103 protein-coding genes and 1 pseudogene (2 of these 104 only partly in view) are annotated in these 115,094 nt (G+C 60.3%); 49 read left to right on the top strand and 55 right to left on the bottom strand.

Annotated features, from left to right (window positions below; translation table 11 throughout):
* The 20 genes from AC4LE2_RS02395 to AC4LE2_RS02300 all read left to right on the top strand — a co-directional run.
* Positions 1–453, top strand: partial view of a DegT/DnrJ/EryC1/StrS family aminotransferase gene (locus AC4LE2_RS02395; protein WP_491823923.1) — the 3' portion only. The gene continues 663 nt to the left of window position 1, outside the view; the window shows 453 of its 1,116 coding nt (coding positions 664–1,116); its start codon lies beyond the left edge, outside the window; it ends in the stop codon at positions 451–453.
* Positions 454–1,998, top strand: a complete 1,545-nt coding sequence (locus AC4LE2_RS02390; RefSeq protein ID WP_491823922.1) for a lipopolysaccharide biosynthesis protein — start codon at positions 454–456, stop codon at positions 1,996–1,998.
* On the top strand, positions 1,995–2,924 hold the full coding sequence (locus tag AC4LE2_RS02385) for a glycosyltransferase family 2 protein (protein WP_491823921.1): 930 nt from the start codon (positions 1,995–1,997) through the stop codon (positions 2,922–2,924). The genes AC4LE2_RS02390 and AC4LE2_RS02385 overlap by 4 nt, the downstream gene beginning before the upstream one ends.
* Before the next feature lie 85 nt (positions 2,925–3,009).
* The gene (locus tag AC4LE2_RS02380; protein ID WP_491823920.1) at positions 3,010–5,220 is read left to right on the top strand and encodes a polysaccharide biosynthesis tyrosine autokinase; all 2,211 of its coding nucleotides are present in this window, start codon (positions 3,010–3,012) and stop codon (positions 5,218–5,220) included.
* Positions 5,221–5,240: 20 nt separating this feature from the next.
* Positions 5,241–6,023: a WbqC family protein gene (locus AC4LE2_RS02375; protein ID WP_491823919.1), complete on the top strand. Its 783-nt coding sequence runs from the start codon at positions 5,241–5,243 to the stop codon at positions 6,021–6,023.
* 12 nt (positions 6,024–6,035) lie between these two features.
* Entirely contained in the window at positions 6,036–7,067 is a 1,032-nt protein-coding gene (locus AC4LE2_RS02370) for a glycosyltransferase (RefSeq protein WP_491823918.1), read from the top strand.
* The gene (locus AC4LE2_RS02365; protein ID WP_491823917.1) at positions 7,064–8,311 is read left to right on the top strand and encodes a glycosyltransferase family 4 protein; all 1,248 of its coding nucleotides are present in this window, start codon (positions 7,064–7,066) and stop codon (positions 8,309–8,311) included. Before AC4LE2_RS02370 ends, AC4LE2_RS02365 begins: the two co-directional genes overlap by 4 nt.
* Positions 8,280–9,587 carry a hypothetical protein gene (locus AC4LE2_RS02360; protein ID WP_491823916.1) on the top strand — a complete coding sequence of 436 codons (1,308 nt, stop codon included), beginning with the start codon at positions 8,280–8,282 and terminating at the stop codon, positions 9,585–9,587. Before AC4LE2_RS02365 ends, AC4LE2_RS02360 begins: the two co-directional genes overlap by 32 nt.
* Positions 9,568–10,956 (top strand): hypothetical protein, encoded by a 1,389-nt coding sequence (locus AC4LE2_RS02355; protein WP_491823915.1) that lies wholly within the window; start codon positions 9,568–9,570, stop codon positions 10,954–10,956. The genes AC4LE2_RS02360 and AC4LE2_RS02355 overlap by 20 nt, the downstream gene beginning before the upstream one ends.
* Complete coding sequence (locus tag AC4LE2_RS02350; protein WP_491823914.1) at positions 10,953–12,065, top strand: glycosyltransferase family 4 protein; 1,113 nt, start codon at positions 10,953–10,955, stop codon at positions 12,063–12,065. Before AC4LE2_RS02355 ends, AC4LE2_RS02350 begins: the two co-directional genes overlap by 4 nt.
* The gene (locus tag AC4LE2_RS02345; RefSeq protein WP_491823913.1) at positions 12,062–13,261 is read left to right on the top strand and encodes a glycosyltransferase family 4 protein; all 1,200 of its coding nucleotides are present in this window, start codon (positions 12,062–12,064) and stop codon (positions 13,259–13,261) included. Before AC4LE2_RS02350 ends, AC4LE2_RS02345 begins: the two co-directional genes overlap by 4 nt.
* Before the next feature lie 44 nt (positions 13,262–13,305).
* On the top strand, positions 13,306–14,718 hold the full coding sequence (locus tag AC4LE2_RS02340) for an undecaprenyl-phosphate glucose phosphotransferase (protein WP_491823912.1): 1,413 nt from the start codon (positions 13,306–13,308) through the stop codon (positions 14,716–14,718).
* A gap of 50 nt (positions 14,719–14,768) precedes the next feature.
* Positions 14,769–15,851 (top strand): polysaccharide biosynthesis/export family protein, encoded by a 1,083-nt coding sequence (locus AC4LE2_RS02335; protein ID WP_491823911.1) that lies wholly within the window; start codon positions 14,769–14,771, stop codon positions 15,849–15,851.
* A gap of 120 nt (positions 15,852–15,971) precedes the next feature.
* Positions 15,972–18,425, top strand: coding sequence for a pyrroloquinoline quinone biosynthesis protein PqqF (gene pqqF, locus AC4LE2_RS02330; RefSeq protein WP_491823910.1), 2,454 nt, complete (start codon positions 15,972–15,974; stop codon positions 18,423–18,425).
* Positions 18,426–18,628: 203 nt separating this feature from the next.
* A complete protein-coding gene (pqqA, locus tag AC4LE2_RS02325) occupies positions 18,629–18,700 on the top strand; it encodes a pyrroloquinoline quinone precursor peptide PqqA (protein ID WP_124086857.1) in 72 nt (23 codons plus the stop codon).
* Between the two features lie 69 nt (positions 18,701–18,769).
* Positions 18,770–19,681 carry a pyrroloquinoline quinone biosynthesis protein PqqB gene (pqqB, locus tag AC4LE2_RS02320; RefSeq protein ID WP_491823909.1) on the top strand — a complete coding sequence of 304 codons (912 nt, stop codon included), beginning with the start codon at positions 18,770–18,772 and terminating at the stop codon, positions 19,679–19,681.
* Positions 19,682–19,691: 10 nt separating this feature from the next.
* Positions 19,692–20,444 (top strand): pyrroloquinoline-quinone synthase PqqC, encoded by a 753-nt coding sequence (pqqC, locus tag AC4LE2_RS02315; RefSeq protein ID WP_491823908.1) that lies wholly within the window; start codon positions 19,692–19,694, stop codon positions 20,442–20,444.
* A complete protein-coding gene (gene pqqD / locus AC4LE2_RS02310; RefSeq protein WP_491823907.1) occupies positions 20,441–20,716 on the top strand; it encodes a pyrroloquinoline quinone biosynthesis peptide chaperone PqqD in 276 nt (91 codons plus the stop codon). Before pqqC ends, pqqD begins: the two co-directional genes overlap by 4 nt.
* A gap of 22 nt (positions 20,717–20,738) precedes the next feature.
* Entirely contained in the window at positions 20,739–21,845 is a 1,107-nt protein-coding gene (gene pqqE, locus AC4LE2_RS02305; protein ID WP_491828029.1) for a pyrroloquinoline quinone biosynthesis protein PqqE, read from the top strand.
* Positions 21,811–23,652, top strand: coding sequence for a S9 family peptidase (locus AC4LE2_RS02300; protein WP_491823906.1), 1,842 nt, complete (start codon positions 21,811–21,813; stop codon positions 23,650–23,652). Before pqqE ends, AC4LE2_RS02300 begins: the two co-directional genes overlap by 35 nt.
* Here AC4LE2_RS02300 and AC4LE2_RS02295 read toward each other — a convergent pair.
* From AC4LE2_RS02295 to bioB, 10 genes are all read right to left on the bottom strand, one after another.
* The gene (locus tag AC4LE2_RS02295; protein WP_168085420.1) at positions 23,649–23,807 is read right to left on the bottom strand and encodes a YqaE/Pmp3 family membrane protein; all 159 of its coding nucleotides are present in this window, start codon (positions 23,805–23,807) and stop codon (positions 23,649–23,651) included. The two genes, AC4LE2_RS02300 and AC4LE2_RS02295, sit on opposite strands and share 4 nt — an antisense overlap.
* A 307-nt stretch (positions 23,808–24,114) precedes the next feature.
* Positions 24,115–25,890, bottom strand: a complete 1,776-nt coding sequence (locus AC4LE2_RS02290) for an acyl-CoA dehydrogenase C-terminal domain-containing protein (protein WP_491823905.1) — start codon at positions 25,888–25,890, stop codon at positions 24,115–24,117.
* A gap of 97 nt (positions 25,891–25,987) precedes the next feature.
* Positions 25,988–27,274, bottom strand: a complete 1,287-nt coding sequence (locus tag AC4LE2_RS02285) for a GGDEF domain-containing protein (protein ID WP_491823904.1) — start codon at positions 27,272–27,274, stop codon at positions 25,988–25,990.
* Between the two features lie 244 nt (positions 27,275–27,518).
* Positions 27,519–29,324, bottom strand: coding sequence for a phenylacyl-CoA dehydrogenase (locus AC4LE2_RS02280; RefSeq protein WP_491823903.1), 1,806 nt, complete (start codon positions 29,322–29,324; stop codon positions 27,519–27,521).
* Positions 29,325–29,574: 250 nt separating this feature from the next.
* Positions 29,575–29,865: a pyrroloquinoline quinone biosynthesis protein PqqE gene (locus AC4LE2_RS02275; RefSeq protein WP_491823902.1), complete on the bottom strand. Its 291-nt coding sequence runs from the start codon at positions 29,863–29,865 to the stop codon at positions 29,575–29,577.
* A 66-nt stretch (positions 29,866–29,931) separates the two neighbouring features.
* Complete coding sequence (gene bioD / locus AC4LE2_RS02270) at positions 29,932–30,612, bottom strand: dethiobiotin synthase (protein WP_491823901.1); 681 nt, start codon at positions 30,610–30,612, stop codon at positions 29,932–29,934.
* A complete protein-coding gene (gene bioC / locus AC4LE2_RS02265; RefSeq protein ID WP_491823900.1) occupies positions 30,612–31,406 on the bottom strand; it encodes a malonyl-ACP O-methyltransferase BioC in 795 nt (264 codons plus the stop codon). Before bioC ends, bioD begins: the two co-directional genes overlap by 1 nt.
* Positions 31,403–32,110, bottom strand: coding sequence for an alpha/beta fold hydrolase (locus tag AC4LE2_RS02260; protein ID WP_491823899.1), 708 nt, complete (start codon positions 32,108–32,110; stop codon positions 31,403–31,405). Before AC4LE2_RS02260 ends, bioC begins: the two co-directional genes overlap by 4 nt.
* Complete coding sequence (bioF, locus tag AC4LE2_RS02255; RefSeq protein WP_491823898.1) at positions 32,103–33,272, bottom strand: 8-amino-7-oxononanoate synthase; 1,170 nt, start codon at positions 33,270–33,272, stop codon at positions 32,103–32,105. Before bioF ends, AC4LE2_RS02260 begins: the two co-directional genes overlap by 8 nt.
* Positions 33,273–33,276: 4 nt before the next feature.
* Positions 33,277–34,335, bottom strand: coding sequence for a biotin synthase BioB (gene bioB / locus AC4LE2_RS02250; protein ID WP_491823897.1), 1,059 nt, complete (start codon positions 34,333–34,335; stop codon positions 33,277–33,279).
* 83 nt (positions 34,336–34,418) lie between these two features.
* Here bioB and AC4LE2_RS02245 point away from each other — a divergent pair, with 83 nt between their 5' ends.
* From AC4LE2_RS02245 to rarD, 4 genes are all read left to right on the top strand, one after another.
* Positions 34,419–35,156, top strand: coding sequence for a ComF family protein (locus AC4LE2_RS02245; RefSeq protein ID WP_491823896.1), 738 nt, complete (start codon positions 34,419–34,421; stop codon positions 35,154–35,156).
* Positions 35,157–35,273: 117 nt separating this feature from the next.
* Positions 35,274–37,178 carry a PhoX family protein gene (locus AC4LE2_RS02240; protein WP_491823895.1) on the top strand — a complete coding sequence of 635 codons (1,905 nt, stop codon included), beginning with the start codon at positions 35,274–35,276 and terminating at the stop codon, positions 37,176–37,178.
* A 51-nt stretch (positions 37,179–37,229) separates the two neighbouring features.
* Positions 37,230–38,204 carry a serine/threonine protein kinase gene (locus AC4LE2_RS02235; protein ID WP_491823894.1) on the top strand — a complete coding sequence of 325 codons (975 nt, stop codon included), beginning with the start codon at positions 37,230–37,232 and terminating at the stop codon, positions 38,202–38,204.
* Positions 38,205–38,240: 36 nt separating this feature from the next.
* Positions 38,241–39,128 carry an EamA family transporter RarD gene (gene rarD, locus AC4LE2_RS02230; protein WP_491823893.1) on the top strand — a complete coding sequence of 296 codons (888 nt, stop codon included), beginning with the start codon at positions 38,241–38,243 and terminating at the stop codon, positions 39,126–39,128.
* Between the two features lie 214 nt (positions 39,129–39,342).
* Here the strand turns inward: rarD and AC4LE2_RS02225 are convergent, their stop codons facing one another.
* The gene (locus tag AC4LE2_RS02225) at positions 39,343–39,861 is read right to left on the bottom strand and encodes a glycine cleavage system transcriptional repressor (protein WP_491823892.1); all 519 of its coding nucleotides are present in this window, start codon (positions 39,859–39,861) and stop codon (positions 39,343–39,345) included.
* Positions 39,862–40,067: 206 nt separating this feature from the next.
* Between AC4LE2_RS02225 and AC4LE2_RS02220 the strand changes: the two genes are divergently transcribed.
* A complete protein-coding gene (locus AC4LE2_RS02220) occupies positions 40,068–41,339 on the top strand; it encodes an AAA family ATPase (RefSeq protein WP_491823891.1) in 1,272 nt (423 codons plus the stop codon).
* A gap of 826 nt (positions 41,340–42,165) precedes the next feature.
* Here AC4LE2_RS02220 and AC4LE2_RS02215 read toward each other — a convergent pair.
* The 3 genes from AC4LE2_RS02215 to rloA2 all read right to left on the bottom strand — a co-directional run bounded on the left by AC4LE2_RS02215 (position 42,166) and on the right by rloA2 (position 44,979).
* Entirely contained in the window at positions 42,166–43,503 is a 1,338-nt protein-coding gene (locus AC4LE2_RS02215) for an OprD family porin (RefSeq protein ID WP_491823890.1), read from the bottom strand.
* A 311-nt stretch (positions 43,504–43,814) separates the two neighbouring features.
* Entirely contained in the window at positions 43,815–44,258 is a 444-nt protein-coding gene (locus AC4LE2_RS02210) for a response regulator (protein ID WP_491823889.1), read from the bottom strand.
* Positions 44,259–44,475: 217 nt separating this feature from the next.
* Complete coding sequence (gene rloA2, locus AC4LE2_RS02205) at positions 44,476–44,979, bottom strand: retropepsin-like aspartic peptidase RloA2 (protein ID WP_491823888.1); 504 nt, start codon at positions 44,977–44,979, stop codon at positions 44,476–44,478.
* Positions 44,980–45,168: 189 nt separating this feature from the next.
* On the opposite strand from rloA2, the gene yihG reads away from it, so the two are divergent.
* A complete protein-coding gene (gene yihG / locus AC4LE2_RS02200) occupies positions 45,169–46,056 on the top strand; it encodes a 1-acylglycerol-3-phosphate O-acyltransferase, YihG family (RefSeq protein WP_491823887.1) in 888 nt (295 codons plus the stop codon).
* A gap of 3 nt (positions 46,057–46,059) precedes the next feature.
* On the opposite strand, the gene AC4LE2_RS02195 is transcribed toward yihG, so the two are convergent.
* The 8 genes from AC4LE2_RS02195 to glyA all read right to left on the bottom strand — a co-directional run bounded on the left by AC4LE2_RS02195 (position 46,060) and on the right by glyA (position 55,557).
* A complete protein-coding gene (locus AC4LE2_RS02195) occupies positions 46,060–46,617 on the bottom strand; it encodes a DUF2780 domain-containing protein (protein WP_491828028.1) in 558 nt (185 codons plus the stop codon).
* Positions 46,618–46,771: 154 nt separating this feature from the next.
* Positions 46,772–47,971 (bottom strand): formaldehyde dehydrogenase, glutathione-independent, encoded by a 1,200-nt coding sequence (gene fdhA, locus AC4LE2_RS02190; protein ID WP_491823886.1) that lies wholly within the window; start codon positions 47,969–47,971, stop codon positions 46,772–46,774.
* A gap of 84 nt (positions 47,972–48,055) precedes the next feature.
* Entirely contained in the window at positions 48,056–48,913 is an 858-nt protein-coding gene (purU, locus tag AC4LE2_RS02185; RefSeq protein WP_491823885.1) for a formyltetrahydrofolate deformylase, read from the bottom strand.
* Between the two features lie 96 nt (positions 48,914–49,009).
* A complete protein-coding gene (locus AC4LE2_RS02180) occupies positions 49,010–49,642 on the bottom strand; it encodes a sarcosine oxidase subunit gamma (RefSeq protein WP_491823884.1) in 633 nt (210 codons plus the stop codon).
* Between the two features lie 39 nt (positions 49,643–49,681).
* The gene (locus AC4LE2_RS02175; protein ID WP_491823883.1) at positions 49,682–52,699 is read right to left on the bottom strand and encodes a sarcosine oxidase subunit alpha; all 3,018 of its coding nucleotides are present in this window, start codon (positions 52,697–52,699) and stop codon (positions 49,682–49,684) included.
* A gap of 1 nt (position 52,700) precedes the next feature.
* On the bottom strand, positions 52,701–53,024 hold the full coding sequence (locus tag AC4LE2_RS02170) for a sarcosine oxidase subunit delta (RefSeq protein ID WP_491823882.1): 324 nt from the start codon (positions 53,022–53,024) through the stop codon (positions 52,701–52,703).
* A 13-nt stretch (positions 53,025–53,037) separates the two neighbouring features.
* Positions 53,038–54,288 (bottom strand): sarcosine oxidase subunit beta family protein, encoded by a 1,251-nt coding sequence (locus AC4LE2_RS02165; protein WP_491823881.1) that lies wholly within the window; start codon positions 54,286–54,288, stop codon positions 53,038–53,040.
* A gap of 15 nt (positions 54,289–54,303) precedes the next feature.
* Entirely contained in the window at positions 54,304–55,557 is a 1,254-nt protein-coding gene (gene glyA / locus AC4LE2_RS02160; protein WP_491823880.1) for a serine hydroxymethyltransferase, read from the bottom strand.
* 183 nt (positions 55,558–55,740) lie between these two features.
* Here glyA and AC4LE2_RS02155 point away from each other — a divergent pair, with 183 nt between their 5' ends.
* Together AC4LE2_RS02155 and AC4LE2_RS02150 are read left to right on the top strand one after the other, a co-directional pair.
* Positions 55,741–55,980 carry a type II toxin-antitoxin system RelB/DinJ family antitoxin gene (locus AC4LE2_RS02155; protein ID WP_491823879.1) on the top strand — a complete coding sequence of 80 codons (240 nt, stop codon included), beginning with the start codon at positions 55,741–55,743 and terminating at the stop codon, positions 55,978–55,980.
* A complete protein-coding gene (locus tag AC4LE2_RS02150) occupies positions 55,970–56,260 on the top strand; it encodes a type II toxin-antitoxin system RelE family toxin (RefSeq protein WP_491823878.1) in 291 nt (96 codons plus the stop codon). Before AC4LE2_RS02155 ends, AC4LE2_RS02150 begins: the two co-directional genes overlap by 11 nt.
* Before the next feature lie 30 nt (positions 56,261–56,290).
* Here AC4LE2_RS02150 and AC4LE2_RS02145 read toward each other — a convergent pair whose 3' ends face one another.
* A complete protein-coding gene (locus AC4LE2_RS02145) occupies positions 56,291–56,476 on the bottom strand; it encodes a hypothetical protein (RefSeq protein ID WP_491823877.1) in 186 nt (61 codons plus the stop codon).
* Positions 56,477–56,673: 197 nt separating this feature from the next.
* Here AC4LE2_RS02145 and AC4LE2_RS02140 point away from each other — a divergent pair, with 197 nt between their 5' ends.
* Positions 56,674–57,714, top strand: coding sequence for a threonine aldolase family protein (locus AC4LE2_RS02140; RefSeq protein ID WP_491823876.1), 1,041 nt, complete (start codon positions 56,674–56,676; stop codon positions 57,712–57,714).
* A gap of 123 nt (positions 57,715–57,837) precedes the next feature.
* Here AC4LE2_RS02140 and AC4LE2_RS02135 read toward each other — a convergent pair whose 3' ends face one another.
* The 3 genes from AC4LE2_RS02135 to gbcB form a co-directional block, all read right to left on the bottom strand.
* On the bottom strand, positions 57,838–58,140 hold the full coding sequence (locus AC4LE2_RS02135) for a cell division protein ZapA (protein ID WP_491823875.1): 303 nt from the start codon (positions 58,138–58,140) through the stop codon (positions 57,838–57,840).
* Positions 58,137–58,367, bottom strand: coding sequence for a hypothetical protein (locus AC4LE2_RS02130; protein ID WP_491823874.1), 231 nt, complete (start codon positions 58,365–58,367; stop codon positions 58,137–58,139). Before AC4LE2_RS02130 ends, AC4LE2_RS02135 begins: the two co-directional genes overlap by 4 nt.
* A 225-nt stretch (positions 58,368–58,592) precedes the next feature.
* The gene (gbcB, locus tag AC4LE2_RS02125; protein WP_491823873.1) at positions 58,593–59,693 is read right to left on the bottom strand and encodes a glycine betaine monooxygenase reductase subunit; all 1,101 of its coding nucleotides are present in this window, start codon (positions 59,691–59,693) and stop codon (positions 58,593–58,595) included.
* Between the two features lie 302 nt (positions 59,694–59,995).
* Between gbcB and gbca the strand changes: the two genes are divergently transcribed.
* Positions 59,996–61,291, top strand: a complete 1,296-nt coding sequence (gene gbca, locus AC4LE2_RS02120; protein WP_491823872.1) for a glycine betaine monooxygenase oxygenase subunit — start codon at positions 59,996–59,998, stop codon at positions 61,289–61,291.
* A 41-nt stretch (positions 61,292–61,332) separates the two neighbouring features.
* Here the strand turns inward: gbca and AC4LE2_RS02115 are convergent, their stop codons facing one another.
* Positions 61,333–62,142, bottom strand: coding sequence for an RHS repeat-associated core domain-containing protein (locus tag AC4LE2_RS02115; RefSeq protein WP_491823870.1), 810 nt, complete (start codon positions 62,140–62,142; stop codon positions 61,333–61,335).
* Positions 62,142–62,990, bottom strand: coding sequence for an RHS repeat-associated core domain-containing protein (locus AC4LE2_RS02110; RefSeq protein WP_491823868.1), 849 nt, complete (start codon positions 62,988–62,990; stop codon positions 62,142–62,144). The genes AC4LE2_RS02115 and AC4LE2_RS02110 overlap by 1 nt, the downstream gene beginning before the upstream one ends.
* A gap of 153 nt (positions 62,991–63,143) precedes the next feature.
* Between AC4LE2_RS02110 and AC4LE2_RS02105 the strand changes: the two genes are divergently transcribed.
* Positions 63,144–65,249, top strand: a complete 2,106-nt coding sequence (locus AC4LE2_RS02105; protein ID WP_491823867.1) for a TonB-dependent siderophore receptor — start codon at positions 63,144–63,146, stop codon at positions 65,247–65,249.
* Positions 65,250–65,273: 24 nt separating this feature from the next.
* On the opposite strand, the gene etfB is transcribed toward AC4LE2_RS02105, so the two are convergent.
* The 6 genes from etfB to AC4LE2_RS02075 form a co-directional block, all read right to left on the bottom strand.
* A complete protein-coding gene (gene etfB, locus AC4LE2_RS02100) occupies positions 65,274–66,044 on the bottom strand; it encodes an electron transfer flavoprotein subunit beta (RefSeq protein WP_491823865.1) in 771 nt (256 codons plus the stop codon).
* A gap of 9 nt (positions 66,045–66,053) precedes the next feature.
* The gene (etfA, locus tag AC4LE2_RS02095; protein WP_491823863.1) at positions 66,054–67,274 is read right to left on the bottom strand and encodes an electron transfer flavoprotein subunit alpha; all 1,221 of its coding nucleotides are present in this window, start codon (positions 67,272–67,274) and stop codon (positions 66,054–66,056) included.
* Positions 67,271–69,220 carry a dimethylglycine demethylation protein DgcB gene (dgcB, locus tag AC4LE2_RS02090; protein WP_491823861.1) on the bottom strand — a complete coding sequence of 650 codons (1,950 nt, stop codon included), beginning with the start codon at positions 69,218–69,220 and terminating at the stop codon, positions 67,271–67,273. The genes etfA and dgcB overlap by 4 nt, the downstream gene beginning before the upstream one ends.
* A 104-nt stretch (positions 69,221–69,324) precedes the next feature.
* On the bottom strand, positions 69,325–71,385 hold the full coding sequence (dgcA, locus tag AC4LE2_RS02085) for a dimethylglycine demethylation protein DgcA (RefSeq protein WP_491823859.1): 2,061 nt from the start codon (positions 71,383–71,385) through the stop codon (positions 69,325–69,327).
* A gap of 17 nt (positions 71,386–71,402) precedes the next feature.
* Entirely contained in the window at positions 71,403–71,933 is a 531-nt protein-coding gene (locus AC4LE2_RS02080; protein WP_491823857.1) for a DUF5943 domain-containing protein, read from the bottom strand.
* A gap of 176 nt (positions 71,934–72,109) precedes the next feature.
* Positions 72,110–73,087 carry a dipeptidase gene (locus AC4LE2_RS02075; protein ID WP_491823856.1) on the bottom strand — a complete coding sequence of 326 codons (978 nt, stop codon included), beginning with the start codon at positions 73,085–73,087 and terminating at the stop codon, positions 72,110–72,112.
* Between the two features lie 250 nt (positions 73,088–73,337).
* Here AC4LE2_RS02075 and AC4LE2_RS02070 point away from each other — a divergent pair, with 250 nt between their 5' ends.
* Complete coding sequence (locus AC4LE2_RS02070; RefSeq protein ID WP_491823854.1) at positions 73,338–73,766, top strand: lysozyme inhibitor LprI family protein; 429 nt, start codon at positions 73,338–73,340, stop codon at positions 73,764–73,766.
* A gap of 43 nt (positions 73,767–73,809) precedes the next feature.
* On the opposite strand, the gene AC4LE2_RS02065 is transcribed toward AC4LE2_RS02070, so the two are convergent.
* The gene (locus tag AC4LE2_RS02065) at positions 73,810–75,429 is read right to left on the bottom strand and encodes a zinc-dependent metalloprotease family protein (RefSeq protein ID WP_491823853.1); all 1,620 of its coding nucleotides are present in this window, start codon (positions 75,427–75,429) and stop codon (positions 73,810–73,812) included.
* 221 nt (positions 75,430–75,650) lie between these two features.
* On the opposite strand from AC4LE2_RS02065, the gene AC4LE2_RS02060 reads away from it, so the two are divergent.
* Entirely contained in the window at positions 75,651–76,391 is a 741-nt protein-coding gene (locus tag AC4LE2_RS02060) for a hypothetical protein (RefSeq protein ID WP_491823851.1), read from the top strand.
* A gap of 84 nt (positions 76,392–76,475) precedes the next feature.
* Positions 76,476–77,078, top strand: coding sequence for a hypothetical protein (locus AC4LE2_RS02055; RefSeq protein WP_491823849.1), 603 nt, complete (start codon positions 76,476–76,478; stop codon positions 77,076–77,078).
* A gap of 8 nt (positions 77,079–77,086) precedes the next feature.
* On the opposite strand, the gene AC4LE2_RS02050 is transcribed toward AC4LE2_RS02055, so the two are convergent.
* Positions 77,087–78,028, bottom strand: coding sequence for a GlxA family transcriptional regulator (locus AC4LE2_RS02050; protein ID WP_491823847.1), 942 nt, complete (start codon positions 78,026–78,028; stop codon positions 77,087–77,089).
* A gap of 163 nt (positions 78,029–78,191) precedes the next feature.
* On the opposite strand from AC4LE2_RS02050, the gene choX reads away from it, so the two are divergent.
* From choX to AC4LE2_RS02020, 6 genes are all read left to right on the top strand, one after another.
* Complete coding sequence (gene choX, locus AC4LE2_RS02045) at positions 78,192–79,127, top strand: choline ABC transporter substrate-binding protein (protein ID WP_491823845.1); 936 nt, start codon at positions 78,192–78,194, stop codon at positions 79,125–79,127.
* 57 nt (positions 79,128–79,184) lie between these two features.
* Positions 79,185–80,072 (top strand): 3-dehydrocarnitine:acetyl-CoA trimethylamine transferase CdhC, encoded by an 888-nt coding sequence (cdhC, locus tag AC4LE2_RS02040; protein ID WP_491823844.1) that lies wholly within the window; start codon positions 79,185–79,187, stop codon positions 80,070–80,072.
* 13 nt (positions 80,073–80,085) lie between these two features.
* Positions 80,086–81,051, top strand: coding sequence for an L-carnitine dehydrogenase (locus AC4LE2_RS02035; protein WP_491823842.1), 966 nt, complete (start codon positions 80,086–80,088; stop codon positions 81,049–81,051).
* On the top strand, positions 81,044–81,520 hold the full coding sequence (locus AC4LE2_RS02030) for a thioesterase family protein (protein WP_491823841.1): 477 nt from the start codon (positions 81,044–81,046) through the stop codon (positions 81,518–81,520). Before AC4LE2_RS02035 ends, AC4LE2_RS02030 begins: the two co-directional genes overlap by 8 nt.
* 223 nt (positions 81,521–81,743) lie before the next feature.
* Positions 81,744–83,267 carry a DUF2931 family protein gene (locus AC4LE2_RS02025; protein ID WP_491823839.1) on the top strand — a complete coding sequence of 508 codons (1,524 nt, stop codon included), beginning with the start codon at positions 81,744–81,746 and terminating at the stop codon, positions 83,265–83,267.
* 152 nt (positions 83,268–83,419) lie between these two features.
* The gene (locus AC4LE2_RS02020) at positions 83,420–83,674 is read left to right on the top strand and encodes a hypothetical protein (RefSeq protein WP_491823838.1); all 255 of its coding nucleotides are present in this window, start codon (positions 83,420–83,422) and stop codon (positions 83,672–83,674) included.
* A gap of 18 nt (positions 83,675–83,692) precedes the next feature.
* On the opposite strand, the gene gbdR is transcribed toward AC4LE2_RS02020, so the two are convergent.
* Entirely contained in the window at positions 83,693–84,796 is a 1,104-nt protein-coding gene (gbdR, locus tag AC4LE2_RS02015) for a choline metabolism transcriptional regulator GbdR (protein ID WP_491823836.1), read from the bottom strand.
* Between the two features lie 550 nt (positions 84,797–85,346).
* On the opposite strand from gbdR, the gene katE reads away from it, so the two are divergent.
* Complete coding sequence (gene katE / locus AC4LE2_RS02010; RefSeq protein ID WP_491823834.1) at positions 85,347–87,506, top strand: catalase HPII; 2,160 nt, start codon at positions 85,347–85,349, stop codon at positions 87,504–87,506.
* Between the two features lie 101 nt (positions 87,507–87,607).
* Here the strand turns inward: katE and AC4LE2_RS02005 are convergent, their stop codons facing one another.
* Positions 87,608–88,984, bottom strand: a complete 1,377-nt coding sequence (locus AC4LE2_RS02005) for an L-serine ammonia-lyase (RefSeq protein WP_491823832.1) — start codon at positions 88,982–88,984, stop codon at positions 87,608–87,610.
* Positions 88,985–89,402: 418 nt separating this feature from the next.
* Here AC4LE2_RS02005 and AC4LE2_RS02000 point away from each other — a divergent pair, with 418 nt between their 5' ends.
* The 6 genes from AC4LE2_RS02000 to betA all read left to right on the top strand — a co-directional run bounded on the left by AC4LE2_RS02000 (position 89,403) and on the right by betA (position 96,594).
* Positions 89,403–90,353: a choline ABC transporter substrate-binding protein gene (locus AC4LE2_RS02000; protein ID WP_491823831.1), complete on the top strand. Its 951-nt coding sequence runs from the start codon at positions 89,403–89,405 to the stop codon at positions 90,351–90,353.
* 69 nt (positions 90,354–90,422) lie between these two features.
* Entirely contained in the window at positions 90,423–91,268 is an 846-nt protein-coding gene (gene choW, locus AC4LE2_RS01995; RefSeq protein WP_491823829.1) for a choline ABC transporter permease subunit, read from the top strand.
* On the top strand, positions 91,265–92,500 hold the full coding sequence (choV, locus tag AC4LE2_RS01990; protein WP_491823827.1) for a choline ABC transporter ATP-binding protein: 1,236 nt from the start codon (positions 91,265–91,267) through the stop codon (positions 92,498–92,500). The genes choW and choV overlap by 4 nt, the downstream gene beginning before the upstream one ends.
* A 220-nt stretch (positions 92,501–92,720) precedes the next feature.
* Positions 92,721–93,317: a transcriptional regulator BetI gene (betI, locus tag AC4LE2_RS01985; protein ID WP_491823825.1), complete on the top strand. Its 597-nt coding sequence runs from the start codon at positions 92,721–92,723 to the stop codon at positions 93,315–93,317.
* Between the two features lie 73 nt (positions 93,318–93,390).
* Positions 93,391–94,863 carry a betaine-aldehyde dehydrogenase gene (betB, locus tag AC4LE2_RS01980; RefSeq protein ID WP_491823823.1) on the top strand — a complete coding sequence of 491 codons (1,473 nt, stop codon included), beginning with the start codon at positions 93,391–93,393 and terminating at the stop codon, positions 94,861–94,863.
* Positions 94,864–94,878: 15 nt separating this feature from the next.
* The gene (gene betA, locus AC4LE2_RS01975; RefSeq protein WP_491823821.1) at positions 94,879–96,594 is read left to right on the top strand and encodes a choline dehydrogenase; all 1,716 of its coding nucleotides are present in this window, start codon (positions 94,879–94,881) and stop codon (positions 96,592–96,594) included.
* Here betA and serB read toward each other — a convergent pair whose 3' ends face one another.
* The gene (gene serB / locus AC4LE2_RS01970) at positions 96,595–97,800 is read right to left on the bottom strand and encodes a phosphoserine phosphatase SerB (RefSeq protein ID WP_491823819.1); all 1,206 of its coding nucleotides are present in this window, start codon (positions 97,798–97,800) and stop codon (positions 96,595–96,597) included.
* A 123-nt stretch (positions 97,801–97,923) separates the two neighbouring features.
* On the opposite strand from serB, the gene AC4LE2_RS01965 reads away from it, so the two are divergent.
* A complete protein-coding gene (locus tag AC4LE2_RS01965; protein ID WP_491823817.1) occupies positions 97,924–99,420 on the top strand; it encodes a histidine kinase in 1,497 nt (498 codons plus the stop codon).
* A 637-nt stretch (positions 99,421–100,057) separates the two neighbouring features.
* Here the strand turns inward: AC4LE2_RS01965 and AC4LE2_RS01960 are convergent.
* The 15 genes and pseudogenes from AC4LE2_RS01960 to AC4LE2_RS01890 form a co-directional block, all read right to left on the bottom strand.
* Positions 100,058–100,225 carry a hypothetical protein gene (locus AC4LE2_RS01960; RefSeq protein WP_491823816.1) on the bottom strand — a complete coding sequence of 56 codons (168 nt, stop codon included), beginning with the start codon at positions 100,223–100,225 and terminating at the stop codon, positions 100,058–100,060.
* A gap of 125 nt (positions 100,226–100,350) precedes the next feature.
* The gene (locus AC4LE2_RS01955; protein ID WP_491823814.1) at positions 100,351–100,632 is read right to left on the bottom strand and encodes a hypothetical protein; all 282 of its coding nucleotides are present in this window, start codon (positions 100,630–100,632) and stop codon (positions 100,351–100,353) included.
* 97 nt (positions 100,633–100,729) lie between these two features.
* Entirely contained in the window at positions 100,730–101,308 is a 579-nt protein-coding gene (locus tag AC4LE2_RS01950; RefSeq protein ID WP_491823812.1) for a hypothetical protein, read from the bottom strand.
* A 4-nt stretch (positions 101,309–101,312) separates the two neighbouring features.
* The gene (locus AC4LE2_RS01945) at positions 101,313–101,849 is read right to left on the bottom strand and encodes a 2OG-Fe(II) oxygenase (protein WP_491828027.1); all 537 of its coding nucleotides are present in this window, start codon (positions 101,847–101,849) and stop codon (positions 101,313–101,315) included.
* Between the two features lie 525 nt (positions 101,850–102,374).
* A complete protein-coding gene (locus AC4LE2_RS01940; RefSeq protein WP_491823810.1) occupies positions 102,375–103,106 on the bottom strand; it encodes a PqiC family protein in 732 nt (243 codons plus the stop codon).
* 161 nt (positions 103,107–103,267) lie between these two features.
* Positions 103,268–105,527, bottom strand: a pseudogene (parC, locus tag AC4LE2_RS01935) (DNA topoisomerase IV subunit A); the annotation flags it as partial.
* 7 nt (positions 105,528–105,534) lie between these two features.
* Positions 105,535–106,077 (bottom strand): retropepsin-like aspartic protease family protein, encoded by a 543-nt coding sequence (locus tag AC4LE2_RS01930; protein WP_491823808.1) that lies wholly within the window; start codon positions 106,075–106,077, stop codon positions 105,535–105,537.
* Entirely contained in the window at positions 106,074–107,063 is a 990-nt protein-coding gene (locus AC4LE2_RS01925; protein WP_491823806.1) for an esterase-like activity of phytase family protein, read from the bottom strand. Before AC4LE2_RS01925 ends, AC4LE2_RS01930 begins: the two co-directional genes overlap by 4 nt.
* The gene (gene parE, locus AC4LE2_RS01920) at positions 107,060–108,964 is read right to left on the bottom strand and encodes a DNA topoisomerase IV subunit B (protein ID WP_491823804.1); all 1,905 of its coding nucleotides are present in this window, start codon (positions 108,962–108,964) and stop codon (positions 107,060–107,062) included. The genes AC4LE2_RS01925 and parE overlap by 4 nt, the downstream gene beginning before the upstream one ends.
* Before the next feature lie 29 nt (positions 108,965–108,993).
* The gene (locus tag AC4LE2_RS01915) at positions 108,994–109,602 is read right to left on the bottom strand and encodes a YqiA/YcfP family alpha/beta fold hydrolase (protein ID WP_491823803.1); all 609 of its coding nucleotides are present in this window, start codon (positions 109,600–109,602) and stop codon (positions 108,994–108,996) included.
* Positions 109,603–109,645: 43 nt separating this feature from the next.
* Positions 109,646–110,458 (bottom strand): 3',5'-cyclic-AMP phosphodiesterase, encoded by an 813-nt coding sequence (gene cpdA, locus AC4LE2_RS01910; protein WP_491823801.1) that lies wholly within the window; start codon positions 110,456–110,458, stop codon positions 109,646–109,648.
* A gap of 151 nt (positions 110,459–110,609) precedes the next feature.
* The gene (locus AC4LE2_RS01905; RefSeq protein ID WP_491823799.1) at positions 110,610–111,302 is read right to left on the bottom strand and encodes a hypothetical protein; all 693 of its coding nucleotides are present in this window, start codon (positions 111,300–111,302) and stop codon (positions 110,610–110,612) included.
* Positions 111,295–112,524, bottom strand: coding sequence for an AAA family ATPase (locus tag AC4LE2_RS01900; RefSeq protein WP_491823796.1), 1,230 nt, complete (start codon positions 112,522–112,524; stop codon positions 111,295–111,297). The genes AC4LE2_RS01905 and AC4LE2_RS01900 overlap by 8 nt, the downstream gene beginning before the upstream one ends.
* A 615-nt stretch (positions 112,525–113,139) precedes the next feature.
* Positions 113,140–113,592, bottom strand: a complete 453-nt coding sequence (locus AC4LE2_RS01895) for a DUF1249 domain-containing protein (protein WP_491823794.1) — start codon at positions 113,590–113,592, stop codon at positions 113,140–113,142.
* Complete coding sequence (locus AC4LE2_RS01890) at positions 113,583–114,200, bottom strand: NUDIX domain-containing protein (protein WP_491823792.1); 618 nt, start codon at positions 114,198–114,200, stop codon at positions 113,583–113,585. The genes AC4LE2_RS01895 and AC4LE2_RS01890 overlap by 10 nt, the downstream gene beginning before the upstream one ends.
* Positions 114,201–114,342: 142 nt before the next feature.
* On the opposite strand from AC4LE2_RS01890, the gene AC4LE2_RS01885 reads away from it, so the two are divergent.
* A complete protein-coding gene (locus AC4LE2_RS01885) occupies positions 114,343–115,086 on the top strand; it encodes an RsiV family protein (RefSeq protein ID WP_491823790.1) in 744 nt (247 codons plus the stop codon).
* Here AC4LE2_RS01885 and cytX read toward each other — a convergent pair.
* Positions 115,046–115,094, bottom strand: partial view of a putative hydroxymethylpyrimidine transporter CytX gene (gene cytX, locus AC4LE2_RS01880; protein ID WP_491823788.1) — the final stretch only. It continues 1,241 nt past the right edge of the window; 49 of the gene's 1,290 nt are visible here — the last part of the coding sequence; its start codon lies off the right edge, out of view — the gene reads right to left on this strand; its stop codon occupies positions 115,046–115,048. The two genes, AC4LE2_RS01885 and cytX, sit on opposite strands and share 41 nt — an antisense overlap.

The raw sequence follows: 115,094 nt of genomic DNA, 5'->3' as shown, positions 1-115,094 counted from the left end.
AACGCCAAGCTCAATGAGTTTTCGGCGGCCATGGGCCTGTGTGTACTGGATGACATCGCCCTGATCCTGGAGCAGCGCGCCGAAATCGGTGACTTTTATCAGCGCCAGCTAGGCGATCATCTGCAACTGCAACAGATAGCCGCTACCAGCGAGACGTGTCACAGCTACTTCCCCGTGGCCCTGGCCAGCCACTCGCAGATGCTCGAAGCGCGCGCCGCGCTGCAGCAGGTGGGCATCAACCCGCGCCGGTATTTCTATCCTTCGTTGGACACCATTGCCTACCTGCAACCGCAACAGCCGCAGCCGATTTCCCGAGGCCTGGCCGAGCGCGTACTGTGCCTGCCGATCTACCCAGGCTTGAGCCATCAGGTACAACAGCGTGTGGTCGATACGCTGCTGCGCCACTGTGAAGCGCCTTACCTGGCCTTCGCACCCTTGCGCAGGGCCGTCTAGATGCCAGCCTTCAAGCCCGTGCCGGGCACCCGCCGGTCGGTGGCTCAAAACACCACCCTCAATTATGTTGGGCAAGCCTATGCGCTGTTGATCGGCATCCTGATCATGCCGTTTTACCTGGGCCACTTGGGGGCAGAGGTCTACGGGCTGATCGGCTTCTACACCGTGTTGCAAAGCTGGTTGCAGTTGCTGGACGTCGGCTTGTCGCCGTCACTGGTACGGCAGATCGCCCACCACCGCCATGCAGGCGCCGCGTCGGGCCGTAACAGCGGCTGGCTGCTGCGCTCGTTCGAGTTGATCTTTGTTCCACTCGCTGCCACTACGCTGGTGGCTATTTACCTGGGCAGCCCCTGGATTGCGTCGCATTGGCTCAACGCCCAAGCGCTGAGCACTGACACCCTGGTTCACTGCATCAGCCTTATGGGGTGCATGGTCGCGTTACGCCTGTACGCCACACTGTACAAAAGCGGCCTGCAAGGGCTGGAACTGCACGGGTGGCTCAACGGTGCCAACGTGGTCATTACCACCGTTCGCTACTTCGGTGGCCTGGCGCTGGTCGCGTTCGTGTCTCAGGACGCCCTGGTGTTCTTCCAGTTCCAGCTGGCAGTAGCGCTGCTCGAAACCCTGATATTTGCCACCAAAGCCTACGCCCGCCTGCCGGCGCCGCGCGTGCTGAGCGGGTTCAACTGGGCGCTGGTCAAGCCCATCGTGCCCTTCGCGCTCAGCCTGTCGTTCACTTCAATCTTGTGGATCGTGCTCACCCAGCTGGACAAGGTCTTGCTGTCCGAGCAGTTGCTGCTCACCGAGTACGGCTACTTCTCGCTGGTGGCCCTGATGACCACGGGGATCGTGATGCTCATCAACCCGCTGGTGCAAACCTTGCTGCCGCGCATGACCGTACTGCTGGCCGAGGGCCGCGTCGAGGAGATGCACCAGCTGTACCTGACCGCCAGCCGCTTCACCTGCACGCTGCTGTTCCCCTTGGCCTGCGTCATGGCTGCCCATGGCGGCAGCCTGCTGTATGCCTGGAGCGGCGACCATGCTGCGGCTGCCTGGGGCCAGCCCGTGTTGTTCTGGTATGCCTTGGGCAGCGCGATCATGGCGGCCAGTACCCTCCAGTACTACCTCCAATACGCCCATGGACAGATTCGCCTGCACCTGTGGTACAGCGTGGTCTCGGCCGCCGTCACCGTGCCGGTGATGCTGTTGGCCATCAACGTGTGTGGCGCCCTGGGTGCCGCTGCGGCCTGGTTCGTGTTGCGCCTGTTGTCGTTCGCCCTCTGGCCGCGCGTCGTACACCGCCACCTGGCGCCTGACGTGCATGGCGCCTGGCTCAAAGACATCCTGCGGATCAGCCTGATGACGCTGTTGGGGCTGGCTTTAACCGAGCCGCTGGTACGCCTTACCGCTGGCGAAGACCGAGCGCTAACCCTGTTCGGCCTGGCCCTTTGCGGCCTTGGCACCCTGGCCGTGGTGATTGCCAGCGACCGCTGGGTGACCTCCCGTGTCGCCCTCCTGTTTAGCAAGCCGAGTGTCGAACGATGAGCCTGCGAACCGAGCACGACATTATGCAGGCCTGGGGCAGCGAGTGCGCGCCGGTGGTGAGCGTGGTGTGCCCTGCCTTCAATCAGCAGGCATTTATTGCCGAGACGATCGAGGGCTTTCTGGCCCAGCGCACGCGCTTCCCGTTCGAGATCCTGATTAACGATGACGCCTCGACCGACGGCACCCGGGCCATCATTGAGCAGTATGCGCGTCGTTACCCTGGGCTGATTCGCCCGGTGCTACATGAGCAAAACCAATACCGCCAGGGCAAACTGTTCTTCCCGATGCTGTTCAACCTGGCCAAAGGGCGCTACCTGGCGTACTGCGATGGCGATGACGTCTGGACCGACCCGCTCAAGCTTCAGAAACAGGTGGCCTTCCTGGAGCGCCACCCTGACTACGTGATGACCTACCACGACGCGGTTGTGGTTAGCGAGCGGGGCCCGCAGGGGGTGCAACTGGGCCGTCGCTACCAGCGGGACGCCAGCAGCTTGGAGCTGATGCAAGGCCGACGCATTTCGACGCTCACCGTGTGCTTCCGCAATGTGTTGCGCGAGTTGCCACGTGAGCTGGAGCAGGCCCCGCTGATGGACGTGTGCTGGTGGTCGATGCTTGGCGCCCACGGCAAGGGCAAGTACATGCCTGAGATCACCGCTGGCCAGTATCGCGTTCACGACGGTGGAATGTTCTCCATGCGCATGAAGAAGAAAAAACTGCACATGTCGCTGCAGACCGCCGCGTGCCTGGCCAACTACTACCACCAACGCGGCCATCAGGCCTTGTACGAGCACTACCTCACGCAGGTATTCGGGTTGTCCCTGGCAGCCATTTCGCCCGTGCGCAAGCTCTGTGCCTTGGCGTTGGTAGGGCGAAACATCAGCCGCAACCTGTGCCGACGCCTGGCCCTGCCCAGCGGGGGCCGTTAGCCATGCAGCCTAACCACTCCCTAGCACTGCCCCCTTTCGACGGGATCACCGCCACCGCGCACCACCCTGGCCCAGGAGCTACACGATGACCGACTTCAACCGTTCCAGCCTGGAGCCCCAACAGGACGCCCGGATCGACATTGCCAGCCTGCTGCGCATGCTGTTCGATCATAAAGCGCTCATTGCCTGGGTGGTCGGCAGCTTTACGCTGGCGGGCATCGCCTATGCCATCGTGGCGACGCCGGTGTACCAGGCCAACGCGATGATTCAGATCGAGCCTAAGAAAATCGGCCTGGATGCCACGCCGGTGTTCAACAGCAAGCCGACGTCGGTGTCCGAAGCCGCCACCGAAATCGAGCTGATCAAGTCTCGGGCCGTGTTGGGCCGGGTTATCACCGACCTCAACCTGGACATCACGGCCCATCCACGTTACCTGCCGGTGATCGGCGCTTGGTACGCGCGCCAGTTCAGGCCCGCTGCAGGTCAACTGGCAACCCCCCTGCCCGGCCTGGAACGGTTTGCCTGGGGCGGAGAACGCATAGATGTCAGCACGCTGGACGTGCCCCAGCCGCTGCTAGGCCTGCCGCTGACCCTGGTTGCAGGCGAGAACGGCCACTACACGCTGCAAGGCCCACAGGGTGAAACCCTGCTGCGCGGTGAAGTGGGCGAGCCTGCCGAAGGCGCCGGCGTGACCTTGATCCTCAACGCGCTACATGCACACCCCGGCACTGAGTTTCGTGTAGTGCGCAACCGTGAGCTGGCCACCGCACTGGCGTACCAGGAGAAGCTCAAGGTGAGCGAAGCCGGCAAGGATTCGGGCATCGTTTACCTGTCGTTTCAGGATCAGGATCCGGCCCGGGCCGTGCAGTTGGTCAAGGAAGTGAGCGACCGTTACGTGCGCCAGAACATTGAGCGCAGCTCCGCAGAAGCGGCCCAGCGCCTGGACTTTCTGCGTTCGCAGCTGCCCGTGGTGAGGGCAGAGCTGGAGAAATCCGAAGCGGCCTTGCATGAATTCCAGTTGCGCACCCATTCGGTGGACATCGGCCAACAAACCCGCGCCCTGCTGGATCAAGTGGTGGTGTATGACAACCAACTGACCGAGCTGCGCCTCAAGCGCACCGACCTGGATCGGCTGTACACCCGCCAGCACCCGCAATCGGTGGCGCTGGCCCAGCAGATCGGCCAGGTGGAAGCGCAAAGGGCCAAGGCCCAAGGCGCGGTGGGCCAGTTGCCGGAAACCCAACAGGCGCTGCTGCGCCTGACCCGTGACATGCAGGTGACCACGCAGACGTACACCAACCTGCTCAACCGCGTGCAAGAGCAAGACATCATTCGCGCGGGCAACATCGGCAACGTTCGTATCATCGACGCCGCCGACGCCAATGTGCAGGAGCCTGTTAAACCCATGCGCAAACTGATCGTCGCATTGGCCGCGCTACTCGGCGCGCTGGTGGCTATTTTCACCCTGTTCGTGCGCCAGGCGTTTTACCGAGGGGTAGAGAACCCTGAAAGCGTGGAGCAACTGGGCCTGCCGGTGTACGCCTCGCTGCCCCAGTCCCGCCAGCAAACGCGCCTTAACCGTGGGCACACCCGCAAGGGCCAGCCTGCCTCGCGCCTGCTGGGTGTAGTAGCGCCCCGCGAAGCAACGATGGAAGCACTGCGCAGCCTGCGCACGAGCCTGCACTTCGCCATGGCGCAAGCCCCCAACAACGTATTGATGGTTACCAGCCCCACACCAGGGGTGGGCAAGTCCTTCGTGTGCGCCAACCTGGCCGTGGTCAGCGCTCAGGCCGGCAAGCGGGTACTGCTGATCGATGCCGACATGCGCAAGGGCTACTTGCACCAGCAATTCGGCGTGCAGCCCCGCCATGGGCTGGCCGATGCCCTTACCGGCACCCTGCCCTTCGACGATGTGGTGCATGACACCCAGGTGCCGCACCTTCAGCTCATTTCCTGCGGCTTCGCAGCGCCTAACCCCTCCGAGCTGCTGATGCACGAGCGCTTCAGCCAATTGCTTGAAACCCTGGCGCCCCAGTACGACCTCGTCATCATCGACACCCCGCCTGTGATGGCGGTGACCGACGCCACCCTGGTCGGGCGCCAGGCCGGTACGTGCATGATGGTGGGCCGCTTCGGCCAGAGCACGGTCAGGGAGCTGGACGTTGCCCGGCGGCGCCTGGCGCAGAACGGCGTCACGCTCAAGGGCGCGATCTTCAATGGCGTGGTGCGCAAAGCCTCCAACGCTGAATACGACTGCGCAGCCTATGGCTACGACTACAGCGACGCACGTCAATGAGCGGCCACGGAATGCACGGCATGAACACCACCATTGCAATGATGCAGCCCTACTGGTTCCCCTACCTGGGCTATTTCCAGCTGATCGCCGGCGCCGACGTGTTCGTGCTGGGCGATGACTTGCAATACGTCAAGGATGGCTGGATACACCGTAACCGCGTGCTGTGTGGCGGCAAGCCGTGGTTGTTCAGCCTGCCATTGGCGCGGGCCGCCCATGGTTTACCCATCAATCAGCGGTGCCTGGCCGATACCGCCAGCGCCACCCTGGAAAGCCTGCTCAAGACCCTTGCGCTGCACTATGCCCGGGCGCCACAGCGCAGCCAGGTAATGCCGTTGCTGGAACGTTTGATACGTCACCCAGACGCCCACCTGGCCCGCTACCTTGAGTACAGCCTGCGTGAGGTGTGTGTGTACCTGGGCATCGAGACGCCGATCCTGCTGGCGTCGACGTTGAACCTTCAGCCTATCGCCGACAAGCAGGACCGGGTGATCCAGACCCTGCACCGGCTCGGCGGCAACCGCTACGTCAACCCTATCGGCGGGCGCGGCCTGTACGAGGAGCAACGCTTCCGCAAGGCGGGCCTGAGCCTGCGCTTTCACCAGATGCACGATATTCGTTACGCCCAGTTCAACCAGCCGTTCGTGTCCCACTTGTCGATCATCGATGTGCTGATGTTCAACCCGGTCGAGCAGGTGCGCCACTGGCTAAGTCAGTACAGCCTGTCGTTGCCCGCGCCGTTGGCGAGCACGCCGGTGGCGCCCTCCCACAGCCTGGCGGCCCACACCGCCCTTTCCCTTTCCTAGGACACGCCCGTCATGCGTAGTGACCCTTTGCGCACGCATCACCTGAGTGGCACCACTACCCTGGTCACCCTGACCTACGGGCAGCGGCTGAACTACCTCTGGACGTTGGTCGAGCGTGCCCTCGCCAATGAGCGGATCGCACGGGTGATCGTTGTCAACAATGCGTCCAGCGATAACTTGCAAGTGCTGTGCGCGGCCTGGCCGGGACGGGTGGAGGTCATCGACCTGCCGACCAACACCGGCTCCGCTGTGGGTTATACCGTGGGGATCGAAGCGGCCCTGAGCCGAGGCGCCGAGTACCTTTGGCTGATGGACGACGACAACGCGCCGACCCCTGGCGCCATCGACGTGCTGCACCAGCGCTTGGCCGAATGCACTGAAGGGCGCGGCTTGGGCAACGCCGCCGTGATGGGCTTTCGCCCCACCCACCAGGCCGACATCGCCGCAGGCGTGCCAAGGCCGTTCGCCGTGCAATGGCGATCCAGCTGCTTTGGGTTTCATATCGCGCAATTGCCTTACAAAGTGTGGCGGCGTACGCCCTGGGGCCGCCCCAAGGCCCGTGCCGAGCAGGCGCGCTTGATCAAGTTGCCGTTCACCACCTATGGCGGGCTGCTGGCCCACCGCTCGCTGTACGAGCGGATCGGCACACCCTTGGGCGAACTGCTGCTGTACGCCGACGACACCGAATACACCTGGCGCATCACCGCCTCGGGCGGTGAGATTTTTCTCGTCACCGACGCGCTGCTCGAAGACTTGGAGCACTCCTGGAACATCAAGGCGCGCACCAGCAGCCTCTACGAAACCTTCCTGCTGGGGGACTCGCCCTTCAGGGCCTATTACGCCGCGCGTAACCAGGCCTGGTTCGACAAGCACGTGTGGGCAGCGTCCGGCTGGCTGCATGCCGTCAACCGCTCGCTGTTTTTATTCCTGTTACGTCAGGTGGCCCGCCGCAAAGGTTCGCTGACGCGCTTGAACCTCATCGAGCAGGCCATTCGCGATGGCGAGTCAGGCCGCCTGGGCACCCACGAGGCCTTCCCGCTATGAAACTTCTGTTTCTCAACAGCCTGTATGCCCCCCATGTAGGCGGCGGCGCCGAAATCGTGCTGCAGCGTACCGTGGAAGGGTTGCAGCGCCGTGGCGTTGAAGTGAGCGTGCTGGCCACGGGGCCCAAGCCTGGCCTGCACCTGACCGAGGTGCGTGGCGTGAAGGTGTACCGCGCGGGGCTGCTCAACGCTTACTGGCACTACAGCCCGCAACGGCCGGGCGCCTTGCTGCGCCTGGGCTGGCACCTGCGTGACCGTTACAACACGGGCATGCGCCAGTATGTGCGCGAGGTGATCGCACGGGAAAAACCAGACCTGGTGGTGTGCCATAACCTGGCAGGCTGGTCAGTGGCGGCCTGGGATGAAGTCACCGCCGTAGGCCTGCCCATCGTTCAGGTGCTCCACGACCTGTACCTGCTGTGCCCCGGCAGCAACATGTTCAAGAAAGGCAGCGCCTGCAAAAGCCCCTGCACCCTGTGCCGCAGCCTGCGCCAAGGCCATGCCGAACGCTCCCGCCAGGTGGCGGCGGTGGTCGGCGTAAGTGAGTACCTGCTACAGCGGGTACGCGCCGTCGGGTTGTTCAGCCGGGCCAGTGCCCAGGTGGTGTACAACGCCACCCCTCCACCAGAGGCCACCCTGCCGGCCTATCGGGCGGCACCCAGTACCCGCCGCCCACGCATTCGCTTCGGCTACCTGGGCACGTTGTCCGAGCAAAAGGGTGTGGCCTGGCTGATCCGTGCGTTCAAGGCCTTGCCCTTCGAGGCCACGCTGGACATCGCCGGGCAAGGCCAGGCCGACTATGAGGCGCAGTTGCGGGCTCTCGCCGGGAGCGCCCCGAACATTCGCTTTGTGGGCTATCAGTCGCCTGACCAGTTCTACCCAGGCATCGACGTCGCGGTAGTGCCGTCGGTGTGGAACGAGCCCTTCGGGCTGGTGGCGGTGGAAGCCTGCGCACACTCGGTGCCGGTCATTGCCAGCTGCCGTGGCGGCTTGCCGGAAATCATCAAGGATGGCGTGAACGGCTTGCTCTGCTACCCCGAGCAACCGGGCTCGCTCGAAGCGGCCATGACGCGCCTGACCAACGACCTGGCCTTGCGCCAACGGCTCACCGATCAGGCGCGTGGCAGCGTGGAGCACTTGCTGGACGCCGAACGCATGCTCGATGCGTACCAAGGCCTTTTCGAACAGATCGTTATCAAGGGAAGGCCACACCATGGCACTGACATTGCCGTACTCCAGTACTGAGCACCGGTCGCTGGCTTTCCATAAGTCCACGCTGATGGCCCTTACGGCCTTGAGCCTGGTGGCAGTGGAGAGTTTTTCGGGCGCGTTACGCTTTTACCTGGACATGGCCGGGGCCTCGGCCCTGCTGTACCTGCCCAAGGTCGCCTGCCTGGTGCTGTTCGCCCTGGAGCTGCTGACTGCACGGCTGAGTCGAGGCGTTTGGCTGGCGCTGTTGCTGTTGGTGGCGTCCAGCCTGTTGGGCATGCTCCACGGCGCCAGCCTCAGCAACGCAGGCTTTAGCCTGTTCATCTACAGCCCTTTGCTGTTCGGGATGCTCTGCGGGCATTACCTGCAACCGCGTCGCGGCCTCATGGCGTGGAGCATCGGCGCCTGCCTGGTGCTGTCGATGCTGGGCATTCTGCTGGACAAGTACACCAGCGTGCCGTGGAAGGGCTACAGCTATACCCTGGGCGACACCACGCTGCGGGGCAATCAGGCGTGGTCTGCCGGGGGCACCGACCGCCTGGCCGGCTTTGCGCGGATGTCCACCACGGCCGCGATGATGATGGCCATTTACGCGCTCTACCTCACTGCGTTTACACGCTCTAAAACGCTGCTGAGCCTGCTGTTCGCAGCCACCTTCGCCGGTATCCTTCTGACCACCAATAAATCCACCGCCGCGGCGTTCGCCCTGGCTTTGCTGCTGTTGCCGGTGCTGCGGCAGCCGATGCTGTGCCGAGCGCTGTTCTGGCTCGTCGTGGGTGCGGGCCTGGCGCTACCCGTAATGGCCATGGTGCTGGACTTCGACGGCCACGCCACCACGGGCGATACCCTGTGGGCCTCCTTCTACGACCGCCTGGTCAACACCTGGCCCATGGTCATCAACGCCATCGACCGTGAAGGCTGGGGCGTCTTCGGCGCAGGCGTTGGCTTGATCGGGGGCAGCGTGGCGGTGTTTCCGGTGTACTCGGTAGAAATGCCCTATGTGACCGACAACACCCCCTTGTACCTGTGGAGCACCCTGGGCGTGGCCGGAATCCTGCTGTACGCGGGCCTGGCGCCATTGCTCGGCGGCCTGGCCGCACGCCGGGACTGGATGAGCGGCGCGCTGATGACCATCACCTTTTGCACCACCTTGATTAGCTGGACCACCGATGTGCTGGAGGTGCCGGTGGCGGCCCTGTTCGTTGGCCTGGCGGTGTCCCACCTGTGGCTGCGCCCTGCGCCCGCCGCTGTGACGCCACGCTTACTTGGCACCTTCAGGGAGGGTTGCGCCAATGCGCCGCGCCTTGCGTAACACCCTGTTGGCGCTGAGCGCGTTGGGCCCTGTGCTGGCCTGCGCTGAACCGGCGGACCCGACCGACTTCATCGTAGGCGTACACACGCACCTGTTTGACCAGCCGCGTGACGTGCGCGCGCCTTTGCGGTTATTGCGCGAAGCCGGTGTAGGCTCCGTGGCCGACGACGCCTACTGGTCCACCGTGGAGCAGGCCCCTGGGGTGCTGCACACCTCGCCGGACTGGCTCAAGTACCTGCGCGAGCAACAGGCCGGCAACCAGGGCAACGTGCTGATGCTGGGCTATGGCAACCGCTTTTACGCCAACGACAGCAAACCGATCGCCCCTGGCGTAAGGGCAGGCTATGCACGGTTCGTGGCTTACGTGGCCCAGGCTCTCAAGGGCCAGGTGGGCTTTTATGAAGTGTGGAACGAGTGGGACCTGGAAGACCCCACCTCCCCGGCGTTCACCCAGGCATACCTTGACCTGGTACAAACCACGGCCTGGCAACTGCGCCAGATCGACCCGGCGGCGCGCATTTTGGCCGGCACCGTCACCACCCAGGGCATCAAGGCAGGGTATGCCGACCGTTTGGTACAAGGCGGGCTGCTCGACCATGTGGACGGCCTGTCGCTGCACCCCTACGTACACTGTGAAAAAACCGGTCACGGCAACACGCCTGAAGCCTGGATCGAGTGGCTGCGCGCAGTGTCCGCGCACCTCGACACCCTGGCCGGCCGCCCCGTGCCGCTGTACCTGACTGAAATGGGCTGGCACAGCACCGGTACCCTGCACCCCTGCGGCGTGGACGAAGCCACCCAAGCCGCGTGGCTGGCGCGTGCGTACCTGCTGGCCAAAACGCTGCCGGCCATCAAAGGCCTGTGGTGGTACGACCTGGCCAACGACGGGCCCAGCCCTGCCGAGCAGGAACATAATTTCGGCCTGCTGCGCCAGGACCTGAGCCCCAAGCCTGCCTACTGGGCGCTCAGCCGTATTGCGCCGGTACTCAACGGCTTCCGCTACCTGCCCGACGAGCAACTGCCCGCCGTTGAAGGCAACGACGACTTGGTGCGGTTGGTGTTTGGCAACGGCACTCAGCGCGTGGTTGCGGTGTGGGCGAAGGGTGCGGCCCGCGTGATCACGCTCAAGGCCTTCGGCCAGGCTATTGGCCCCGTACAACTGAGCGCTACCGGCCCCACCGACGACAACACCCACGCCATGTGGCGCTGCACCGCCAATGGCTGCTTTACCCGGCTCCACGTAGGCGCGTTCCCGGTGATCGTCACCTTGCAAGACGTGCCGGACGCCCCACCAGCGGGCACACAACCGTTATCCGTTCAGGCAGGCACTGCCCCCATGAATCGCTACACAGGGATGTACTCAAGATGATCGTCATCAATGCTCGCTTTTTGACTCAAGAGCTCCGTGGGGTACAACGCTTTGCCGAGCAGATGTGCCTGTCGCTCAAGGCCTTGCGCGATGACCTGGTGTTTGTTTCACCGCCCGGCATCCGTATGCAAGACACCGCCAGGAAACTGAATGTTCAGGTAATAGGGCGTCACCAGGGGCACCTCTGGGAGCAACTGGACCTGCCGGTGTACCTGCGCCGCAACGCCAGCCCCTGGCTACTCTCGCTGTGCGCCACGGCGCCGATGCTCTACCACCGGCAGGTGGTGACTCACCACGACATTACCTACGTGCGCCACCCGCAAAGCTACAGCCGCGCGTTTCGCACGGCGTACCGCCTGCTCACGCCCACCATGCTCAAGCATGCCCAGGCGATCCTCACCGTCAGCGAATTCTCCCAGCAGGAGATCTCAGCGTTCTATGGCGTGCCGGCCAGCAAGATCCTCGTGGTACCCAACGCGGTCAGCGAGGCGTTCCGGCCGCGCCGCCTGGAAATCCCACGGCCCTACCTGCTGGCGGTGTCGTCCCCTAGCGCCCATAAAAACTTCGGCCGGTTGATCGAAGCCTTTCTCAGCCTGAAGGGCCACCCTCATGTGGAGTTGCGCATTGTGGGCGCGGCCAACGGCATCTTCGCTGACCCGAACCTACAGGCGCAGGTGGCGGGGCACTCTCGGATCAAGCTCCTGGGCCGGCTCAGCGACGCTCAGTTGATCGAGCAGTACCAGTTGGCCACTGCCTTTGTCTTCCCGTCACTGTACGAAGGCTTTGGTATTCCGCCCCTTGAGGCTCAAGCCTGTGGCTGCCCGGTTCTGGCCGCCAACGCCGCCTCGATCCCAGAAGTGCTGCAATCGAGCGCGCTGTATTTCGACCCGCTGGACGTGGACCAGATGGCCCGCGCCATGGCTCTGGTACTGGATAACCCGGCGATCTGCGACCACTTGCGCACCCTTGGGCTGCGCAACGTGGGCCGGTTCAGTTGGCAAGCGTCGGCCCGGCGGGTTAGCGACTACCTCGACGCCCTGCAAGGTAAAAGCGCGCTACCGCCCACCGCTCTCAAGTGCGCCACTCGCCGCGCCAAGGAATTCCAATGAAAATCGCTATTGTCCATGACTGGCTGGTGACCTTTGCCGGCGCGGAGCGGGTACTGGCCTCCTTGCTCAAGCTCTGGCCTCAGGCCGACCTCTTCGCGGTGATCGATTTCTTGAGCGATAAGGACCGGGCGCGCCTGGGTGGCAAACAGGCCAAGACCACCTTCATCCAGCGCCTGCCCAAGGCCCGCACCCGCTATCAGCAGTATTTGCCCTTGATGCCGTTGGCGGTGGAGCAACTGGACCTGTCCGCGTACGACCTGGTGATTTCCAGCAGCCATGCGGTGGCGAAAGGCGTACTGACCGGCCCGAACCAGTTGCACATCAGCTATGTACATTCGCCTATCCGTTACGCCTGGGATTTACAGCATCAGTACCTGGCCGAGAGCGGCCTCAACCGTGGCCTCAAAGGCATGCTCGCCAGGGCCGTGTTGCATTACATGCGCCTGTGGGACCAGCGCACGTCGGCGGCGGTGGATGACTTCGTGGCCAACTCCCTGTTCGTCGGCCGCCGTATCAACAAAGCCTACCGGCGCGCGTCTACGGTGATCTACCCGCCGGTAGATACCCAGGGGTTCAGCCTGACCCACGCCAAGCAGGACTACTACGTAACTGCCTCGCGGATGGTCCCGTACAAAAAGATCCCGATGATCGTTAAAGCCTTTGCCGCCATGCCGGACAAGCGCTTGGTAGTGATTGGCGACGGGCCGGAGATGGCCAAGGTGCGGGCAGCGGCAGGGCCTAATGTCACAGTGCTGGGGCAGCAGCCCTTTGAGGTACTGCGCCAACACTTGCAGAGCGCCAAGGCCTTTGTGTTCGCCGCTGAAGAAGACTTTGGCATTACCCCGGTAGAAGCCCAGGCCTGCGGCACGCCCGTGATCGCCTTCGGACGTGGTGGCGTACTGGAAACGGTGCGCGGGCTAAACGACCCCGAGCCTACGGGAGTGCTCTACCCCCAGCAGACCGCAGAGGCCTTGGTCACCGCAGTGCAGACCTTCGAACGCGAAGCCCATCGCATCAGTGCCCAGGCCTGCCGCGACCAGGCCGAGCTGTTCAGCGAGCACCACTTTGAACGTCAGTTCCGGCACTTCGTCGAGGTGCGCTGCATCGAGGCGGGGTTGAGCACCCCGCTGCCGGCACCGCGCTTGACCTTGGCAACCGTCAATGGCGAGGCCACCGCAGCCGCAGGCCTGCTTTAGCCCATACCCCTTTTAATCTTTCTCGACTGCACCAGGACACCCTCATGTCAACCGCTTACAAGGGCATTCTCCACGCCCACCAGTCGTTTCTTTCCCTGGCCCACCGCCTGCTGGACCTTGCGGTCATCGTGGGCGGTTTGCTGTGGATCGACTGGATGAACCAGCACCCCACTACCAGCGAGACCTGGATCAAGGTATTGCTGGCCGTGCTGGTGTTCCACTGGCTGGGCGAGTACCACACGCTCTATGGCTCCTGGCGGGGCGAGCGCGCAGGCCGTGAGCTGCGCCGGGTGGCGACCTACTGGTCGCTGACCTTCGTATGCCTGGTGGTCGCCGATCAGTTGCTACCCCAAGACAAGGCGTTGCCTACCCGCCAACTGCTGCAATGCTTTGCCCTCGTGCTGGCAATACTAGGCGGCTACCGGCTGATGATCCGCAGCAGTTTGCAGGCGCTGCGCAAGCGCGGCTTCAACACCCGCAACGTGGCCATCGTCGGGACCGGCCAGGTGGGCGAGCGGCTGGCGCTGTCCATGGCGCACGCCCCGTGGATGGGCTTGCGGCTGTTGGGCTTCTATGACGACCAGCCGCAGCAGATGAACCTATCGGGCCTGGCCCGGCGCGCGGTGGTGCGCGGCGGGCTCACCCAACTGGTGGAGCACGCCCGCGAAGGGCGCATCGACAAGGTGTACATCACCCTGCCCATGGCGCAGGAACCCCTGATCCGCGAACTGGTGCGCGCCTTGAGCGATACCACCGCCTCGGTGTACCTGATTCCCGACATCTTCATGTTCGACCTGCTTAACGCGCGCAGCGAAAGCATCAACGGCCTGACCAGCATCAGCCTGGTGGACAGCCCGCTGCAAGGCTCAAGCAGCATAATCAAGCGCCTGGAAGATATCGTGGCCAGCGCCGTGATCCTGACGATGATCGCCGTGCCCATGCTGGTGATCGCGGCGGCCATAAAGCTCAGTTCGCGGGGGCCGGTGCTGTTTCGCCAATTGCGCTACGGCCTGGATGGCAGGCCCATCATGGTGTGGAAATTTCGCAGCATGAGCGTTCAAGAGAACGGCCCGGACGTGCGCCAGGCCAGCCGCGAAGATGCGCGGGTAACACGCTTGGGCAAGGTACTGCGCCGCACCTCCCTGGATGAACTGCCGCAGTTCTTCAACGTGCTGATGGGTGACATGTCCATCGTCGGCCCCCGCCCGCATGCCGTGGCCCACAACGAGCAATACCGGCGCCTGGTGAGTTGCTACATGCTGCGCCACAAGGTCAAGCCTGGCATCACCGGCTGGGCCCAGGTCAACGGCTGGCGGGGCGAGACCAACACACTGGATAAAATGCAGAAACGCGTTGAGTACGATCTGGACTACATTGAGCACTGGTCGGTGTGGCTGGACCTTAAAATCATCGCCCTGACGATGTTCAAGGGTTTCCTTAACAAGAACGCTTATTGAGCTGGCCGGCCTTCTCTTACGCCGTGACCTGTTTTCCAAGGAAGATTGAAATGAATCGCAATGTGTTGGTTGCCCTGCTGTTGAGCGCGGTGCTTCAAGGGTGTGCCTTCGCCCCGGGGCAACACATGACGCCAGAAGATGCCGCCGACGATACTGGCCTCGACGGGCCGGTACGGGTGGTGAAAATTACCAGCGGCAGCGTCAACCAAGAGAAAACCCTCTACCAGGCCCGGCCGGTAGCCCATGAGCTGCTGGACTACACGCCGGGCGAGTACCGCATCGGTGCCGGTGATGCCTTGGTGGTCACCGTCTGGGAGCACGAGGAACTCAACACACCCTCAGGCCCGGAGCAAGGCAGCTCGGCCGCGCGCGTGGTACGCGGTGACGGCACGCTGTATTACCCCTACTTGGGCAGCGTGATGGCGGGCGGCAAGACGATCGAACAGTTGCGCTCAGACCTGCAAACGGGGTTGTCCAAGTACCTGAACCTGGCCAAGGTGGATGTCAACGTGCAGGGTTACGAAAGCCAGCGCGTAGTGCTCTCGGGCGCGTTTCGAAACCCTGGCCCACAGCCCTTGACCAATGTGCCCCTGTCGCTGGTAAGCGCCATTGGCAAGGCCGGCGGCGAAGGTGATAACGCAAACCTGGCCGGCTTGATTCTCAAGCGTGACGGCAAGGAATACCTGCTCGACATCGATACCCTCAACCGCGAGGGCTCCCCCCTCAACCGCATCTACCTCAAGGACGGCGATCAGCTCCATTTGGGCAATTACAGCGCCAACAAGGTGTATGTGTTGGGCGAGGTCCACAACCCTCAGGTGATGAACTACGGCTCCAGCACCTTCAACCTGATGGAAGCGCTGGGCAATGCAGGCGGTATCAGCCAGGAAACAGCCAGCGCTGAAGCTATCTACGTGATCCGTAGCGCCCAGCCCGATAGTCACCAGCCGCCGACGGTGTTCTACCTCGATGCCCAGAAGCCCACTGCGTTTCTGCTGGCCCGCCAGTTCGACCTGCAAAGCGCTGACGTGGTGTTCGTGGGCCCGGCGAACATCACCCGCTGGAACCGTTTCATCAGCCAACTGTTGCCGTCGGCGAGCGTCGTTGCCACAGGCGCAGCGTTTCGAAATTAAGCCCGGTGTAAACCCTTGTACAGGCTAGGATGCGGCTAATTGCCACTATCTGAAAATTCCCCCCCGAACGACGTGGAGATCCGCTACGATTAAGGCCTGTTGCCTATGGATCGGATCCTTATGTCTGCTGCTTATTCAGCCGCTAGCGAGACTTTGGTACTCGACAACGGGCTACGTGTACGAATCTGTCACGAGCCGCGCCTCAAGCGCGCGGCTGCATTCTTGCGGGTTGATGCTGGTAGCCACGATGTCGACCCTGCCTGGCCTGGCCTGGCTCATTTTCTCGAACACCTGTTCTTTCTCGGCACCACGCGGTTTGCAGACGACCAGGCACTGATGCCGTTCGTGCAGCGCCAGGGTGGCCTGCTCAACGCCAAAACGTCAGATCGCACCACGGATTATTTCTTCGAGGTGCCAGTGCCTGCCTTTTCGGGTGCGCTGGAGCGCCTTTGTGACATGCTGGCCAGCCCGCGCCTGAGCTCCACTGACCAGCGCCGTGAGCGCGAGGTGCTGCACGCGGAGTTCATCAGTTGGGCCCAGGACGCCGAAGCGCGCCACCACACCTGGCTGACCAGTGCGTTGTCGTCAGCGCACCCGCTGCGGGCCTTCCACGCTGGGAACCGTTACAGCTTGCCATTGGGGCGGCCTGACTTTCAGGTGGCCCTGCGTCAGTTTCACCTCAACCACTACCACACCGGGCAGATGACCCTGACCCTGGTAGGCCCACAACCTGAAGACCAGTTGATCCGCCTGGCGCAGCGAACCTGCCTGGGCTTGCCACGCGGCAAGGCGCAACCGCGGCCCATACCCAACCCTCTGCTGGACACCACCAGCGAACCGACGCCTCAAGCGCCCGGCTCGCGCTTCAACCTGGCGTTTGCCTGCGAGGGCCTGCCTGCCGCCAGCGCTCAGGCCGTGGCCTTCTTCAGTACCTGGTGCGCCAACGCCCAACCAGGTGGTTTGCACGCCGAGTTGTTACGGCGGGAGCTGATTGAAAGCATGCAGGTCAACGTCCCATATCAGTACCAGGGCCAGGTATTGCTGGACATCGAATTCAAGCTCACTGCCACAGGCCAGCACGCCCTGGCCACCCTTACCGCGCTGACCTTCGACTGGTTGGAGTTCTTCCAGGCCGTGGACGATTGGCCCATGCTGCGCGATGAGTACGCGTTGCTCCAGCGTCGCCAAGGCCTGACCTGCGGGCCACTTGAGCTGGCCCAACGGCTAGCGCAACCGGATGCCCACGCTCAAGTGCTTGATCAGCCAGGGCTGGCGGCCTTGCGGGCGCTGCTGGGGCAATTGCGCCCCGAGCGCGTCTTGCACCCGCTTCCCACCGGCGTTGTGCAGGCTGCACCTGGCGCCCCCGCACCCTGGCGGCTACCGCAACGTAACCGTTTCCTGCGGCCCAGCCGCCGGCCCGACCGCCCCGTGCCCGATGTACCCGCCATGGGCTATGCCGAAGGCGGCGACCGTGGCGGGCAGGAGGTAGAAGTGCTGTTGCGCTGGCAAGTAGGCGCCTCCCGATACGCCGCCCTATGGCATGTACTGGACCGCAGCCTGCAACGGTTGGTGCAAGAGGCGCGTCAGGCCGGCGTGAAGTTGTTATTCACTCGCTTGGGCGAAGATTGGCAACTGCGCCTGAGCGGCATCGGCGAACCCATGCCCGCCCTGCTTGAGCAGGTGCTGGCAATCTGTAATGCGCCGCCGCCCGAAGCCTGGCGCCAAGCGCCGGGCCTTCCCCCACCGCCGCAAACGCCTATTCGCGAACTGCTGCGACAATTGCCCGAATATTGCGTAGGCAGCGAAGGCGACCCCCGTACGCCCTTGGTGGATGCCCAGCCCGGCACCCTGCAAACGCTGTGGAACAACGCTCGCTGGGAAGGCTTGGCCGTAGGGGTAGGCGACGCCAGCCGCAGCGCCCTCAATCACGTCTTGCGCACGATGCCCGGCCAGCCAGACCCGCTAATGGCCGCCCGTGCCCGGCCCATGCAGGGTAAGCACTGGCGCACGGCGCTCAGCGCCGGCAGTGAGCACGCCTTGTTGCTGTTTTGCCCAGCACCCCCTGCCGCCATCCGCGAAGACGCCGCCTGGCGGTTGATCGCACAGATCGCCCAGCCGCTGTTCTACCAGCGCTTGAGGGTAGAGCTGCAATTGGGCTATGCCGTGTTCAGCAGCTTCCGGCAAATCGCCGGGCTGCCAGGGTTGGTGTTTGGGGTGCAGTCGCCCGGCACGGATCATGCCGCGTTGTTAGGCCATATGGAGCAGTTTCTCAAGCAGTTGCCGCGGGTAATCGGCACCTTGGGCAGTGAACCGTTGCGCAGCCAGCGGCAGGCAGTGCTGAGCCGGCTCGACCCTGAGGACATGGACACCAGCCAACTGGCCGACACCCTTTGGCAAGCTCATTTGAGCGGCCATGGCGTGGATTACCTCAAGCGCCTGCGTCAGGCCCTGGACGAGCTGCGTTCACCCGAGCTGGTCAGCGCTGCCTGGCGCCTGGCCAATGCCGATCACGGGTGGCGGGTGCTGGCCAACGGCGGTGAAGCGCCGAAAGGATGGGAGGGGGCTCATACGTAGAGTTTATTGGCGTTGCTTGCCGTGCACGGAGGCCGAAAACACTGTGCTGGCGATTCTTACGGGAACCGTAAAACGGTTTCCTTTATTTTTCATCTGACCCTTCCAGGCGTTTGAGTACAATGTGGCCTGATCTTGCGTGAACGTCCTTGCCTTGGTGCGGACTAAATCATGCCAGCCCTTATTTCTCACAGAGGATTACTGCCATGTGGACCAAACCTACCTACACCGACCTGCGTATTGGCTTCGAAGTGACGATGTATTTCGCCAACCGTTGAGTATCAGCGGTAAGCCTACGCCTCGGTTCGCCGGGGCGTTTTTGTTTGTGCGCCTGTGACGGAGCCACCATGCATATCCAAATCCTGGGTTCCGCCGCGGGCGGCGGTTTCCCTCAGTGGAACTGTAACTGCCCTAACTGCCGCGGCCTGCGCGAGGGTACTTTGCGGGCCACTGCCCGTACCCAATCCTCCATTGCGCTGTCCGACGATGGCGTGAACTGGGTGCTGTGCAATGCCTCACCCGACATCCGCGCCCAGCTTCAAGGCTTCGGGCCGTTGCAGCCCGGCCGCGCGCTACGTGATACCGGCATTGCGGGCATCGTATTGATGGACAGCCAGATTGACCACACCACAGGGCTATTGAGCCTTCGCGAAGGCTGCCCGCACGCCGTGTGGTGCACGGAGATGGTCCACCAGGACCTCACCACTGGTTTCCCGCTGTTCAACATGCTCAGCCATTGGAATGGCGGCTTGCAGTGGGAGCCTATCGTTCTGGACCAACGCTTCGTGGTGCCGGCGTGCCCTGGGCTACGGTTTACCCCCCTGCCCTTGCGCAGCGCGGCGCCACCCTACTCGCCTCACCGGTTCGACCCGCACCCGGGCGACAACATCGGTCTGATCGTCGACGACCTGAACACGGGCGGCCGACTGTTCTACGCGCCCGGCCTGGGCCAGGTAGACGCAGCCCTGCTGGAGCGCATGGCCGAGGCCGACTGCCTGCTGGTCGATGGCACGCTCTGGGAGGATGACGAAATGCAGCGCCGTGGCGTAGGCACACGCACGGGCCGCGAGATGGGGCACCTGGCCCAGAACGGCCCTGGGGGCATGTTGGAGGTGCTGGACGGGCTGAACGTCGCCCGCAAAGTGCTGATTCACATCAACAACACCAACCCGATCCTCGATGAAGACTCACCCGAGCGCGCTGAAGTGCTGCGCCGAGGGGTGGAGATTGCTTTCGATGGCATGAGTATCGAGCTGTAAGGAGGCTGCGATGAGCGACCAACCCATGACGCCCGCGCAATTTGAGCAGGCCCTGCGCGCCAAGGGCGCCTATTACCACATTCATCACCCTTACCACGTGGCCATGTACGAAGGCCGCGCCACCCGCGAGCAGATTCAGGGCTGGGTGGCCAACCGCTTTTACTATCAGGTGAATATCCCCCTGAAAGACGCGGCAATCCTGGCCAACTGCCCAGACCGGGAGGTGCGCCGTGAGTGGATTCAGCGTTTGCTGGACCACGATGGTGCCCCTGGCGAAGATGGCGGCATCGAAGCCTGGTTGCGGCTGGGGCAAGCCGTGGGGCTGGACCCTGACCAGCTCCGCTCACAGGAGCTGGTACTCCCTGGCGTGCGCTTCGCGGTGGACGCCTACGTGAACTTCGCCCGCCGGGCCAACTGGCAGGAAGCGGCCAGCAGCTCGCTCACCGAGCTGTTCGCGCCGCAGATCCACCAGTCCCGGCTGGACAGCTGGCCCGCGCATTACCCGTGGATCGACCCTGCAGGGTATGAGTATTTCCGTACCCGCCTGGGCCAGGCGCGCCGCGACGTCGAGCATGGCCTTCAGATCACCTTGGCCCATTACACAACGGTAGAAGGCCAACAGCGCATGCTGGAGATCCTGCAATTCAAACTGGACATCCTCTGGAGCATGCTTGATGCCATGAGCATGGCCTATGAGTTGAACCGCCCCCCTTACCACAGCGTGACCCGCGAGCGGGTCTGGCACAAAGGCATAGCCCTATGAGCTTCAACCGCGAACAGGTGCCTAGCTGGCGCCCTGGGTATCGTTTCCAGTACGAGCCCGCGCAGCAAGGCCATGTGTTGCTTTATCCGGAAGGCATGATCAAGCTGAATGAAAGCGCCGGTGCCATTGGCGCATTGATCGATGGGCAGCGCAGCGTCGCTGCCATCGTGGCCAGCCTGGATGCTCAATTCCCTGGTGTACCCGAGCTGGGCGACGACGTCGAACAGTTCATGGAGGTTGCTCGTGCAAAGCATTGGCTACAACTCGCCTAAGTTAGCCGACAATCACATCGGCATGCCGCTGTGGCTGCTGGCTGAGCTCACGTACCGCTGCCCGCTGCAATGCCCGTACTGCTCCAACCCTCTGGATTTCGCCGCGCAGGGCCAGGAGCTCACCACCGAGGAGTGGTTCAGGGTCATGGCAGAAGCCCGTGCCATGGGTGCAGCCCAGATAGGCTTTTCGGGTGGGGAGCCGCTGGTCCGTCAAGACCTGGCCGACTTGATCGGCGAGGCCCGGCGGCTGGGTTATTACACCAACCTCATCACTTCGGGCATCGGCCTGACCGAAGCACGTCTGGACACCTTCAAGGCGGCGGGCCTGGACCATATCCAGATCAGCTTCCAGGCCAGCGATGAAGACGTGAACAACCTGCTGGCTGGCTCGAAAAAAGCCTTCGCACAGAAGCTGGCCATGGCCCGCGCCGTTAAAGCACGCGGCTACCCCATGGTGCTGAACTTCGTAACGCACCGCCACAATATCGACCGCATCGACCGCATCATCGAGCTATGTCTGGCCTTGGAGGCCGACTTCGTAGAGCTTGCCACCTGCCAGTTCTACGGCTGGGCCGAACTCAATCGCGTGGGGCTGCTGCCCACCCGCGAACAGCTTGAGCGGGCAGAGCGCATTACCAACGAGTACCGCGCCAGGCTTGAGGCAGAGGGGCACCCGTGCAAGCTGATCTTCGTTACGCCCGACTATTACGAAGAGCGCCCCAAAGGCTGCATGAACGGCTGGGGAAGCCTGTTCCTGACGGTAACGCCAGACGGCACCGCCCTGCCCTGCCATGGTGCCCGTCAGCTGCCGGTGGCCTTTCCCAATGTGCGTAACCAGCCGCTGGATGACATCTGGTACCGCTCGCTGGGCTTCAACCGCTTCCGCGGCTTCGACTGGATGCCTGAGCCCTGCCGCTCGTGCGATGAAAAAGAAAAAGACTTTGGCGGCTGCCGTTGCCAAGCCTTCATGCTGACCGGAGACGCCAGCAACGCCGACCCAGTGTGTGCCAAGTCCCCACACCATGGGGTGATCCTCGCTGCACGCGAGGACGCCGAACGCAGCACCATCCCCATCGAAGGGTTGACCTACCGAAATGACCGGAACTCAAAACTCATCGCACGCGGCTGAGCCTCTCTGCGCGGCGGAAGTGGTAGCGGCTGGCCGAGACTTTGCCGAGCTGGCGTTAAGCGAGGCAGGCCTGTTCTGGAACGAGTACCGTCCAGAGGATGGCCTGTGCCGCCTCTACCACTGGAAAAGCGGCCACGCCCGGTGCCTGACGCCTGCGAACTACAGCGCGCGCAGCCGAGTGTACGAGTACGGCGGTGGTGCGTTCTGCCCTGCCGCCGATGCGGTGTATTTTGTAAACGAGCAGGATCAACAGATTTACCGGCAGCCGCTGACCGGCAAAGGCGAACCCGAATTACTCAGCCAGGGCGGTAGCCATTACGGAGGCCTGGCCTGGCACCCTGGCTGGGTGCTTGCGGTTGAAGAGCAGCCTGGCGAGCCTTACCCCATGCACCGCTTGGTGGGATTCAGCGAGCATAGCGGCGAGCGCCATGTGCTGGCCGAGGGCGCTGACTTTTATTCAGCTGCCACCCTCAGCGCGGATGGCAAGCGCTTGGCCTGGATCGAGTGGAGTCGCCCGGAGTTGCCCTGGACGCGCACGCGCCTGATGTGTGCGGAGCGATCGGCTGAAGGTAGCTGGCAAAAGCCAACGTGTGTTGCGGGCAACCGCGCCCACGAGTCCTTGCAACAGCCGCGCTTTGATAACCATGGCCGGCTGTGGTGCCTGAGCGACCGTAAGGGCTTCTGGCAGCCGTGGGCGGAGGCCCCGGAAGGCTGGGCCGCCTTGCCCAGCGAGCCGGCCGATCACGCTGGTGCCCCTTGGCAGTTGGGTGCCAGCAGTTGGCAGCCGTTGGCGGATGGTGCGTATATGGCCGCCTGGCTGAACGAAGGCTTTGGTGTGCTGGGTGTGGTCGATAAACAGGGCCACTGGCGCGACTATACCAATGGGTATACGCGCTTTCGGGGTGTGGCCGCCGATGACCGTCAGGTGTACGCCATTGCGGCCTCGGCAGTTCTGCCCTCTGCTGTGGTAGCCATCGACCGCGACAGTGGTAAGGTCACGGTGCTGGCAGGCGGCGAATCACCCTTTGCGACAGACCGCATCAGCGTCCCGCAACCCTTCACCTACCCAAGCGCGGACACTCAGGCCCACGGGTTCTACTACCCGCCACAGGGTTCGCCTGCACAGGCGCCCTTGTTGGTGGTGATCCACGGCGGGCCGACGTCTGCCTGCTACCCCGTCCTGGAGCCGCGCATTCAATACTGGTGCCAGCGTGGCTTTGCAGTCGCAGAGCTTAATTACCGTGGCAGCAGCGGCTATGGGCGGGCCTACCGCATGGCGTTGCAACACAACTGGGGCGTGACGGACGTCGAAGATGCCGGCGAGGCAGTGGCCTGGTTGCGCCAGCAGGGCTGGGTCGGTGACCGCCATGCGTTTATTCGGGGCAGCAGCGCGGGTGGCTATACCACCCTCTGTGCCCTGGCGTTCCTTGACGTCTTCAGCGGCGGCGCCAGCCTGTATGGCGTCAGCGACCCCATGACGTTAGCGCGAGAAACGCATAAATTCGAAGCGGACTATCTGGACTGGCTGATCGGCGACCCCGACCCCGACGCGCCACGTTACGCAGAGCGTACGCCGCTACTGCATGCCGACCGCATCAAGGTGCCGGTGATCTTCTTCCAAGGCCTGCTGGACACCGTGGTCGTGCCGCAACAAACGGAGGCCATGGTTGCCTCGCTGGAGGCCAAAGGCATTGAAGTGCAGGCGCACTATTACGCAGACGAGCGGCACGGCTTTCGCCAGGCACAGAACCTGGCGCATGCCTTGGAGCAGGAGTGGTTGTTCTACAAGGCGCTTATCGAGGGTTAACGCTTGGCGATGATGTAAATCGCATGCACGATGCCTGGAATGTAACCGCACAGTGTCAGCAGGATGTTCAGCCAGAACGCGCCGCCGAAACCTACTTGGAGGAATACGCCAAGCGGCGGCAGCAGGATCGCGAAGATGATGCGAATGATGTCCATGGAGGTGATTCCTTTAAGGGGTATACCTCACAGACCTTGGCGCGCCGTTGCGGTTCAGCCAGGGCGGGGCGCGCGATTCAACCTTGAGCCTAAAACAAGAAGCCCCGCCGAGGCGGGGTTTGCAGACGTGTACCCTTGACGTCCTTATCATCCCGCCAGCCTTGGCGGTAATTCCTGTGCGGGTCCCTTTTCTATGCGGCGCTTCCTGCGCTACGTCCATGTGTGCAAGATACCGAAGCGGTTGGCGGGCGCCAATCAGCTATCTGCACCAGGGTCTGTAAGCGCAGGCTTACAGGCTGTAAGCCCGTTAGAACTGATCAGGGGCCAGCAGGTAAAGCGTATCGCTGCCTGCCATTACCGAGGCGGCCAGGGAGTGAATCCGCGGCAACAACCTGGCGAAATAGAAACGTGCCGTGCCCAATTTGCTGGCGTTGAACGCCTCGTCGCCCGGTACAAGGGCTGCTTTGGCCATACGTGCCCACATATAGGCGTAGGCGGTATAACCGAAGGCATGAAGGTACTCAACCGACGCTGCCCCGATCTCCCGAGGGTTGCTGGCAGAGCGCTCCAATACCCAGGCCGTCAGCGCATCGAGGACATCAAGCGCCGCTATCAACGGCGTGGTGAGCTCCGCCAGCTCATCAGCCGACGTTGTAGCGAACGCCCGTATCTCCTCGGCAAATAAACGGTAATGGGCCCCGCCGCTGCCCACAACTTTACGCCCGACCAAGTCCAACGCCTGAATACCGTTGGTGCCTTCGTAGATCTGGGTGATGCGAACATCACGCACCAGTTGCTCCTGCCCCCATTCGCGGATATAGCCGTGGCCGCCAAACACCTGCTGCCCATGGACCGTGACCTCCAGCCCCACGTCGGTCAAAAAAGCCTTGGCCACCGGCGTGAGCAGCGCTACCAAGTGTTCGGCCCGGGTACGCACTTCGCTGTCCTGGGCGTACTTGGCCACGTCCAGCTGAAGGGCCACATAGGTCGAAAACGCCCGCCCACCTTCGTTCATGGCTTTCATGGTAAGCAACATGCGGCGGACATCGGGGTGGACGATGATCGGGTCGGCAGGTTTGTCCTGAGCTTCAGCGCCGGTCGGGGCACGGCTTTGCAGCCGGTCACGGGCGTAGTCGATTGCGTTCTGGTACGAGCGCTCGCCCGACGCCAGCCCCTGAATACCCACGCCCAGGCGCTCGTAATTCATCATGGTGAACATGGCTGCCAGCCCTTTATGGGCCTCGCCTACCAGGTAGCCTACCGCGTCGTCGAAATTCATCACGCAGGTCGCCGACGCCTGTATGCCCATCTTGTGCTCGATGGAGCCGCAGCTCAGGGTATTGCGCGCGCCCAGGCTGCCATCGTCGTTCACCAGGACCTTGGGCACCAGGAACAACGAAATGCCTTTTGGGCCGGGCGGTGCATCAGGCAGCTTGGCCAGCACCAGGTGGATGATGTTTTCGGTCAGGTCATGCTCGCCGCCGGTGATGAAGATTTTTGTGCCGCTAACGGTGTAGCTGCCATCCGCCTGAGGCTGGGCGCGAGTGCGAATGATGCCCAGGTCGGTACCGGCATGAGGCTCGGTCAGGCACATGGAGCCTGCCCATAGGCCAGCGTACATGTTCGGCAGGTAGCGTTGCTTGAGCGCTTCGGTGGCATGAGCGCTGATGGACAGGCAGGCGCCCGCCGTGAGCATCGGGTACAGGCCGAATGACAGGCTGGCGGCGTTGACCATTTCTTCAACCTGCGCGGAAATGGCCTTAGGCATGCCCATGCCGCCGAACGCAGGGTCGCCACCGACCCCTACCCAACCACCTTCTGCGTAGGTGTGGTAAGCCTCAAGAAATCCTTTGGGCGTGGTGACGACGGTGTCTACGTAATGGCAGCCTTCTTCGTCTGCCGCTCGGCTAAGGGGCGCGATCACCGTACCCGTAAGCTTGCCCGCTTCTTCGAGCACGGCCATGGCGGTTTCGGCATCCACCACCTCGGCCAAGCCAGGTAGGCTGGCCCACATGGCCGGGGCGTCGAACACGTTCTCCAACACGAAACGCATGTCTCGCAGGGGCGCTTTGTACTCAGCCATGGAAACCTCACCGTACACGAAATAGGGACCGCGCCAGTGTAGCCCAACACCAAATCAGCTACGTAGCGTCATGGTGTGACTAAAAATCTATTCATGGTCACGCCGCAGCTTTACTTCTGACAGCTCCTCGACGGTTTTGTCCGTGGCAGACCACACAGTTGCGGCCAGCGTTTTTCGCGGCGTACAAGGCTTGGTCGGCCGCTTTGAGTACCTCTTCAGGCGTGCGGTGGTCAACCTGACGCTCCGCTACACCCAGGCTGACCGTGACCGACACCTGAGAGGCCGCACCCGCGCCTCGGCGCTGACGGCCTTGCTGATCGTTGGTGGGGCGCTCCGGGTCGCGCAAGTGCATCACATAGTGAGCAATCGTCTCCCGCACCATTTCAAGGTATGGCAAGCATTCCTCCAGGGTTTTGCCCGCAAACACCAAGGCAAACTCTTCACCGCCATAGCGATACGCCTTACCGCCACCGCCCACCTGCGCCAACTTGCTGGCGACGAGGCGCAGTACCTGGTCGCCGACATCGTGACCATGCGTATCGTTGAAACGCTTGAAGTGGTCCACGTCGGTCATGGCGAGCACATAGTTGCGGCCCAGCCGCTGCAACCGCTCGTTCAAGGCACGGCGCCCGGGCAAACCGGTCAGCTCATCCCGAAACGCCATCTGATAGGCCTCGTGGGCCACGGCAGCGGCGATCATCAGCATCACCTGGCTGCACATGATGTTGAGCGTGAACGGCAGGATGAACGTTTTAGGCAACATCCAGAAAATCCCTACCAGGCCAACCAGTTGAGCGGCATGCAAGGGCCGTGGGTGACGTATGTACTGGGATCCCAGCAACACAAACCCTAATAGAAACACCGGGTAGGCCAATTGCACCAGGCTCATCCATTCCCCATGCAATGCCGGCCAATGGATCACCGCCAGCCACCCAAGCAGCGCCGTGGGGAAGCTTTGCTCAAGGCCAACCGCAACGCCCCCTATCGCGAGCAGCACGGCAAAGCGCGCCACCAGGTCCTGGAACAAATGGGTACGTTCCTGCCATGCGCCAAACAACCCGTATAACAACGGCAATACCAGGCAACAGAGGTGGAAAATCACTGCGCCGTCTTCACGCACTTTGCCGTTGTCACGGTAATAGTCCGTCTGCGTGTCCAGTAAGAAATAGGCGACATACACGGTAATCATCAGGAACAGCTCACGCTGCCTGCGGTACACCGCGCAATACGCGCCGCCTAACAGCAGCACCAGAGTGGGCAATACATTGAACAGCGACGTGAAAAAGACACTTAGGTCGCGTATGTAGGCAGCGGCCAACCCCGCCACCAACAACAGGGCGGATGGCAGAAAATGGCTAAGGCGATAACTGGATAAACGCAGCAAGGGGACTGGCTCCGGCCCAACGATGAAGTTATGGCATTGTGCCTTTATTTATCTCGACATCGCCTGGCAAAAATGAGGCACCAATCAAAGGTCGGTGCAAAACTGTAGCAAAGGGCCCGCTCTATACTGCGCATCCCGTCGGAAAAATACACGATAGCCGCCCAACCAGCCTCCCGTTTGGGCAAAAAAAACCGCCACCCTTTACAAGGCAGCGGTCTTTGGCCCTACAGGAGGCTTTGAGGTCTCAGTACCCCAGGTCGAACGCAGCGTCTTCCAACGCCATGAGGTTGCCTGCGCCACTGAGCATGGCAGCCACATGACCACGCGTACGGGGCAGGATCCGCTGGAAGTAGAACCGCGCCGTGTGCAGCTTGGCGGTGTAGAACGCTTCCTCCGCTGTGCCTTCGGCCAGCTTGGCCGCTGCTACGCGTGCCATGTCTGCCCAGAAGTACGCGAGGCAGGCGTAGCCGGAGTACATTAGGTAGTCCACCGAGGCTGCACCCACTTCTTCACGGTCTTTCATGGCGGCCATGCCCACTTTCAGGGTCAGCTCGCCCCACTCTTTGTTCAATTGCGCCAGGGGCGCGATGAATTCGGCAACGGCGGCATTGCCCTCTTGTGCCTGGCAAAACTTGTGCACGATCTTGGTGAAGCCTTTAAGCGCTTCGCCCTGGGTCATCAGCACTTTGCGGCCCAGCAGGTCCAGCGCCTGCACGCCGGTAGTGCCTTCGTACAACATGGCGATACGCGCGTCGCGTACGTTTTGCTCCATGCCCCATTCGGCGATAAAGCCGTGGCCCCCGTAAACCTGCACACCGTGGTTAGCCGACTCAAAGCCTACTTCCGTCATGAAGGCCTTGGCGATAGGGGTCATGAATGCCAGCAAGCCATCGGCACGCTTTTTCTCTTCTTCGTCTTCGCTGAACTTGACGATGTCCACCAGCTTGGAGGTGAAATAGACCATCGCGCGATTGCCTTCGGCAAAGGCTTTCATGGTAAGCAGCATGCGCCGTACATCGGGGTGAACGATGATTGGGTCGGCGGCTTTGTCAGGCGCCTTGGGGCCGGTGAGCGAGCGCATTTGCAAGCGTTCGCGGGCGTACTTGAGCCCGCCCTGGAAGGCCAGCTCGGCGTGGGCCAACCCTTGCAGGGCGGTGCCTAAACGCGCGGTGTTCATAAAGGTGAACATGCAGTTCAGGCCCTTGTTGGCCGGGCCAATCAGGAAGCCGGTGGCGCCGTCAAAGTTCATTACACAGGTGGCGTTACCGTGAATGCCCATCTTGTGTTCAAGCGAACCACAGGACACACCGTTACGTTCGCCTATGGCACCGTCGGTACCAGGCAGGTACTTGGGCACGATGAACAACGAAATACCCTTGGTGCCTGGCGGTGCATCCGGCAGGCGCGCCAACACGATATGCACGATGTTATCGGCCATGTCGTGCTCGCCCGCAGAGATAAAGATCTTCGTACCGCTGACGGTGTAGCTGCCATCCGCCTGCGGCTCAGCCTTGGTGCGCAGCATGCCCAGATCGGTGCCACAGTGGGGTTCGGTCAGGCACATGGTGCCCGTCCATTCACCGGAAACCAGCTTGGTGAGGTAGGTGTCTTGCTGCTCGGGGGTGCCGTGGGCAGAAATGGTGTTCATGGCGCCATGGGACAGCCCTGGGTACATGCCCCACGACCAATTAGCCGTGCCCACCAGCTCACTGATGACCAGCCCCAGGGATTCGGGAAGGCCTTGGCCGCCGTGCTCTACGTCGTGGGCCAGGCTAGGCCAGCCGCCTTCTACGAATTGCTTATAGGCTTCTTTGAAGCCGGTAGGGGTCTTCACCCCGCTTTCGGACCAGGTGCAGCCTTCAACATCACCCACACGGTTGAGTGGCGCGAGCACCTGCTCTGCGAACTTGGCGCCCTCTTCGAGGATCGCGTTGACCATGTCCGGGGTGGCGTCCTGGCAACCGGGCAGGCTTTGGTAGTGGGCTTCGTAGCCGAGCAGTTCATCGCGGACGAAACGAATGTCACGCAAGGGGGCCTTGTAGTCGGGCATAACGAAAACCTCTGCTGAAACCGGTAGGGAGGAAGAACCACAAAGAGACTCATCCACCCGCGGCGGACGTGTCAAACAGGTGTTTGAAACATACGTTTATGCCTGTGACGTGTCAAGAGGCCTGCCAGGCCGCAACTGCCCCTTCCCCATAACGACAATGCCCCACCTGCGCGGTGGCGCGGGCGGGGCATTGGGTAACGTCTGCCAGCTGAACAACCTGCCGACCGACGGTGGACGCTACAACCTCTAATCAGGCATACGTATCAATCATCGTCCCCAGCGCACGGTCCGAGGCTTTTTCCACCTTGGCGCCCGCTTCTACCTGCAAGGCCGCCTGGGTCATTCCCACCGTGGCGGCAGCAAGGCTGGTCTGCTGGCTAGCGTCCACGGCGTTCAGCCGCTGCGCTTGAAACCCCGTGGATTGAGTCAGCGCACTGCTGTGATTGGTGATACCGGCCACTTGGGTGGCGGCGTTGTCGAACCGGGTAGCGGCGGCTTGAATGACGCTGAGCCCGGACGTAAGGGAAGAGGAAATCTGCATGGCTGCACCTCGTTGGCTATTGGCCATCAGTGTACGCCCTTCCCGTGCTTCGTAAAGCAACGTTGGTCAGCTCAACCTGTTTAGGTCCAGGTAAGTCGCCACGTTGTTCGCACTGGCATCTGCCAAATGCGGCACGCGACCCAGGCAGGGTGCGGGCAAACGCTCGGTGAGGGTGGCGAGGTTTTCCTCAAGCCTTGAGGTGTGAGGATCGACGATATTGGCCACCCACCCTGCCAAGGTCAGCCCATCCCTGGCGATGGCTTCGGCGGTGAGTAGTGCATGGTTGATGCAACCCAGCCGCACCCCGACCACCAAGATGACGGGCAGGCCGAGCGCAATGGCCAGGTCGGAGAGCGCCCCCTCCCCACTCAACGGCACTCGCCAGCCGCCGGCACCTTCTACCAGGGTGAAATCAGCCTGCTGGGCAAGCGCCTCACGCATCGCCGGCAGCAGGGCCTCGACCGTCAGCTCAACACCACTTTCACAAGCAGCAATATGGGGCGCGATGGCAGGCTCGAACGCCAACGGGTTGATAGCGTTGTATGCCAGTTGCAGGGTGCTCTCAGCCATCAGTGCCAGGGCATCGCTGTTGCGCAGGCCATCAGGGGTAACCGCACAGCCTGAAGCCACGGGTTTTGCACCTAGCGTCGTAAGCCCGGCCCGGCGCGCGGCCTGGAGTAATCCGGCGCTGATCGTGGTTTTGCCGACTTCAGTATCGGTACCGGCAATGAAATACGCGTGGGTCATCAAGGTTTGCTCAGTAAGCCGTACACCACCTGATAGGTGGCGGGCAGCCCGGCCGGTTGGCGGTAGCGTTCGTAAGCGGCCATCATGGCTGCAACACGTGCGCGCCCCGTGAGGCCACCTGGCCGGCCAGGGTTGAGGTTATGCGCGCCCAAGGCCTTGAGCTCATGGGTCAGGCCGCGAACGTTTGGGTAATACACAACATGCGGCTGGCAGGTCAGATGATCCACCTGCAAGCCACTGGCTGCGCATCGCTGTTGATACGTGGTAAACGCGCGGAAGCGATTGACATGCACCTGGCCGTCGGCAGCCTCCCAACTGCTGCGTAGCTCGCCAAGGGTACCGGTGCACAGGCTGGCGAACGCAACGCGGCCGCCTGGCTGTAATACCCGACGCGCCTCGGTCAGCACCTGGGCAAAATCTTCGCACCACTGCACCGCCAGGCTGCTGAACATCAGGCCTACGCACTCGTCAGCCACAGGGAGTTGCTCCGCGTCACCGGCCAGGTGCCAGGTGGCCCCGCCCAGTTGCCGAGCATGGGAGAGCATGCCTTCTGCGATGTCTACGGCCAGCCCTTCAGCCGTTGGCCAACGTTGCGCGAGCTGACGGCTGAAATACCCAGTGCCGCTGCCCAGGTCCAGCCAGCGGTCAGGGGCCACGCCAGCGCCCAGCAACGTCATCAAATGCTCGCCTACGTCTCGTTGTAGCGCGGCCACACTGTCGTAGGTGCTCGCGGCCCGAGAGAAGGAGGCCGCCACTTGGCGCTTGCCGGGCAAGCGTGCACGCTCTTCGCTCATCGTGCGCCCTCCATAAAGGCCGTCACCTCAGAAGCCACCGTGGCGCAGGCCTCCAGGGGCAAGGCATGACTGCCTTCAAGCAGGCGTATTTGAGCGCGCGGGGCGATCTGCGCCAGTGCCTCGGCAGCAGGTGCCGGCACCAATGCATCCTTTGAGGCGAACAGGTGTAAGTGCGGCACCGTCAGGCTGGCCAGGGTGGCACGATTGTCCAACGCCTCCAGTAGCGCAAGCCCGGCAGGGTCGGCGTAGCGACTGGTGGGGGGCGTGAGGGATTTGGCCAACGTACGGGCGTCAGTGCTGCCTTGGGCGCACAACAGGCCAAAGCGCTTGAGGGCAGTGGCAGGGGCTGTGGCACAAAGCGCTGAAAAGGCATCGAAGGTGTGGGCCGGCATGGCCTCAGGCCACTCCGGCCGGGCGACAAAGCATGGGTTGCTGGCCAAGGTCATCAGCCCTGGGCAAGCGTGCCCTCGCTTTGCAGCCAACGCGGTGGCGAGCATACCGCCCAGCGACCACCCTAGCAGCCAGGCGCCAGCAGGTACTTTGCTGTCCAGCACCGCTAGGGCCTCGCCTACCCCTTCGGTCAGGGGCAATGGCTCGATCACTGTGTGAACGCCGGGCATCGCTGCCTGCAGCGCAAGGGCCAATGGCTCCATGGCGGCAGGGCCCATGCCCCAGCCCGGTAACAGTACAAGGGTCTCAGCCATGAATCGGTTCCATCGCCTGGCACTGAGCCAGGGCCTCCAACAAGCGTGCAACGTGGGTGTCGCTATGGGCTGCCGACAAGGTAACCCGCAGCCGGGCACTTCCAGCAGGTACCGTGGGTGGCCGAATGGCAGTGACCAGCAGCCCCAGCTCACGCAACCGCTGTGACCAAGCCATCGCCCTCTCACTGTCACCCAGCACAATGGGCTGGATCGGCGTATGGCTCGGCATCAAGGTCAACCCTAGTGCCTGCGCACCGCTACGGAACTGCTGCACCAAGGCGGCCAGGTGTTCGCGCCGCCAGTGTTCGCGGCGAGCCAGCTCCACGCTTTTGAGCGTCGCGCACGCCAGTGCCGGGGGCTGGCTGGTGGTGTAGATGTATGGCCGGGCAAACTGCACCAGGTAGTCGATCAACGCTTCGCTGCCCGCCACGAAAGCGCCTGCGGTGCCGAAGGCTTTACCGAGGGTGCCTACCACCACCTGCACGTCGTCCACGCCCAGGCCGTATTGCTCGACCACGCCACCACCCTGAGTGCCCAGCACGCCTACACCGTGGGCGTCATCGACCATCAGCCAGGCGCCGTGGGCCTTGGCTTCACCGGCCAGGGCCGGCAGGTCGGCCACATCGCCGTCCATACTGAACACGCCATCGGTGACGACCAAGGTATCTCCGCTGGCCTTGCCCAGCCGGGCGCGCAGGCTGGCGGGGTCGTTGTGCAGGTAACGCGCAAAGCGGGCACCGCTGAGCAGGCCCGCATCCAGCAGCGAGGCATGGTTGAGGCGGTCTTGCAGCACGGTATCGCCTTTGCCAAGCAAGGCCGTGACCGCGCCCAAGTTCGCCATGTAACCGGTAGAAAACAGCAACGCCTTGGGCCGCCCGGTAAGGTCGGCCAGCGCTTCTTCCAGCGCGTGGTGCGGTGAGCTGTGGCCGATGACCAAGTGAGACGCACCACCCCCCACGCCCCAGCGCTCGGCGCCTTGGCGCCAGGCGGCGATGACCTCTGGGTGGTTGGCCAGGCCCAAGTAATCATTGCTACAAAACGCCAACAGGGCCTGGCCGTCTACCACAACGTTTGGCCCCTGCGGCGTTTCCAGCAAGGGCCGCTGACGGTACAGGCTCGCCGCGCGCCGCTCGGCGAGGCGCGCCTCCAGGTCGAACCCCATGGGGCTAGGCAGACGCCGCGTCGTAGAACAGCTCGCCGCTGCGCTGCTCTACCAGCGCTTGCTCGATAGCCGCCTGGTGCACGTCATCATCGTGCTCCTCACGGGCTTCGGGGCTGATGCCCAAGCGCTTGAACAGCAGCATGTCCTTGTCGGCCTGCGGGTTGCCAGTGGTGAGCAGTTTTTCACCGTAGAAGATCGAGTTCGCGCCCGCCATGAAAGCCAAGGCCTGCATTTGCTCGTTCATTTGCTCGCGCCCCGCAGACAGCCGCACATGGGACTGGGGCATCAGGATGCGCGCCACCGCGAGCATACGGATGAAGTCGAACGGGTCGATGTCTTCAGCGTTGGCCAGGGGCGTCCCCGCCACTTTTACCAGCATGTTGATCGGCACTGATTCAGGGTGCTCAGGCAGGTTGGCGAGCTGGATCAACAGCCCGGCGCGGTCGTCCAACGACTCGCCCATGCCCAGAATGCCACCCGAGCAGATTTTCATGCCTGCCTCGCGTACATAGGCCAGGGTTTGCAAGCGCTCGCCATAGGTGCGGGTAGTGATGATGCTGCCGTAGAACTCCGGCGAGGTGTCCAGGTTGTGGTTGTAGTAATCCAACCCGGCAGTGGCCAGCGCCGCCGTCTGTTCCTGGTCGAGGCGGCCCAGGGTCATGCAGGTTTCGAGGCCCAGGGCCTTTACCCCACGGACCATCTCCAGCACGTACGGCATGTCCTTGGCAGAAGGGTGTTTCCAGGCTGCTCCCATGCAAAACCGGGTAGAACCAATGGCCTTGGCCCTGGCAGCTTCTTCGAGCACCTTCTGTACTTCCAGCAGCTTTTCTTTTTCCAGCCCGGTGTTGTAATGCCCGGACTGCGGGCAGTACTTGCAATCCTCAGGGCAGGCGCCGGTCTTGATGGACAACAAGGTAGACACCTGAACCTGGTTGGGGTCGAAGTGCGCACGGTGCACGGTCATGGCCTGAAATAGCAGGTCGTTGAACGGCTGGGTAAACAGGGCCTTTACTTCGGCCAGGGTCCAGTCATGACGCAGCGGGCTTTTAAGGCTGGCGCTCATCGGGGGGTCCTTGTTCTATGCTGGGGCTGCCGGCGCGAACACGCTGGCGGGTCACGGAATACACAAATGGTCAAGGAAGGCCTATGCACTGTCAACCTCTACGCGATCTACTGGTCAACATCTGTTCAAAATTTAACCAATCTTGTTATTTCTGTGCAGCGCGCAGCGATAACCCTTACCCCTTGTGCAGCGGCTGTGAAGCCGATTTGCCCTGGGTGCGCAGCGCCTGCGAATGCTGTGCGTTGCCGCTGACATTCGAAGGCCCCTGTTGCCGCCACTGTGAATGGTCACCCCCTCCGTTCACCTGCGCCCAAGCGCCATGGGCCTACGACTTCCCCTTGGATGCGGCTATTAAAGGCTTCAAGCACCGGGACGACAGGGCCATGGGCCGCTTGCTGACAGAGCGGCTGGCGGTGTGGCTGGCCTACCGCTACAACGAAGGCCTGGCGCCACCGCAGTATCTGGTGCCCGTGCCACTGTCCGCCAAGCGATTGCGGGCCAGGGGGTTTAATCAGGCGCAGTTGATCGCTCAATGGCTTACCGCCCGGCTTGCCATCCCGACAGCGCGCGATCTCTTACTCCGAACTCGGCATACCGATGCCCAGCAGGGCCTTGACCTCGCGGCCCGCCAGCGCAACCTGCAGGGTGCCTTCAGGCTAGCGCCTCATGCCCAGGTTGAAGGCCTGCACCTGGCCTTGATAGACGACGTGCTCACCACCGGTGCCACTGCTCGGGCCTTGACGCAAATATTAAAAAACGCAGGCGCGAGGCGCGTGGATGTGTACTGCCTGGCGCGCACGCCATCAGTAGGCCCAGGCTGACCAGGCGCCCGCCCGCGCCCTGATGCCAGCGCTGAAACCGTTCCAGGGGGTTCGAAGGTCACAAAACCGTCATACCGGCTGTTTAACGTGGCTGCCTGAACCGCCGGGAGTCACACCATGGAACAGTACCAAGCAGACGATCACCCCACCGACCTGGAACGTTACGCCGGGCTTAGCCGGCGCAGGTTTATCGGCGCCGGAGCGCTGTGTGGCGCGGCCATATTCCTGGGCGGTGGGCTGCTGTCGCGCAGCACCCTGGCCCAGGCCGTAGAAGCGGGCAACAGCACACTGCTGGGCTTTGAGAGCATTGCCGCGGCTACCAGCGATACCGTAACGCTGCCGCCTGGCTATAGCGCGCAGGTACTGATCAGTTGGGGCCAGCCGCTGCACGCCAAGGGCCCTGCGTTCGACCCCAGCGGCCACGCCAGCGCGGACACCCACCAGCAGCAGTTTGGTGACAACAACGATGGCATGAGCTTCTTCCCCTTCCCCGCCGAGCCCGACCGGGCATTGATGGCGATCAACAACGAGTACACCAATTACCGCTACCTGTTCGACCACGGCGGCCTGCCGGTGTCGAAGGCTGAGGTGCACAAAGCCTTGGCCAACGAGGGCGTATCGGTCATCGAAGTGCGCCGCAAGAGCGGCCAATGGCACTTCGTACAGGGCTCGCGTTATAACCGCCGCATTCATGGCAACAGCGAGCTGCGCTTCAGCGGCCCAGCGGCCGGCGATGCATTGCTCAAGACGGCGGCCGACCCGAGCGGGCTCAAGGTGCTGGGCACCTTCCAGAATTGCGCCAACGGCAAGACGCCCTGGGGCACTTACCTCACCTGCGAAGAAAACTTTACCGATTGCTTCGGCTGTAGCGCGCCCGAGCAACCCCTGGACGCGGCGCAGAAACGCTACGGCGTGACGCCGGCCAGCAAGGACGTAGGCTGGCACCCCCATGACGAGCGCTTTGACGTGTCACGCAACCCCAACGAACTCAACCGCCACGGCTGGGTGGTGGAAATCGACCCGTTCGACCCGGCCTCCGTGCCGGTCAAGCGCACCGCCCTGGGCCGCTTCAAGCATGAGAACGCTGCCGTTAGCGAAACTAGAGACGGCCGCGCCGTGGTGTATATGGGCGATGATGAGCGCGGCGAGTTCATCTATAAGTTCATCAGCCATGACCGCATCGACCACGCCAACCCGAGGGCGAACCGCGACCTGCTCGACAACGGCACCCTTTACGTGGCTCGCTTCGACGCCGGCGACAGCAACCCGGACCATCCCAAGGGCACAGGCGAATGGGTCGCCCTCACCCACGGCCAGCCTGGGCTAGATGCCGCCGTCGGGTTTGCCAGCCAGGCCCAGGTACTGGTGCAAGCACGCCTGGCCGCCAGCGCCATGAAAGCCACGCGCATGGACCGGCCCGAGTGGATCGTGGTCAGCCCGCTGGACGGCCGCGTGTACTGCACCCTTACCAACAACATCAAGCGCGGCGACGACGGCCAACCGGTGGGCGGCCCCAACCCGCGAGAAAAGAACGTGTACGGGCAAGTGCTGCGCTGGAACGAGCAGGCGGGCGACCATGGCGCCATGGCATTCGAATGGGACCTGTTCGTGATTGCCGGCAACCCTGCCAGCCATCCGGAAGGCGCCAAGCGAGGTTCGCAGAACGTCACCGCGCAGAACATGTTCAACAGCCCTGACGGCCTGGGCTTCGATGCGGCAGGCCGGCTGTGGATACTCACTGACGGCGACACCAGTAATACGGGGGACTTTGCCGGGATGGGCAACAACCAGATGCTGGCCGCCAACCCTGCCACCGGGGAAATACGCCGCTTCATGGTTGGGCCAGTGGGCTGTGAAGTGACCGGGATCGCGTTTGCCCCGGATTACCGCACGCTGTTCGTGGGCATCCAGCACCCCGGCGAAGCCGGAGGCTCTACCTTCCCCGAACACCTACCCAACGGTAAGCCACGCTCCTCAGTAATGGCCATCACCCGTAAAGATGGCGGTCTGATAGGCGCCTGAACCCAGTGCGTCTGCGCTACCATGTGTAGCCAGACGTACCCAGGAGCTTACATGTCCCACCCCTTCGACACCCTTACCCCCGACCGAGTACTCGATGCCATCGAAAGCATCGGGTACCTCAGCGATGCTCGCGTGTTGGCCCTCAACAGTTACGAGAATCGGGTGTACCAAGTGGGGATCGACGACGAGCAGCCGCTGATCGCCAAGTTCTACCGCCCCGGCCGCTGGACGGATGCAGCCATCCTTGAAGAACATGCGTTTACCGCAGAGCTGGCGGACTGCGAGGTGCCTGTCGTTGCGCCACTGGTACGCGACGGTGTGAGCCTGTTCGAGCACGCGGGGTTTCGCTTTGCCGTGTTCCCCCGCCGCGGTGGCCGCGCACCTGAGCCTGGCAACCTGGATCAGTTGTACCGGCTGGGGCAGTTGCTGGGGCGTTTGCATGCCGTCGGCGCCAGCCTTGCGTTCGAGGCCCGCGAAGCACTGACGGTGGATAACTTCGGCAGCGCTTCCCTGACCACCCTGCTGGACGGCGATTTTATCCCCAAGGGTTTGCTGCCTGCCTACTCGTCAGTGGCCCGTCATGTACTGGAGAAGATCGAAGCAGCCTTTGCACGCACCCGCTTTAACAGCATTCGCCTGCACGGCGATTGTCACCCTGGCAACATCATGTGCCGGGAAGAGGTGTTCCACCTCGTAGACCTAGACGACTGCCGCACGGGCCCTGCTGTCCAGGACCTGTGGATGATGTTGGCTGGTGACCGCCACGAGCGCCTTGGGCAGTTGGCCGAATTGATGGACGGCTACAACGAGTTCTACGATTTCGACCCGCGTGAACTCAGCCTCATCGAGCCACTACGGGCCTTGCGCCAGTTGCATTACAGCGCCTGGTTGGCGCGTCGCTGGGATGACCCGGCCTTCCCCCATAGCTTCCCGTGGTTCGGCACCGAGCGTTACTGGGGCGATCAGGTGCTGGCGCTGCGAGAGCAAATGGCAGCCCTTGATGAGGAGCCCTTGAAGCTGTTCTGATCACACCGCTTATACCTATAACGACAAGGAATCCACATGCAAACTGCCAACCCCCGGCGCGGGTATATCTTGGGCGTAATTGCCTACGCGATGTGGGGCCTATTTCCTATCTACTTCAAAACCCTGCAAAGCGTTCCCGCACTCGAAATCATCGTGCAACGCGTGCTGTGGTCGGCGGTGTTCGCCGTACTCACCATCCTGGTCTGGAAACACCCCGGCTGGTGGCGAGCCCTTGTGGATAACCCCAAACGGTTTCTGGTGCTGATGTGCAGCGGCTCGTTGATCGCCGCCAATTGGCTGGTGTACGTGTGGGCTGTGAACAACGGGCGGATGCTTGAGGCGAGCCTCGGTTACTACATCAACCCCTTGGTAAACGTGTTGCTGGGCATGGTGCTATTGCGTGAGCGCCTGCGTCGCTTGCAATGGGTGGCGGTCGGCCTGGCATTGATTGGTGTGCTGCAGCAGTTGTGGATGGTCGGCAGCTTGCCGTGGGTGTCGTTGGCACTGGCCCTGACCTTTGCGTTCTACGGGCTGATTCGCAAGCAGGCCCCGGTTGCCGCGCTGCCTGGGCTGTTGGTGGAGACCCTGCTGCTGTTGCCGCTGGCCCTCGGCTGGTTGCTGCTGCATGGCGAGGCGGTCACCACCCAGCCGGCCTTCTGGAGCGGCCCGGTGGCGCTGTTGCTGGTGGCCGCCGGGCCTATCACCCTGGTACAGCTGCTGTGCTTTACCGCAGCGGCACGTAACCTCCCTTACGCCACACTGGGGTTCTTGCAGTACCTGGCACCCACGCTGGTCCTGATCCTCGCCGTCAGCTTTTATGATGAGCACCTGAGTGCCGCTAACCTGATCGCCTTTGGGTTTATCTGGGCAGCCCTGGCAATTTATAGCGTGGACGTGTGGCAGGTATTACGCCGAAGCCGCTGATCATTTATTAGGCAATAGGCTACAGGCCTTGGTGGGCAAGGCTTGTAGCCAGTCACCCCAAGCTTATCCACAGGCTGGTGCACGCCAGCTGTGAACAACCTCAATCATACTGCTCATTTTTTAACCATACTGCTGTAATGCAGGAAGACCGGGGCTTGCCAGCGTCGCCCCCCAGCTTATCCACAGCCTCGTTCAGGTTTTCAATGAATAACCTTCAAGCCTCTGTGCGCAGTTGCAAATCTACCATCAACTCATCGGCCAGCCCTTCCAGCGCTGTTTGAAGGCTGTCCAGCCCCAAGACCTCCGGCACCCCCAACTGGGCCTCCGCGCGGAACAACAACTCGCTGCTCATAGGTGCAGGCGAGACCTCTGTGGATAACTGCTCTACGTTAACGCCCTGAGCGGCCAGGGCGCGGGAAATATCCCTCACGATGCCTGGCCTGTCATTGGCGGTCAGGGTAAGCGTGACCAGCTTCCAGGCGGTGGGTGAAGGCATGCTGCTGGGCTCTACCAATACCCGGATGCCCAGCGCGCCCAAGTGCTCCAAGGCGCCTACCAGGGCCGGCCGGTTGGCGACGGGCACTTCCACCCGCAAGATGCCAGCGAACTGCCCTGCCATACGTGCCATGCGGCTTTCCAGCCAGTTGCCTTGGTGCTCCGCCACGCAGTTGGCGATACGCTCTACTTGGCCAGCCTTGTCTTGCGCCAGCACGGTCAATACCAGTTGTTCCACGGTTCACTCCCCTTTGGTCGCCAAAGCCTGAGTATAGGCGGGGAGCTGGCAACGGTTTGCAAACTGTTTCGGTACGATTGAAGGCGGGTTTACATCTACTCTTCTGAGCCAGGCAATAGCCCTCACCCTAAGGCTGTGTAAAATGACAGACCATCGCCAATTACTACCCATTTTTGCTGCCGTACAGGCGGCTTAGGGAACTAGCCATGAAGGTCACGCAGTTGCGCCTCCTGAACTTCAGAGGCGTTGAAACGCTTTCAGTCGATTTCACCGAGCGCACTACTGCGTTTGTTGGGGTCAATGGCGTAGGCAAATCGACCGTACTCGACGCCTTGGCCATTGCGCTATCGCAGTTGATCTGGCGGATCAATGGCCACTCACAGAAAGCAAGGCCCATTGCGCTGGATGATATTCGTCATGGTGCCGAGTATGCACGCATTGATATAACGGCCGAACTCGGTGACGCATCAATCACTTGGGCCATTGTGACCAACAGAAAGAAAGGCCTCCATCAGGACCCTTTGCGTAAAAGCGACCTTGAAGCACTCAATCAGGCAGTCAAAACCTTGATGGGATCATCTGCTGCTGACGCTCAGAATGCCCCCCTTGCGGTCTATTACGATGTAAATCGTGCCGTGCTAGATGTACCAATGCGTGTACGCGAAAAACTGAAGCACGACGCTGGCGAAATTTATCAGGACGCACTCGACCACGGTGGCGCCGACTTCAAGCGATTCTTCATCTGGTTCAGAAACTTCGAGGACGCTGAGAATGAAATGCGCCTCGACGATCCGGCTTTCCGTGATCGTGGCCTGGAAGCGGCCCGTACTGCAATACAGGCCTTTACCGGTTTCGAAGGCGTACGGATACGCCGCAAACCTAAAATGCGAATGACCGTGACCAAGCAAGGTGACGAATTCAATGTGCTTCAGCTCTCCGATGGCGAGCGTAATATGCTGGCTTTGGTAGGGGATCTCGCCCGCAGGCTGAGCGTACTCAACCCCGGCTTGGCCAACCCTAACGCCGGCTCAGGTGTCGTATTGATAGACGAACTCGACCTCCATTTGCATCCTCGCTGGCAGCGAGAAGCGGTTGAGAAGTTGGAACACACATTTCCTAACTGCCAATTCGTGATCACCACCCACTCCCCCCAAGTGGTAGGAGAGCTGAGGCCGGAGTCAGTAATGTTGCTACGCTGTGGCCACCTGCTTGGCCATGCACCGCGCGCCCTGGGTTTGAGCAGCGGCGAAGTGCTGGAAGAACTCATGGAAGGCGATGCCCGAAATAAGGACTTCAAGGCTGAGGTTCATCAGATAGAACGCAATCTTGAAGATGAGCAATACAGCAGTGCTCGGCGATCCCTTTTGCAGTTGAAAAACCAGTATGGCTTTTTGCCGGAAGTCTTACGCCTTGACGAGATGCTGGAGTGGTTTGACCCTACTGAAAAAGTTGAGTCTCCTGAAGGAGGGGCGGCGTGAAAACTGTCGTAAAACAGCGAGAGTGCGCCGCACTCAGGAAATGGAAACGCGATAACAGGACGTCGCCCCAGAATATCCACTATGACAATCTCAACGGCGTAACCAAGGAGGCAATGCTAAACCAACTGGTGGCAGAGCAGGCGGGGCTCTGTGCTTATACCATGAGGCCTATCATTCAATGCTTGGGTAATGGCAAGCCCATATCGAACACATTCTTCCTCGCTCAGTACATAGCGCTGATAGCTCTGTAGAATGGACCAACCTTCTTGCCTGCGTGCCTCAGCCGGGTACCGATTGTGAATTCGGCGCACTTCGCAAAGCGGCTTACGACCCTTCCCTTAACCCATTTGTAAGCCCAACCTCTCGAGGCCTGGCATCCCACTTTCGTTTCCGTCAGAACGGCGAAGTGGACCCACAGACAGCCGATGCGAGAGCAACCTCGTCTCCTGAAGTACTCAACCTCAATCACAGCGCTTTGCAAAATGATCGCAGCGCCAAGATCAGAGGGGCGCTAAGTACGCGACCGACCGCTATGGCAGCCAGACGTCGTGCTACGGAGCTGCGCAAAGTAGACCTCGCTGGCCGTCTGGAACCCTATTGCGAAGCGGTGGCGCAAGTACTTGACGCGTACGCGCTTCGCTTGGAGAACAAGGCCTCCCGCGTGGCAGGCAGGCGCGGCTAGGCCTCTTATTTAAAGGCACGGTACTCTCTGAGTTACAGCCAGCCATGTGGAATCGGAGAATAAAAACGCATTGCACCAGAAAGAACGGGGCCAGCTGTATGGCTGGCCCCGTTCTTTTTACCTGGAGCGGTAAGCAGGCGGTGCTTACATCAATGGCAAGGTGTAGCTCACGATCAGGCGGTTTTGGTCTTGATCGGATTCACCCGTAGCGTTGGTACGGAGGCTGCCGTTACGCCAGCCAAAGCCGACACCTTTGAAGGTGCCACCCTGAACCACGTAGTCCACTGCCAGGTCGCGTTCCCATTCAGTGCTGCTGCCGGTGCTGGCGACTTCGTAACCGCTACCTTTAAGGTAAGTGACCGAAGCGGTCAAGCCAGGTACACCGATAGTGCTGAAGTTATAAGCGTATTGGGCGAAGCGAGTCTTCTCGCCAGCGCGGGTAAAGGCAGTAATCAAACGGTCGGTGAACAGATAAACGCTGGCACCGCCCGCGCCTTCATTGGCTAAGCTACCTTGGTTCAACTGAATGAAGTTGCTGTTATCCGACACGCTCTGGTAACCACCAGTGAACGCATGACCACCGATGCTGTAGGTGAAGATCGCACTCCAGGTGTCGTTGTCGATCTTGCCGTTCGTACCATTGCTGTAACCGTTGGCCTTGTAGCCCTGAAGACGACCAGAGGCGGAGTCGTTAGCCCCGTCGGCGTCAGTCTTGAAATAACGCAGGTCAGTCTTGAACGATTGGTCTTTGCTGATCGGGTACACGTGTACCAGGCCGGCGAAGTGCTGCTTGTAGTAGTCTTCCAAGTTGGCGTAGTAGTACTGCACGGTCAGTTGGTCGTTGACCTGATAGTCAGCACCACCGAACCAGAATTCGTTGCTTTCCTGAGTACCACCCGCTACAGCGAGGCCAGTACGGTTGCTAGAGGCACGGCCTACAGCGTGCTCAAGACGGCCGGCAACCACTTTAAGGTGGTCAATTTCATTGAAGTTGATCATGCCGCCTTCGAAGGTCTGGGGCAGCAAACGACCATCGTTGGACACCAGGATCGGCAGCTTGGGCTGCAGGTTGCCGTAGCGGAACTCTGTCTTGGAGAAGCGCGCCTTGGCAGTGGCCCCGGCACGGCTCCAAGAATCAACGGGGTCGCCGTTACTTTCAGACGGAATCATGCCGCTACCTTGGTGGCGACCCGAACCGCTATCCAAGGTTATACCTACCAATGCTTGAGCATCGAGGCCAAAACCTACCACACCATCGGTAAAGCCTGACTTATAGTCCAGGATGAAACCTTGGCCCCACTCCTCTACCTTGCTACCTGCGGTGGAGATTTGATCTCGATAATCATTGTTGAAGTAGAAGTTACGCGCAGACAGCGTTGCTTTGCTGTCTTTGACAAAATCAGCGTAAGCCAACGATGGCAGGCAGAGGCCGGCGCCGAGGGCTGCCAGCGCGCCGAGTGTGGCTTTGGTGGTAACGGTCATTTGGTGCTCCCCATTGTGTTTCTAATTTTTGCGGGAGCATAAATATCAGTCGCGACGGGACCTTGCAACGGTGTGTTGCAGCGCTAGTAACAAAAGTTCCTGCATGAACGATGTTTTTACTGAGGTTTATCGGTTTAGTAATTTGACAGTACGAATGTGTAGATTTTTTAACCTTATGAAACTAAAAGGCTTTGTCGAAATCCGTGACCTTTCGTCGCTTTTTAGGAAACTTTGCCCACTGCCGAGCTTTATACGCCGGTTGTTGTGAAAAATTTGCATCTGCTCATGGGTAACCGCACACGCAGGCCCACTCAGCTTATGCCCAATTCAAGCTGAACCAGCCGCACTAATTCGTAAGCGTCGATAGGCTTGAGCAAGAAGTCCACGACACTGAGGTGCATGGCGTCGATAGCGTCCCGCACGCCGGCGTCGCCTGACACGATGATGATGGGTAACGCGGCGCGCTCCGATGCGCGTACCTGGCGGATCAAGTCCAGTCCAGAGGCCGGGGCCATGCGCAAGTCGGTGATAAGCAGTCCCAGTGAACGGTCTTGCATCAATAGGTTGAACGCGCTGTTGGCATCGCAGGCAGTGCGGCAGGTGATGCCCTGTAGCGTCAGCACTTGGGCCATGAGGTCACGAGCGTCCGCGTCGTCGTCTACAACCAACGCCGCCTGGGGCGCCAACGTAGGCGCCAGCAGCAACTCGTTGAGCGCCTCGCGCTCCTCATCGGTGAGGATATCCAGCTCAGACATCGGCAGGGCCACCTATCACATTCAAACATACCAACCGTGGGGGCCGTTACGGCCGCTGGTTGGCCGCTTCAAGGTGCAGCATAGTGCCTAGGGTGCCGATGGAAAACACTGATCCCCAACAAGCCCCGGCGCTGCGGGGCGTTGAAGGGTAAATAGCGCAATTGACCGCTACAGCGAGCGCCTGGGTGAAAACAACGTTACGAGGCAGTAATGCTGTTTAGCATTCTGGTTGCCCCGCTACGTAACGACGAGCCGGGTTCACCGCCGCGCCGAACTCGCGTAACCCCTTGGCGCCGATCAGCAGGGGGTAATTGAAGCTGGTGCGGTCTGTGAGGTTGACCTCAATGGTGCGCTTGACGTCACCCAGGCACATGTCCAGGTCGATTACCGGGCGGTGCGCTACCTCGACGTTCTCCTCCTCGCCATCGTTCTCATCGGCCCGGCTTTTGATCCGGCTCATCCGCGCCACCTTGTGCTCATACACCTTGCTGTCAGCATCCCGGGTTGCCAATTGAAAGCGTACCCAGTCCTCACCGTTGCGGGTGAAGGTTTCGATATTGCGTGCCGATAGCGACGCCGTGAGGGCGCCAGTGTCCATCTTGGCCTTGAGGGTCTGGCCGATCTCGGGCAGCTTGAAGTATTCATAACGGCCGTACAGGGTAGGCTCGGCTGCCAACACGGGCAGCGACAGCAATGACAACAGCGCTAAAGCAGCTTTCACTGAGGGGTTCCTTCTTGAGGGCGCAGGCGTTAGATGCCTGCGCCCGGATTAGTTCGCTAACGGTAAGGTAAGGGTATGGCCGGTTACATAAAGTAAAACTTTCGTGAAGTCCCACTCAGCCTGCCGCATTTGGCGCAGCTGGCGCATGGCCTTATGATTGCCCCCTACTCCATCCTAATGAGTTCCCCCATGCTCCGCCTGCTTAACGGCTGCCTGACCGGCTCGCTGCTGTTACTCAATACCTTGGTGATGATCGGCCCGCTGGTGTTGCTGGCCTTGGTCAAGCTGGTGGCGCCTGCACGGCTACGGGACAAGGCCTCTCGCGGGGTGATGTGGTTCGCTGAAACCTGGGCAGAAGTGGACAAAGCCATCTTCGCGTTCTGTACGCCCACCCGCTGGGATATCCGCGGGCTGGAGGCGCTGCATCTGGATGCCTCTTACCTGGTCGTGAGCAACCATCAGTCCTGGGTGGACATCCCTGCGCTGATTCAGGCCTTCAACCGCCGGGCGCCCTTCTTCAAGTTTTTCCTTAAAAAGGAGCTGATCTGGGTGCCCTTGCTAGGCCTGGCCTGGTGGGCACTGGATTACCCTTTCATGAAGCGCTACAGCAAGGCCTTCCTGGCCAAGCACCCGCACCTGCAGGGCAAAGACCTGGAAATCACCCGCAAAGCCTGTGAGCTGTACAAGCGCCAGCCCGTGACCGTGGTCAACTACCTGGAAGGCACTCGCTTCACCCAGGCCAAACACGATCAGCAGGCGTCACCCTATACCCATTTGCTCAAGCCCAAGGCCGGTGGCGTGGCCTTCGTGCTCGCCGCCATGGGTGCGCAACTCAATCAACTGCTGGATGTGACCGTGGTGTACCCCGGCCAGCGCACGCCGGGCTTCTGGGATTTGCTGTGCGGTCGGGTCAGTACAGTGATCGTGGATATCCAGGCGCGCCCTATCGACCCGGCATTGATCGAAGGCGACTACGAGAACGACCCGGTGTTTCGCCAGCAGGTGCAAACGTGGGTGAACCAGCTATGGGCCGAGAAGGACGCCCGCATCGAAGCGGTGCGGGCGCAACACGGCTGAACCTTACTTGGCGGCGCCCCACACGGACGCCAGGCTTTGCAGCGCCGACCCCGTAGCGCCTTGCTGACCCAGGTATTGAAGGATGATAGGCGCGAACTGGCTGACCATGCCGCTGTTCATACCCAACTGGCTGAAAGCACTGTTCATGTCCTGTTTGGTTTTCACGTTGCTGAGGGCATTGTTCAAGGCGTTCACTTTGCTGCTATCGGCCTTACCCATCAACCCGCTCAAACCCACCAAACCGCCCAATGCGTTGTTACCAGAGAGCTTGTCCAACCCCGGTACTGCCTTAGTCAGTTCGCCGTACTGATTAGCGGGCATCTGGTTCTTAGCCAAGCCCAGCATGGCGCCTGTGCCGCCAATGGCTTGCTCAGGGGTGATTTTCAGCTGAGTACCGAGGGTATTAAGCAGATTCGCTGCCTGTGGCGCGGCGGCCACCGGGGCGCCAGTCTGTTTGCCGTTCTGCAAGGTCGCTGCCGCGTTTACCGCATCGTTGAGGTTGAACGCCATGGCCTGCCCGGCCAACAAGGTGAACGACAGTGCCAAAAGGCTTGGGGACATGCGCATAGGTACGGCTCCAACAGGTAAAAGTCTTCCCATTGGACGCGGTAGGGGCGCAGGGTTCAACCCTGATAGGGCAAAGCCCTTCACTTGAGATGTGTATCAAGGCAAACCGCACTCAATGTGCGGCATGCCTCAACAGTGCAGCCCTTTTTTACGCCGCACTAAACATCTTGTGCGGATCAATCACAAACTTCTTCGGCACGCCTGCATCGAACTCGCCATAACCCTGAGGGGCCTGGTCCAGGGTAATAACTTGCACGCCGACCACTTCAGCGATGTTGATGCGGTCCCACATGATGGCTTGCATGAGTTGGCGGTTGTACTTCATCACGGGGGTTTGGCCGGTGTGGAAGCTATGGGACTTGGCCCAGCCCAGGCCGAAGCGAATGCTCAGCGCCCCGATCTTGGCAGCGGCGTCGTGTGCACCTGGGTCTTCGGTCACGTACAAACCGGGGATGCCGATTTTGCCCGCCACGCGGGTGACTTGCATCAGCGAGTTCAACACGGTGGCCGGTGCTTCCTGCTGGGCACCGGCATGGCCATGGCCACGTGCTTCGAAGCCGACGGCGTCCACCGCGCAATCCACTTCGGGCTCGCCAAGCAGGTTGGCGATCTGCTCATGCAGTGGGGTGTCTTGGGACAGGTCGGCAATCTCGAAGCCTACGGATTTGGCATGGGCTAACCGAGTGGGGTTCACGTCACCCACGATCACCACGGCCGCGCCTAACAGGCGTGCCGAGGCAGCGGCCGCCAGGCCGACGGGGCCAGCGCCTGCAACGTATACGGTGCTGCCAGGGCCTACGCCTGCCGTGACGGCGCCGTGGTAACCGGTGGGGAGAATGTCGGACAAACACGTGAGGTCGCGGATTTTCTCCATCGCCTTGTCGCGGTTGGCCAACTTGAGCAGGTTAAAGTCCGCATAGGGCACCAGCACGTACTCGGCCTGGCCACCGGTCCAGTCGCCCATATCTACGTAGCCGTAGGCACCTCCAGGACGAGCAGGGTTTACCGTGAGGCACACACCGGTGTGTTGCTCTTTGCAGGAGCGGCAGCGCCCACAGGCCACGTTGAACGGCACCGACACCAGGTCACCGATCTGCAGGTGCTCGACGTCGCTGCCCTTTTCGATCACTTCACCGGTGATTTCATGGCCCAGCACCAGGCCGACCTGTGCGGTGGTACGGCCACGCACCATGTGCTGGTCAGAGCCACAGATGTTGGTGGACACCACTTTGAGGATCACAGCATGTTCGATCTTGCGCCCGCGTGGGTCTTGCATCTTGGGGTACGCAATGGATTGCACCTCGACCTTGCCGGTGCCTAGGTACACTACGCCACGATTGTCAGCCATGTTCGATTGCCTCGTTGTTGTTGTTATGGAGTTCGCAGGAGTGAGTGTTGCCCACCCCTGCCGAGCGGCAGCCTGGTAAAGCCGTTACAGCACGACCGTGCGGCTGTCGTTGAGGAACACTCGTCGTTCAATGTGGTAGCCCACGGCGCGGGCAAGGGTCAGGCACTCGATGTCGCGGCCCTTGGCAATCAGGTCTTCCGCGTAATGCGCGTGGTCTACCGTCTCTACGCCCTGGGCAATGATGGGCCCTTCGTCCAAGTCGTTATTGATGTAGTGCGCCGTGGCCCCTACCAGCTTCACGCCCTTGCTGTAGGCCTGGTGGTAGGGCTTGGCGCCTTTGAAGCCGGGGAGCAGGGAGTGGTGGATATTGATAGCCCACCCGTCCAGGCGGCGGCACAGCTCGGGTGACAGCACCTGCATGTAGCGGGCGAGAATCACCAGCTCGGCACCGGTGGCCTCGATTACGTCCATCACCTTACGCTCTTGCGCCGGTTTGTCGGCTGGGTCCAGCGGCAGATGGTGGTAGGGAATGCCGTGCCACTGCGCCAAAGGCTCCAGGTCAGGGTGGTTGGACACCACCGCCATGATGTCCATGGGTAACTGGCCGATGCGTTGGCGGTACAGCAGGTCGTTCAGGCAGTGGTCTGCCTTGGACACCATGATGACCACCTTGGGTCGGTATTGCGGGGCAGTAAGCTCGAAGTTCATCGCGAACCCTTCCACTCGCTCTACCAACCCAGCCCGAAAGCCTTGCTCATCGAAGCCTTGGGGCTGCTGAAATTCCACACGGATGAAAAAGCGCGAAGACAGCCGGTCATCGAACGAATGGTGCTCGGTGACGTAGCAATCCTGCTCAAAGAGGTAGCGAGTGACCGCGTCTACCGTCCCCAACCGGCTAGGGCAGTCGGCGGCGAGTATCCAGGTATCAAGGGCGCGGCTCATGGTGTTCTCCAAAAAAGGCCTGCAGGCACGATAGCTCGCGAATTAAGTAAATCTGGTTCGCAAGCTGTCGCCCGTTCCTACACAGGCATAAGGCAGTCAGTCAACGATTGCCAGCCCGTACTCAGCGCTTGCATCCTGCAACCACATCCACCAGTAATCGGCGAAGCTACGGCGGATCACCAGCTCCCAGGTGTCCTCAGCCATGTGGCGGATCACCAGCTGAGACTTGGCGAAGGTCGTTCCAACGGCCTTACCCACCGGGAAGTTATCCGGGTGCACGTCGTAACTGGTGGACTTCATCATCAGCTCGCGCACTTTGGGCCCTTTCAACTCTAGGACCGACTGCCCACCGCTGACATTGACCACCTGAATATGCAGCCCTGCCAGCGCCTCACGCAGGCGCTGCTCGGCGGCAAACTCTTCGCCTCGAGGGCAGATCAGCAGCCACTCGTCCGGGCCCATCCATTGCAGCGTGGTCTCGCCACTGCCTACGACGGTCAAGGCCGTGGGCAATTCCAGCCCCAGCGCCTTATGGACACCGCCAGCGAACGCCGGGTCGTGGCCATCACCGCGAAGGGTCAGGTGGCCAAGCAACGGCTTTTCACGCAGGGTGATGCCAGCCGAGGTACGGCCCTTGCCGGCCAGGCTGTGCAGGTCGGCATGGTGCAACGGCGACTCGGCCTTTACCGCGCCCTCTGGGCGCTGTTGATACACGTTGGCTGTGCTCATTTCAAAACCCTTTAAACCAGGAATGGGTGCCGCTGCCGGTCATACGTTCTGCCGCTCGCCTTTAGGGTCCACGAACACCGAAGAGCAGATTTCCGCCTCGATGACGCTACCGTCGGCCATGGGAGCCCAGACTTTTTCGCCCATGCGCTTGAGCCCGCCCTTGACCACGGCCATGGCAAAGGAGCGGCCCAGGGTGGGGCTCATGTAGCTGGAGGTCACGTGGCCCATCATGGACATCGGGATCGGCTGCTTGGGGTCGAACACCAACTGGGAGCCTTCCGGGATCACCCGGTTAGGGTCTACCGGTTTGAGCCCGACCAGCTGCTTGCGGTGATCGCGTAGGCAGTCTTCGCGGTTCATGCCGCGCCAGCCGATCCAGGAGAACGGCTTGGTACGGCCTACGCACCAGCCCATGTTGAGGTCATCGGCCGTCATTGAGCCATCGGTGTCCTGGCCCACAATGATGAAGCCTTTTTCTGCACGCAGTACGTGCATGGTCTCGGTGCCGTAAGGGGTAAGGTTGTACGCCTTGCCAGCCTCGGCGATGGCTTCGATCACACCCATGGCGTAGTCGGCCTGGATGTTCACTTCGTAGGAAAGCTCACCGGTGAAGGAAATCCGGAATACCCGCGCAGGTACCCCCGCCACCTTGCCTTCTTGCCAGGTCATGAAGGGGAAGGCTTCTTTATCGAGGTTGATGTCGGTGATCTGGCTCAGCAGCTTGCGGCTGTTGGGGCCAGACAACGTCAAGGTCGCCCAGTGGTCGGTAACGGAGGTGAAATACACCTTCAGGTCAGGCCATTCGGTCTGGTGGTACAGCTCCAGCCATTGCAGTACGCGTGCAGCACCACCGGTGGTGGTGGTCATCAGGAAGTGGTTATCAGCCAGGCAAGCGGTCACCCCGTCGTCGAAGACCATGCCGTCTTCTTTGCACATCAGGCCATAACGGGCCTTGCCCACGTCCAGCTTGGTCCAGGCATTGGTGTAGACGCGGTTGAGGAACTCGCGAGCATCAGGCCCTTGGATGTCGATCTTGCCTAGCGTCGAGGCGTCCAGCAGGCCCACGCTGTCGCGCACAGCCTTGCATTCGCGCGCCACGGCCGTGTGCAGGTTTTCACCGCGCTGTGGGAAGTACCAAGGGCGCTTCCATTGGCCCACGTCCTCGAACTCTGCGCCCTGCTTGACGTGCCAGGCATGCAGCGCGGTGAAGCGCACCGGTTCGAACAGATGGCCGCAATGGCGCCCAGCGACGGCCCCAAAGGTCACAGGGGTGTAGTTGGGGCGGAACATGGTAGTGCCCATCTCCGGAATGCTGATGCCCCGGCTGCGCGCGGCAATGGCCAAACCGTTGATGTTGCCCAGCTTGCCTTGGTCCGTACCGAAGCCCAAGGCGGTGTAGCGTTTAACGTGCTCGACCGACTCGAACCCCTCGCGGGTCGCCAGTTCGATACCGGCTGCGGTCACGTCGTTTTGTAAGTCCACGAACTGCTTGGGCGCACGGGCACTGGGCTTGTCGTGGGGGACCTGGAAGAGTGCCAGGCTAGGCTCTTCAGACACTGCACGCAGGCTTGGCACGACACCTTCAACGATCTTGAAGCCGCCTTCGGCAGCGGCGCGGGCGCCCCCTTCGAAGCCGTCTGCCAAGGCGTCGGCCAGGCTGAACACACCATTCACGCCGCCTACGCACACGCGCTTTTGAGGCGCTTCACTGGGCACGAAGCCCAGGATCTCTTCTCGCCAGACCGGCCGGCCGCCCAGGTGGGACGCCAGGTGCACCACGGGGCTGTAGCCGCCAGAGGTCACTACCAGGTCGCAATCAAGCCACTCGCCGTTGCTCAATACCTTCATGGCCTTGGCATCGATCGCCGCAACCCGGGCACCGCTTACGCGCTTGATGCCACGGGCCTCGATGATCGCGCTGCCCGTCAGGATTCGCACGCCACGCGCACGGGCTTCTTCCACCAGCGCACCGCGTGGGTTGGCGCGGGCATCCGCCACGGCTACCACCTGCAAACCGGCGTCGACCCAGTCCAGCACAACGCGGTAGGCGTGGTCGTTGTTGGTGGACAACACCAACTTCTTGCCCGGCGCTACGCCATAGCGGCGCACATAGGTAGAAACGGCGCCTGCCAGCATGTTGCCCGGCACATCGTTATTGCCATACACCAGCGGCCGCTCATGAGCGCCGGTGGCCAGTACGACACGGCCAGCGCGCACGCGGTGGACGCGCTGGCGCACCATGCCCAGCGGCGCCCGGTCACCGAGGTGGTCGGTCAAGCGCTGGTGAATGGTCAGGAAGTTATGATCATGGTAACCATTGACCGTGGCGCGGCTCAGGAGCGTAACGCCTGGCAATGCAGACAGCTCTTCGATAACCGAGGCCACCCATTCAGCTGCCGGCTGGCCATCAAGGCTTTCACGGGTATCGAGCAGGCAGCCACCGAACTCTTCCTGTTCGTCGGCCAGAATCACTCGAGCACCGCTACGTGCAGCCGCCAATGCAGCGGCCAGCCCGGCAGGGCCTGCGCCCACCACCAGCACGTCACAGTGCTGGCTCATGTAGTCGTAGGTATCAGGGTCGTTTTCCTGAGGAGAACGGCCCAAGCCTGCGGCCTTGCGGATGTACTTTTCGTACGTCATCCAGAAGGATTTGGGGTACATGAAGGTCTTGTAGTAGAAGCCCGGCGGCATCATCTTGCCGCCTACCTTGCCCAAGATCCCCATCATGTCGCTATTGACGTTGGGCCAGCCATTGGTGCTGGTGGCAACCAAGCCGTTGTAGAGCGCTTGCTGAGTGGCCCGCACGTTGGGTATCTGGGTGGCTTCGGTAGAGCCGATCTGCAACACCGCGTTGGGTTCTTCGGCGCCAGCGGCAACGATGCCGCGCGGCCGGGAGTACTTGAAGCTGCGGCCCAGAATGTCTACGCCGTTGGCCAGCAAGGCCGAGGCCAGGGTATCGCCTTCAAAACCGACGTAAGTCTGGCCATTGAAGGTGAACGAGAGTTTCTTGTTGCGATCGATACGACCGCCGGTGGACAACCGATTAACCTGGCTCATGCTACTCCTCCCGCGCCGCGGATTCGGGCACGGCTGCTGCCGGTTTGGCGGTCACCTGGGGCTTCTCGCCAATCTTGTAAGTTTCGAAAATCTCGTAGGTCACGGTGTCGCGGGTCACGTTGAAATACTGACGGCAACCGGCGGTGTGGTCCCACAGCTCGTGGTGAATGCCGCGTGGGTTGTCACGGAAGAACAGGTAGTCGCCCCACTCGGCGTCCGAGCAGGCTGCGGGGTCCAGTGGCCGGGGAATGTGTGCCTGGCCTGCGGGGTGAAATTCCTCTTCCGAGCGCAGCTCGCCGCAATGGGGACAGAAGATCTGTAGCATGGGCTTTCTCCTGTTAGTGGGCGACTGCGGCAGCGCCGTGTTCGTCAATCAGCGCACCGCTGTGGAAGCGGTCAATGGAAAACGGCTTGGCCAGGGGGTGCATTTCACCCTTGGCGAGGCTGGCGGCAAACACGTTGCCCGACCCCGGCGTGGCCTTGAAGCCGCCTGTGCCCCAACCGCAGTTGAAGAACAGGTTGTTGACCGGTGTCTTGGAGATGATCGGGCAGGCATCCGGGGAGGTGTCCACGATGCCGCCCCACTGGCGGTTCATGCGAACCCGTGACAACACCGGGAACATCTCTACGATCGCTTGCAAGGTGTGCTCGATCACCGGGTAAGAGCCCCGCTGGCCATAGCCCACCCAGCTGTCGATGCCGGCACCGATGACCAGGTCGCCTTTGTCGGACTGGCTTATGTAGCCGTGCACGGCGTTACTCATGATGACGCTGTCGATGATGGGCTTGAGCGGCTCGGACACCAACGCCTGCAACGGGTGGGATTCAAGCGGCAGGCGGAAGCCCGCCAGGCTCGCCATGTGCCCGGAGTTACCGGCAGTGACCACACCCACACGCTTGGCGCCGATGAAGCCTTTGTTGGTTTCTACACCGATGACCGTGTTGTTTTCCTTGCGGAAGCCAATCACTTCGGTTTCCTGAATCAGATGTACGCCCAGTGCGTCTGCGGCACGCGCATACCCCCAGGCCACCGCATCATGACGGGCAACCCCACCCCGGCGTTGTACGGTTGCGCCCAACACCGGGTAACGGGTGTTCTTGGAGCAGTCCAGGTAGGGGATTTCTTCGGCCACTTGGGCGGTGTTGAGCAACTCGCCGTCCACGCCATTGAGCCGGTTGGCGCTTACGCGGCGCTCGGAGTCGCGGATGTCTTGCAGGGTGTGGCAGAGGTTGTACACGCCGCGCTGGGAAAACATCACGTTGTAGTTGATGTCCTGGGACAACCCTTCCCACAGTTTCATGGCGTGTTCATACAGGTGGGCTGATTCATCCCACAGGTAGTTGGAACGCACGATCGTGGTGTTGCGGGCGGTATTACCGCCACCCAGCCAGCCCTTTTCAATAACGGCCACATTGGTGATGCCATGCTCTTTAGCCAGGTAATACGCCGTGGCAAGGCCGTGGCCGCCGCCGCCGACGATGACCACATCGTAGACCGGCTTGGGCGTGGGGGTGTGCCACATGCGCTGCCAGTTTTCGTGGTGGCTGAGGGAGTGCTTGAAGAGGCCAAAGCCTGAATAGCGCTGCATGATCGGTACTCCAGCTCAGCGGTAAACCGGGAATTCGGCGCACAAGGTGCCAACCTGGCGGGCCACGTTAGCCTCCATGTCAGCGTCGCCGAGGTTGTCGAGGATGTCGCAGATCCAGCCTGCCAACACTTGGCACTGCTCGACCTTAAAGCCGCGCGTGGTCACGGCGGGTGTACCGATGCGCAGGCCAGAGGTTACGAAGGGGGATTGCGGGTCGTTGGGCACCGCGTTTTTGTTCACCGTAATGTGGGCACGGCCCAATGCGGCGTCGGCCGCCTTGCCGGTAAGGCCTTGGCGGATCAGGCTGACCAGGAACAGGTGGTTGTCCGTGCCGCCGGAGATCACATCGAAGCCGCGCTCGATAAAAATGCCCGCCATGGCTTGGGCGTTATCGATCACTTGCTGCTGATACGCCTTGAAGCCCGGCTCCAGCGCCTCTTTGAAGCACACGGCCTTGCCAGCAATCACATGCATCAACGGGCCGCCCTGCCCGCCTGGGAACACCGCGGCGTTGAGCTTCTTCTCAAGCTCTTCGTTGGCGCGGGCCAGAATCAACCCCCCACGCGGGCCGCGCAGCGTTTTGTGAGTAGTGGTAGTGACGACGTCAGCGTAAGGCAGCGGGTTCGGGTACAGGCCAGCAGCAACCAGGCCCGCCACGTGGGCCATGTCCACGAACAGGTAGGCGCCTACTTTGTCGGCGATTTCCCGGAAGCGGGGGAAATCCAACGTTTTTGAGTACGCCGAGAAACCGGCGATCAGCATCTTGGGCTTGCACTCCAGGGCCAGCCGCTCTACTTCGTCGTAGTCGATCAACCCAGTGTCGGTATCGATGCCGTACTGCACGGCGTTGTACAGCTTGCCCGAAAAGCTCACCTTGGCGCCGTGGGTCAAGTGCCCACCATGGGCCAGGCTCATGCCCAGCACCGTGTCGCCTGCCTGCAGCAACGCCAGGAACACGGCAGCGTTGGCCTGGGAACCTGAGTGCGGTTGCACGTTGGCGTAATCGGCGCCAAACAGTTGCTTGGCGCGGTCGATAGCCAGTTGCTCTACTACGTCTACGTGCTCGCAGCCGCCGTAGTAACGTTTGCCCGGATAGCCCTCGGCATACTTGTTGGTCAGGCCACTGCCCTGGGCCTGCATCACGCGCTTGCTGGTGTAGTTTTCAGACGCGATCAGCTCGATGTGATCTTCCTGCCGCCGCTCTTCGGCATCCATGGCCGCCAGCAGTGCATCGTCGTATCCCTGAATCTGGTCTTGCTTGCTGAACATCGCGGATCTCCCAGCGCGAGCGGCGCCTGTTGTAGGTGCATTGGGACCGATGGTAGGGCCCGGCTCGTAGCGCCAGATGCCTGCGGGCGTCACGCAGCGGCGCGATTACGACAATCGGGGCTTGCCAAGAAAAGCTTTTTAGGTGAATGTAAAGGCGTCTGTCATTACAGAGAGATCTATTCTATGGCCTCCATCAACATCCGTATCGATGATGATCTGAAAATGCGAGCTTATCGCGAGCTAGAAAAGCTCGGGGTTACGCCTTCTGAATTAATGCGTCAGGCACTCCAGTACGTTGCTGAGAGAGGCCAACTTCCTTTTAGGCCAGTGCTAATGACCGAGGAAGATGAAGCCTTGATCTCAACGGTGAAAGCACGACTGGCTAAGCCTCAGCGGATAAAGGTTTTGCTGGATGACCTATAGCCTTGAATTCGACGCACGCGCCCTAAAGGAATGGCGCAAATTAGGAGATACCGTACGAGAGCAATTCAAAAAAAAGCTGGCCGCTGTATTGATCAACCCACGCATTGAAGCCAATAAGCTATCGGCATTACCTAATTGCTATAAAATCAAGTTACGCAGCAGTGGGTACCGTTTGGTCTACCAAGTAGCTGAGCGAGAAGTCATTGTGTTCGTAGTCGCGGTGGATAAGCGTGAACGTTCGCAGGTTTATCGCAAAGCCACTGAGCGGGCAGGCTCATAAAATATACCTCTCATGCTTATGCTTACTTCCCTAACGATCAATGGAAGTACCCACCAACGGCGTAATGATGATCCGTGGTAGCCACGCCATTGCATAGGTAAGGCCGGATAACGCCAAACTGCTGGTAACGCTGTAAACCACTACGGGAATGAGAAAAACCAAAAGGCTGTCGGCGGTCAGCACCAGTAGCAGAAGTGCGTGGAGGGTTTTGCTCATGAACGGCCTGCGATCACTTTTTCGGCTTTTAGAAATGCTAACTATTGGCCACTTGAAAACGATGTAGGGCGTTTCCGAGAAACGTATAGGAAACTTCTTAAAGATCGCCGCCTACAGCGATATCCCTCAGCACACCCCCATACCCCTACCGCCCCGCCCGGCGTACAGTAGCCAGGTCAACGACTAGGGATGCCCCCATGCACGACCAAACCCAGCAATTCGCCAGCGACAACTATTCGGGTATCTGCCCCGAAGCCTGGGCGGCGATGGACGCAGCCAACCGAGGCCACCAGCGCGCGTACGGGGACGATGAATGGACTGCCCGGGCGGCGGACCATTTCCGCCGGCTGTTTGAAACAGACTGCGAAGTGTTTTTTGCCTTTAACGGCACCGCCGCTAACTCACTGGCGCTGTCGGCCCTGTGCCAGAGCTATCACAGCGTAATCTGCTCGAACACCGCGCACGTGGAAACCGACGAGTGCGGCGCACCGGAGTTCTTCTCCAACGGCTCCAAGCTACTCACCGCACGCAGCGAAGCCGGCAAGCTTACGCCTGAGGCCATTCGCGAAGTGGCCCTCAAGCGCCAGGATATTCATTACCCCAAACCCCGCGTGGTCACCATCACTCAAACCACTGAAGTAGGCACGCTGTATCACCCTGCCGAGCTAAAGGCGATCAGTGCCACCTGCAAAGAGTTTGGGTTAAACCTGCACATAGATGGCGCACGCTTCGCGAATGCCTGCGCGTCACTGGGGTGCAGCCCGGCAGAGCTAACCTGGAAGGCCGGGGTAGATGTGCTGTGCTTTGGCGGCACCAAGAACGGTATGGCCGTGGGCGAGGCGATCTTGTTCTTCCGCCGCGAGCTGGCCGAAGATTTCGACTACCGCTGCAAGCAGGCCGGGCAGTTGGCCTCGAAGATGCGTTTTCTATCGGCCCCGTGGGTCGGGCTGCTCGAAAACGACGCCTGGCTCCGCCACGCCCAGCACGCCAACGCCTGTGCGCGTCTGCTGGCCGACCTGATAGCACAAACGCCTCAGGTGAGCCTGATGTTCCCGGTCGAAGCCAATGGGGTGTTTCTGACCATGCCGGAACACGCCATCGCTGCGTTGCGTGAGCGTGGCTGGCGCTTCTATACCTTTATCGGGGGTGGCGCTCGCTTTATGTGCTCTTGGGATACCAGCGAAGCGCGTGTGCGGGAGCTAGCGGAGGACATAAAAGCGGTGGTAGGCGCAGCCTAAGCGGCCCCACCTGCCTACTATCTGTAGGAGCCAACGCCAGTTGGCGAAAGGCCTCTACCGGCCTGTTTGGCCGTCGTATTTCGCCAACTGCCGTCGGCTCTTACAGAGGGCAGGCTTGGCGCCCTACTCCGCTGCCTTGCCCATGGTGCGTTCCAAATTCGCGACAGTCGCGTTCACCTGCTGCTCATACTCGGCAATAGCCTGGCGGTGCTCACGCTGGGCGTCGAGCAGTTGCGAGCAGATGTTCATGGCGGTAAGCACCAACAGGCGGTCGCCCACCAGGGTAGGGTGTTTTTTCTTGGTGTCGGCCAGGCTTGCCTTGAGCATCATGGCCGCATCGAACAGGGTTTCTTCCTGATCGGCAGGGGCGCGCAAGGTGTAGTCGTTGCCGAGGATCTCGACCACTCGCGTCGTGTTCTGGCTCATGCGCCAACCGGCTCGGGGCTAACCCGTTCGATCAAGGCCTGGATACGAGCAGCGGTGGCGCCTTGCTGCTCTTCTTGCTCCAGCAGGCTGATTTGAAGGGTATCGTTTTCATCCCGTGCCTGGGCCAGCGCTTCGTTCAAGGTGGCGTTAGCGTCTGCTAACTGACGGTTTTGCTCCAGCAATTGGCCAACCAGTGCTTCCAGCTTATTAAGGGACGCTTCCAACATGAGAGGGGGTACTCAAAACCAGGGGTAAATATGAAGAGCACGTACGATAAGAAAAAAGCGCGTGCGTCGCCAGCGCGAAAACAGGGGCTGAGAAATGAAAATGGCCCAACACTGCACGTTGGGCCATGGACTGTCATAAAAGTGTGAGGTTCCGCACAAAAAACCACAGGAGACAGACGGTCATTAGTTAAGGCGAGCCCTCCACTTCACCGGCTACAACGCATCTCAATAGTCAATCTGAACGTCCCCCTTCGGTACGCTGCAGCAGGCCAGGATGTACCCCTCGGCTTCGTCTTCCTCGGTAATGCCCCCGTTGTGCTCCATCTCTACTTCGCCACTGAGCTTGAGTACCTTGCAGGTGCCGCAGATGCCCATGCCGCAAGCCTTGGGGATGGTCAGCCCCAACTTGGCTGCTGCCGCGTGAACGGTTTCACCGGGGGTAACCCGGATGCTCTTGCCGGTGCTTACGAAGTCCACCCGGTGCAAGTCGGCTGACGGCACCTCGGGTGCATCCGCAGCCTGCTCGGCCTGCTCCACTGCATCCGCGCGAGCGTCGGCGGGCGTGGCCCCGAACGATTCTTCATGGTAGCGGCGCATGTCGAAGCCAACTTGCTCCAGCAAGCGCTTCACCGCATTCATATAAGGGGTTGGCCCGCAGCAGAACACTTCACGTTCCAGATAGTCCGGGGCCATCAATTGCAGCATCGGCAGGTTCAGGTAACCCCGGTATCCCGCCCAGGGCTCACCCAGGCCGTGCTTCTCACAAATGATGTGCAGTGCGAAGTTGGGAATGCGGGCGGCCATATGTTCCAGCTCGCGGTGGTAAATGACGTCCTTGGGCGAGCGCGCGCTGTGAACGAAGATCATGTCCACGTTGGCGTTGGTGTCGTAGAACCAGCGGGCCATGGACATCACCGGCGTGACGCCTACCCCGCCGCTCAGGTACAGCACTTTCTCCGACGGGTAGTCGATCGCATTGAACAGCCCCACCGGCCCGTGAACCGCCAGCTCCTGGCCTTCATGCAGGGTATCGTGCAGCCAGTTAGACACTCGCCCACCCGGCACCCGCTTGATGGTAATCGAGAAGCTGTAGGGCACCGATGGCGAGCTGGAAATGGTGTACGACCGCATCACCGTCTGGCCTTCGATTTCCAGCTCCAGGGTCACGAACTGCCCAGGCTTGAAAAAGAACATCACCGGCTGATCGGCCATGAAGCAAAAGGTACGCACGTCCCAGGTTTCCTGGATCACCTTGACGCAGCGCACCACATGCCGACCGTTGGCCCACGTCTGAGTGTTTACGGGGTTCAGGAAGCTACTGGACATGCGTGTTCCTCCACAGCCGATCGTCGGCTTCTTTGCGGCGATTCTGCGTGTCGGCCGGGTGGGCAGCTTGCCTATTCGCGACATTCGCATGCTTATGGCAACCAGCCTTGCTGGCACTGGAGTTGGTGGTCGGGAACGGATCCGGCCATGTCGCCCATGGATAAGGTTCAGTCATCGCTCGCACGCACACTCCACCCATAAAGGCACGGCCTACAGGGATAGCCGCGCCAACGCCGTGAAGCGCTATCGAGCGCACCCCAACAGCCTACATTCGCCGGCGCGCCGGCCCCGAGGATTAAACGATGGACGTCACCCAGAACCTGAGCCTTGGCGATCCGCTGGCAGCCGCGCGCAACGCCACTGCCCATATGCTGCAGACCCGGGAGCGTACGTTTTCGCTACCGCAGCCGTTCTACAGCGACGAGCGCGTCTTTCAGATCGACATGCAAGAGATCTTCCATAAGGAATGGCTGATTGCTGGCATGACCTGCGAGATCCCCAAAAAGGGCAACTACCTTACCCTGGAGATTGGCAACAACCCGGTACTGGTAGTGCGCGGTGCAGACAACGCTATCCATGCCTTCCATAACGTGTGCCGCCACCGGGGCTCACGGCTGTGCACGAGTGAAAAGGGCAAGGTTGCCAAACTGGTCTGTCCTTACCACCAGTGGACGTACGAGCTGGACGGCCGCCTGTTGTTCGCCGGTAGCGAAATGGGCGATGACTTCGACATGAAAACCTATGGCCTCAAGCCTGTGCATGTGAAAAATGCAGGCGGCTATATATTCATCAGCCTGGCGGAGAACCCACCGGCCATCGACGAGTTTCTCCAAACCCTGGGGCATTACATGGAGCCCTACGACATGGAGAACACCAAGGTGGCGGTACAAACCACCTTGCGGGAGAAGGCAAACTGGAAGCTGGTGCTTGAGAACAACCGCGAGTGCTACCACTGCAACGGCTCCCACCCTGAGCTGCTCAACACCTTGCTGGAATGGGATGACACCAACGACCCCCGCGCCAGCCAGGCCTTCAAGGACCACGTGGCCGAGTCTGCCGCAGCCTGGGACGCTGAAAAAATCCCTTACCTGCACAAGAGCTTTGGCCTGCGTAACCGTATCGTGCGCATGCCGCTGCTAAAAGGCACCGTGTCCATGACCATGGACGGCAAGCCTGGGTGCAACAAGCTCATGGGCCGTATTCAGAATCCGGACCTAGGCTCCATGCGTATCCTTCACCTGCCTCACTCGTGGAACCACTGCATGGGCGACCATGTGATCGTGTTCACCGTGTGGCCGATCAGCGCCCAGGAAACCTTGGTGACCACCAAGTGGTTGGTGCATAAGGATGCGGTAGAAGGTGTGGATTACGACCCCGCTCGCCTGCGCCAGGTGTGGGACGCCACCAACGACCAAGACCGTCGCCTGGCCGAAGAGAACCAGCGCGGGATCAACTCCACCGCCTACCAACCGGGCCCCTACTCCAAGACGTACGAGTTTGGCGTGGTCAACTTCATCGACTGGTACAGCGCGCGCATGCTCAATAACCTGGGCGCGGAGGCTGCTCCTTACCTTAAAGAAGTGAAAGTTAACGAATAACCTTCGCGCCGCCCGCAGCCTTGGAGGAAGGCTGCGCAGGCTTACAGGTGGTGCACGGGCGAGGTCCAAGTGCCGTGTATTCCGAACTCAATCGCTCCTTCGATATTGCGCTGGAGCGAGGGGAAACTCCGCCCAGTAGCAAGCCTAAGGCCGCTAGCTTCATCCAACGCTAGCAAGGCCACTCGCCCAGGGCTCAGCCCGTTGCTGCGGGCCTTGCCAACCCAGTTCGCACCGGTCCTCACTGCTGGCGCCAGGCCTGACGCGCTATAAGCCGTGGACGCCACCATCCCGCCTATGACCGACACCGACCCCAACTCGCTTACACCCCCTACAGCCAGGCCCGCCCCATTCGCTACCACCCCGGCGGTTGCTCCCCAAAAAGTACCCACGCTTTCAAAGCGAGCAAGCGTACCGGGCACTGAAGTCAAGCTGCCAATGGACAGATCAACGATGGTATCAGCGGTTCTATTGAACACAGAGGTAAGAAAAACCGTTGAGGTGCCTGCGCCCAACAGATTGGGCAACCAACTGAAAGAGCTGCCAGAGGGGTCATGGCGGTTGATAGGGTCTTGCTCGCAATACGCATACGCATTGATACCGCCCCGACCGAACGGTGAAAGGCGATCTGGCTGGCAGAAGCGTGCCTGGGAAGGAAGGTACAGGCGCTTGCCATTGCCTAATAAATACCCACCTGCCGGCTCGCGAATTTGGCCGGTAAACCCAAGCGCAGGCCTGAGCAGCCGCTGTCCATTGGCCCCATAAGGTGAATACGCCGAGCGTTGGCGGCCCTGCATCAGCACAGTGCCTGATCGCTCTGCCGCAAAGAAGCAAATATCAAGCGCTGCGCTCATTATCGAAGCTCAACTACCGAGTGTGATTGAGCGCTGGGGCGCCTTACAGGCGGTACTTCCATAACAACGTCAGTGAGCCCAGAGGGCCGTACCCTACCTGTTCTCGGGCGGCCACTGAGCAGGTTAAAACCGGATACCTCGGCAGTTGTTTCAGCCATCACCGTGCGCCAATGTAAATTATGAGCACGCACCGCTTCCCTTAAACTCACTGCGCTGTCCCACACATTGAAGCTATTAGTAGCGGCGGCGGTAAATTGCGAAAAAATCCCGGTCACGCCTGCCGACAGCGCTAACTCGATAGGCCTTGATGCGTGGATGGCCACCGGAAGCTGCTGCCCTCTCGCCGCAAGGTTTCCCAACTGGGCATTGAAACCCAACATATCCCGTAGACGCCTTGTCCATGTGACGTTAGCGGCCATTCCACCTGCTATCAGGTCATCGGCGACCGCAGTTGCGGTGCGCACAGCCACACTCAACCCGCTAACCAGATTTGCTGCTGCCGCCGCGATGACTCCCACCATGCCAACGTAAGCGCCTGTAGGGTCCGTTCGATTGACAGGTTCTCCTGCGCAATACACATAACCATTAATACCCCCCTGAGCGAATGGGCTGAACCGGTCCGGTTGAATGAACCGTCTCAACGAAGGGTTATAGGCGCGATAACCATTGCCGAGCAGATAGACGCCGCTGTTGGCCTCACATAGTTGCCCTGTGAATGCTGTGTAGCTACGCCTAGGCACACTGGGTAATTGGCCGAACGGTGTGTAGCTAAGCCGTCCTCGGGCACCTGCCCCTCGCTGCCTAAGCACGGTGCCATAAGGGTCTGCCAGCAAGACGTAATAGGCCATAAAGTACTTTCAATTAAAAACGTCTTATCAGCCTAGGGGTGTCTTTCATTTCCCACTAGCTAGTAGATCAGCGAGCTATTCAAACCGCAGCAGCTATGCATGACAGGGCAATTTAATTAGAATAGTTCTCATTCGCGCTAATCGGATTTTCCTATGTCAACTCGCTTCATCTCGCCCGGTGTCTGGACGCTGGCTATTGTTTCCTTACCCTTGGCAAGTTTGTCAGAGGCACAAAACGCTGTAGAACTCGGCACTATCCAAGTGGACGCACCTATCGTCAAAGCGTTAGAGGGTTACGCTCGCAACCAAGCCAGCACCGCCAGCAAATCCGAGGTGCCCATACGCGATGAAGCGCAGAGCATCAACGTGGTCACTCAACAGACCTTGCAGGATTACAACGCCCGCTCCCTGGACGACGCCTTGAAGTTCGTCAGCGGCGTGTCCCAAGGCAACACGCTTGGCAACACCAAGGACTCGCTGGTCAAGCGGGGGTTTGGCACCAACGATGATGGCTCGATCCTGCGTGACGGCGTGCGCTCGGTGGTAAGCCATAACCTGAGCCCTACCACCGACCACGTTGAAGTGCTCAAAGGCCCTGCGTCCTTGCTGTACGGCGCGCTGGACCCTGGCGGGCTGATCAATATCGTCAGCAAGCAGCCTCAGTATGTGCAAAGCACCACGCTCACAGGTGCTGCCTTCAGTGAAGGTGGCGGTACGCTAGGCCTAGATACCACCGGGCCCATAGGGGAAACAGGGCTGGCCTATCGGCTGATCGCCGAGCGCAAGCATGAAGACTATTGGCGTAACTACGGCACCAACGAGCACTCGTTGGTAGCCCCTTCACTGAGTTGGACGGGCGACCGTGCCAGCGTGCTTCTTGCCTATGAATACAATGACTACAGCGGGCCTTTCGACCGTGGAACGGTGTTCATCGAGGGCCACCCTGCACCGGTAAACTACCGCAAACGGCTAGACGAGCACTGGGCCAAAACCGTAGGGATCTCGGAAACCGCCCAGGCGCGTTTCGAGTACCAACTGAACGATGACTGGAAGGCCCGCGCCACCTATGGTTGGAACAACGACCGCTACAGCTTGGCGATCGCCCAGCCTTCAGCGTTGGCTAACGGTGTGCTGAGCCGACAGGCCAACGGCGGTCATTACGATTACGAGACCCGCTACGCCAGCCTGGATGTGCTGGGCCAACAGGCCCTATTCGGTCAGCGCCATGACCTTCTGGTGGGCGTGGATAATGAAGCCAGCGATAAATACCGAGGCAAGACGTACCGCAATAAAGCCGTGGATGGCTTTGACGTGTACAACCCTGCTTACGGGCGTTTAGCCGAGCCCAATGTAGTAAGCGAGAGCACCAGCAACCTACGTAACGAGCTGACCTCGACCTCGGTGTACTTCAAAGACAATTGGTATTTGAATGAACACTGGATCCTGGTGTTGGGCGGCCGACAGCAACACTACGACCAGTACAGTGTTCAGGGCATCCCGCGTGCCAGTGAACCCAACCGCGACGATAACGGTGAAGCCTTCATTCCTTTCGCTGGCTTGGTATATCAACCCAGTGATAGCTGGGCGCTGTATGGCAACTACAGCCGCTCGTTCGTACCCAACGACACGGTGGATGACTTCGGCAACACCTTCGATCCGGAAAAAGGCCGCAGCTATGAAGTGGGCGCCAAGTACACGCCTAATGAGGCACTGAACCTGAACTTGGCGCTGTTTGATATCGAGAAAACCAACGTCGTAAACCCAGGCGTTGGCGACGCGCCTGCCGACGCTGCGGGCAAGGTTAGCTCACGTGGCCTGGAGCTGGATGCTACCGGGCGCCTGGCACCTCGCTGGGACATAATCGGGACGTATGCCTATACCCATACCGAAATCACCGAAGACCGTACCAACCAAGGCAACCGCCTGAACAACGCGCCCAAGCACACCGCTAGCCTGTACCTGAGCCACCACCTGAATGTGCCTGAACCCACTGGCCAGTGGCATGCGGGGGCCGGCGCTCGCTATGTGGGCGAACGTGCAGGCGATAACGCCAATAGCTTCTGGATGAGCAGCTATACCGTGGCAGACGCGTTTTTACGCTGGGACCTGCCCACTACAGGCTATAAAACCCGATTGCAGCTGAACGTGGACAACCTGTTCGACCGGCAGTACTACCCCTCCAGCACAGGGACCGGTCAGCTACAGGTAAATGTGGGCGAGCCACGCACGGCGCGGCTAACCGCCAGCGTAACGTTTTAGGCCCGGCCGCACGGCTAACCCTGATTAACGCAGCACGCCCTCCTCCAGCAGCAGCTTGAGCACAGCTTCGGCGCCTACCTGCGCAGTGACGCCCTTCATCACCTGCCCGCCGCCGCCACTCGCTTTGGCAGTGGCGGCTTTCATGCGGTCTGCACCGCTTTTGGCCTTGATCACCTTCAGGCGCTTGGGGCGAGGTTTGGCCGGCTGCAAAGCGTCGCCTTGAAGCAGTTCATCCTGTACCACTTCTACGTCGTGAGCAGCCAGCTCACCGCGCTGGGCCGGGCCATAAGCGCTTTGCCGTGCCTTGGGTGCGGCACTGTCTACCGTAGCCACCAACGGAAGCCTTACGTTCAGCCGTCGGCGTTGCCCTCGAGGTAACGCCTGAAGCACCTGAGCCACGCCGTTCTCGATACTTAGCACTTCTGCAAGCCCCGTTACTACTGGCCAGCCCAGTCGCTCGCCCAACAAATAAGGGAGCATGCCTGAGCCTTCGCCCATTTCGGTATGGCTGCCGGCTAACACCAACTGGGCGCCAGCCTCTCGCAGGTAGTCAGCCAGCACCGGCAGCACGTCGGCGCCCGCAGGTTGCTCCAACACCTGCAAGCTCGGTAGCCCCATGCCCAAATAGTCACGCAGGGCCGGCTCGTTTACGTCACCGGCATGCAGCACTTCAAGCGCCTCGCCTGCCAAGCCCAACCCTAGCTCTACCGCGCGGGCATCCTGCTCGGCACGGCGCGGCCGGCCCGAGGCAGGGTGTGCACCGATTGAAACCAGGGTCACTATTTTGTTGCTCATGGGTGCGCCTCAGGCAGCATTACGTTTGGCACCGTCGCGCCAGGCAGCGACCGCGTCGATCAGTGCTCGAAGCACGTCGGCGCTGTCGCCTACCACGGCCAGGTCGGCACGCTTAATCATGTCGCAGTTGGGGTCGAGGTTAATGGCAACCACTTTGTCGCAACTGCCAATGCCCTGCAGGTGCTGGATCGCTCCAGAGATGCCCACTGCGACATACACCCGAGCAGTGACCCAGGTGCCGCTGGCACCTACCTGCCGGTCGCGGGTCATGAAGCCATCGTCTACCGCGACCCGAGAGGCGCCTTGAGTGGCCCCTAGCGCAAGAGCGGCCTCTTGGAACAGGCCCCAATCCTTCACGCCATTGCCACCGGACAAGATGAATTCTGCTTCTGCCATCGGCACGGCCGCCGGGTCTACCGCCACGGCGCCAGCGTCTTCGATGCGAGGCAACATGCGAGCAACTGAAGCCTCCAGCGCCATTGGCAGCGCCTCATGCCGCGTTTCGTCCACCGGCTCCGCGCACTCGGGCGTGGCCAACACCACTTTAGGCAAGGGCCGGCTGATGTCTTGCTGACCTGCGCCCGCACGGCCCGTGCAATGGCCGTCTTTGACTTGCCACACACGTGTAGCAGGCCGCTCGCCCAATCGCGCTGCCAGGCGCCGGCCTAACTCTGCCCCACCATCGCGGGTGTCTGGGAACAACCAGTTGCGCGGGCTGAATTGACACTCCAGCGCTTGCAGCGCCTGCGTGCGCTGCTCAGGTGTGTAACCGGTATATTCATGCTCTGCCAGCACGACCAGCCGGTCTACCCCTGCCAGGTCGAAGGCCAACTCCTTATGCTCGCCAAAGACCACGGCCACCACGGCCCCTTCCTGGCCAACCATCTGGTGAGCCAGCCCTAGTAAGTCGCGGTCATGCAATGTAAGCCGCCCGCCGATCATGTCCGGCACCACCATGACGTAGAACGACGGGGTTGCCACGGTGTGTAGCGGTCGCTGTACTTCAGCGCTAGCAAGGCGCCGCACATTACCACCCTGCTGGGCGCCACTGCGGTCGATACGGCGAAGGCTGTTAGGGCCTAGAAAACCTACTGCATGAGGATTTTTGCGGATGACACCGGAAGGGCCCGCCCAACTGGCCTGCTGCGGTTGCAACGCGCTGTGCAAGGGGTGCAAGCGGTTGCGCCCAATCCATGCCACACGTGGGTCTCTACGAATAATGTCGCTCACTGGTCTACCTCCGCCGGTTTACGCTTGGCGGCCTGGGCTGGCTGCCCGGCGTGCTCCTCGATCAAGGCCTCTGCCACCAGTTCGGCAATATCTTTGATGGCTGGCCGCGGCGCGACTACGCCTTCGAGCATTGCGGTGCACTGCGGGCAACCCACCGCCACGATCTCTGCCTGAGTTTCACGGATATCGTTCATGCGCATATCGGGAATACGCTGCTTGCCTGGCACATCGGTGATCGGTGCGCCACCGCCACCCCCGCAGCAGCGGGAGCGGAACCCGGAGCGTTCCATTTCTTTCACTTCAATGCCAAGCCCGCGCAGCACCTGGCGGGGCGCTTCATACTCACCGTTGTAACGACCCAGGTAGCAGGGGTCGTGGTACGTCACACTGGCGCCTTTATGAGTGCCTACCTTTAGCCGTTGCTCGCTCATCAGCTCAGCCATGTAGGTACTGTGGTGCAGCACCTCGTAATGACCGCCCAGGGCGCCGTATTCGTTCTTGAGCACATGGAAGCTGTGCGGGTCACAGGTCACGATGCGCTTGAAGCGGTATTGAGCGAGGCTTTGGATGTTACGTTTGGCCAACTGCTGGAAGGTTGCCTCGTCGCCCAAACGACGGGCTACGTCGCCGCTGTCGCGCTCTTCCATGCCTAATACGGCAAAGTCCACGGAGGCGGCCCTGAGCACCTTCACGAAAGCACGCAAGGTGCGCTGATTGCGCATGTCGAACGCGCCATCACCTACCCAGAACACGACCTCAGCGGTCTTGACCTGCGCCAACACCGGCAAGTCCAGGTCTGCGGCCCAGTTCAGTCGCCCACCTGGCGCAAAACCACCAGGGTTGTCAGTGGCGATCAGGTTTTCCAGCACTTCGGCGCCTTTGTTGGGGGTGGCGCCCTTTTCGAGGGTGAGGTAGCGGCGCATGTCGACGATGGCATCCACGTGCTCAATCATCATTGGGCACTCTTCGACACACGCGCGGCAGGTGGTGCAGGCCCACAGGGTGTCGGCGTCTACCAGCCCGTTGACGATAGGCTGATGCGCATTGCCACCGTGCTCGCCAATAGGCTTGCCTGGGTAAGGGCTGCCGGCGAAGTGAGCATCCGTGCCGCCTGCCAGGCCGACCACCATGTCTTGAATGAGCTTCTTCGGGTTAAGCGGCTGGCCAGCCGCGAACGCCGGACACATCGCTTCGCAACGGCCGCACTGCACGCAGGCATCGAAGCCCAGCAACTGGTTCCAAGTGAAGTCCTGAGGCTTTTCTACCCCCAGCGGCGCGCTACGGTCGTTGAGGTCCAGTGCTTTGAGGGCACTGGACCTGCCGCCGCCAAAGCGCTCAGGCCGACGGTGCCACGCCAGGTGCAAGGCACCGGCGAAGGCATGCTTGATCGGGCCGCCCCAGGTCATGCCCAGGAACATCTCGCTCACCCCCCACAGCACCCCTAGGGCCAACAGGCCTGCCAGCAACCAGCCGCCGAAGTCCGCCGGCAATAGACCTGCCACTGGCAACGTTACGATAAAAAAGGTGGCGGAAAACATCAGCAAGCTTTTAGGCAGCCGCATCCAGGGGCCTTTGGACAAGCGAGCCGGTGGGTGTATACGGCGCTTGTACACAAACAACGCGCCACAAAACATCACGGCGGTGGCCACCAGCAGGGCATACCCCAGCACACGGTTGTGCCAGCCGAACCCGTGTACGGCAATTGCCAGTAGCGCAGCGAGCGCAAAGCCACCCGCCGTGGCAACGTGGGTATTGGAAATGTAGCGGTCGCGGGCCACCACATGGTGCAAGTCGACCAGGTAGCGACGTGGCATGGCTAATAGGCCACCCAGTAGGCTCACCTCGGCAGGCCGGCCTTGACGCCATAACGCCACGCGACGCACCGCGCCCAACAAGGTGAGCGCTACGGCAGCTAGCAGCAGAATCGGGAGGATCGTGTTTAGCATGGGCCTGAGGCTCCGAACGCGTGTCCTGTAGGCGCGAGCGTTACCTCGCGAAAGGTGCGGCCCACCCGGTTAGCAGGCTAGCGCCAGCGCCTACGGGCCATTTATTAAAAATCCTTGCACAACCGCAGCCCGTCGTAGATGGCCGCATGAATGTTGCGCTGGGCCACGCAGTCGCCTATCCGGAACAGCAGATAGCCGTCGCCAGGTTGGCTAAGGCACGGTTGAGGCTCAATGGCGAACAGCGCGTCGATGTCGATCTGGCCCTTATTGCGCGAACCTTGCTTGAGTGCGTAATACAAGGTCTCATCAGGGCGTACGCCGTTCTCGATCACGACTTGATCGACCACCCGCTCTTCCTTGGCACCGGTGTACTCGTTCTCCAGCAACGCGATGAGTTTGTCGCCTTCGCGGTACACCTTCTCCAGCATCAGGTCCCCGGTCATGATCACTTCCTTGGGGTACATGCTGCGGTAGTAGGTGGGGAAGGTGGTCCCGCCCATGGCCACGCCTGGCTTGATGTCATCGGTCACGATTTCTACCTGGCAGCCTTTGTCGGCCAGGAAGTCCGCTGCGCTCATGCCGGTGAATTCGCAAATGGTGTCGTACACCAATACGTTTTTGCCAGGGGCGACCGTCCCGTCCAGGATGTTCCAACTGCTTACGGACAAGCCTTCGCTTACACCCCAGTGTTCATTCTGCTCAAGGAACGGATGGCCGCCATTGGCCAGCACGATCACATCTGGGCGCAAGTCCATGATGGTGTCCACGTCTGCGGCGGTGCCGAGGCGCAGGTCCACGTTCAACCGTGCCAGCTCCAGCTGGAACCAGCGGGTAATGCCGGCAATCTGGTCGCGCTGAGGGGCTTTGGCCGCAATGCTGATCTGGCCGCCGATCTGCTCCTTCTTCTCGAACAAGGTGACGTCGTGCCCACGCTCGGCGGAGACGCGCGCCGCTTCCATGCCCGCAGGCCCGGCACCGATCACCACCACCTTGCGGCGGGGGCCGGTACTCTTCTCGATGATGTGCGGCACCCCCATGTATTCACGCGAGGTAGCGGCGTTCTGGATGCAGAGCACGTCCAGGCCCTGGTACTGGCGGTCGATGCAGTAGTTGGCGCCCACGCACTGCTTGATCTGGTCCACCTGACCCATCTTGATCTTGGCGATCAGGTGCGGGTCGGCAATATGGGCACGGGTCATGCCCACCATGTCCACGTAGCCACCTTCGAGGATGCGCGTGGCCTGGTTGGGGTCTTTGATGTTCTGTGCATGCAGCACGGGCACCTTGACCACTTCCTTGATGCCCGCCGCCAGGTGCAGGAATGGCTCTGGCGGGTAGCTCATGTTAGGGATCACGTTGGCCAGCGTGTTGTGAGTATCGCAACCCGAGCCCACTACCCCGAAGAAGTCCAGCAGCCCGGTGGCGTCGTAGTAGGCCGCGATCTGCTTCATGTCCTCATGGCTCAAGCCATCAGGGTGGAATTCATCACCGCAGATGCGTAGCCCGACGCAGAAATCCTCACCGACTTCAGCGCGCACGGCCTTGATCACTTCCAGGCCAAAGCGCATACGGTTCTCGAAACTGCCGCCCCACTCGTCTGTGCGCTTGTTGACGCGCGGGCTCCAGAACTGGTCGATCATGTGCTGGTGAACCGCCGACAGCTCCACGCCGTCGAGGCCACCGGCCTTGGCACGCGCCGCAGCGCTGGCATAGTTGCCGATCACTCGCCAGATTTCCTCGGGCTCGATGGTCTTGCAAGTGGCGCGGTGCACCGGCTCACGAATGCCCGAAGGCGACATCAGGGTAGGCCAATGGTCACCGTCCCACCGTGAGCGACGGCCCATGTGGGTAATCTGGATCATGATCTTGGCGCCATGCTTGTGCATGGCATCGGCCAGGTTCTGAAAATGCGGAATGATACGGTCGGTGGCCAGGTTGACGGATTTCCACCAGTTCTGCGGGCTGTCTATGGCAACACTGGAGGACCCGCCGCAGATGGCCAGGCCAATACCGCCCTTGGCTTTCTCTTCGTAGTATTTGACGTAACGATCGGTGGTCATACCGCCATCAGTGGCGTACACCTCGGCGTGTGCGGTACTGAGCACGCGATTGCGGATCGTCAACTTGCCGACTTGAATTGGCTGAAACATCGCTTCGAAAGCCATGACGGTTATTCCTCGACTTACAACGGTTTTACAGTGAAGAGGCCATCGTCGTGGCCTTCTTCCGAACCGCCATACACCTGCTCGGCGACGGTACGGATGGCGCTGCCGCGAGCAGTGAGAATCTGGTCCATGGCCCCGGCGAACCAGCCGGTGAACATGTAGTCCACCTTGCGGCCAACCTTGCCGTATACATAGACGAACGCGGAGTGTTCCAGCTTGACGCTGCAGGTACCTTTATCCAAGTCAATGTCCTGAATCTTGAACAGGCCCCAGCCACGCTGGCTCAGGCGTTTCATGTAGTGTTCGAACACGGCCACGCCCTCAAGGCCATGGCACTCGGCTTCTTTTTCACACCAGTGCCAGGCAGACTTGTAGCCGGCCTTGTAGAGAATCTCGGCATAGGCGTCCGCGCCCAGCACCTCTTCGATCCCCATATGGTTGTTCACAAAGAAATGGCGCGGCACATACAGCATGGGCAGTGCGTCGGACGTCCAGACGCCGGTCTCGCTGTCGACTTCGATAGGTAATTCGGGGGCGTGCTTAGCCATGGAACCTGACTCCAATCAAAAAGGTTTTCATCAATCGTGATGAGTGGCGCAGCCGTAGCGAGTACGTTGAGCAGGCAGGCCCGGAGCGCGAAGCAAGACAGTACCGAGATACGGCGAGCTTCACCCGAGGACACGACGCAGCTATCAGCGTACGCAGTAGGCCGCAGTGCTGATCACTACTCGTGCCAGACGTCAGCCAGCACACGCACCCAGTTCTCACCCATGATCTTGCGTACCACCCGCAAGGAATGGCCACGGTTAAGCAAGGTTTCGGTGAGGTTAGGGAACTCGCCTACGGTGCGGATGCCCAGCGGGTTGATGATCTTGCCGAAACTGGTGAGCCTGCGGGCGTAGCCTTTGTCGTGGGTGAGGTATTCGAAGAACTCTTGCCCATGACCTTGTGTGAAGTCGGTACCAATACCGATGGCGTCCTCGCCTACGATGTTCATCACGTACTCGATGGCCTCCGCGTAGTCATCGATGGTGGAGTCGATGCCTTTGGCCAGGAACGGTGCGAACATGGTGACCCCCACGAAGCCGCCATGGTCAGCGATGAACTTAAGCTCGGCATCGGACTTGTTACGCGGGTGCTCCTTGAGGCCCGAGGGCAGGCAGTGCGAATAAGTGACCGGCTTTTTCGATTCCAGGATGACCTCTTCGGACGTCTTGGAGCCTACGTGCGAGAGGTCACACATGATGCCTACGCGGTTCATTTCAGCCACGATTTCGCGACCAAAGCCTGACAACCCACCGTCACGCTCGTAGCAGCCGGTGCCTACCAGGTTCTGGGTGTTGTAGCACAGCTGCACGATGCCCACGCCCAGCTGCTTGAAGATCTCTACGTAGCCAATCTGATCCTCGAACGCGTGTGCATTCTGGAAACCGAAGAGGATGCCGGTCTTGCCCTGCTCTTTGGCGCGTCGAATGTCAGCCGTGGTGCGCACGGGGATCACCAGGTCGCTGTTCTCACGCATCAGCTTCTGGCTGGCGGCAATGCTGTCCACCGTCGCCTTGAATCCTTCCCATACCGACACGGTGCAGTTGGCGGCAGTCAGCCCGCCTTTGCGCATGTCTTCGAACAGTTCACGGTTCCACTTGGCGATGATCAGCCCGTCTATGACGATGCTATCGGCGTGCAATTCGGCTGGGCTCATCAGGCAGTCCCCTTATCAGCGTTACGCCGAATCGTTTGCCGGCGCTTTGGGGCCAGCATATGCCCCCAAGGCGCGCGGGCCGGATGCAAAAACGACAAGGGAATTGCCGAAAGCGTCAACGACCACCTTGGCGTGGTAAGCACCATAGGTTTGACCTGATAAAGATGAAATCCGTAGCCTCTGCTGTTCTTCCGCACGGCCTTGAGCCAGAATTCCTGAACTACTCTTTGCTTAGCCCGAGGGCGCGGTCATGAAATCGTGGTTATGGATATTGGCGTTTATCGCGGTGAGTGCTCAGGCTGCCGATGAAGACGGCCCAACCCCTTGTGACAATGTAGAAACCAGCCAGCAGAGCCTGGAGTGCTCGGCGTACAACCGTAAAACCGCCGAAAGCGAGCTCAATGACGCCTTCAATGGGCTAAACGCGCGCATCTCGGGGCAGTACGGCGACCAACCTGGGGTGCTAAAAGACTACCTTGCCAAGGTCAAGGGCGCCCAAGAGCTGTGGCGTAAGCTGCGAGACGCCGACTGCGCGGTCGAAATGCTCGAAGCAGACAAGGAGGGTAACTCTAGCCAAACCGCCCTCAATGATTGCATGGCGCAACGCAGCGACGAGCGCAGCGAATATCTGCAAACCATTGGTACCCAAGGCGAAGAGAACGACGCGCCGGATCAGTAACGCCAATAAGGCGCTCCTGATCCTATTGTGGAGCGCCTACGGACTACAATGAATAGCTCACCTTGCCCACGTTACCTTTGACAGGGCTTCGTATCGGCGAGTAATCGATAAAGCCAGGAAGTCCATTTGATGAGTCCAGGTCCTTGATATCGAAATCCGCATTTTGCGCCGATCTATAGCAACTTAGGGACTCCCCTCGGCTGTTCTTCAAGCAAATTGACCGGCCATAGGTATAACCGCCAACACGAGCGGAGCGTGGGTTGACACCACTATTGACGCAATTAGCAACTGAAGGCAGATCCACCTCGGTGCCACGGGAAACGCCGATCACGCAGGATTCCCCCTTCAAGTTAACTTCGCTGAAAAACTCTATTATCACTGGGCTTTCCATAGGCGGGTAGAAACCCTCAACGGTTTCCCGGCGTTCGTTGAAGCGCCTGGCAACGTCGTGATGCGCCACCGTACCCAGTGGAATACCTTGATAGGCAAGCCTTGGGTTTGAAAAATAGGGAATTCGCGGGCATGCGGGGCTGCAGGCATAAGAAAGTTGGGTGCTGAATCGAGGCGTACCGGTATACCGATACCCGAACATATAAGGCGGCTTACCTTCCGCGTTACCTTCCTCCCAATTATGATTAGCCCCCAAGTTATGCCCTAGTTCATGTGACATTGAACTCAGGCAGGACACCACTGAGTAAGCGGTGGCTTTGGTTGCATTTACATAGCCGAGGCCGCAGAACCCTGTAGCGGTTGAATACATGCTGACCATATCTATATTCCCCCCGTCCCTCCATTTATATACTTGGGCTCCAAGCGGCGTGCCTACAGCACGGAGGTCATACAGCTGCTCGCTGTAGCTACGTCCCGTCTCGTCGTAGTTCGCATCGTAGATGCCTGCCAATTCGTAAACGATCTGCACGTCGCTGTTGCGCATGATCGTGTTTGCTAACCAGAAGGTCTCGAGCAGCGCAGCCCAATACGCGGGTCTCGCTGCACGCACTTGGTTAGTCGTCACCAAAAGTAGCCGAATTTTACTGAAGCTGGAGTTGGGCGTCTTGGCTACAGCAGTTTCACTGTTTGGCGCCACTAACGGTGGCGCCTCTGGCGGCAACTTGCTTTCGTCGATTTTAATCAGCGCCTGTTGACCGTTGCCTAGGTATTCGAGCCGATACAGCTCACCCTTCACACGCAAGGTGCCTACCAACAACGAGCCGTCTCGCACTATGGATAGATAGTTAAGGGGGTCGAAGTCGACTTCCTGCGTTGAGATGTATTGCTGTTTGCGGTCCGAACGCAAGTCACCTATCCAGCCAACCCCTCTCCCACTGTAGGTGTCTGAGTTACGCAACTGAAACTGGAGCATAGTCCCATCGGGTAATGGCACTGAAAATGCCTTTGATTCCACCATCACTTGGCTAGCATCCACCTTTATCAAGCGTACGTCGACGGTGGCCGGGCTTTCGAGAAGTGTCTTCAAGTAGGGCGCAGCCGTAAGCTGTAGTGTTTGGCGTGCCTGTGATGGCTCAAGTGTGAACAGCAATGTTGCCGGCGTTGTATCGCCGGCTTTCATGCCAGGCGTACACCCCTGTATCACGACCAGCGCATAAAACAGCCATTGGGCGCGCCCGAGGCAGTTTTTCAATGCCCATACCAATATATCCATTTCCTTCACCCCACGGTTGTTTCGCATAGCAAAACAAATGTGCATACAGGCGGGCAGCTGACGGTTCTGCTAGGTAGGCAACCTGTAGATAACGCGCTACCGGGGAAAGATTCGCCGGTTACCTACCCCGCCCACTCTGGGCAGGATTGCTCTTACCCAACCTGCATGCGGGTTTGGTGAACCCGGGCTATACACATGCCCTATCACAAGGAATGGACACCATGACGACTGACGCCTTTGTAAACCAACTGAATGTGCCTAAATCGTCTGCAGAGCAGGCAATCGATGCGCTGAAAAAGGAAGGTGAAGAGCGCGTATTGCTGATCGGCAACACGATTTGCATCTTTGCTGACAACGTGCCAGTAGGCATTGCTGAAGACGTGGCCGCTAGCATGCGGCTGATCGGCCTGGCCTCGGAAAAGGCATTCGACAAAGAGACCCAGCAGCGCGAGTGGTACAAGTATTACACCAATGGCCTGGCCAAACTGGGCTGGACCATGACCGGCGCGGCCCATGCTGAAGAGGCCATGGAGCAGGAAAGAGCCACCCTGGCCAGCGTCGCGATCAGCATCATCGCCCGCGACCTGGGCCCGCGTCACCGCATGGCTCGCTGCCTGGACCGCGGTATGCGCGCCATCGTGCATGCACCTGCCGCGCAGCGCTTGTTCGAACGCAGTGCGACCAGCGCTACAGGCCAATCCAGCACCTTCCAGGCGGTGGACTGCGAGCTGAGCCCGCAGGGCATGCCGATCATGCACATGAAAAGCTTCCAGATCGCCTATGACCGCGCCATCTCTTCGGGCGCCATCGGCCGCGAGTTTGAGAAGGCCTCTACTCGCGTGTACCGCGCGTCGCAACAAGGCACCTTCAGCGTACGGCAGTTCGAGGCACTGCGTAATGCGGTAAGCAGCAAACTGGCGTCCAAAGCCGACGACATTGTCGCACTCGACTTCGACATCTAATCCACTGTGCAAGCGCCAACGCCAGTAGGGTTAGCGCTTGCTTACCAGCAGGGCGGCCTTTTCGCTACTGCCAGGAGCCATACAATGACCGATCAACTTGTTTTCCAACCTGACCTTTCAACGCTGCTATCGACCGACCTCGATACGCCTCACCGCGAGGACGTATTGGCGACCTTGCGCCTGAGCACTCAGATAGCACACCACCACCATGACGCTGAGAGAGAGCCACTGCCCTGGTTAGCGACGTTTGTCCGCTCTATGGAGGTGTTGGGCTGGGATACGTTCGCCCGAGAGGAATCGGAACACGTCTATACCCCTGCGCCTGGGTTATGGACAACCATATTCAAGGGTGAGATACCGCCGCCTCAGGCCCCGAATACTCGCTTCCGCACAGTGGTCAAACACATCATAAATACACGTTCGGACGACACCAAGGCTTGGCCCTCGGCACCGGCGGACGTAAACAAATCAACGCATATCCTTACTCATCTTGACGTGTCCGCAGACGGAGCGGTCAGCATCAGCGTGGTGCAGCTAGCAGGGGCCACCGACCCTGACGCGCCTAAGACTCGCCTACCCCTGGCGCGTACGCGTTGGGAGGCTACCTTCGACAGCACACGCTTCAACCCTGAACGTCTCAAGGCCGAGGAAGCCGCATTAGGCGAACCTTCGCTTTTTGAGTTCTAACGCAACTCTCAAGGTCGCTGCGCGCGGTCTTCGCGTGGCGGCCTTCCAAAGCGAGCCTTGTAGCGCCTGGCAAAATACGACGGCAACTCGAAGCCGCAGGCAATGCTTACCTCAGTTACGCTCATGCCGGTCTGGTGGAGCAATTGCCGTGCTTTATCCAACCGCAGGTTGAGGTAGAAATGACTAGGCGTGTGATGCAGGTGCAACTGGAATAAACGCTCCAGTTGGCGCCGCGTTACTTGCACGAGGTCCGCCAAGGCAGCCGTGGTCAGCGGCGGCTCCATGTGTTGCTCCATGGCAGCGATCGCCTGTAATAATTTTTTATTACGGGTGCCATAACGCGACGCCAGTGCCATGCGTTGATGATCCTGCCGAGGGCGGATGCGCCCTAGCACGAACTGCTCTGAAACCTCAATCGCCAACTCACTGCCATGGGCCTGAGCAATCAGATCAAGCATCAGGTCGATAGAGGCTGTACCTCCCGCACAGGTGATACGCGCCCCGTCGATCTCGAACAGTTCCTGAGTTACCAGTACCGCAGGCCAGCGTTCCTTGAAGGCCGCCAGTGCTTCCCAATGCAAGGTCACCCTGGCTTGCGTTAACAAACCTGCTTCAGCCAACACGAACGCGCCAGTGTCTATTCCCCCCAAGGTGCCCCCCTCACTCGCGCCGCGCTTGAGCCAGGTGCGCAAAGCAGGACTGAACGCCTTCAGCGGCTCGAAACCTGCCACCACGAAGACCCAGGCCCCCGGCGGCAACAGGTGCAGACCAGCGTCGGCATTTACCGACATGCCATTACTGGCTTGCACCGGCCCGCCATCCACACTCAGCACCTCCCAGCGGTACAAACCGGCCTTGAAACGGTTGGCGACCCGTAGGGGCTCAGTCGCGCTGATAAAGCCTAAGGCTGAGAAACCCGGCAGCAAGAGGAAATAGAACACCTGAGGCATCGACCGGGCTCCGCTGGAAGGAGGCTGGTTATTAACCCGCCGGTCGCCGCAGTGCAAGTCCACGTCGCCACCGTGCGATTGAGGCTGCGACTTGCCGCGTAACCTCAGGGCCAAGGTGCATAGACACCTGCCCTCATAAATGCCTGCCCCTGGAGCCACCGCCATGAAGAGGTTGATCCGCTGCTGTTTGCTGTTGCTTACCGCCACCGCGCCTCTCGCCCACGCCGCCGACCCCGCCAGTTGCAAGACAGTGCGCCTGGGCGTAGTGAATTGGACCGATGTCATGGCTACCAGCAGCCTGGCCCAGGTCCTGCTGGATGGCCTAGGGTATGAAACCCGCCAAACCAGTGCCTCACAGCAGATTATCTTTGCGGGTATCCGAGACCAGCGCCTGGATATGTTCCTGGGCTATTGGAACCCGCTAATGACGGCAACCCTGGCCCCATTCCTGGAGCAAAAACAGGTGCGGGTATTGCCAGCGCCCAGCTTGGCCGACGCACGCGCAACCCTGGCGGTGCCCTCCTACCTGGCCGACAAAGGCTTGAAAACCTTCAGTGACATTGCGCGTTTCAAGCAAGATCTGGGCGGCAAGCTGTATGGCATCGAGCCTGGCTCAGGGGCCAATACCCAGATTAAGGACATGATCGCCAAGAACCGTTTCGGCCTGGGCGACTTCCAATTGGTGGAGTCCAGCGAAGCCGGGATGTTATCGGCGGTTGCGCGGGCAGTTAAACGCAAGGAAGCCGTGGTGTTCTTCGGCTGGGCGCCTCACCCCATGAACGTCAACCTGGCCATGACCTACCTCACGGGCAGTGAAGATGCATTGGGGCCCGACGAAGGCAAGGCCACGGTGTGGACGGTCACCGCGCCCGACTACGCCAGCCGCTGCCCTAATGTAGACCGCCTGTTGACCAACCTGACGTTTACCTCCGAACAGGAGAGCCGAATGATGCAACCGCTTCTTGACCATAAGGATGCCCTCGAAGCCGCTCGCCAATGGCTCAAGGACCACCCACAAGATCGCAGGCGCTGGCTCGAGGGAGTGACGACCCTGGATGGCAAACCTGCCGAGCCCCACCTGAGCCTCACTTCACACTGACAGACCACTGCCCCGCGCCACCTGTGGCGCACGGGCACGCTCGCCCAAGGAAAAACCATGAACCGCGACGTGATCCTGACCTGCGCCCTGACGGGTGCTGGCGACACCACTGGCAAAAGCCCCTATGTCCCCATCACGCCTGAACAGATTGCCAATGCTGCGGTGGAGGCCGCCAAGGCCGGCGCTACCGTTGTGCATTGCCATGTGAGAAACCCTGAGACGGGCCGCTTCAGCCGGGACGTGAACCTTTACAAGGAGGTCATGGAGCGCATTCGCGAAGCAGACATAGACGTGATCGTTAACCTGACCGCTGGCATGGGCGGCGACCTAGAGGTCGGCCCTGGTGAAACCCCCATGGCGTTCGGCCCCAACACCGATCTGATCGGGCCACTGGCTCGCCTGGCCCACGTTGAGGCCTTGCTGCCGGAAATCTGTACCCTGGACTGCGGCACGCTCAATTTCGGTGACGGCAACAGCATCTATGTGTCCACGCCTGACCAACTGCGCGCCGGGGCCCGCCGTATCACTGAGCTTGGCGTAAAAGCCGAGCTAGAGATTTTCGACACCGGCCATTTGTGGTTCGCCAAACAGATGATCCATGAAGGCCTGCTCCACGACCCGCTGTTTCAACTGTGCCTAGGCATTCCGTGGGGTGCCCCTGCGGACACCACCACCATGAAGGCGATGGTCGACAACTTGCCACAGGGCGCCGTTTGGGCAGGGTTCGGTATTGGCCGCATGCAAATGCCCATGGCGGCTCAGGCCGTGCTACTGGGAGGTAATGTGCGCGTGGGGCTGGAGGACAACCTGTGGCTGGAAAAAGGTGTGCTAGCCAGCAATGGGCAACTAGTGGAGCGGGCCAGCGAAATCCTGACCCGCCTGGGTGCGCGGATACTCACGCCCGCCGAGGGCCGCGCCCGCATGAACCTTACCCGCCGCCACTGAGCAGGAACCTGATATGACGTATTTGAGCAACGTAAACACCTTCGGCGCCTTCGGTGGCGGTGTCATTGGTAGCGGCTGGGTGGCCAGGGCACTGGCCCATGGGCTGGATGTGGTGGCCTGGGACCCTGGCCCCGGGGCCGAGCGCACGCTACGCCAGCGCGTCGCCAATGCCTGGCCGGCCTTGGAAAAACAGGGCCTGGCCGAAGGGGCCAGCCAAGATCGGCTGCGCATGGTAGGCGATCTGGAAGCCTGTGCAGCCGAGGCGGATTTCATCCAAGAGAGTGCCCCGGAACGTCTGGACCTCAAGCTGGAGCTACACGCCACCATTAGCGCCGCCGCTCGCCCGGATGTAGTCATTGCCTCTAGCACCTCCGGTCTGTTACCCAGCGAGTTTTACGCCCGTGCCTCGCACCCGCAACGCTGCCTGGTAGGTCATCCGTTTAACCCCGTGTACCTGCTGCCCTTGGTGGAGGTGGTTGGCGGCCAGCATACCTCTACCGATGCGATAGACACGGCCAAAACGGTTTACCAGCGGCTCGGCATGCGCCCCTTGCACGTTCGCAAGGAGGTGCCTGGCTTCATTGCGGACCGTCTACTTGAAGCCGTGTGGCGCGAAGCGCTGCATTTGGTGAACGACGGCGTGGCGACCACGGGTGAAATCGATGACGCTATCCGCTTCGGTGCGGGGCTACGCTGGTCGTTCATGGGTACCTTCCTGACCTATACGCTGGCAGGCGGTGACGCGGGCATGCGCCATTTCATGCAGCAATTTGGCCCGGCGCTCCAGCTGCCCTGGACGTACCTTCCTGCCCCCGCCTTGACCGACACCCTGATCGAGGACGTGGTCCAGGGCACCGCTGCGCAATTAGGCACGCATAGCATCGCCGCGCTGGAACGCTACCGTGACGACGCCTTACTAGGCGTATTGGCCGCCGTGCGAGCCGCCAAGCAGGCCCATGGGATAGCCGCCAATGACTGAGCCTCTGATCACGTGGCAGGGGCCTGTGCTGCCCGAATGGACCGACTACAACGGGCACCTGCGCGATGCTTACTATCTGTTGATTTTTAGTTATGCCACGGATGGCTTCATGGGGCAGATTGGGCTGGATGAGGCCGGACGGGCTGCCAGCGGTTGCTCGCTGTTCACCTTGGAGTGTCATTTGAATTTCCTCCATGAGGTCAAGCAGAGCGAGACGGTCGAGGTACGTACGCGAGTGCTAGGGTATGACCTCAAGCGCGTACACCTGTACCACAGCCTTCATCGTCTTGGTGAGCCTACGGAGCTGGCAGCGTCCGAGCAGATGTTGCTGCATGTGCGGCTCGCTGGCGTCAACGCCGCCTCGGCGCCCTTCAGTGAGCAGGCAAAAGCGTTACTCCATACGATGCATGCTAAAGAGGCGGCCCAGCCCCCACCTCACTGGGTGGGTCGGCGGATTACCCTGGGGTAGCTCGAAAACCTGGCGAGTGAGTGACGGCTCGATTGGCTAACTTTTGGGCCGCCTGGTGTTTTAAAGATTTTTCCCACAACTCTTTCAGAATTGCCCGGCATCATTGCCCTGCCCGCCTGCCCTAGTCTCGCCGCTCCCACGTGTTTACGTGCCTCTGAAGCTGCCTTATGCCCTCGCCCACTCTCCACTGTCCGCCTTCCCTTCTGCCTGAAAGGGGGTGGGCATGAGGCGCTACAACCTGACCCGAGTTTCTGATGCCAGTATCAAGGTATACCTAGAAGGCATCGGAACTAGCAGCGGTCAGGCTGATTCGTTGCTGGCGCAGGCTTTCGGGATCGGTGACACAGGGGTAGCGGCGCGGGTTGAGCAGGCGCCGGGGTTTGTCATGAAAGAACTGCGTCGTTTCAAAAGCAACAATAGCGGTTTGGTTATTCAGCGCATCGAATTCGATCTGATTGGGTTTAGCCGTGGGGCCGCAGCGGCACGGCATTGTGCCAATGAGTTGCTTAAAGGCGCTACAAGCGGCTTAGCGAAAGCATTACCCGCTGGCTCGCCGTTGCTTAGTGCTAATTTCCGCTGGCGCCATGGCACAGACTTCATCCTCAATTTCATCGGCCTGTTCGACACCGTACCCGGCATCGCCAACCCCCCCTATTACGACGCCGCGTTCGAAGGCCAGCTGCGCATGCACACCTGGCACGAACGCCTGCCAACGGAGCGCGGCGCGCCTCAGCGCAAACGTGTCTATGCCGCCACCTACAGTGAGCGACAGGTACGCGGGGAATTGTCGCTGGTGTACCTGCGTGTAATGCGCGAGCTGGGCGTACGAGCGGGTGTGCCTTTCACGGCCATCCCTGATACCCAGGCATTGGCGTTGCCTGAGGAGCTAGAGCTCATTACCGAGAAGCTAACAGCTTACGCCTTGGGCTATATCCGAAACCCCTTGGACGACAGTGAACTGAAGCTTTTAAACGCCGCTACATTCACCTGTCCACGCACTGGAACCCTCTACCGGGGCATGACCGCTCCGGTGTGGCGGTGTTCTATATCAACCGGCCAGGGCCCAGGGGGCGGCGTGTCGAGCATCCCAATGCGTAAGCTGGCGTTTGCCCTGCTGCTCTGCATGACGCTCCCCATCGGCGCCTGTGCCAAGGGGCCAGGTGGGATGCCGTATCCTGCCTGGCGTCTAGGGTTTTCCGCACCTGCCTATATGGAGGTGTGGATTGAAACCGCTGATGTGATCGATGTTCAAGGTAGAGCGTTCATCCGCGCAGGAAGCGGTACGGCCTCGGTTCATAGCCCCGCCAACTTACTGGCCAGTCCAAACGGCTGGTCACAGATAGGTGGCTGGGGCGCAGGAAAATACGTCCGAGGCGCCGCATTGCCCAAAGGCATCTATGTCCGCTGGCAATCTCTTGTAGAGCCTCAAACCTATGAAGTGTGGGTTCCTATCGAAGAGGCCACTAGAAAGGCGATGTCGAGAGGAGAAAAAGCATTTTGCGCGGCTGATGGCAAATGGATAACGGACTACCGACGGGGCCTAGGTATTGGCCTTGCCCCTGGCGGTATCGCACAAGTTTGGATTTCCGCCCCCTGCCTGGATGCTGTGCCCGTTGTTCGCCTACAGGCTACCGTGGTCAAGCTCGGGCCAGACCAAGGCTTGAGTGGTGGCCGATATGCTTTGCCACTGTCACCTGCCAGCAAGGCCTACATCAAGCGCTACGGTATTCCCTATGGCAGTTGGTGAAGCGGCCAGCATCAAGACGTGTTGGCGCTTTACCATAGCTTTCGAAAAACGACGCTTTCATACCCACCCTAGCCAACCGGTCACTCTGCTATTGCCGCCATGGCCGCCTTTCAACAGAATCAGACACAACCCTTCGTATGAGGATTGCGCTCATGATGCACGCCGACTTGATCGACCATGAAGACCTGATAAGCCAGTTGCGTGCGCTGGGCTTTGATATGCCTACAGGCTCTACCGCCGAGCAGGCTTGCGAGTGTGCGGCCAGGGGCCTGGATACGTATCGTGCCCAGGCCTTGCGTGGGCTGGTTGAAAAACTATACAGCGGCCGTGCCACGCTGTTGCCTGCAGTACGCCAGGCCATCGACAAAACGCTATTGCCCGCCCTGGCGCACTTCAGAAGCGCGTAACAACAGCAGGCCTTAGCGCTAGACCCTCACACTGGCAAACGTAGACTCATTACGCGCCTGCCCCAATGCCGCCAGCGGCCCGGACAGGGGCGGTAATACCATCGACTGAGGGATGGGCAACATCGCAACCTGTTGAGTGGTGTTCGAACCTACGCGCTCATCCCGGGGTGGAATGCCGAAATATTCCCGATAGCACTTGGAGAAGTGTGGCGTAGACACAAATCCGCACACCGAGGCCACTTCGATGATGGACATAGGCGTTTGCTTAAGCAGTTGCCGAGCGCGGATCAGGCGCAGCTTCAAGTAGTAGCGAGAGGGCGAACAGTGCAGGTACTTTTGGAACAACCGCTCCAATTGCCTACGCGACACCGCCACGTACACCGCAAGCTCATCCAGGTCGATGGGCTCTTCGAGGTTTGCTTCCATCAACGCGACGATTTCCTGCAACTTGGGCTGGTTGGTGCCCAGCATGTGTTTGAGTGGCACACGCTGATGGTCCTGCTCGTTGCGGATGCGCTCGTACACGAACATTTCTGAAATGGCCGCCGACAGTTCACGGCCGTGATCTCGGCTAATCAAGTGCAGCATCATGTCCAACGGCGCCGTGCCCCCTGAACTGGTGAAACGGTTGCGGTCCAGGGTGAACAACCGGGTGCTCATGGTGGCCCGCGGGAAGGCTTCCTGCATGGCAGCCAGGCACTCCCAGTGCACGCTGCAATCGAAGCCATCGAGCAGGCCCGCGCAGGCTAGCGCCCAGCTACCGGTACACACTGCGCCCAAGCGGCGTGACTGCCTGGCTTGTGCCTGCAACCAACCCACGTGTTCACGGGTCACGGTGCGCTGGATACCTACACCGCCGCATACGATGACCGTGTCCATGGCGGGCGCCTTGTGCATGGCGAAGTCCGGCGTGATCTGCAAGCCGTCGCTGGCCCACACCTGCCCGCCATCGGCGCTCAGGGTTGTCCAGCGGTACAGCTCGCGGCCTGACAGCTGGTTGGCCATGCGCAAAGGCTCGACCGCAGAGGCCAGAGAAATCAGTGTGAAATTATCCAACAACAGGAAACCAATGGATTGAGGCGTACGGGCCTGGGTTTGAGCCCCGGTGTTGGATGATGTCATCTCGGTATCTCCTCTGAATCAGCGCAAGGACGGCCCCAGAAACAGGCTCTTTTTTTATAGTTGTGTTAGAGCAATTGCCATGCCGGATTTTGAATGCTCGTTCAATATGTTCCGAAAACGACGTCGCAAACGGTCTGGAATGAGCGTCTGGGCAAGCGGTACCTGGGCTCAAGGATAGTCGGCAAAAAGCCCTACTGAGCAGTTTAGTAGCAGCAACCGCATGAAAAGTGTGCATGCCACGTCAAGGCTGTCACCGGTAGCGCGCTAAAAGGCAGCGACGGCATGGCCGATGGGCGAAAAACGTGCAGATCTACCGTTTCCAGTAGGGAGTGCCCATGCCCTATCGAGGACTCCGCATGGCCGACTGTCAGTTCGACAGCATCCGTCCACAAATCAGCAAAACAGACGGAACGGCTGTTTTCATCGTTAGTCACTTACGTAGTGCGTGAATTTGCCTGCCTTGTATACGTCAGGCATTTACGTAAACGAGCCCTGCTGCCCCCGCCTGGCGGGCAAAAAAGGAGCCGCCCGAACCGAGGAGTTTCGTCTGATGAGTAACACCACTAACCCGCCTGTTAGCCCTAACGCGAACAGTGAAATGGCCGGCACCGACACGCTCGATCGTGCTAACACCAACGCTAAGGTAGAGAGCCTGGAGACGTTCCGCTCCGACGCTACCGGCGAGGCGTTACGCACTAACCAGGGCGTGAAGATCTCCGACAACCAGAACACGCTGAAAGTCGGCTCGCGCGGCCCGTCGCTGCTCGAAGACTTCATCATGCGTGAAAAAATCACGCACTTTGACCACGAACGCATCCCGGAGCGCATTGTTCACGCGCGCGGCACCGCAGCCCATGGTTACTTTCAGCCCTACGAGAACCATTCGGCGCTGTCCAAAGCCGAATTCCTTCGCGACCCAGGTAAGCAAACCCCAGTATTCGTTCGATTTTCTACCGTTCAGGGTCCGCGTGGTTCTGGCGACACCGTACGTGACGTACGCGGCTTCGCGGTCAAGTTCTATACCGGCGAAGGTAACTACGATCTGGTCGGCAACAACATGCCGGTTTTCTTCATCCAGGACGCAATCAAGTTTCCTGATTTCGTACACGCGGTGAAGCCTGAGCCTCATAACGAAATACCGACCGGCGGCTCGGCACACGACACCTTCTGGGACTTCGTTTCGTTGGTACCGGAATCCGCGCACATGGTGCTGTGGACCATGTCCGACCGTGCAATTCCTAAAAGCCTGCGCTCCATGCAGGGCTTCGGCATTCATACCTTCCGTATGATCAACACCGAAGGTAAATCTTCGTTCGTCAAATTCCACTGGAAGCCGAAGTACGGCACCTGCTCTCTGGTTTGGGACGAGGCGCAGAAGCTTGCCGGTAAAGATACTGACTTCCACCGTCGTGACTTGTGGGAATCCATTGAGTCGGGCGACTACCCAGAATGGGAATTGGGCGTGCAGATCGTCGCCGAGGAAGACGAGCATAAGTTCGATTTTGATTTGCTGGACCCTACCAAAATTATCCCGGAAGAATTAGTCCCGGTAACGCCGCTGGGAAAAATGGTGCTTAACCGCAACCCGGACAACTACTTTGCCGAGACCGAACAGGTCGCTTTCTGCCCAGGCCATATCGTGCCGGGGATTGACTTCTCCAACGACCCGCTGTTGCAAGGCCGGCTGTTTTCGTACACCGATACGCAGATCAGCCGACTCGGTGGGCCTAACTTCCACGAGATTCCAATCAACCGTCCGGTGTCGCCGAACCACAACAATCAGCGTGACGCGCAGCACCGCACCACCATCGATAAGGGCCGCGCGTCCTACGAGCCCAACTCGATCGACGGTGGCTGGCCAAAAGAAACACCGGCCGGCCCACAAGATGGCGGCTTCGAGACCTATCAGGAACGCGTAGAAGCGCACAAGGTGCGTGAGCGCAGCCCTTCATTCGGTGACCATTTCTCCCAAGCCACTCTGTTTTTCAATAGCATGAGCGAGCACGAGAAAGAGCACATTATCGCGGCATACAGCTTCGAACTCGGCAAGGTTGAACGTGAGCACATTCGCGCCCGTCAGGTGAACGAGATTCTCGCGAATATCGACCTTACACTGGCTCAACGCGTAGCCGAGAATCTAGGCTTGCCGGCGCCATCGGCACCGACTACCCAAGCACAAAGCGCGGGCAAATTAACCGTTGATAAGTCGCCGCTGCTGAGTCAGGCGAACCTGCTTGCGGCCGACATTGCCTCGCGCAAAGTAGCTGTGCTGGTGGCCAATGGTGTCGATGACAAAGCGGTAGCGGCCATGAAGGCGGCGCTGGAGGCTGAAGGCGCACATGCCAAGGTCTTGGGCCCTACGTCTGCACCGGTCAAAACCGCGAGTGGCGCTTCTCTGGCGGTTGACGCATCCATGGAAGGTTTGCCGTCTGTGGCGTTCGACGCCGTGTTCATCCCAGGTGGCGAGGCGTCGATCAAGGCCCTGAGCGGCAATGGCGTAGCACTGCATTATGTACTTGAGGCTTACAAGCACCTCAAAGCCATTGCCTATGCAGGTGATGCACAGAAACTGATCGACCTGCTGCGCCTGGAAGCGGATGCGGGGCTACTGGCAGTTTCTGACAGCGCTTCGTTCAAGGCATTCTTCACAGCCATCCAGCAACATCGGGTATGGGCTCGTGAGCCGAAGGCCAAGGCTATTCCTGCGTAATTTGCAGGGCTAGCACGCAATAAAAAGGCGTTGCCCGTGAGGGCAGCGCCTTTTCCTTAGATCAGTTCCAGCAAACATTACGCGCAAGCGTCATTCCAACCTCAGCACTCCACCGCACTCACCGCAAGGCCTCCTCGGGAGGTCTCCTTGTACTTGTCATGCATGTCTGCGCCGGTGTCGCGCATGGTGCGGATGACGCGGTCCAGCGAGATAAAATGCGTGCCATCCCCACGCAGCGCCATTTGCGCCGCGTTGATCGCCTTCACCGCAGCGATGGCATTACGCTCGATGCATGGCACCTGTACCAGCCCACCCACTGGGTCACAGGTAAGGCCAAGGTTATGTTCAAGGCCGATCTCCGCAGCGTTTTCCAGCTGGGCCGGGGTGGCGCCGAGGATCTCTGCCAAACCCGCTGCCGCCATGGCACAGGCAGAGCCGACTTCACCTTGGCAACCGACCTCGGCGCCGGAAATCGACGCATTCTTTTTGCACAAAATGCCCACCGCCGCGGCGGCGAGAAAGAAGTTCACTACGTCGTCGTCCGTGGGCTGCTCACTGAACTTCATGTAGTAGTGCAGCACGGCAGGAATGATTCCCGCCGCCCCGTTGGTGGGCGCGGTGACCATGCGCCCGCCAGCTGCGTTTTCTTCGTTCACCGCCAGGGCAAAGAGGTTGACCCACTCCATGGCCGTGAGGGTAGAACCGATCACATTAGGCTTGCCCAGCTCCAGCAAGCTACGGTGCAGGCGAGCGGCGCGGCGGCGTACGTTCAGGCCACCGGGCAGAATGCCCTCTTCCGCCAAGCCTTGCAGCACGCAGGCCTGCATCGCTTGCCACAACTCCAGTAGCCCAGCGCGGATCTGCGCTTCGCTACGCCATACCTTTTCGTTTTCCAGCATCAGCTCGGAGATACGCAGCCCATGCTGGTCGCACAGGGTTAGCAACTGGGCGGCGGTATTGAAATCGTAAGGCAACTCAGTGGTGTCCGCGTCCAGCGTACCAGCCTTGGCTTGCGCGGCATCCACGACAAACCCGCCGCCAACAGAATAATAGGTGTCTTCCAGCAGCACGCCATTGACGCCCTCGGCCACCAAGGTCATGGCATTGGGGTGGTAGGGCAGGTTTTCATCGAGCAGGCGCATGTCCCGCTGCCAATCGAACGGCACGGCAAAGGTGCCGGCAAGCCATAGCTGCTTATCATCCTTGAGCTGGGTGATGGTAGGGCCAATGGCATGAGGGTCTACGGTATCGGGCCAAGCACCGGTTAGGCCCATGATCACGGCGTTGTCACTGCCGTGCCCGACGCCCGTGGCAGACAACGAGCCATACAGCCGCACCTCCAGCCGCTTTACCTGCGCCAGTACCTGGTGTTCGCCCAGCCGCTGAGCAAACAGCGCTGCCGCACGCATGGGGCCTACGGTGTGCGAGCTGGAAGGCCCGATGCCGATCTTGAACAGGTCGAACACGCTGATAGCCATTGTCGCCAAACCCTCTGAGGGCGCCAGGGGCGCCGATTGAACAGGCCAGCCATCGCTTGCCTGGCAGCCTTCCCTTGGGCGGCATGATTGGCCTTTTACTCAAGCACCGAGAGTCTGCAACCGACCCGTCCTTGCTCGCCAGCGCCTAGGCCCAAGGACGCATTTGGGCCGGTCGAAGCTGTGCACCGCGGGCGCCTGCTGCCCAGAAACGCTGGATACGACGTCACTGGTACTGGATACGACCCTCCCTGTACTGGTTGCGACGCACCCAGTAGGCGTTTGCCCGGCGCTGTTGGATGATCGAAACCGCCCCGTTTGTACGGCGATGCGGTTGAGCCTTTACGTGTTCCCCGCCAGGCTTAGGCGCCATGGGCTAAAACAAGGCATTCGCCGTAGAAAACACCAAGGAGTCCACCCGATGAGAGCTGCACCACCATCGCTATTGCTGGCCGCCATGCTGTGTTTGCCCGTGGCAGCCCAAGCTGCGGACCCGGCGCAATGCGCCACCGTGAATTTTTCAGACGTAGGCTGGACTGACATTACCGTGACCACGGCGGTGACCAGCGCAGTGCTGCAATCGCTTGGCTACAAAACCCGCACCACCATGATTTCAGTGCCGGTGACCTATAAGTCGCTGGCCGATGGCAAGAACATGGATGTGTTCCTGGGCAACTGGATGCCTACCATGGAAAACGACATCAAGCCGTACCGTGAAGCGGGCACCGTGGACACCGTGCGGGCCAACCTGGAAAACGCCAAGTACACCTTGGCCGTCCCTGAAGCGTTGTGGAATGAAGGCCTTAAGGATTTTGCCGACATACCCAAGTTCAAGGACAAGTTGGACGGCAAGCTCTACGGCATCGAGCCCGGTAACGACGGCAACCGGCTGATCCAGTCGATGATCGATAAAAACGCCTTCGGCCTGAAAGACGCCGGCTTCAAAGTGGTGGAATCCAGCGAAGCCGGCATGCTGGCTCAGGTAGACCGCGCGCAGAAGCGAGGCACCGGCATCGTATTCCTGGGCTGGGAACCGCACCCTATGAACACGCGGTTCAAGCTCAAGTACCTGACCGGAGGCGACGATTTCTTTGGCCCCAACTTCGGCCAGGCCACCATCTACACCAACACCCGCAAGGGCTATACGCAGGCGTGCCCCAACGTAGGCCAACTGCTGAAGAATCTGTCGTTCACGCTGAACATGGAAAGCACCCTGATGGGCAATGTGCTGGATGACAAGATGAAGCCAGACGCTGCCGCGAAGGCCTGGTTGAAAAAGAACCCGCAGGTGCTCGACACCTGGCTGGCTGGCGTGACAACGCTCGATGGCAAACCGGGCTTAGACGCGGCCAAGGCCACACTTTCGCAGTAACTGCCGAACGTCCGGCAGGCTGACCTGCCGGGCATCGAGATCACTCCTTTGCAGGTGGGTGCCAATACCATGCTGACAGACCACAAACTTCCGCTAGGCGAATACATCGCCGCCTTCGTCGACTGGCTGACCCAGCACGGCGCCAATGTATTCGACTGGATAGCCTCAACGCTTGAAGCAATGATTCACGGCCTTACCGCTGCGCTCACGTGGTTCCCCCCACTGGCGCTGGTGGTGATCTTCGCGGGGCTGGCGTATTTCATCCAGCGCAAGCTCAGCCTGGCCATCTTCGTTGCCGTGTCGTTTCTGTTGATCCTCAACCTGGGCTACTGGCAAGAAACCATGGAAACCCTGGCCCAGGTCACCTTCGCCACCGTGGTGTGCGTGGCCCTGGGCGTTCCGTTGGGCATCGTCGCGGCCCACAAGCCCTTCTTCTATACCTGCTTGCGGCCGATACTCGACCTCATGCAAACGGTACCCACCTTTGTATACCTGATCCCTACGCTGACGCTGTTCGGCCTAGGGGTAGTGCCTGGGCTGATTTCAACAGTGGTTTTCGCCATTGCCGCGCCTATTCGCCTCACCTACCTGGGTATCTGCGACGTGCCTCAGGAGCTGATGGATGCTGGCAAGGCCTTCGGTTGCTCGCGTCGGCAACTGCTGGCGCGCATTGAGCTGCCCCATGCCATGCCCAGCATCGCCGCAGGCGTGACCCAATGCATCATGTTGTCGCTGTCAATGGTGGTGATTGCCGCCCTGGTAGGCGCTGACGGCCTGGGCAAACCTGTCGTGAACGCTCTTAACACGGCAGACATTGCCCTGGGCTTCGAAGCAGGCCTGGCAATCGTGCTGCTGGCGATCATGCTGGACCGAATCTGTAAACAGCCAGAGGCTAAGCTTGGAGGTGACGCATGAGCATCATTCGTTTTGAAGACGTTGACGTGGTGTTCTCACGTAACCCTAAGGAAGCCCTGAAGTTGCTGGACGATGGCTTGAGCCGGCCAGAAATTCTCAAACGCACCGGCCTGGTCGTTGGGGTAGAAAAAGCCAACCTTGAAGTAAACAAGGGCGAAATCTGTGTGCTGATGGGCCTCTCCGGCTCAGGCAAATCAAGCCTGCTGCGTTGCATCAATGGCTTGAACACAGTAAGCCGCGGCAAGCTATTCGTGGAGCACGAAGGCAGCCAGATCGACATTGCCTCGTGTTCCGCAGCAGAGCTGAAGATGATGCGCACCAAGCGTATTGCCATGGTGTTTCAGAAATTCGCGCTGATGCCTTGGCTCACCGTTCGGGAAAACATCAGCTTTGGCCTTGAAATGCAAGGCCGGCCTTCGGAAGAGCGCCGCCGCCTGGTGGACGAAAAGCTAGAACTGGTAGGGCTTACCCAGTGGCGCAACAAAAAGCCTGATGAGCTCAGTGGCGGTATGCAACAACGGGTCGGCCTGGCCCGGGCCCTTGCCATGGATGCCGACATCCTGCTCATGGATGAACCCTTCTCCGCACTGGACCCATTGATCCGGCAAGGCTTGCAGGACGAATTGCTAGACCTGCAACGCAAGCTGCAAAAAACCATTGTCTTCGTGAGCCACGACCTGGACGAAGCGCTCAAGCTGGGTAGCCGGATCGCCATCATGAAGGATGGCAAGATTATCCAGTATTCCAGCCCTGAGGAGATTGTGCTCAACCCTGCTGATGACTATGTGCGCACCTTCGTGGCCCATACCAACCCACTGAACGTGTTGTGTGGGCGCAGCCTGATGCGACCACTGTCGGCCTGCAAGCGGCTCGATGGCGAAGTGTGCCTGGACCCTGGCAGCCAAGCCTGGTTGCGGTTGGGCGAAGGCGATAGCCTGAAAAGCGCTCGCCTGGGAGAGATCCCACTGGACTTGCAAACCTGGCAACCTGGTCAGCCGGTGGAAAGGCTCGGTCGCCGCCCTACCTTGGTAGGCGCGCAAATCGGCATGCGTGAGGCGCTGGAGATCCGCTACCACACGGGCCACAAGCTGGTGCTCCAAGAGCAAAACCAGATCGTGGGTATTCTGGGCGACACGGAGCTGTACCACGCCTTGCTGGGCAAGAGCCTGGGCCACCCGGCTGAAGCCGCGCCCACAAATGACGCCGTGGTGCCCCTGCGCAAGGTGAATTGATCTGTAGCAGCACCCCACGTTCAGGCAGCGTAGAGCCTATTCGCCAACTTCGTTGTCCCCTACAGGCAGATGCGCTTGTCCCTGTCCGGTAGGAGACGACGCCAGTTGACGAACAAGGCCAGCCTCGGTGCACCCAGCACAAACTTTCTTATTTGAACGATCAATCAAAATAACCTAGACTCCTTCTCCATTGATGCTTAAGCGCTCAAAGGAGCACGCGATGCCTAAGGTGGGAATGCAGCCCATACGCCGCCAACAACTGATCGACGCCACCTTGCAGGCGGTGGACCAAGTAGGCATGGCTGACGCCAGCATTGGCGTTATCGCCAGAATGGCCGGTGTGTCCAACGGCATCATCAGCCATTACTTCCAAGACAAGAATGGCTTGATCCAGGCCACCATGGGGCACCTCATGCGGGCCTTGGCGCTGAGTGTGGCGGCTCGCCGCCGGGCGCTGGTGGACGACAGCCCGCGTGCGCACCTCAGGGTGATCGTCGAGGGCAACTTCGACGACAGTCAGGTCAATGCCGCTGCCAGGAAAACCTGGCTGGCCTTCTGGGCCGCCAGTATGCATCAGCCCTCGCTGCACCGGCTGCAACGCATTAACGACCACCGCCTGTATTCGAACCTCTGCTGCCAGTTTCGTCGCGCATTGCCAGTCACCCAGGCCCGTCATGCGGCCCGCGGCCTGGCAGCGCTGATTGACGGGTTGTGGTTGCGTGGTGCCTTGTCGGGCGATGCCTTCGACACCGAGCAAGCACTACGCATCGCTTACGAGTACCTGGACATCCAACTGGCTAAACAGACGCCCGCCTAACCTTGCGAGCAATCTGGCCTTTTACCCAACGCCCGGCCCGCCCGGCCCCTTGACGAACTTCATGAGGAACGACATGCCCCGCTTTGGCTTGCAAAAACTTTACATCGATGGCGGCTACGTCAGCGCAAGCGGCGACGCTGTATTTGACAGCATCAACCCAGCTACGGGCGAAGTGCTTGCCCAGGTCCAGCGCGCCACCCAGGCAGACGTTGAAAAGGCCGTAATCAGCGCGGAGAAAGGCCAGAAGGTCTGGGCCGCCATGACGGCCATGGAGCGCTCGCGCATCCTTCGGCGTACCGTGGACTTGCTGCGCGAGCGCAATGACGAACTGGCCATGCTTGAGACGCTGGACACCGGCAAGGCGTACTCCGAAACCCGTTACGTGGACATCGTCACCGGGGCCGACGTGTTGGAGTACTACGCAGGCCTGGTGCCAGCCATCGAGGGTGAGCAGATCCCGTTGCGCGACACCTCGTTCGTGTACACCCGCCGCGAGCCGTTGGGCGTAACCGCAGGCATCGGTGCCTGGAACTACCCTATCCAGATTGCCTTGTGGAAATCGGCCCCCGCCCTGGCGGCAGGGAACGCCATGATCTACAAGCCCAGCGAAGTGACGTCCCTGACCACCCTCAAGCTGGCCGAGATCTATACCGAAGCTGGCCTACCCGCAGGTGTGTTCAACGTGTTGACCGGCAGCGGCCGGGAGATTGGCACCTGGCTCACCGAGCATCCGCGTATCGAGAAGGTGTCGTTCACCGGCGGTACCGACACCGGCAAGAAGGTCATGGCCAGCGCGTCGAGCTCATCGCTCAAAGACGTGACCATGGAGCTGGGTGGTAAATCGCCCCTGATTATCTGCGCCGACGCAGACCTGGATAAAGCCGCAGACATCGCCATGATGGCCAACTTCTACAGTTCGGGCCAGGTGTGCACAAACGGCACCCGGGTGTTCGTACCCGCCTCACTGAAGGCCCAGTTCGAAGCCAAGATACTGGAGCGGGTGAAGCGCATTCGCGTGGGCGACCCAACGGATGACACCACCAACTTTGGGCCTATGGTCAGCATTGCTCATATGGAAAGCGTGCTGGGTTACCTGGCCAAGGGTAAGGCAGAAGGCGCGCGGTTGCTGTGTGGTGGCGAGCGCCTGACCGATGGCGCGTTGGCCAAGGGTGCGTACGTAGCGCCAACCGTGTTCACCGACTGCACCGACGAGATGACCATCGTGCGCGAAGAAATTTTCGGCCCCGTCATGAGCATTCTGGCGTATGACTCCGAAGACGAGGTGATCCGCCGCGCCAATGACACCGAGTTCGGCCTGGCCGCTGGCGTGGTCACGCCAGACCTGAACCGCGCCCATCTCATCATTCATCAGCTGGAAGCCGGGATCTGCTGGATCAATGCCTGGGGCGAGTCCCCTGCGCAAATGCCGGTAGGTGGCTACAAGCAGTCGGGCGTGGGCCGTGAGAACGGTATCAGCTCACTTGCCCAATACACCCGGGTCAAATCCATACAGGTAGAGCTGGGCGACTACGCCTCAGTGTTTTAAGCCTGGAGGCAGAGTATGAGCAAAGAATACGACTACATCATCATTGGCGCTGGCTCGGCCGGTAATGTGCTGGCCACGCGCCTGACCGAAGACGCCGCCGTTAGCGTGCTACTGCTGGAAGCGGGCGGCCCGGACTACCGCGCCGACTTCCGCACCCAGATGCCGGCCGCCCTGGCCTTCCCGTTGCAGGGGCGCCGGTACAACTGGGCGTACGAGACTGAGCCAGAACCTCACATGGATAACCGCCGCATGGAGTGCGGCCGTGGCAAGGGCCTGGGGGGCTCTTCGCTAATCAATGGCATGTGCTACATCCGCGGCAACGCCCTGGACTACGACGGCTGGGCCGATTTGCCTGGCTTGGCGGCGTGGTCTTACCTGGATTGCCTGCCTTACTTCCGCAAGGCAGAGACCCGTGACATCGGCCCCAACGATTACCACGGCGGCGACGGCCCCGTGAGCGTGACCACCCCCAAGGCGGGGAACAATCCGTTGTTCGAGGCCATGATCGAAGCAGGCGTGCAGGCCGGCTATCCGCGCACGGAAGACCTCAACGGTTACCAACAGGAAGGCTTCGGCCCGATGGACCGTACGGTCACCCCTAAGGGCCGACGCGCCAGTACCGCACGCGGCTACCTGGACCAGGCCCGACCACGCGCCAACCTCACCATCGTGACCCATGCACTCACCGACCGCATCCTGTTCGAAGGTAAGCGTGCCGTAGGCGTCGCCTGGCTCGAAGGTGGCAGCACCCACACCGTGCAAGCACGCGCCCGCAAGGAAGTCCTGCTGTGCGCAGGGGCCATTGCCTCACCGCAGATCCTCCAGCGCTCCGGGGTCGGCCCCGCTTCCCTGTTGCAGGCCATGGACGTACCGCTGGTGCATGACCTGCCTGGCGTGGGCGAAAACCTCCAGGACCACCTGGAGATGTACCTGCAATACGCGTGTACGCAGCCAGTGTCCCTGTACCCGTCGCTACTATGGTGGAACCAGCCGACCATCGGCGCTGAATGGCTGTTCAATGGCACTGGTATTGGCGCCAGCAACCAGTTCGAAGCGGGCGGCTTCATTCGCACCCGTGAAGAATTCACCTGGCCTAACATTCAGTACCATTTCCTGCCGGTAGCGATTAACTACAACGGCAGCAAGGGCGTCAAAGAACATGGCTTCCAGGCGCACGTAGGCTCCATGCGCTCGCCTAGCCGGGGCCGCGTGCAGATCAAGTCCCGCGACCCGCGCCAGCACCCCAGCATCCTGTTCAACTACATGGCTACCGAGCAGGACTGGCAAGAGTTTCGTGATGGCATCCGTATTACCCGCGAGATCATGGCGCAGCCGGCGCTTGACCCTTACCGTGGCCGTGAAATCTCGCCAGGGGCGCACCTGCAAAGCGATGAAGAGCTGGACAGGTTCATCCGCGAGCATGCTGAAACCGCTTATCACCCGTCGTGTTCCTGCAAGATGGGCACGGATGACATGGCCGTGGTCGACGACCAGGGCCGGGTGCATGGCATGGACGCCTTACGGGTAGTGGATGCGTCAATCATGCCGATCATCACCACCGGCAACCTGAATGCACCCACCATCATGATCGCAGAGAAAATTGCCGACAGGATTCGCGGCCGCGCACCACTGGCCCGCAGCACCGCTGCCTACTACGTCGCCGGGGATAACCCGGTGCGGGGCACGCCCATGCGAGCGGCGGCACCTGCCTCAGCGGGTAAAGTGGCGTAATTAAGGCGCAAGCAGCCGATCTTCCACGCCAAGCAGGTACAACACGCCGTCCAGCCCCAAGGTTGAGATGGCGTGCTGGGCCGAAGCCCTGACCAGTGGCTTGGCACGGAAGGCTACGCCTAGCCCTGCCAGGGCAAGCATCGTTAAGTCGTTGGCGCCATCGCCCACGGCAACGGTTTGCTCCAGGCTCAGCCCTTCTTTCATAGCCAATACCCGCAGCAGGTCAGCCTTGCGCTGGGCGTCTACGATGGGCTCCACCGCCACCCCGGTGCACTTCCCATCCTCTACCTGCAGCTCGTTGGCAAAGACGTAGTCAATGCCCAGGCGTGCCTGAATCTGCCGAGCGAAGTAGGTAAAGCCCCCCGACAAAATCGCTGTCTTGTAGCCCAGGCGCTTGAGCCCTGCAAACAACGCTTCAGCGCCATCGGTGAGGCGCAGGCTGGCGCCGATTTCATCCAGCACGCTGACATCCAAGCCTTTGAGTAGCGCCATGCGCGCGGTGAAGCTAGCTCGGAAGTCGAGCTCACCACGCATGGCCCTTTCAGTGATTTCCGAGACCTGCTCGCCTACCCCGGCAGCCTTGGCCAACTCATCGATGACCTCAGCCTGAATCAGCGTGGAATCCATGTCGAACACGGCCAGGCGGCGGTGACGCCGATACAGGTCGTCCCGCTGCAAGGCGATGTCTGCGCCCAACTCGCCACCGGCGGCCAGCAGGGCTGCGCGCAAGGCGTGGTCATCGATTGCAGTGCCGCGCAGCCGTAGGTCGATGCAGGCGGGGGTTACGCCGCTGGCATTGAGCGCCACCGGGGCAGATAACCGGTCGATGCGCTCTACCTCAAGGCCATGCTGGCTGGCGATGGCTGTGACCCTGTGCAGTTGGCCAGCGGTGAGGCCTTGGGTGAGCAGACTCAGCACGTGGCGCGGTTGCGCCTGCGCCGCTACCCACGCCTGGTAGGCACTGGCGCTCAACGGCTCAAGGCTGACCTGAACCCCCAAACGTTCGCAGACCTTTTCAAGGCGCTCGCCGAGCAGGCCGTCGGCGGCACTTTGCGCGACTACCGCATTGAGCCTGAAGGTGCCATGGGTGGCCACCTGCTCGATGTCGAGGAGGCGTGCGTCGCCCTCGGCAAGCGCAGCGGCGAGTTCAGTGCTCAGCCCCGGTCGGTCACGGCCGATGATGTTGATCAGGACGAATTCGCGCAAGACTCACCTCGATATCAGCAAAAAAAGCGCATTCTAAACAGATTCCTTGCCCAGGGGCGCTTTGAACGCCAGGGGTCGATCGTTATACTGCGCGACAACTTCCAGCCTCAAGAGCCGAGCGCAGTGAACCGGCCCACGCCAGTCAAAAACGATAACTTCTTCCTGCTGATCTTTCGGGCCTTGCGTCATCGCCGCGTACCGATCGTCCTGCGCATTGCTACCCACAACGTCATTCTTGTGGCAGTGGCGCTGGTGATCTACGCGTGTGTAATGGGCTTACAGTTCAAGCAGGCCATGCATGATCAGGCCGATGCCCTTGGGCAAAGCCTGACCAGCCAAACCGCCGTGTCTGCCACCGAGCTGCTGGTGTCCAACGACATCCTCAGCCTGAACGTGCTGCTCAACAACCTGGCGAAAAACCCCCTGGTTGCTCACGCGTCCATTTCCAGCGGGGACAACCGGATCATCGCCGAGGCGGGGCAAAAGCCCAAGGCTGGCGTGCTGACCATGGCCGGCGGGGTATACGAAACCCGCCTGGCCTTCCAGGACGTGAACACAGGCACGCTGCGCGTGAGCCTGAACATGGAGCAGTTCCAGCAGCCGATGACCCTGAGCTTGCAGAGCATGGGCATTCTCGCCCTGATCCTCCTGGCACTGGCGTTAGCCTCCAGCTTACGTATCGGCCGTCACCTGACCACGCCCTTGCTACAGCTGAGGGTATGGTTGCGGGACATCACGCCCTATACCCCTGCCACCGAGCGCCAGGATGAAATAGGCGACATCGCCCGCGACTTGCACGCCAACTATGCACCTGAGGCACCACCGGAGCCTGAGCCTGAAGACGAGCATGAGGAAGCCTCTACGCCCGCCTTTGTGCCCTTTACCGGCACGCCTGCAAAGCCTGCCCCCACCGGGCGTCGCGTCCTGGCGGACGAAGACGAAGAAGACGACGCGGCTTTTGCGGACTTGGGCGACCTGTCCGTTCCAGGCCCCGCTACTGCTGTAGCGCAGGCCCCTATTGCGCCCGTAGCGCCAGTCACTCCTCACTACAGCGCAGTGTTGGCAGTGCAGTTGGGTTCACAAGAGCAACTGCGGCGCTTGCCACGAGCACGCTTGGTCGAGCTGATCGATCGCTACCGGGAATGCCTGGGTCAGGCGGCGTCCCTCTATCAAGGGCATGTGCATGCCTTGGCCGATGGTAGCAACCTGGTGCTCTTCCACAGCAACGACGCAGGGGATGACTACCTCACCAACGCCATTTGCTGCGGCGAGCTGCTGCGCGCCTTGGGCCACGAGTTGCAGATAGAAGTCGCGGACAGTGGCATTACCCTGCAATTGCAGCTGGGCTTGGCCCTGGCAGATGCGTTGCATGGGTTGGAGCAAGAGGCGTTAGTGGCGTCCGAGCCGGCTCGCGCCGCATTGGCCCTCTCTCAACACAGCCGAAACCTGCTCTTGGTAGAGCGCCAGGTCAACGATGACGCCCTCGTGCGCCAGCGTGCCCGCATCCGCCCCATCGCCAGCCCGGAAGGCGCGTCGTGCGTCGAGCGGCTGCTGGAACCCTACCCTTCGCTGCTAGAGCGGCAGTTGGTGCGGATGGCGGATCGGCGTGGTAAACCCTGAGGCGAGAGGCTTTCTTATCAGGGCCGTTGTGTAGCGCTTATTCGCGAGCTACGCCTACAACTCTGCCCGCCTCCTACAGCATCTGTATGCCCATCGCGCTTTACGGGACAGGTCGGGGCCAGCACTGAGCTAGCTGTAGCTATCCTGACTGCCCGTGCAACAGCCGTAATCATCCTGAGGCTCAGGCAGCTCGCCAGGGTTCGGCTCGCCTACTTTAAAGGTAGCTTCCACAGGGGTAGAGCCAGGCCCGCCATTTACCACTTCGATACCAATCGTGACTATGGCATCGCCCGGCTGAGGAGGCGGTGCAGGCGCACCCAGCGCCGGATCAAAACCCTCTCCGCTGCCGGAAACAGGGCTTACAGCCGCACCTTGCCCAACTCCCGAAGCTCCCGGGAGTAACGGATCAAATCCTTGAGGTACGCCCGACACCGTACCGCTGCCAGCCACGATAGGATCTAGGCCGCTGCTGTTATCTGGCGAGGGTTCTGGCTGAACATCTGGGGCAGGCGATAGTGGGCAGGTTGCCGGTGCCAATACACTGGTAGGTAGGGTTATTTCACTTTCACCGACGCTATTTGCTGTCTGACGCTGCTCCCAGGGTAACCTACCGATCGATATGGCGTCAGTGGCAGGATCACGCCACCATCGCGATGTTGTTTTCGTAGTAGCTTTGGATTTCTAAGAGCGGGACCAGCTTCAGGTCTGGAGCAATCCAGTGGTCGGGATATGTAGCATCCGGCTGGTCTTTAAAATTCTTTTCCCAGAAAGGCATGATAACGATCGTGAAAAGATTTTTGGCCATGTCGGAGTTCAATATTGAGAGCCCCCCAATAGCTATCGCCGCAAAAGCGAGAGGCGTAACGCCAGCAGTGATACCTCCTAACAGGACGATACTTCCTACAGCCCCCGCAACATTACCGACCAAGTTTAATATATCACCACGATCAGGGCCGTCATCAGTATTAAATTCCGCAACAATCTTAAGAACGTAGTAGTTCCAGCCAGCACATGAGTCGAGAGGCTTAGGAACGGCATAAACCCGGGAGTTACTGCTGTAATGCTTGCCACACTTGCTACGGCGGCCGATGCTTGTGCACACTGATTAATGAGGGAAAAGCCAGCTTTATTCGTATTAAACTGATCAATTAGTGCGGTAGCAGCTACGCTTTTACCAACATGAGCCGCAAAAACCTCAACTGTTTTTGTCATTTACCCCCCTAGGATATTTGCTTGAATATGACCACAAGTAGCGTTCCGACGGAGTCGTTCCTTTAACCCGCCACCTGGGCAGTGCCCAATACAAAATCTAGCTTATTTTTCTAGTTCGAAAACATTCGACAATACCTAAAAAAGCACAACAGAGAGCACTCAAGAAGAACACCGACACCCCCATAACGCCAACTCGATCACTGGCTTTTCGCTTCTCATCCAGTAAGGCTTCGTCCTGAAGGACACACCCATCTTCCATAACAGCAAGCCTCGGAAACTTTCTGTCATTTCTGAAATGGCTGGTTAACCAGACGATATCTCCCACCGCTAGACTCGCTTTGCCACAAGAAGCTTTCCGAGCATAAATAGTTCGCAGAGCCACATAACCCGGGTATTTACTGGGGACCTTCACGGTATACGAAAGGATCCAGGGCGAATCTTTCAAAGATGACCCCCCTGAAGCAACCACGCCTTTTTCCAAGGTGCCTGGACCTGGGAATCTGGAAACCGGTTCGGAGGCGATAAAACAAAACATCACTATATAAAGAAAAGCTCCAAATGCCGCGAAACCTGCGGCCATTTTAAAATATTCCTGGGCTTTTCCAGCTTGCGGTTTATGTTCAGGCTGTTCATCGTTGGCTTCGGAATCGGATGATGATTGTTTATTACTTTCCATAAGGCTAAGCCAGCGTGGCTGTCTTGAAGGCTATCGTCATCCTTAACTGATCGCAAAGCGTAGAGGGAGATCTTGCGCTATGCGGTATATGGCCATCAAACACAACAACCCTACCAGGTTTTGGTAAAACAGCTGTGATCAAATCTTCCTTGTTATTATCATAGAAGACAAGCTCCCCACCCCAACACGTCGCCCAAACCTCGTTACAGAACAGCACCACAGTAGTACTTACCTCGCCTGCTCGATTATCCCGATGAATTGGCGAATCCTGCCCTAATGTTTGGCCGTTAGCATATACACCTAGCAGGGTAGCATGTGGAAGATGGTCCTGCTTTAGCCGTGCCCATACGTTGTACAAGAAGCCCCAGGAAGGGTGTTGTTCAAGTTCAGGCTCGCACGTTTCACACTCAGGCCGTTGGCTACCTGCTATGAAGGCGTGCCAACAAGGCTTTGCAAAATATGCGTAATTTATCGGCCACCCAAAACGCCAGATTGCAGATTTCAACTGGCCGAGTATTTTCCGCTGCTCTTCAAGGGTCACAGTGTTATCGATTACTTTTATTCTTTCCAACGTTCGCACACAAAAGTCCCCTGCAGAAATCCAAACCTTTTTAAACTCAAGCAGTTTGCAAACCGCTGAAATTTTCAGCGCACCAACGTTCAATGGAGTACGATTTTAGGGATTTTCTGAAAAACCAACAAAGACTTAAATGTAAGATTTTTTTAAACAACATCCAGCAACAGATGCGTGAGCAATACGAGCAAACAGAGAGCACCAATTAGTAACTTAATATTTTATTCGAGGCTAAACGAAGGGGAACGCTAGTGTTCTTGGAGCAGAGGGTAAGTTAGCACCGCTCTAAAAGCTGCGGGGGTATGCAGGATCGCCATGTGTAAGTCAGCCGGATTGAGGACTATTGCCCCTTTTATAGGCCAAAGCTGTTCTGACTGCAAAAGTGCGCCTTGTGGGAAGCGGGGCTGGCTTTCCACAGGACAAGAGGCCTCCTACCGTTTCTGCGCATGCCTTGTGCCGCCGGAATCTAAGAGGCGCAGCTCACTTGCCAAATCAGAACCTGAACACTTCCGTATTCCCCCGCACCGGCGTGGCTTGCGGGATCTTTTGTTGTTCCGGTTCGTCTTTCTTGGCCTGAGCGGGGTTGCCCCTGCGGGCCTCTTCCGCCATTGCGGACTGGCTCGCCGACTGGCTTGCCGACTGGCTCGCCAATGGCTTGACCACGAGGCTCAACTGCTCGGCCAAGCGCTGCAGCAGTACCCCTTGTGCCTGAACCTGAGCGGCGGTTGCGCCTGCGTGTTTTTCTTCAAGGTGCACCAAACGGCTGTCACGGACCTGGCCACGCCTGTCCAGCACGCGCCATTGAGCGTCAAGCACGGCAGGCTGTTTGCCGCCTGAATCGAGCCGGGTAATCGACAGCTGTACCCTCACGTCTGGCGTGAAGCTACCTGGGCTTGGGGCAAGCATGACGCGCTGGCTATCCAGGCGCCAGGCCAGCTGGCGCAGCAGCAACTGGTCGATATCTGCTGGAAGGCTACCGGCCCAACGGCCGTCGGTCGCGGCCAGCAGGCTGCCGTCTTTTTGCCGCTGCAACAGGGTTTCACGGTGAAGGTAATCGGCAACCAGCACCGGGCCCAGCAAGACCGCTACGCCACTGGCACGCTTGGGCTGGCCAGGGTGGCCGCTATCAAGCTGGTACAGGGTTACTGGCTGATGGGTGCTACAACCGGCAAGGCCGAGCACACCGGTCAGTACAGCAACGAGGGGCAGGCGCAGAAAGCTCATTATGTCGTCCAGGCGGCCCATTCAAGCGGGCTCCAGTGATACCGATGCCAAGGGGCGCTTGAACATGCAAGCGCCACAGGGGGCATATCATCCGTGAATACGGCATCAGACTCCAGCCTGGCGTGCGCGCCTATCTGAAAACGACCGGTGGCCCGGCCAGAATCAGACGGAGGGCTCTACCACCAAAGCATCCACACGCTGGAAGCCGCGCGGCAACTTGTTGCCACGTCGCCCACGCTCGCCTTTGTAATGGGCCAGGTCATCGGGCTTGAGGGACAAGGTCCGCTTGCCCGCCTGGAGCACCAGGGTCGCGCCTTCTGCAACGATGGCCAGGTCGGTCACATACTCTTCGCGGCTTGCCACCCGGTCGCCCGGTACGCCGATGATCTTGTTGCCCTTGCCCTTACCCAGTTGAGGCAAGTCCGCCACTTTGAATACCAGCAGCCGGCCCTCGGTGGTCACCGCCGCGACCCATTCGCGCTCGCGGTCCAGCAACGGCCGGGGCGCCATCACCTGAGCACCTTTGGGCAAACTGAGCAGGGCCTTGCCGGCCTTGTTCTTGGCTTGAAGGTCTTCGCCTTTGACCACGAAGCCGTACCCGGCATCTGACGCAATCACATAAAGCGCGGTGTCGTCTGGCAGCAGCACGCACTCAAACTGAGCCCCTGGCGGCGGCGTGAGCCGGCCCGTGAGCGGCTCGCCCTGCCCCCGTGCCGAAGGCAGGCTATGTGCAGGGAGCGAATAGCTGCGCCCGGTGGAGTCGATGAACACGGCGTATTGATTGGACCGGCCAGGCGCAGCTGCCTTGAACCCATCACCGGCTTTATAAGACAGCGCCGTGGCGTCGATATCGTGGCCCTTGGCGCAGCGCACCCAACCCTTTTCGGACAGCACTACGGTCACAGGCTCCGTCGGCATCAGCTCGTTTTCCGACAGCGCCCGGGCTTCGGCCCGCTCGACGATGGGCGAACGGCGATCGTCCCCATACGTTTTGGCATCGGCCAGCAGTTCGCTGCGCACCAGTTTTTTCAGCTTGGCTTCGCTGCCCAGCAAGGCCAGGAGCTTTTCCCGCTCTTTGGCCAGCGCATCCTGCTCGTCGCGGATTTTCATCTCTTCAAGGCGCGCCAATTGCCGCAGGCGAGTATCGAGAATGTAGTCCGCCTGAATCTCGGACAGCCCAAAGCGCTCGATCAAGCGCGCCTTAGGGTGCTCCTCGGTACGGATGATATGGATCACTTCATCCAGGTTGAGGTAAGCCACCAGCAAGCCTTCCAGCAAGTGCAGGCGACGCTCTACTTTATCCAGGCGGAACTGCAAGCGCCGACGCACCGTGCGCACCCGGAACGCCAACCACTCCGTGAGCAAGGTGCGCAGGTTCTTGAGTTGCGGGCGGCCGTCCAGGCCGATGATGTTCATGTTGACCCGGTAGGTGCTTTCCAGGTCAGTGGTCGCGAACAGGTGCTGCATCAGCTCGGCAGCGTCCACGCGATTGGAGCGGGGAATGATCACGATGCGGCATGGATGTTCGTGGTCCGACTCGTCACGCAGGTCGGCCACCATGGGCAGCTTTTTGGCCTGCATCTGCGAGGCGATCTGCTCCAGTACCTTGGCACCTGAGACCTGGTGCGGCAGGGCGGTGACCACCACGTCACCCTCCTCTACCCGGTACACCGCACGCATACGCACCGACCCCCGGCCGGTTTCGTACATTTTCAGCAGCTCGTGCCGCGGCGTGACGATTTCGGCTTCGGTGGGGTAATCCGGGCCCGGCATGTGTTCGCACAGTTGCTCGATGCTCGCACTTGGCTCGTCCAGCAGACGCACGCAAGCTGTTGCCACTTCACGCAGGTTGTGCGGCGGTACGTCGGTAGCCATGCCTACGGCAATACCAGTGGTGCCATTGAGCAGGATGTTGGGCAAGCGCGCGGGCAGTACCGAGGGTTCATCCAGGGTGCCGTCGAAGTTGGGCACCCAGTCTGCGGTGCCTTGCCCCAATTCACTGAGCAGCACCTCGGAATAACGCGACAGCCGCGCCTCGGTATATCGCATGGCCGCGAATGATTTGGGGTCGTCGGGCGCGCCCCAGTTACCTTGACCGTCCACAAGGGTATAGCGGTAGCTGAACGGCTGAGCCATGAGCACCATGGCCTCATAGCAGGCCGAGTCCCCGTGGGGGTGAAACTTACCGAGCACGTCACCTACGGTACGGGCAGACTTCTTGTGCTTGGCGTCGGCGTCCAGCCCCAGCTCGCTCATGGCATACACGATGCGCCGCTGCACAGGTTTGAGGCCGTCGCCGATGTGGGGCAGCGCCCGGTCCATGATCACGTACATGGAGTAGTTGAGGTAGGCCTGTTCAGTGAAGTCAGCCAGGGATCGGCGTTCTACGCCATCCAGGCTGAGATCGGTGGATTCGCTCATGCAAGCCTCATCGAGTGGTGTTCTGGCGCAACAGCATGGTGCCGTCACGCAGGGTAAATTCAAGACGTTTGAGGGCACTCATGCCCAGTAGAATCTGCTCGCCGGGCAGGCCGGGCACGACCACCGCGCTGACCTGCGCCAGGTGGATATCCCCCAGCGTCAGGGTGGCCAGACGCGTGCGATAGCCCTGAGTAGCACCATTAGCCGTAGTAAGAGCAACCGGCAGGCCTTTTTCCAGGGCCAGCCGGCGGGCGACCTCCTGCGGGATCGCCACCTCGGTTGCTCCAGTGTCCAGCATGAAGGTCACGGCCTGGCCGTTGACACGCCCATCGGCCACGAAATGCCCTTGACGATTGCCGGCCAGGCGAACCTCGACAAACCCACTGCCGTGGGTAGAGCTGGGCGCAGGGTTAGGGTTTTCCTGCCGTTGCTCCACGCCCCCAAAAAAGCGGGATGCCAGGAACAGCCCCGCAACCCAGGCCAGGGCCAATAACCAGCGGCCGGCTTTACGGCCAGGGGGCGAGGATGAGCGGGGTGGCGGCGTACTCACGGTGCCTCCCAACCACCCGCAGGTGCTGCGAAGCGCCACACTACAGGCCGGCGCTCGCCGTCCACCCGCGTCCAGTCGTTGTTATCAGTACCGACCCAGGCCCCGTCGTCATCCAGGCTAAACGCCTCGGTCAATCCGTAGGGTTTGCCATAACGTCGCGAAGGCGCCAACCCTTCCTTGGCGAACGACCAGCACCGCTCGACGGTGGCGGTATCCGGGTCACGTCTGCACACCCGGTAAGCATTACGTTCCAGGGTGAACAGCTTGCCCTTGAAAAAGTACAGGTCGGAAAAGTCCTTCACGGCACTCAGGCCCAGGCGCGAGGCCAATGGGGTGGCAAGCGAGCCACCTTCGCTGAGCAGCACGCACGACGCACCGCACGCCCAACCCTCCGGGCCCAGGTGTACCGCCAGCAGGCCGCGTTGTTCGCGTTCGGCGGCGAGCCATAGCCGTTGGCCATCCGGGGTTACGGCCAGGCCCTCGAAAATGGCGTTGAAGTGGTGCAACAGCCCCCGTTCCAGCGCTTCGCTCACCAGCTGAGCCGGCAGCGGCAGCCACTGGGCGGCGCCCTCGGTATCGATGCGCAACACGCTGGCTTTGGCCTCGCTCACCAGGTACACCTGCTGGCGATCGTCACAGGCGATGCCTTCGAAATCCAGGCTACCGCCGCGCACCAGGCCAGCGGCCTTGGCCTGAGCAACGATGTTCCAGGGCAACCCCATATCCGGCGCGGCTGGAGCCTGGAACGTCACGGCGTGGGCTTTCCACACCGTCTGCGAACGGTCGAGACGGTACACCTGATCGTCGTCGCGATCGGACACTGCCCACAGTTCGCCTGCACACAGCGCCAGCCCGGACAGGTTGCCGCCGCGCATGCCTTCCACAGGGTGTTCGGCTAGCAGGCTAAGCTCGGGCAACGCTGCGGCGCCCTGGGCAACCGCCACGCTCCCCGCCAGCAGCCATGCGGCGAGCAGAGCACGTGTCAACTGAGCACCTCGGCCAGGTTGCCCTTGGCCTCCAGCCAGCTCTTACGGTCGCCGGCCCGCTTCTTGGCCAGGAGCATGTCCATCATTTCGCTGGCCTGGGCGAAGTCGTCCAGGGTCAGCTGCACCAGGCGCCGGGTATTTGGGTCCATGGTGGTTTCACGCAGCTGAGGCGGGTTCATCTCACCCAGGCCCTTGAAGCGTGTGACCTGAGGCTTGCCGCGTTTTTTCTCTGCCACCAGGCGGTCGAGGATGCCATCGCGCTCGGCTTCGTCCAGGGCGTAGTAGATCTCCTTGCCGAGGTCGATGCGGTACAGCGGCGGCATAGCGACGTACACGTGGCCGGCATCTACCAACGGCCGGAAATGCTGCACGAACAGCGCACACAGCAGGGTAGCGATGTGCAGGCCGTCAGAGTCGGCGTCCGCCAGAATGCAAATCTTGCCATAGCGCAACTGGCTCATGTCGGCGGCACCGGGGTCTACGCCGATGGCCACCGCGATGTTATGCACTTCCTGGCTGGCCAACACCTCGTTGCCGTCCACTTCCCAGGTGTTGAGGATTTTCCCGCGCAAGGGAAGGATCGCCTGGAATTCCTTGTCCCGCGCCTGCTTGGCCGACCCCCCGGCGGAGTCGCCCTCCACCAGGAACAGCTCGGCACGGGCCGGGTCCTGGCCTGCGCAGTCCGCCAGCTTGCCTGGCAGCGCCGGCCCTTGGGTGATGCGCTTGCGCTCGACCTTCTTGCTGGCCTTCAAGCGTCGGCCGGCGTTGTTGATCGCCAGTTCGGCCAGTTGCAGGCCCAGTTCGGGGTGGGCGTTGAGCCACAGGCTAAAGGCATCCTTTACCACGCCAGACACGAAGGCCGCGGCCTCTCTCGACGACAACCGCTCCTTGGTTTGCCCGGAGAATTGCGCGTCCTGCATCTTCATGGACAGCACGAACGCAATGCGCTCCCACACGTCCTCCGGCGCCAGCTTCAGGCCACGCGGCAGCAGGTTACGAAACTCACAGAACTCGCGCATGGCATCGAGCAAGCCCTGGCGCAGGCCGTTTACGTGGGTGCCGCCTTGCGCGGTAGGGATCAGGTTGACGTAGCTTTCCTGAACGCTGTCGCCCCCTTCAGGCAGCCATAGCAGCGCCCAGTTCACCGCTTCTTTATTACCCGCCAGGCTGCCACAGAAGGGCTCGGTGGGCAGGCGCAGAAAATCACTGACCGCATCGGCCAGGTAAGAGCGCAGGCCGTCCTCGTAATGCCATACGGTTTTCTCGCCGCTGGCTTTGTCTTCGAAGGTGACCGACAGCCCTGGGCACAACACGGCCTTGGCCTTGAGCACATGCTTGAGCCGGCTGATGGAGAACTTGGGCGAGTCGAAGTACTTCGGGTCGGGCGCAAAATAGACGCTGGTGCCGGTGTTGCGCTTGCCCACGGTACCGATGACCCTGAGGTCGCTGGCTTTGAAGCCGTCGGCGAAGGTCATTTCGTACTCTTGGCCGTCGCGCTTTACCCGCACGCGCACCAGGTTGGACAAGGCGTTGACCACCGAGATGCCCACGCCGTGCAGCCCCCCGGAGAACTGGTAGTTCTTGTTGGAGAACTTACCCCCCGCATGGAGCTTGGTCAGGATCAGCTCCACCCCTGGCACGCCTTCTTCAGGGTGGATATCCACCGGCATGCCACGGCCATCGTCGCTCACTTCCAAGGAGTGGTCGGCGTGAAGGATCACCTGAATGGCGCTGGCGTGCCCTGCCAGGGCTTCGTCGACACTGTTGTCGATCACTTCCTGGGCAAGGTGGTTAGGCCGCTGGGTATCGGTGTACATGCCCGGGCGTTTACGCACCGGGTCGAGGCCCGAGAGGACTTCGATGGCGTCGGCGTTATAAGAGCTAGCGCTGGGAGTGGCCATGGGTTCTCTTCGTCAATCGTTATAAAAAGTCACAGAACGGCAGTATCAATACTGGCGCAGCGGTTGGCTTCAACGCCCGCCAGCTGCAACAACTCGGGCACGCGATGGGCAAAGCCCTGATAGCTGTGGTCGCCACCCGCGCTTACCTCGACCAGGCACCCTTGGTAAAAGGCTTGGGCCTGCCGGTAATCCAGGGCTTCATCCGCAGTTTGCAGCCACACGCGGATACGGTCGCCGGCTTGAGGCGGCGGCACTTCAAGGGCGGCCAGTGCCTGCACATGGTCATGGGTCAGTTGCCACTCTTCCTGAGTGTAAAGGTTGCGCTGCGTCCCCAAACGGCCGTCGAACAGCCGGTGCGGGTTGACCGCCGGGTTAATCAACACTGCCCGCAGGCCATGCCGTTGCGCCAAGTGGGTGGCATAGTAGCCGCCAAGGGAGCTACCGACCAGCAGTGGCTGACCCAGGGTGGCAATGGCCGCGTCCAGCTGCGCGATGGCGTGCCGTGGGTGGTGATGTAGCGCTGGCATCTGCACACGGTCGCTCAAGCCAAGCTGGCCAACGGCTGCCGCTAGCTGGCGTGCCTTGCGTGAGGCCGGGGAGCTGTTGAGCCCATGGATGTATAACAAAGAAGGGGCCACGCGGCCTCCTGCGGTGAAATCAAGACAAGCGAGTGTATCCCGTTCAATAACCGCTGCCACCAACGTCGGGGCTGAATTCAAAATCCGCTACCCGTGAAATACCGGTGTCCATCTGCCCTTCAGGGTGCAGGCGCAGCCAACGGTAACCAGGCGCCAGGCGGTCCACGGCGAAGGCTTCGCTCAACGGCTTGAACTGCACACAGGTAGACGGCGTGGCCAGCAACCGCACGCCTTTGCGCTCATGGTCCAAGTGCTGGTGGATATGGCCCCACAACACCGCGCGTACCTGAGGGTATCGATCGACGACCGCCCAGAAGGCCTCGGCATTGCGCAGGCCGATAGGGGCCATCCATTTGCAATCGATCGACACTGGGTGGTGGTGCAGGCAGATCAGGTGATGCCGATCCGGCGCGCCTTCGAGCGAGGCCTCAAGCGTGTGCAGTTGGTCATCGGCCAACCAGCCGGGGACGGACCCTGACACTGAAGAATCCAGCAGCGTGATACGCCAGTTGCCGATGTCCACCACCTGCTCCATCAATTCGGTATGACCGAACTGCTGTGCCATCACTGCGGCTTCGTCGTGGTTACCCGCCATCCACCGTTGCGGCGCGTCGATGCCTGCGGTCATCTGCTGGAAGCGCTGGTAGGACGCCAGCGTACCGTCCTGGGACAGATCGCCGGTGGCGATCATCAAGTCCACCTCAGGCTGCTCGGCTGTGGCCAGGCTAACGACCTGGCGCAAGCTGTCAGCGGTGTTCAGGCCCAACAACGTACCGTTGGCCTGGGCAAAGAGGTGGCTGTCGGTCAATTGCAGCAGCAAGACCGAAGATTCACGCGTGATGTGGCGGTTCGACAAGGCCCGTCTCCCTTTACGGATGCTGCGGGCGATTATGGTTCAGTTGGGGAGGGAAAGACAGCATGGGGGCGGAAGCAGTTACGCTAGCTGTTGCGAAACGGATGCGTAAGGGCAGGCTTCACGCACATACTCTGTATTCCATTAGCCTGACCTAGATTGCAGCCAGAACGGCAGACTCGAAACACCCAGCTTGAGAGCAAATTACTTTGATTGGTTGCCAATTACTCGTCACTTTGTTCGCGTGCTGACGGTATTCACGAACCTTTTTACGGATGCGCTGTTTCAGTGGTAAACGAGATAAATGCGATTCCACATTAATATTGCATTCTGCTCCGACCAATAATGGATGCTCTGCACAAAGTGAGGCAGCGGCCAACCAAGTCCCCGACGCCTGGGCAGGCAAGCATAGTACTGTTTTTCTTCCTCTACTCGCTGGGTGCAGCCAACCATCCAACCTATTAGTTAATTCTAGAGCGCTGCTGGTAATAGGCGGACATGAGTGTGAGCAAGGCAAAGCGCCCCAGTTCCTATCTAATGCCATTTTTTCTATCGCTGCTCCTGCATTTGCGTATACCTCGCTCGAAACATCAACATCTAAATGGATGATTAGAAGATCAAACTGCTCCAGTGTCGGGTCAATATCCAGGCAAGCTGGATGCCTTTCACCAGATGCGGCGCACCATTTTAAAACACCGCTCCACCCCATTCCCATCTTGGGGGTGGTTGCTTCTGGCTGAAGCTGAGTCAATATGAAGGGCCTCTCAACAATAGCTCTGAGGGCAGCCTCAATTATGACCAGATCGGTCTCACCTTCCGAAACTAGAGCAATATGCAAATCAGACATTCGGCACCGCCCCCAGATGCCCCATCATCCATAACCTGGACAACGGATAGTGCTCATGCATTTTCGCAAGACTTTTAGAAAGCTCAATACGCCTTACGACGGTAAGGCCATTACTATTACGCTCTACCGCAAATAACCGAATTTCTGGATCAGTGAGGTCCAGCCCATCAAGCACCGCTGGGTTATGTGCCGTGAAAAGCAACTGACGGTCCGGATCGTTATGTGTGAGCCAACTACTAAGTTGCATTGTCAATTTTGATAACAAACGTGGATTCAGCGCTTGATCTAGATTGTCGATCGCTAAAATTCTCGGCGACTGTGGCAAAAGACACAAAGCCGCACAAAACAAAACATACAGCGCACCTTCACTGGCGTCATATGCTGTCAATTCATTGCGAGACTTATTCATGAACCTGTCGGTAAACTTCAGCATTAGCTTAGTTCTCGGTACCTGGCTGGACACCAGAGAGGCTCCATGGCTAGTTGCTTGAACATCGGCCACCCAGTCGATCAGTTCCAATACCTGTTCCAGTATCTCCTCACCATCATCACCCTGATTTTCCAGATGCTTGCGCAACGCCTCAAAGCTTTCTGCTAGCTGACCACCACTCAGCCCTACAGGACGGCGTGTTTGGACGTCGGGAACTGTTCCGCGAAGAGACGGCGTATTTGGGCAGTAGATCGCATACTCTTGCAAAACCTGCATTAGTTTTGCGGCCATATTGTCTGGACTTAGCTCCACCAATCTAAGGGCAGCCAGACCCGACTGCGGATTGAGATTTTTTTTGTTCCGTACCCCATCGGACAGAATCTCGTCAGTCCCGTCTGATAAAACCTCAGTTTTGTAGGTCCAGGCAGGCTCAGGCGAATCAAGCGGATTGAGTAAAGAAACGCGGTAAACTTCGTCTACATCACCAACTATACCGATCCCTATGTGCGCAGGTGTTCGCTCTGAGGCGAACGAGCTCTTGTAGAGTCGTGGCAAGCCTGCTCGAACGCCTCTACGAAGCAAACTTTCGTCGTCCACTACTCCATTGGCTGCAGCGCCAAGCACACCCAGCGCTTCTAGTATATTGCTCTTCCCAACGCCATTGGCACCGATAAAGCAGTTTACACGGCCCAGCTCAATACTTTGCTCGTGGACCGATTTGAAACCGTAGACACTAAACTTACGAAGCATCCCAATGGCCCCTGCATTGTAAGAGAAGGCAATTAAAATCATAGCCTTTCAAGTTACTATAGATTTTATCCATAAATCAACCCATGGATCCGTATTAATGCCTTGCATTCTCAGCTTAATCGCAGCCGCCCCAAGTATTACCTGGCTGCGCGCCGTACCAAATTATACACTTAGACACCTCATTGATTTTTCTATTAAGATGCCGGCCTCTTCGAATGTTTTGGGCGATGCCTCCCTGGATCGCCCCCTCGAACGCCTACCTAACATAGCAATAAATACGAATACCACCATCTTAATACTCATAGCAACACTCCATGTAATGCAATAGATGGGGCTCAGCCGATAAACGCTCCAGAGGCATGCTAACACAGCGGCATGCAGCGCTCTATGGATTATAGGAACGCGGTCCTTTACCCCGGTCCAAGACAACGCATTTATCAGCGCAAGGCATTTACGTGTCGTGATGTGCAGAAACACATTGGTGGGATTTCTAGCCTTTCATACTAAGGGTGCAGCCCTGTTATCTAGATTTGGTGGCACAAACCGATGGCAAGAGAGAGGGATGTGCCAGTTCGACTTCTTCTTTTTTTCTTCCCCCGCCTAACCGAGCTGCCGCGTAGAACCGGGTATCAGCCTTAGAAAGGCCAACGTGTGGCCTCACCGCACATGCTCATACTCATGCCCGCACGCCAGGCAGTGGCTGAGCCACTCCCCCAGGAACAGGTTGAGCTGGGCTTTTTCGTCGGGCTGGTGCATGGCCGCGTTGGGGTAGGGGTAGATACCCCGGAAGCGCCGCGCATACTGGGCGCCGATCACCTCGGCCATGCGTGCGTCGTGGTACACCTGCACCTCCATCCGCGGTACCGGCAGCCACGGCAGGCTGTGCTTCTGGCTGACGCTCAGCGTAGTGGTGTAGGGGCTGGCCTGGGTCACTTCGATGGTCAGCACGCCGAACATCTGGTCACCTTGGGTCATGCCGATCTGGCGCGAACGCTGCTCGCCACGCATGCCGGGCAACAGGCGCATGAGGCGTGCATAGTTAGCCTCGCAGGCGGCCTGCAATGCGGCCAGGTCGACTCGATAGCGTTCGCGCAGCACATTCACGTCCACAACCCCCTGACTTCCTCGCGGTTCAGTGCCAGCCATTGAATGGCAATCAGCGCAGCCGCATTGATGATCCTGCCGTCACGCACGGCCTGCAGTGCATCCTCGAATGCCCAGACCTTCACGCGAATGTCCTCGCCTTCCTCCTCCAGGCCATGCAGCCCACCGGCACCCGTGCTCTCGCAGCGGCCCAGGTACAGGTGAACGTATTCGTCACTACCGCCGGGGGAAGGGAAGTATTTGGTTATCGGCCATAGCGCCTTGAAAGTGAGCCCCGCTTCTTCCTCCGCTTCGCGGTGCGCGACCTCTTCAGGTGACTCATCCTTATCGATCAGCCCGGCCACCATTTCGATCAACCAGGGGTTCGCCACTTTATTCATGGCGCCCACCCGGAACTGCTCGATCAGCACCACTTCGTCGCGTTGCGGGTCGTAAGGCAGCACGCACACGGCGTCGTGGCGCACGAACAGCTCGCGGCTGATCTCCTTGCTGGTGCCTCCGGAAAACAGTTCGTGGCGCAGAAACAACTTGTCCACTTTGTAGAAGCCGGTAAAGCAATTCTCACGTCGAGTGATCTCGACCTGTGTGGGCACTGATTGGTTAGTGTCTGTCATACGAATCCTCTTTTCCCCTCTCAGGGTCACTCACAGCCGTGGCTGTTGCAACCCATGTGCCTGTTACCGTGCCACCTTCATGGTGACGAACCGATCGCAAGGGTTATAGTCCAACCCCCGACTTAATACTCGAAGGAATTCCATGTCACCCTTGAAAGTTTCAGCGATGGCGCTTCTGGCGTTGAGTCTTGGTGCCTGCCAAAGCCTTTTTCAACCTGATTACGACAAACCGCTGAAAACCGAGCGTGAAGCCTGGGAGCATATCAAACCCGGCTGTACCACTGCCGAGTGCCCCCTGGTGAACCTGGACACGGTGCATTTCCCGGATGAACCCGCCCTGGACAGCGTAGTGCAGCAACGCCTGCTGGCCATGACCGCAAACAACCCGGACCTGCCACAAGCCACTAGCCTGCAGTCTTACCAAGAGCAGTTTCTAGGCAGCGCCCAAGCCAACTATTCCACCTACCTGCAAGCCAAGGTAAGGGAACAGCATGACGGACTAGTGATCGTGGAGCTGTCGAGCTACCTGGACACCGGCGGCGCTCATGGGATGCCGGGGCGCGGTTTCGTAACCTGGTCAAGGGAACAGCACAAGGCCTTGAGCCTGGCCGACATGGTAATGCCGGGCCAGGAGCCGACCTTCTGGCTGGCCGCACAGGAAGCCCACAAGGGCTGGCTGATAGCTTCGAAACTGGACCAGGATGTTGAATTCGTCAAGAACTGGCCGTTTCAGCGCACGGAAAACATCACCTTGGCGTCCGATGCGGTGGTGCTGAAATACAACGTGTACAGCATCGCACCTTACGCCATGGGCCACATTGAGTTGAAGATCCCCTACGCACGGCTCAATGGTGTGATCCGGCCGGAGTTACGACCGCGCCGTTGAAGGCACGG

The organism is Pseudomonas sp. 9.3L (genome assembly GCF_058536285.1).
Note: the sequence above shows the minus strand (reverse complement) of the source record. Positions and strands in the feature narration are given on the sequence as shown.

Excerpts from the sequence above, each read along its gene's own strand:
- AC4LE2_RS02390 (WP_491823922.1), top strand. The coding sequence starts at position 454 with ATGCCAGCCTTCAAGCCCGTGCCGGGCACCCGCCGGTCGGTGGCTCAA.
- AC4LE2_RS02385 (WP_491823921.1), top strand. The coding sequence starts at position 1,995 with ATGAGCCTGCGAACCGAGCACGACATTATGCAGGCCTGGGGCAGCGAG.
- AC4LE2_RS02380 (WP_491823920.1), top strand. The coding sequence starts at position 3,010 with ATGACCGACTTCAACCGTTCCAGCCTGGAGCCCCAACAGGACGCCCGG.
- AC4LE2_RS02375 (WP_491823919.1), top strand. The coding sequence starts at position 5,241 with ATGAACACCACCATTGCAATGATGCAGCCCTACTGGTTCCCCTACCTG.
- AC4LE2_RS02370 (WP_491823918.1), top strand. The coding sequence starts at position 6,036 with ATGCGTAGTGACCCTTTGCGCACGCATCACCTGAGTGGCACCACTACC.
- AC4LE2_RS02365 (WP_491823917.1), top strand. The coding sequence starts at position 7,064 with ATGAAACTTCTGTTTCTCAACAGCCTGTATGCCCCCCATGTAGGCGGC.
- AC4LE2_RS02360 (WP_491823916.1), top strand. The coding sequence starts at position 8,280 with ATGGCACTGACATTGCCGTACTCCAGTACTGAGCACCGGTCGCTGGCT.
- AC4LE2_RS02355 (WP_491823915.1), top strand. The coding sequence starts at position 9,568 with ATGCGCCGCGCCTTGCGTAACACCCTGTTGGCGCTGAGCGCGTTGGGC.
- AC4LE2_RS02350 (WP_491823914.1), top strand. The coding sequence starts at position 10,953 with ATGATCGTCATCAATGCTCGCTTTTTGACTCAAGAGCTCCGTGGGGTA.
- AC4LE2_RS02345 (WP_491823913.1), top strand. The coding sequence starts at position 12,062 with ATGAAAATCGCTATTGTCCATGACTGGCTGGTGACCTTTGCCGGCGCG.
- AC4LE2_RS02340 (WP_491823912.1), top strand. The coding sequence starts at position 13,306 with ATGTCAACCGCTTACAAGGGCATTCTCCACGCCCACCAGTCGTTTCTT.
- AC4LE2_RS02335 (WP_491823911.1), top strand. The coding sequence starts at position 14,769 with ATGAATCGCAATGTGTTGGTTGCCCTGCTGTTGAGCGCGGTGCTTCAA.
- pqqF (WP_491823910.1), top strand. The coding sequence starts at position 15,972 with ATGTCTGCTGCTTATTCAGCCGCTAGCGAGACTTTGGTACTCGACAAC.
- pqqB (WP_491823909.1), top strand. The coding sequence starts at position 18,770 with ATGCATATCCAAATCCTGGGTTCCGCCGCGGGCGGCGGTTTCCCTCAG.
- pqqC (WP_491823908.1), top strand. The coding sequence starts at position 19,692 with ATGAGCGACCAACCCATGACGCCCGCGCAATTTGAGCAGGCCCTGCGC.
- pqqD (WP_491823907.1), top strand. The coding sequence starts at position 20,441 with ATGAGCTTCAACCGCGAACAGGTGCCTAGCTGGCGCCCTGGGTATCGT.
- pqqE (WP_491828029.1), top strand. The coding sequence starts at position 20,739 with ATGCCGCTGTGGCTGCTGGCTGAGCTCACGTACCGCTGCCCGCTGCAA.
- AC4LE2_RS02300 (WP_491823906.1), top strand. The coding sequence starts at position 21,811 with ATGACCGGAACTCAAAACTCATCGCACGCGGCTGAGCCTCTCTGCGCG.
- AC4LE2_RS02295 (WP_168085420.1), bottom strand. The coding sequence starts at position 23,807 with ATGGACATCATTCGCATCATCTTCGCGATCCTGCTGCCGCCGCTTGGC.
- AC4LE2_RS02290 (WP_491823905.1), bottom strand. The coding sequence starts at position 25,890 with ATGGCTGAGTACAAAGCGCCCCTGCGAGACATGCGTTTCGTGTTGGAG.
- AC4LE2_RS02280 (WP_491823903.1), bottom strand. The coding sequence starts at position 29,324 with ATGCCCGACTACAAGGCCCCCTTGCGTGACATTCGTTTCGTCCGCGAT.
- AC4LE2_RS02275 (WP_491823902.1), bottom strand. The coding sequence starts at position 29,865 with ATGCAGATTTCCTCTTCCCTTACGTCCGGGCTCAGCGTCATTCAAGCC.
- bioD (WP_491823901.1), bottom strand. The coding sequence starts at position 30,612 with ATGACCCACGCGTATTTCATTGCCGGTACCGATACTGAAGTCGGCAAA.
- bioC (WP_491823900.1), bottom strand. The coding sequence starts at position 31,406 with ATGAGCGAAGAGCGTGCACGCTTGCCCGGCAAGCGCCAAGTGGCGGCC.
- AC4LE2_RS02260 (WP_491823899.1), bottom strand. The coding sequence starts at position 32,110 with ATGGCTGAGACCCTTGTACTGTTACCGGGCTGGGGCATGGGCCCTGCC.
- bioF (WP_491823898.1), bottom strand. The coding sequence starts at position 33,272 with ATGGGGTTCGACCTGGAGGCGCGCCTCGCCGAGCGGCGCGCGGCGAGC.
- bioB (WP_491823897.1), bottom strand. The coding sequence starts at position 34,335 with ATGAGCGCCAGCCTTAAAAGCCCGCTGCGTCATGACTGGACCCTGGCC.
- AC4LE2_RS02245 (WP_491823896.1), top strand. The coding sequence starts at position 34,419 with ATGCACTGTCAACCTCTACGCGATCTACTGGTCAACATCTGTTCAAAA.
- AC4LE2_RS02240 (WP_491823895.1), top strand. The coding sequence starts at position 35,274 with ATGGAACAGTACCAAGCAGACGATCACCCCACCGACCTGGAACGTTAC.
- AC4LE2_RS02235 (WP_491823894.1), top strand. The coding sequence starts at position 37,230 with ATGTCCCACCCCTTCGACACCCTTACCCCCGACCGAGTACTCGATGCC.
- rarD (WP_491823893.1), top strand. The coding sequence starts at position 38,241 with ATGCAAACTGCCAACCCCCGGCGCGGGTATATCTTGGGCGTAATTGCC.
- AC4LE2_RS02220 (WP_491823891.1), top strand. The coding sequence starts at position 40,068 with ATGAAGGTCACGCAGTTGCGCCTCCTGAACTTCAGAGGCGTTGAAACG.
- AC4LE2_RS02215 (WP_491823890.1), bottom strand. The coding sequence starts at position 43,503 with ATGACCGTTACCACCAAAGCCACACTCGGCGCGCTGGCAGCCCTCGGC.
- AC4LE2_RS02210 (WP_491823889.1), bottom strand. The coding sequence starts at position 44,258 with ATGTCTGAGCTGGATATCCTCACCGATGAGGAGCGCGAGGCGCTCAAC.
- yihG (WP_491823887.1), top strand. The coding sequence starts at position 45,169 with ATGCTCCGCCTGCTTAACGGCTGCCTGACCGGCTCGCTGCTGTTACTC.
- AC4LE2_RS02195 (WP_491828028.1), bottom strand. The coding sequence starts at position 46,617 with ATGTCCCCAAGCCTTTTGGCACTGTCGTTCACCTTGTTGGCCGGGCAG.
- fdhA (WP_491823886.1), bottom strand. The coding sequence starts at position 47,971 with ATGGCTGACAATCGTGGCGTAGTGTACCTAGGCACCGGCAAGGTCGAG.
- purU (WP_491823885.1), bottom strand. The coding sequence starts at position 48,913 with ATGAGCCGCGCCCTTGATACCTGGATACTCGCCGCCGACTGCCCTAGC.
- AC4LE2_RS02180 (WP_491823884.1), bottom strand. The coding sequence starts at position 49,642 with ATGAGCACAGCCAACGTGTATCAACAGCGCCCAGAGGGCGCGGTAAAG.
- AC4LE2_RS02175 (WP_491823883.1), bottom strand. The coding sequence starts at position 52,699 with ATGAGCCAGGTTAATCGGTTGTCCACCGGCGGTCGTATCGATCGCAAC.
- AC4LE2_RS02170 (WP_491823882.1), bottom strand. The coding sequence starts at position 53,024 with ATGCTACAGATCTTCTGTCCCCATTGCGGCGAGCTGCGCTCGGAAGAG.
- AC4LE2_RS02165 (WP_491823881.1), bottom strand. The coding sequence starts at position 54,288 with ATGCAGCGCTATTCAGGCTTTGGCCTCTTCAAGCACTCCCTCAGCCAC.
- glyA (WP_491823880.1), bottom strand. The coding sequence starts at position 55,557 with ATGTTCAGCAAGCAAGACCAGATTCAGGGATACGACGATGCACTGCTG.
- AC4LE2_RS02155 (WP_491823879.1), top strand. The coding sequence starts at position 55,741 with ATGGCCTCCATCAACATCCGTATCGATGATGATCTGAAAATGCGAGCT.
- AC4LE2_RS02150 (WP_491823878.1), top strand. The coding sequence starts at position 55,970 with ATGACCTATAGCCTTGAATTCGACGCACGCGCCCTAAAGGAATGGCGC.
- AC4LE2_RS02145 (WP_491823877.1), bottom strand. The coding sequence starts at position 56,476 with ATGAGCAAAACCCTCCACGCACTTCTGCTACTGGTGCTGACCGCCGAC.
- AC4LE2_RS02140 (WP_491823876.1), top strand. The coding sequence starts at position 56,674 with ATGCACGACCAAACCCAGCAATTCGCCAGCGACAACTATTCGGGTATC.
- AC4LE2_RS02135 (WP_491823875.1), bottom strand. The coding sequence starts at position 58,140 with ATGAGCCAGAACACGACGCGAGTGGTCGAGATCCTCGGCAACGACTAC.
- AC4LE2_RS02130 (WP_491823874.1), bottom strand. The coding sequence starts at position 58,367 with ATGTTGGAAGCGTCCCTTAATAAGCTGGAAGCACTGGTTGGCCAATTG.
- gbcB (WP_491823873.1), bottom strand. The coding sequence starts at position 59,693 with ATGTCCAGTAGCTTCCTGAACCCCGTAAACACTCAGACGTGGGCCAAC.
- gbca (WP_491823872.1), top strand. The coding sequence starts at position 59,996 with ATGGACGTCACCCAGAACCTGAGCCTTGGCGATCCGCTGGCAGCCGCG.
- AC4LE2_RS02115 (WP_491823870.1), bottom strand. The coding sequence starts at position 62,142 with ATGAGCGCAGCGCTTGATATTTGCTTCTTTGCGGCAGAGCGATCAGGC.
- AC4LE2_RS02110 (WP_491823868.1), bottom strand. The coding sequence starts at position 62,990 with ATGGCCTATTACGTCTTGCTGGCAGACCCTTATGGCACCGTGCTTAGG.
- AC4LE2_RS02105 (WP_491823867.1), top strand. The coding sequence starts at position 63,144 with ATGTCAACTCGCTTCATCTCGCCCGGTGTCTGGACGCTGGCTATTGTT.
- etfB (WP_491823865.1), bottom strand. The coding sequence starts at position 66,044 with ATGAGCAACAAAATAGTGACCCTGGTTTCAATCGGTGCACACCCTGCC.
- dgcB (WP_491823861.1), bottom strand. The coding sequence starts at position 69,220 with ATGCTAAACACGATCCTCCCGATTCTGCTGCTAGCTGCCGTAGCGCTC.
- dgcA (WP_491823859.1), bottom strand. The coding sequence starts at position 71,385 with ATGGCTTTCGAAGCGATGTTTCAGCCAATTCAAGTCGGCAAGTTGACG.
- AC4LE2_RS02080 (WP_491823857.1), bottom strand. The coding sequence starts at position 71,933 with ATGGCTAAGCACGCCCCCGAATTACCTATCGAAGTCGACAGCGAGACC.
- AC4LE2_RS02075 (WP_491823856.1), bottom strand. The coding sequence starts at position 73,087 with ATGAGCCCAGCCGAATTGCACGCCGATAGCATCGTCATAGACGGGCTG.
- AC4LE2_RS02070 (WP_491823854.1), top strand. The coding sequence starts at position 73,338 with ATGAAATCGTGGTTATGGATATTGGCGTTTATCGCGGTGAGTGCTCAG.
- AC4LE2_RS02065 (WP_491823853.1), bottom strand. The coding sequence starts at position 75,429 with ATGGATATATTGGTATGGGCATTGAAAAACTGCCTCGGGCGCGCCCAA.
- AC4LE2_RS02060 (WP_491823851.1), top strand. The coding sequence starts at position 75,651 with ATGACGACTGACGCCTTTGTAAACCAACTGAATGTGCCTAAATCGTCT.
- AC4LE2_RS02055 (WP_491823849.1), top strand. The coding sequence starts at position 76,476 with ATGACCGATCAACTTGTTTTCCAACCTGACCTTTCAACGCTGCTATCG.
- AC4LE2_RS02050 (WP_491823847.1), bottom strand. The coding sequence starts at position 78,028 with ATGCCTCAGGTGTTCTATTTCCTCTTGCTGCCGGGTTTCTCAGCCTTA.
- choX (WP_491823845.1), top strand. The coding sequence starts at position 78,192 with ATGAAGAGGTTGATCCGCTGCTGTTTGCTGTTGCTTACCGCCACCGCG.
- cdhC (WP_491823844.1), top strand. The coding sequence starts at position 79,185 with ATGAACCGCGACGTGATCCTGACCTGCGCCCTGACGGGTGCTGGCGAC.
- AC4LE2_RS02035 (WP_491823842.1), top strand. The coding sequence starts at position 80,086 with ATGACGTATTTGAGCAACGTAAACACCTTCGGCGCCTTCGGTGGCGGT.
- AC4LE2_RS02030 (WP_491823841.1), top strand. The coding sequence starts at position 81,044 with ATGACTGAGCCTCTGATCACGTGGCAGGGGCCTGTGCTGCCCGAATGG.
- AC4LE2_RS02025 (WP_491823839.1), top strand. The coding sequence starts at position 81,744 with ATGAGGCGCTACAACCTGACCCGAGTTTCTGATGCCAGTATCAAGGTA.
- AC4LE2_RS02020 (WP_491823838.1), top strand. The coding sequence starts at position 83,420 with ATGATGCACGCCGACTTGATCGACCATGAAGACCTGATAAGCCAGTTG.
- gbdR (WP_491823836.1), bottom strand. The coding sequence starts at position 84,796 with ATGACATCATCCAACACCGGGGCTCAAACCCAGGCCCGTACGCCTCAA.
- katE (WP_491823834.1), top strand. The coding sequence starts at position 85,347 with ATGAGTAACACCACTAACCCGCCTGTTAGCCCTAACGCGAACAGTGAA.
- AC4LE2_RS02005 (WP_491823832.1), bottom strand. The coding sequence starts at position 88,984 with ATGGCTATCAGCGTGTTCGACCTGTTCAAGATCGGCATCGGGCCTTCC.
- AC4LE2_RS02000 (WP_491823831.1), top strand. The coding sequence starts at position 89,403 with ATGAGAGCTGCACCACCATCGCTATTGCTGGCCGCCATGCTGTGTTTG.
- choW (WP_491823829.1), top strand. The coding sequence starts at position 90,423 with ATGCTGACAGACCACAAACTTCCGCTAGGCGAATACATCGCCGCCTTC.
- choV (WP_491823827.1), top strand. The coding sequence starts at position 91,265 with ATGAGCATCATTCGTTTTGAAGACGTTGACGTGGTGTTCTCACGTAAC.
- betI (WP_491823825.1), top strand. The coding sequence starts at position 92,721 with ATGCCTAAGGTGGGAATGCAGCCCATACGCCGCCAACAACTGATCGAC.
- betB (WP_491823823.1), top strand. The coding sequence starts at position 93,391 with ATGCCCCGCTTTGGCTTGCAAAAACTTTACATCGATGGCGGCTACGTC.
- betA (WP_491823821.1), top strand. The coding sequence starts at position 94,879 with ATGAGCAAAGAATACGACTACATCATCATTGGCGCTGGCTCGGCCGGT.
- AC4LE2_RS01960 (WP_491823816.1), bottom strand. The coding sequence starts at position 100,225 with ATGGCCAAAAATCTTTTCACGATCGTTATCATGCCTTTCTGGGAAAAG.
- AC4LE2_RS01955 (WP_491823814.1), bottom strand. The coding sequence starts at position 100,632 with ATGACAAAAACAGTTGAGGTTTTTGCGGCTCATGTTGGTAAAAGCGTA.
- AC4LE2_RS01950 (WP_491823812.1), bottom strand. The coding sequence starts at position 101,308 with ATGGAAAGTAATAAACAATCATCATCCGATTCCGAAGCCAACGATGAA.
- AC4LE2_RS01940 (WP_491823810.1), bottom strand. The coding sequence starts at position 103,106 with ATGAGCTTTCTGCGCCTGCCCCTCGTTGCTGTACTGACCGGTGTGCTC.
- parE (WP_491823804.1), bottom strand. The coding sequence starts at position 108,964 with ATGGCCACTCCCAGCGCTAGCTCTTATAACGCCGACGCCATCGAAGTC.
- AC4LE2_RS01905 (WP_491823799.1), bottom strand. The coding sequence starts at position 111,302 with ATGTCTGATTTGCATATTGCTCTAGTTTCGGAAGGTGAGACCGATCTG.
- AC4LE2_RS01900 (WP_491823796.1), bottom strand. The coding sequence starts at position 112,524 with ATGATTTTAATTGCCTTCTCTTACAATGCAGGGGCCATTGGGATGCTT.
- AC4LE2_RS01890 (WP_491823792.1), bottom strand. The coding sequence starts at position 114,200 with ATGACAGACACTAACCAATCAGTGCCCACACAGGTCGAGATCACTCGA.
- AC4LE2_RS01885 (WP_491823790.1), top strand. The coding sequence starts at position 114,343 with ATGTCACCCTTGAAAGTTTCAGCGATGGCGCTTCTGGCGTTGAGTCTT.